The organism is Micromonospora sp. NPDC050695, from assembly GCF_040654415.1.
GTDB lineage: Bacteria > Actinomycetota > Actinomycetes > Mycobacteriales > Micromonosporaceae > Micromonospora.
Genome location: NZ_JBFAHZ010000002.1, coordinates 35,194 through 148,656 on the forward strand (window position 1 = coordinate 35,194; position 113,463 = coordinate 148,656).

Annotated in this window: 102 protein-coding genes and 4 pseudogenes (1 of these 106 only partly in view); 45 read left to right on the forward strand and 61 right to left on the reverse strand. The window is 72.9% G+C overall.

Annotation, left to right across the window (positions count from 1 at the left end):
- Positions 1-148 precede the first annotated feature (148 nt).
- Positions 149-1,816, reverse strand: a complete 1,668-nt coding sequence (locus AB0H52_RS01760; protein WP_225854698.1) for an FAD-dependent oxidoreductase — start codon at positions 1,814-1,816, stop codon at positions 149-151.
- A 142-nt stretch (positions 1,817-1,958) separates the two neighbouring features.
- Here AB0H52_RS01760 and AB0H52_RS01765 point away from each other — a divergent pair, with 142 nt between their 5' ends.
- The 7 genes from AB0H52_RS01765 (at position 1,959) to AB0H52_RS01795 (ending at position 8,456) form a co-directional block, all read left to right on the forward strand.
- A complete protein-coding gene (locus AB0H52_RS01765; RefSeq protein WP_151491854.1) occupies positions 1,959-4,211 on the forward strand; it encodes a hypothetical protein in 2,253 nt (750 codons plus the stop codon).
- A gap of 24 nt (positions 4,212-4,235) precedes the next feature.
- Positions 4,236-4,727: an SsrA-binding protein SmpB gene (gene smpB / locus AB0H52_RS01770; RefSeq protein ID WP_145788735.1), complete on the forward strand. Its 492-nt coding sequence runs from the start codon at positions 4,236-4,238 to the stop codon at positions 4,725-4,727.
- A gap of 121 nt (positions 4,728-4,848) precedes the next feature.
- Entirely contained in the window at positions 4,849-5,241 is a 393-nt protein-coding gene (locus AB0H52_RS01775; RefSeq protein WP_151491853.1) for an SCO5389 family protein, read from the forward strand.
- Between the two features lie 125 nt (positions 5,242-5,366).
- Positions 5,367-5,792 carry a TOBE domain-containing protein gene (locus AB0H52_RS01780; RefSeq protein ID WP_151491852.1) on the forward strand — a complete coding sequence of 142 codons (426 nt, stop codon included), beginning with the start codon at positions 5,367-5,369 and terminating at the stop codon, positions 5,790-5,792.
- Entirely contained in the window at positions 5,789-6,580 is a 792-nt protein-coding gene (gene modA / locus AB0H52_RS01785; RefSeq protein ID WP_357944567.1) for a molybdate ABC transporter substrate-binding protein, read from the forward strand. The genes AB0H52_RS01780 and modA overlap by 4 nt, the downstream gene beginning before the upstream one ends.
- Positions 6,577-7,392 (forward strand): ABC transporter permease, encoded by an 816-nt coding sequence (locus AB0H52_RS01790; RefSeq protein WP_151491850.1) that lies wholly within the window; start codon positions 6,577-6,579, stop codon positions 7,390-7,392. Before modA ends, AB0H52_RS01790 begins: the two co-directional genes overlap by 4 nt.
- Positions 7,389-8,456, forward strand: coding sequence for an ABC transporter ATP-binding protein (locus tag AB0H52_RS01795; protein WP_151491849.1), 1,068 nt, complete (start codon positions 7,389-7,391; stop codon positions 8,454-8,456). The genes AB0H52_RS01790 and AB0H52_RS01795 overlap by 4 nt, the downstream gene beginning before the upstream one ends.
- A 141-nt stretch (positions 8,457-8,597) precedes the next feature.
- Here AB0H52_RS01795 and AB0H52_RS01800 read toward each other — a convergent pair whose 3' ends face one another.
- The 3 genes from AB0H52_RS01800 to AB0H52_RS01810 form a co-directional block, all read right to left on the reverse strand.
- Positions 8,598-9,011, reverse strand: a complete 414-nt coding sequence (locus AB0H52_RS01800) for a type II toxin-antitoxin system Phd/YefM family antitoxin (protein WP_151491848.1) — start codon at positions 9,009-9,011, stop codon at positions 8,598-8,600.
- Positions 9,012-9,053: 42 nt separating this feature from the next.
- Complete coding sequence (locus AB0H52_RS01805; protein WP_151491847.1) at positions 9,054-9,626, reverse strand: GNAT family protein; 573 nt, start codon at positions 9,624-9,626, stop codon at positions 9,054-9,056.
- A gap of 78 nt (positions 9,627-9,704) precedes the next feature.
- A complete protein-coding gene (locus AB0H52_RS01810) occupies positions 9,705-10,934 on the reverse strand; it encodes a hypothetical protein (RefSeq protein ID WP_225854697.1) in 1,230 nt (409 codons plus the stop codon).
- A gap of 168 nt (positions 10,935-11,102) precedes the next feature.
- Here AB0H52_RS01810 and AB0H52_RS01815 point away from each other — a divergent pair, with 168 nt between their 5' ends.
- Positions 11,103-12,662, forward strand: coding sequence for an NAD(P)/FAD-dependent oxidoreductase (locus AB0H52_RS01815; protein WP_357944572.1), 1,560 nt, complete (start codon positions 11,103-11,105; stop codon positions 12,660-12,662).
- 428 nt (positions 12,663-13,090) lie between these two features.
- Positions 13,091-13,591: a hypothetical protein gene (locus AB0H52_RS01820; protein WP_151488842.1), complete on the forward strand. Its 501-nt coding sequence runs from the start codon at positions 13,091-13,093 to the stop codon at positions 13,589-13,591.
- A 70-nt stretch (positions 13,592-13,661) separates the two neighbouring features.
- Here AB0H52_RS01820 and AB0H52_RS01825 read toward each other — a convergent pair whose 3' ends face one another.
- The gene (locus tag AB0H52_RS01825) at positions 13,662-14,162 is read right to left on the reverse strand and encodes a DUF3995 domain-containing protein (protein WP_151488841.1); all 501 of its coding nucleotides are present in this window, start codon (positions 14,160-14,162) and stop codon (positions 13,662-13,664) included.
- A 370-nt stretch (positions 14,163-14,532) separates the two neighbouring features.
- Here AB0H52_RS01825 and AB0H52_RS01830 point away from each other — a divergent pair, with 370 nt between their 5' ends.
- The 4 genes from AB0H52_RS01830 (at position 14,533) to AB0H52_RS01845 (ending at position 19,932) form a co-directional block, all read left to right on the forward strand.
- Positions 14,533-17,997: a ThuA domain-containing protein gene (locus tag AB0H52_RS01830; RefSeq protein WP_357944576.1), complete on the forward strand. Its 3,465-nt coding sequence runs from the start codon at positions 14,533-14,535 to the stop codon at positions 17,995-17,997.
- A gap of 167 nt (positions 17,998-18,164) precedes the next feature.
- Entirely contained in the window at positions 18,165-18,509 is a 345-nt protein-coding gene (locus AB0H52_RS01835) for a cupin domain-containing protein (RefSeq protein ID WP_357944579.1), read from the forward strand.
- A 125-nt stretch (positions 18,510-18,634) separates the two neighbouring features.
- The gene (gene coaD, locus AB0H52_RS01840; RefSeq protein ID WP_357944582.1) at positions 18,635-19,039 is read left to right on the forward strand and encodes a pantetheine-phosphate adenylyltransferase; all 405 of its coding nucleotides are present in this window, start codon (positions 18,635-18,637) and stop codon (positions 19,037-19,039) included.
- 125 nt (positions 19,040-19,164) lie between these two features.
- Positions 19,165-19,932, forward strand: a complete 768-nt coding sequence (locus tag AB0H52_RS01845; RefSeq protein WP_357944586.1) for a hypothetical protein — start codon at positions 19,165-19,167, stop codon at positions 19,930-19,932.
- Positions 19,933-19,989: 57 nt separating this feature from the next.
- On the opposite strand, the gene AB0H52_RS01850 is transcribed toward AB0H52_RS01845, so the two are convergent.
- From AB0H52_RS01850 to AB0H52_RS01860, 3 genes are all read right to left on the reverse strand, one after another.
- Positions 19,990-22,992, reverse strand: coding sequence for a S8 family serine peptidase (locus tag AB0H52_RS01850; protein WP_357944589.1), 3,003 nt, complete (start codon positions 22,990-22,992; stop codon positions 19,990-19,992).
- Positions 22,993-23,210: 218 nt separating this feature from the next.
- Entirely contained in the window at positions 23,211-24,407 is a 1,197-nt protein-coding gene (locus AB0H52_RS01855) for an amidohydrolase family protein (RefSeq protein ID WP_357944592.1), read from the reverse strand.
- A gap of 329 nt (positions 24,408-24,736) precedes the next feature.
- Complete coding sequence (locus tag AB0H52_RS01860; protein WP_151488837.1) at positions 24,737-24,958, reverse strand: hypothetical protein; 222 nt, start codon at positions 24,956-24,958, stop codon at positions 24,737-24,739.
- Positions 24,959-25,049: 91 nt separating this feature from the next.
- Here AB0H52_RS01860 and AB0H52_RS01865 point away from each other — a divergent pair, with 91 nt between their 5' ends.
- Both AB0H52_RS01865 and AB0H52_RS01870 read left to right on the forward strand, forming a co-directional pair.
- Entirely contained in the window at positions 25,050-25,931 is an 882-nt protein-coding gene (locus AB0H52_RS01865; RefSeq protein WP_151488848.1) for a GntR family transcriptional regulator, read from the forward strand.
- Complete coding sequence (locus AB0H52_RS01870) at positions 25,928-26,647, forward strand: protein phosphatase 2C domain-containing protein (RefSeq protein ID WP_151488836.1); 720 nt, start codon at positions 25,928-25,930, stop codon at positions 26,645-26,647. Before AB0H52_RS01865 ends, AB0H52_RS01870 begins: the two co-directional genes overlap by 4 nt.
- A 20-nt stretch (positions 26,648-26,667) precedes the next feature.
- Here the strand turns inward: AB0H52_RS01870 and AB0H52_RS01875 are convergent, their stop codons facing one another.
- The 9 genes from AB0H52_RS01875 to AB0H52_RS01915 form a co-directional block, all read right to left on the reverse strand.
- On the reverse strand, positions 26,668-27,876 hold the full coding sequence (locus AB0H52_RS01875; RefSeq protein ID WP_357944597.1) for a hypothetical protein: 1,209 nt from the start codon (positions 27,874-27,876) through the stop codon (positions 26,668-26,670).
- Entirely contained in the window at positions 27,869-28,717 is an 849-nt protein-coding gene (locus tag AB0H52_RS01880; protein ID WP_357944600.1) for a sugar phosphate isomerase/epimerase, read from the reverse strand. The genes AB0H52_RS01875 and AB0H52_RS01880 overlap by 8 nt, the downstream gene beginning before the upstream one ends.
- Positions 28,714-29,868, reverse strand: a complete 1,155-nt coding sequence (locus tag AB0H52_RS01885) for a dihydrodipicolinate synthase family protein (protein ID WP_357944602.1) — start codon at positions 29,866-29,868, stop codon at positions 28,714-28,716. The genes AB0H52_RS01880 and AB0H52_RS01885 overlap by 4 nt, the downstream gene beginning before the upstream one ends.
- Entirely contained in the window at positions 29,865-31,016 is a 1,152-nt protein-coding gene (locus AB0H52_RS01890) for a Gfo/Idh/MocA family oxidoreductase (protein ID WP_357944605.1), read from the reverse strand. Before AB0H52_RS01890 ends, AB0H52_RS01885 begins: the two co-directional genes overlap by 4 nt.
- 39 nt (positions 31,017-31,055) lie before the next feature.
- Positions 31,056-31,850, reverse strand: coding sequence for an ABC transporter ATP-binding protein (locus tag AB0H52_RS01895; protein WP_151488832.1), 795 nt, complete (start codon positions 31,848-31,850; stop codon positions 31,056-31,058).
- A gap of 4 nt (positions 31,851-31,854) precedes the next feature.
- Positions 31,855-32,859 carry an ABC transporter substrate-binding protein gene (locus AB0H52_RS01900; protein WP_151488831.1) on the reverse strand — a complete coding sequence of 335 codons (1,005 nt, stop codon included), beginning with the start codon at positions 32,857-32,859 and terminating at the stop codon, positions 31,855-31,857.
- 23 nt (positions 32,860-32,882) lie between these two features.
- Positions 32,883-33,857: an ABC transporter permease gene (locus tag AB0H52_RS01905; protein WP_225854207.1), complete on the reverse strand. Its 975-nt coding sequence runs from the start codon at positions 33,855-33,857 to the stop codon at positions 32,883-32,885.
- 140 nt (positions 33,858-33,997) lie between these two features.
- Positions 33,998-34,714, reverse strand: a complete 717-nt coding sequence (locus AB0H52_RS01910; RefSeq protein WP_357944610.1) for a cupin — start codon at positions 34,712-34,714, stop codon at positions 33,998-34,000.
- Positions 34,707-35,051: a cupin domain-containing protein gene (locus AB0H52_RS01915; RefSeq protein WP_151488829.1), complete on the reverse strand. Its 345-nt coding sequence runs from the start codon at positions 35,049-35,051 to the stop codon at positions 34,707-34,709. The genes AB0H52_RS01910 and AB0H52_RS01915 overlap by 8 nt, the downstream gene beginning before the upstream one ends.
- 92 nt (positions 35,052-35,143) lie before the next feature.
- On the opposite strand from AB0H52_RS01915, the gene AB0H52_RS01920 reads away from it, so the two are divergent.
- A complete protein-coding gene (locus tag AB0H52_RS01920; protein WP_357944613.1) occupies positions 35,144-36,208 on the forward strand; it encodes a LacI family DNA-binding transcriptional regulator in 1,065 nt (354 codons plus the stop codon).
- Positions 36,205-37,224 carry a phosphotransferase gene (locus AB0H52_RS01925; protein WP_151488827.1) on the forward strand — a complete coding sequence of 340 codons (1,020 nt, stop codon included), beginning with the start codon at positions 36,205-36,207 and terminating at the stop codon, positions 37,222-37,224. The genes AB0H52_RS01920 and AB0H52_RS01925 overlap by 4 nt, the downstream gene beginning before the upstream one ends.
- Positions 37,225-37,275: 51 nt before the next feature.
- On the opposite strand, the gene AB0H52_RS01930 is transcribed toward AB0H52_RS01925, so the two are convergent.
- Entirely contained in the window at positions 37,276-37,938 is a 663-nt protein-coding gene (locus tag AB0H52_RS01930) for a fasciclin domain-containing protein (RefSeq protein WP_357944616.1), read from the reverse strand.
- Positions 37,939-38,070: 132 nt separating this feature from the next.
- Here AB0H52_RS01930 and AB0H52_RS01935 point away from each other — a divergent pair, with 132 nt between their 5' ends.
- A complete protein-coding gene (locus tag AB0H52_RS01935) occupies positions 38,071-38,556 on the forward strand; it encodes a GNAT family N-acetyltransferase (RefSeq protein WP_151488825.1) in 486 nt (161 codons plus the stop codon).
- Between the two features lie 113 nt (positions 38,557-38,669).
- On the opposite strand, the gene AB0H52_RS01940 is transcribed toward AB0H52_RS01935, so the two are convergent.
- Both AB0H52_RS01940 and AB0H52_RS01945 read right to left on the reverse strand, forming a co-directional pair.
- The gene (locus tag AB0H52_RS01940; RefSeq protein WP_151488824.1) at positions 38,670-39,965 is read right to left on the reverse strand and encodes an MFS transporter; all 1,296 of its coding nucleotides are present in this window, start codon (positions 39,963-39,965) and stop codon (positions 38,670-38,672) included.
- An 88-nt stretch (positions 39,966-40,053) separates the two neighbouring features.
- On the reverse strand, positions 40,054-40,614 hold the full coding sequence (locus AB0H52_RS01945; protein ID WP_151488823.1) for an NAD(P)H-dependent oxidoreductase: 561 nt from the start codon (positions 40,612-40,614) through the stop codon (positions 40,054-40,056).
- Positions 40,615-40,751: 137 nt separating this feature from the next.
- On the opposite strand from AB0H52_RS01945, the gene AB0H52_RS01950 reads away from it, so the two are divergent.
- Positions 40,752-41,216 (forward strand): MarR family transcriptional regulator, encoded by a 465-nt coding sequence (locus AB0H52_RS01950; protein WP_151488822.1) that lies wholly within the window; start codon positions 40,752-40,754, stop codon positions 41,214-41,216.
- Between the two features lie 16 nt (positions 41,217-41,232).
- Here the strand turns inward: AB0H52_RS01950 and AB0H52_RS01955 are convergent, their stop codons facing one another.
- The 7 genes from AB0H52_RS01955 to AB0H52_RS01985 form a co-directional block, all read right to left on the reverse strand.
- Complete coding sequence (locus tag AB0H52_RS01955) at positions 41,233-43,566, reverse strand: beta-L-arabinofuranosidase domain-containing protein (protein ID WP_151488821.1); 2,334 nt, start codon at positions 43,564-43,566, stop codon at positions 41,233-41,235.
- Between the two features lie 232 nt (positions 43,567-43,798).
- Positions 43,799-45,646: an IucA/IucC family siderophore biosynthesis protein gene (locus AB0H52_RS01960; protein ID WP_357944622.1), complete on the reverse strand. Its 1,848-nt coding sequence runs from the start codon at positions 45,644-45,646 to the stop codon at positions 43,799-43,801.
- Positions 45,643-46,236, reverse strand: coding sequence for a GNAT family N-acetyltransferase (locus AB0H52_RS01965; protein WP_357944624.1), 594 nt, complete (start codon positions 46,234-46,236; stop codon positions 45,643-45,645). The genes AB0H52_RS01960 and AB0H52_RS01965 overlap by 4 nt, the downstream gene beginning before the upstream one ends.
- Positions 46,233-47,510: a SidA/IucD/PvdA family monooxygenase gene (locus AB0H52_RS01970; RefSeq protein WP_151488845.1), complete on the reverse strand. Its 1,278-nt coding sequence runs from the start codon at positions 47,508-47,510 to the stop codon at positions 46,233-46,235. The genes AB0H52_RS01965 and AB0H52_RS01970 overlap by 4 nt, the downstream gene beginning before the upstream one ends.
- 35 nt (positions 47,511-47,545) lie before the next feature.
- Positions 47,546-49,090, reverse strand: a complete 1,545-nt coding sequence (locus AB0H52_RS01975; RefSeq protein WP_151488844.1) for an aspartate aminotransferase family protein — start codon at positions 49,088-49,090, stop codon at positions 47,546-47,548.
- A 101-nt stretch (positions 49,091-49,191) separates the two neighbouring features.
- Positions 49,192-50,049: a siderophore-interacting protein gene (locus AB0H52_RS01980; RefSeq protein WP_151488818.1), complete on the reverse strand. Its 858-nt coding sequence runs from the start codon at positions 50,047-50,049 to the stop codon at positions 49,192-49,194.
- Positions 50,050-50,053: 4 nt separating this feature from the next.
- On the reverse strand, positions 50,054-51,085 hold the full coding sequence (locus AB0H52_RS01985; protein WP_151488817.1) for an ABC transporter substrate-binding protein: 1,032 nt from the start codon (positions 51,083-51,085) through the stop codon (positions 50,054-50,056).
- Positions 51,086-51,243: 158 nt separating this feature from the next.
- Here AB0H52_RS01985 and AB0H52_RS01990 point away from each other — a divergent pair, with 158 nt between their 5' ends.
- From AB0H52_RS01990 to AB0H52_RS02010, 5 genes are read left to right on the forward strand one after another with little or no spacing between them, the layout of a single operon-like run.
- The gene (locus AB0H52_RS01990) at positions 51,244-52,266 is read left to right on the forward strand and encodes an iron chelate uptake ABC transporter family permease subunit (RefSeq protein ID WP_225854206.1); all 1,023 of its coding nucleotides are present in this window, start codon (positions 51,244-51,246) and stop codon (positions 52,264-52,266) included.
- On the forward strand, positions 52,263-53,291 hold the full coding sequence (locus tag AB0H52_RS01995) for an iron chelate uptake ABC transporter family permease subunit (RefSeq protein WP_357944626.1): 1,029 nt from the start codon (positions 52,263-52,265) through the stop codon (positions 53,289-53,291). The genes AB0H52_RS01990 and AB0H52_RS01995 overlap by 4 nt, the downstream gene beginning before the upstream one ends.
- Before the next feature lie 29 nt (positions 53,292-53,320).
- On the forward strand, positions 53,321-54,133 hold the full coding sequence (locus AB0H52_RS02000) for an ABC transporter ATP-binding protein (RefSeq protein ID WP_151488815.1): 813 nt from the start codon (positions 53,321-53,323) through the stop codon (positions 54,131-54,133).
- Positions 54,130-56,184: a penicillin acylase family protein gene (locus tag AB0H52_RS02005; RefSeq protein WP_151488814.1), complete on the forward strand. Its 2,055-nt coding sequence runs from the start codon at positions 54,130-54,132 to the stop codon at positions 56,182-56,184. The genes AB0H52_RS02000 and AB0H52_RS02005 overlap by 4 nt, the downstream gene beginning before the upstream one ends.
- Positions 56,174-56,731, forward strand: a complete 558-nt coding sequence (locus AB0H52_RS02010) for a GNAT family N-acetyltransferase (protein WP_151488813.1) — start codon at positions 56,174-56,176, stop codon at positions 56,729-56,731. The genes AB0H52_RS02005 and AB0H52_RS02010 overlap by 11 nt, the downstream gene beginning before the upstream one ends.
- An 87-nt stretch (positions 56,732-56,818) precedes the next feature.
- Here the strand turns inward: AB0H52_RS02010 and AB0H52_RS02015 are convergent, their stop codons facing one another.
- From AB0H52_RS02015 to AB0H52_RS02035, 5 genes are all read right to left on the reverse strand, one after another.
- The gene (locus AB0H52_RS02015) at positions 56,819-60,532 is read right to left on the reverse strand and encodes a S8 family serine peptidase (protein WP_357944627.1); all 3,714 of its coding nucleotides are present in this window, start codon (positions 60,530-60,532) and stop codon (positions 56,819-56,821) included.
- A 304-nt stretch (positions 60,533-60,836) separates the two neighbouring features.
- Positions 60,837-61,445 carry a bifunctional 4-hydroxy-2-oxoglutarate aldolase/2-dehydro-3-deoxy-phosphogluconate aldolase gene (locus AB0H52_RS02020; protein WP_151493330.1) on the reverse strand — a complete coding sequence of 203 codons (609 nt, stop codon included), beginning with the start codon at positions 61,443-61,445 and terminating at the stop codon, positions 60,837-60,839.
- Complete coding sequence (locus tag AB0H52_RS02025) at positions 61,442-62,185, reverse strand: IclR family transcriptional regulator (RefSeq protein WP_357944629.1); 744 nt, start codon at positions 62,183-62,185, stop codon at positions 61,442-61,444. The genes AB0H52_RS02020 and AB0H52_RS02025 overlap by 4 nt, the downstream gene beginning before the upstream one ends.
- 3 nt (positions 62,186-62,188) lie before the next feature.
- A complete protein-coding gene (locus AB0H52_RS02030; protein WP_357944631.1) occupies positions 62,189-63,214 on the reverse strand; it encodes a sugar kinase in 1,026 nt (341 codons plus the stop codon).
- Between the two features lie 100 nt (positions 63,215-63,314).
- Positions 63,315-64,166, reverse strand: a complete 852-nt coding sequence (locus tag AB0H52_RS02035) for a S1 family peptidase (protein WP_357944634.1) — start codon at positions 64,164-64,166, stop codon at positions 63,315-63,317.
- Positions 64,167-64,332: 166 nt separating this feature from the next.
- On the opposite strand from AB0H52_RS02035, the gene AB0H52_RS02040 reads away from it, so the two are divergent.
- A complete protein-coding gene (locus AB0H52_RS02040) occupies positions 64,333-64,722 on the forward strand; it encodes a low temperature requirement protein A (protein ID WP_192580285.1) in 390 nt (129 codons plus the stop codon).
- 9 nt (positions 64,723-64,731) lie between these two features.
- On the opposite strand, the gene AB0H52_RS02045 is transcribed toward AB0H52_RS02040, so the two are convergent.
- Positions 64,732-65,304 carry a nucleosidase gene (locus tag AB0H52_RS02045; RefSeq protein WP_192580286.1) on the reverse strand — a complete coding sequence of 191 codons (573 nt, stop codon included), beginning with the start codon at positions 65,302-65,304 and terminating at the stop codon, positions 64,732-64,734.
- Between the two features lie 151 nt (positions 65,305-65,455).
- On the opposite strand from AB0H52_RS02045, the gene AB0H52_RS02050 reads away from it, so the two are divergent.
- Entirely contained in the window at positions 65,456-65,887 is a 432-nt protein-coding gene (locus AB0H52_RS02050; RefSeq protein WP_225854537.1) for a Rieske (2Fe-2S) protein, read from the forward strand.
- Positions 65,888-65,991: 104 nt separating this feature from the next.
- On the opposite strand, the gene AB0H52_RS02055 is transcribed toward AB0H52_RS02050, so the two are convergent.
- A complete protein-coding gene (locus AB0H52_RS02055; protein ID WP_151490264.1) occupies positions 65,992-66,453 on the reverse strand; it encodes a GNAT family N-acetyltransferase in 462 nt (153 codons plus the stop codon).
- A 162-nt stretch (positions 66,454-66,615) separates the two neighbouring features.
- On the opposite strand from AB0H52_RS02055, the gene AB0H52_RS02060 reads away from it, so the two are divergent.
- Both AB0H52_RS02060 and AB0H52_RS02065 read left to right on the forward strand, forming a co-directional pair.
- Entirely contained in the window at positions 66,616-67,308 is a 693-nt protein-coding gene (locus tag AB0H52_RS02060; protein ID WP_151490265.1) for a response regulator transcription factor, read from the forward strand.
- Positions 67,301-68,314 carry a HAMP domain-containing sensor histidine kinase gene (locus AB0H52_RS02065; RefSeq protein WP_357944640.1) on the forward strand — a complete coding sequence of 338 codons (1,014 nt, stop codon included), beginning with the start codon at positions 67,301-67,303 and terminating at the stop codon, positions 68,312-68,314. Before AB0H52_RS02060 ends, AB0H52_RS02065 begins: the two co-directional genes overlap by 8 nt.
- An 11-nt stretch (positions 68,315-68,325) precedes the next feature.
- Here AB0H52_RS02065 and AB0H52_RS02070 read toward each other — a convergent pair whose 3' ends face one another.
- The 3 genes from AB0H52_RS02070 to AB0H52_RS02080 all read right to left on the reverse strand — a co-directional run bounded on the left by AB0H52_RS02070 (position 68,326) and on the right by AB0H52_RS02080 (position 70,375).
- The gene (locus AB0H52_RS02070; protein ID WP_225854539.1) at positions 68,326-68,946 is read right to left on the reverse strand and encodes a class I SAM-dependent methyltransferase; all 621 of its coding nucleotides are present in this window, start codon (positions 68,944-68,946) and stop codon (positions 68,326-68,328) included.
- Positions 68,947-69,023: 77 nt separating this feature from the next.
- Positions 69,024-69,704, reverse strand: a complete 681-nt coding sequence (locus AB0H52_RS02075; protein WP_151490267.1) for a TIGR04282 family arsenosugar biosynthesis glycosyltransferase — start codon at positions 69,702-69,704, stop codon at positions 69,024-69,026.
- Positions 69,701-70,375 carry a glycosyltransferase family 2 protein gene (locus AB0H52_RS02080; protein ID WP_357944644.1) on the reverse strand — a complete coding sequence of 225 codons (675 nt, stop codon included), beginning with the start codon at positions 70,373-70,375 and terminating at the stop codon, positions 69,701-69,703. The genes AB0H52_RS02075 and AB0H52_RS02080 overlap by 4 nt, the downstream gene beginning before the upstream one ends.
- A gap of 145 nt (positions 70,376-70,520) precedes the next feature.
- On the opposite strand from AB0H52_RS02080, the gene AB0H52_RS02085 reads away from it, so the two are divergent.
- Complete coding sequence (locus AB0H52_RS02085) at positions 70,521-71,915, forward strand: hypothetical protein (RefSeq protein WP_357944647.1); 1,395 nt, start codon at positions 70,521-70,523, stop codon at positions 71,913-71,915.
- 301 nt (positions 71,916-72,216) lie between these two features.
- Here the strand turns inward: AB0H52_RS02085 and AB0H52_RS02090 are convergent, their stop codons facing one another.
- Positions 72,217-73,281, reverse strand: coding sequence for an NAD-dependent epimerase/dehydratase family protein (locus AB0H52_RS02090; RefSeq protein WP_278122377.1), 1,065 nt, complete (start codon positions 73,279-73,281; stop codon positions 72,217-72,219).
- Between the two features lie 198 nt (positions 73,282-73,479).
- Here AB0H52_RS02090 and AB0H52_RS02095 point away from each other — a divergent pair.
- Both AB0H52_RS02095 and AB0H52_RS02100 read left to right on the forward strand, forming a co-directional pair.
- Positions 73,480-74,718: pseudogene (locus AB0H52_RS02095) on the forward strand (molybdopterin-dependent oxidoreductase); the annotation flags it as partial.
- A complete protein-coding gene (locus AB0H52_RS02100) occupies positions 74,711-75,181 on the forward strand; it encodes a hypothetical protein (protein WP_151490272.1) in 471 nt (156 codons plus the stop codon). The pseudogene AB0H52_RS02095 and the gene AB0H52_RS02100, both read left to right, overlap by 8 nt.
- Here AB0H52_RS02100 and AB0H52_RS02105 read toward each other — a convergent pair.
- From AB0H52_RS02105 to AB0H52_RS02135, 7 genes are all read right to left on the reverse strand, one after another.
- On the reverse strand, positions 75,148-75,849 hold the full coding sequence (locus AB0H52_RS02105; protein ID WP_151490273.1) for a dihydrofolate reductase family protein: 702 nt from the start codon (positions 75,847-75,849) through the stop codon (positions 75,148-75,150). The two genes, AB0H52_RS02100 and AB0H52_RS02105, sit on opposite strands and share 34 nt — an antisense overlap.
- Complete coding sequence (ribA, locus tag AB0H52_RS02110; protein ID WP_151490274.1) at positions 75,846-76,529, reverse strand: GTP cyclohydrolase II; 684 nt, start codon at positions 76,527-76,529, stop codon at positions 75,846-75,848. The genes AB0H52_RS02105 and ribA overlap by 4 nt, the downstream gene beginning before the upstream one ends.
- A 58-nt stretch (positions 76,530-76,587) precedes the next feature.
- Positions 76,588-77,520, reverse strand: coding sequence for a lysylphosphatidylglycerol synthase transmembrane domain-containing protein (locus AB0H52_RS02115; RefSeq protein WP_151490275.1), 933 nt, complete (start codon positions 77,518-77,520; stop codon positions 76,588-76,590).
- A 65-nt stretch (positions 77,521-77,585) separates the two neighbouring features.
- Positions 77,586-78,404 (reverse strand): class I SAM-dependent methyltransferase, encoded by an 819-nt coding sequence (locus tag AB0H52_RS02120; protein ID WP_151490276.1) that lies wholly within the window; start codon positions 78,402-78,404, stop codon positions 77,586-77,588.
- Positions 78,401-79,480, reverse strand: a complete 1,080-nt coding sequence (locus AB0H52_RS02125; protein ID WP_225854540.1) for a glycosyltransferase family 4 protein — start codon at positions 79,478-79,480, stop codon at positions 78,401-78,403. The genes AB0H52_RS02120 and AB0H52_RS02125 overlap by 4 nt, the downstream gene beginning before the upstream one ends.
- Complete coding sequence (locus tag AB0H52_RS02130; protein ID WP_151490277.1) at positions 79,480-79,878, reverse strand: 6-carboxytetrahydropterin synthase; 399 nt, start codon at positions 79,876-79,878, stop codon at positions 79,480-79,482. The genes AB0H52_RS02125 and AB0H52_RS02130 overlap by 1 nt, the downstream gene beginning before the upstream one ends.
- A 2-nt stretch (positions 79,879-79,880) precedes the next feature.
- The gene (locus AB0H52_RS02135) at positions 79,881-80,864 is read right to left on the reverse strand and encodes a zinc-binding alcohol dehydrogenase (RefSeq protein WP_151490278.1); all 984 of its coding nucleotides are present in this window, start codon (positions 80,862-80,864) and stop codon (positions 79,881-79,883) included.
- A 93-nt stretch (positions 80,865-80,957) separates the two neighbouring features.
- Between AB0H52_RS02135 and AB0H52_RS02140 the strand changes: the two are divergent.
- The 4 genes and pseudogenes from AB0H52_RS02140 to AB0H52_RS02155 form a co-directional block, all read left to right on the forward strand.
- Positions 80,958-81,647, forward strand: a pseudogene (locus AB0H52_RS02140) (CDP-alcohol phosphatidyltransferase family protein); the annotation flags it as partial.
- Positions 81,648-81,979: 332 nt separating this feature from the next.
- Positions 81,980-83,581, forward strand: a pseudogene (locus AB0H52_RS02145) (sulfatase-like hydrolase/transferase); the annotation flags it as partial.
- A gap of 94 nt (positions 83,582-83,675) precedes the next feature.
- A pseudogene (locus AB0H52_RS02150) lies at positions 83,676-84,770 on the forward strand (choice-of-anchor A family protein); the annotation flags it as partial.
- 93 nt (positions 84,771-84,863) lie between these two features.
- Positions 84,864-88,520 (forward strand): hypothetical protein, encoded by a 3,657-nt coding sequence (locus AB0H52_RS02155; protein WP_357944821.1) that lies wholly within the window; start codon positions 84,864-84,866, stop codon positions 88,518-88,520.
- Positions 88,521-88,640: 120 nt separating this feature from the next.
- On the opposite strand, the gene AB0H52_RS02160 is transcribed toward AB0H52_RS02155, so the two are convergent.
- Both AB0H52_RS02160 and AB0H52_RS02165 read right to left on the reverse strand, forming a co-directional pair.
- The gene (locus tag AB0H52_RS02160; protein WP_151490282.1) at positions 88,641-89,204 is read right to left on the reverse strand and encodes a hypothetical protein; all 564 of its coding nucleotides are present in this window, start codon (positions 89,202-89,204) and stop codon (positions 88,641-88,643) included.
- A 5-nt stretch (positions 89,205-89,209) separates the two neighbouring features.
- The gene (locus tag AB0H52_RS02165) at positions 89,210-89,821 is read right to left on the reverse strand and encodes an XRE family transcriptional regulator (protein ID WP_151490283.1); all 612 of its coding nucleotides are present in this window, start codon (positions 89,819-89,821) and stop codon (positions 89,210-89,212) included.
- A 74-nt stretch (positions 89,822-89,895) separates the two neighbouring features.
- Between AB0H52_RS02165 and AB0H52_RS02170 the strand changes: the two genes are divergently transcribed.
- The 3 genes from AB0H52_RS02170 (at position 89,896) to AB0H52_RS02180 (ending at position 95,132) form a co-directional block, all read left to right on the forward strand.
- The gene (locus AB0H52_RS02170; protein WP_151490284.1) at positions 89,896-91,470 is read left to right on the forward strand and encodes a bifunctional NAD(P)/FAD-dependent oxidoreductase/class I SAM-dependent methyltransferase; all 1,575 of its coding nucleotides are present in this window, start codon (positions 89,896-89,898) and stop codon (positions 91,468-91,470) included.
- 209 nt (positions 91,471-91,679) lie between these two features.
- Positions 91,680-93,488: a hypothetical protein gene (locus AB0H52_RS02175; RefSeq protein WP_357944657.1), complete on the forward strand. Its 1,809-nt coding sequence runs from the start codon at positions 91,680-91,682 to the stop codon at positions 93,486-93,488.
- Between the two features lie 249 nt (positions 93,489-93,737).
- The gene (locus tag AB0H52_RS02180; protein ID WP_151491945.1) at positions 93,738-95,132 is read left to right on the forward strand and encodes an FAD-dependent oxidoreductase; all 1,395 of its coding nucleotides are present in this window, start codon (positions 93,738-93,740) and stop codon (positions 95,130-95,132) included.
- Positions 95,133-95,144: 12 nt separating this feature from the next.
- On the opposite strand, the gene AB0H52_RS02185 is transcribed toward AB0H52_RS02180, so the two are convergent.
- The 3 genes from AB0H52_RS02185 to AB0H52_RS02195 are packed head-to-tail and all read right to left on the reverse strand — an operon-like array spanning position 95,145 to position 97,766.
- Positions 95,145-95,912, reverse strand: coding sequence for a nucleotidyltransferase domain-containing protein (locus AB0H52_RS02185; RefSeq protein ID WP_151491946.1), 768 nt, complete (start codon positions 95,910-95,912; stop codon positions 95,145-95,147).
- 43 nt (positions 95,913-95,955) lie between these two features.
- Positions 95,956-97,293, reverse strand: a complete 1,338-nt coding sequence (locus tag AB0H52_RS02190) for a hypothetical protein (protein ID WP_357944660.1) — start codon at positions 97,291-97,293, stop codon at positions 95,956-95,958.
- Between the two features lie 5 nt (positions 97,294-97,298).
- Positions 97,299-97,766 (reverse strand): hypothetical protein, encoded by a 468-nt coding sequence (locus AB0H52_RS02195; RefSeq protein WP_151491948.1) that lies wholly within the window; start codon positions 97,764-97,766, stop codon positions 97,299-97,301.
- Between the two features lie 110 nt (positions 97,767-97,876).
- Between AB0H52_RS02195 and AB0H52_RS02200 the strand changes: the two genes are divergently transcribed.
- Positions 97,877-98,701 carry a copper resistance protein CopC gene (locus tag AB0H52_RS02200; protein WP_357944664.1) on the forward strand — a complete coding sequence of 275 codons (825 nt, stop codon included), beginning with the start codon at positions 97,877-97,879 and terminating at the stop codon, positions 98,699-98,701.
- A 50-nt stretch (positions 98,702-98,751) separates the two neighbouring features.
- On the opposite strand, the gene AB0H52_RS02205 is transcribed toward AB0H52_RS02200, so the two are convergent.
- Positions 98,752-99,138, reverse strand: coding sequence for a DUF2267 domain-containing protein (locus AB0H52_RS02205; RefSeq protein WP_151491950.1), 387 nt, complete (start codon positions 99,136-99,138; stop codon positions 98,752-98,754).
- Between the two features lie 165 nt (positions 99,139-99,303).
- On the opposite strand from AB0H52_RS02205, the gene AB0H52_RS02210 reads away from it, so the two are divergent.
- The 4 genes from AB0H52_RS02210 (at position 99,304) to AB0H52_RS02225 (ending at position 101,392) form a co-directional block, all read left to right on the forward strand.
- Positions 99,304-99,636 (forward strand): nuclear transport factor 2 family protein, encoded by a 333-nt coding sequence (locus AB0H52_RS02210; protein WP_151491951.1) that lies wholly within the window; start codon positions 99,304-99,306, stop codon positions 99,634-99,636.
- 34 nt (positions 99,637-99,670) lie between these two features.
- A complete protein-coding gene (locus tag AB0H52_RS02215) occupies positions 99,671-100,507 on the forward strand; it encodes an oxidoreductase (RefSeq protein ID WP_151491952.1) in 837 nt (278 codons plus the stop codon).
- A gap of 133 nt (positions 100,508-100,640) precedes the next feature.
- Positions 100,641-100,973, forward strand: coding sequence for an STAS domain-containing protein (locus AB0H52_RS02220; protein ID WP_151491953.1), 333 nt, complete (start codon positions 100,641-100,643; stop codon positions 100,971-100,973).
- On the forward strand, positions 100,973-101,392 hold the full coding sequence (locus AB0H52_RS02225; protein WP_151491954.1) for an ATP-binding protein: 420 nt from the start codon (positions 100,973-100,975) through the stop codon (positions 101,390-101,392). Before AB0H52_RS02220 ends, AB0H52_RS02225 begins: the two co-directional genes overlap by 1 nt.
- 16 nt (positions 101,393-101,408) lie before the next feature.
- Here the strand turns inward: AB0H52_RS02225 and AB0H52_RS02230 are convergent, their stop codons facing one another.
- A complete protein-coding gene (locus AB0H52_RS02230; RefSeq protein ID WP_151491955.1) occupies positions 101,409-102,941 on the reverse strand; it encodes a PP2C family protein-serine/threonine phosphatase in 1,533 nt (510 codons plus the stop codon).
- A gap of 162 nt (positions 102,942-103,103) precedes the next feature.
- Here AB0H52_RS02230 and AB0H52_RS02235 point away from each other — a divergent pair, with 162 nt between their 5' ends.
- Positions 103,104-103,481, forward strand: coding sequence for a nuclear transport factor 2 family protein (locus AB0H52_RS02235; protein ID WP_151491956.1), 378 nt, complete (start codon positions 103,104-103,106; stop codon positions 103,479-103,481).
- A 15-nt stretch (positions 103,482-103,496) separates the two neighbouring features.
- On the opposite strand, the gene AB0H52_RS02240 is transcribed toward AB0H52_RS02235, so the two are convergent.
- From AB0H52_RS02240 to AB0H52_RS02255, 4 genes are all read right to left on the reverse strand, one after another.
- Entirely contained in the window at positions 103,497-104,024 is a 528-nt protein-coding gene (locus AB0H52_RS02240) for an SUKH-4 family immunity protein (protein ID WP_151491957.1), read from the reverse strand.
- 40 nt (positions 104,025-104,064) lie between these two features.
- On the reverse strand, positions 104,065-104,547 hold the full coding sequence (locus tag AB0H52_RS02245; protein ID WP_151491958.1) for a molybdenum cofactor biosysynthesis protein: 483 nt from the start codon (positions 104,545-104,547) through the stop codon (positions 104,065-104,067).
- A gap of 113 nt (positions 104,548-104,660) precedes the next feature.
- Positions 104,661-106,763, reverse strand: a complete 2,103-nt coding sequence (locus tag AB0H52_RS02250) for a PQQ-dependent sugar dehydrogenase (RefSeq protein WP_151491959.1) — start codon at positions 106,761-106,763, stop codon at positions 104,661-104,663.
- Between the two features lie 37 nt (positions 106,764-106,800).
- On the reverse strand, positions 106,801-107,757 hold the full coding sequence (locus tag AB0H52_RS02255) for a LamG-like jellyroll fold domain-containing protein (protein ID WP_192580419.1): 957 nt from the start codon (positions 107,755-107,757) through the stop codon (positions 106,801-106,803).
- A 78-nt stretch (positions 107,758-107,835) separates the two neighbouring features.
- Here AB0H52_RS02255 and AB0H52_RS02260 point away from each other — a divergent pair, with 78 nt between their 5' ends.
- A complete protein-coding gene (locus AB0H52_RS02260) occupies positions 107,836-108,924 on the forward strand; it encodes a LacI family DNA-binding transcriptional regulator (RefSeq protein WP_357944673.1) in 1,089 nt (362 codons plus the stop codon).
- A 17-nt stretch (positions 108,925-108,941) separates the two neighbouring features.
- On the opposite strand, the gene urtE is transcribed toward AB0H52_RS02260, so the two are convergent.
- The 5 genes from urtE to urtA form a co-directional block, all read right to left on the reverse strand.
- The gene (urtE, locus tag AB0H52_RS02265) at positions 108,942-109,634 is read right to left on the reverse strand and encodes an urea ABC transporter ATP-binding subunit UrtE (RefSeq protein ID WP_151491331.1); all 693 of its coding nucleotides are present in this window, start codon (positions 109,632-109,634) and stop codon (positions 108,942-108,944) included.
- Positions 109,634-110,410, reverse strand: a complete 777-nt coding sequence (gene urtD / locus AB0H52_RS02270; RefSeq protein ID WP_151491335.1) for an urea ABC transporter ATP-binding protein UrtD — start codon at positions 110,408-110,410, stop codon at positions 109,634-109,636. The genes urtE and urtD overlap by 1 nt, the downstream gene beginning before the upstream one ends.
- Entirely contained in the window at positions 110,407-111,594 is a 1,188-nt protein-coding gene (urtC, locus tag AB0H52_RS02275) for an urea ABC transporter permease subunit UrtC (protein ID WP_151491339.1), read from the reverse strand. The genes urtD and urtC overlap by 4 nt, the downstream gene beginning before the upstream one ends.
- Positions 111,591-112,478, reverse strand: a complete 888-nt coding sequence (urtB, locus tag AB0H52_RS02280) for an urea ABC transporter permease subunit UrtB (RefSeq protein WP_151491349.1) — start codon at positions 112,476-112,478, stop codon at positions 111,591-111,593. Before urtB ends, urtC begins: the two co-directional genes overlap by 4 nt.
- 75 nt (positions 112,479-112,553) lie before the next feature.
- Positions 112,554-113,463, reverse strand: partial view of an urea ABC transporter substrate-binding protein gene (gene urtA / locus AB0H52_RS02285; protein ID WP_357944679.1) — the 3' portion only. 335 nt of this gene lie beyond the right edge of the window; only the last 910 of its 1,245 coding nucleotides appear in the window; its start codon lies beyond the right edge, outside the window; it ends in the stop codon at positions 112,554-112,556.

Here is a 113,463-nt window from a genome sequence, read left to right on the forward strand (position 1 = left end):
GGGCTCGCAAACCCGGCTCACTCCTCGCGCTCACTGGATCTCCTCCGATCGCGACTGCGGGGCTCGCAAACCCGGCTCACTCCTCGCGCTCACTGGATCTCCTCCGATCGCGACTGCGGGGCTCGCAAACCCGGCTCACTCCTCGCGCTCACTGGGCCTCCAGATAACGGTGCACGAGCGACACGGCCATCGCGCCCTCGCCGACGGCCGAGGCGACCCGCTTGACGGACTCGGCCCGCACGTCCCCGGCGGCGAACACCCCCGGCACGCTGGTCTCCAGGTGGTACGGGTCGCGCGACAGCGACCAGCCGGCCGGTCGTCGCCCGCCGGCCAGCAGGTCCGGGCCGGTGACGATGAAGCCGCGCCCGTCGCGGACCAGCACACCGTCGAGCCAGTCGGTGCGGGGCTCCGCGCCGATGAAGATGAACAGCCAGGAGGTGTCCACCGTGCGGCCCTGCCCGGTACGGGTGTCGCAGAGGGAGAGGCATTGCAGGTGCCCGTCCCCCGACCCGCCGACCACCGCCGTGTGCGGATGCACGGTGATCCGGTCGATCCGTTCCAGCTGGTCGATCAGGTAGCGCGACATCGAGGAGGTCAGGTCCGCGCCCCGGATCAGCAGGTGCACCCGCGTCGCGTACCGGGAGAAGTGCACGGCGGCCTGGCCGGCCGAGTTGGCCCCACCGACGATGTAGACGTCCTGGTCGACGCAGCTCGGCGCCTCCGTGGCGGCCGCGCCGTAGAAGACGCCCCGGCCGGTGAAGTCGGCCAGCCCGGGTGCGTCGAGCACCCGGTACGAGACGCCGGTGGCCAGCACCACGGTGTGCGCGGCGATCTCGGTCCCGTCGCCGAAGCGCAGCAGCCGGGCGCCACCGGCCTCGCTCAGGCCGACCACCTCCCGGGCGCTGAGCAGCTCGGCACCGAACTTCACCGCCTGCCGCCGGGCCCGGTCGGTCAACTGCGCGCCGGAGACACCGTCGGGGAAACCCAGGTAGTTCTCGATCCGGCTGCTCTGCCCCGCCTGCCCGCCGGTCGCCCGCCGCTCGACGAGCACCGTGCGCAGCCCCTCCGACGCGCCGTACACCGCCGAGCCCAGGCCGGCCGGGCCGCCACCGATCACCACCAGGTCGTAGAAGTCCGACGCCGGCACCACCGTCAACCCGGCCAGGGCCGCCAGCTCGGCCTCGCTGGGGGCGACCAGCGCCTTGCCCTCGGTCGTCACCACCAACGGCACGTCCGCCTCGGTGGCGCCGGCGGCGTCGAGCAGCCGGGCGCCCTCGGGATCGTCGGACAGCAGCCACCGGTACGGCACCAGGTTGCGGGCCAGGAAGTCGCGGACCTTGAACGACGGCGCGGACCACCGGTGCCCGACGACCCGGATCTCGGCGCTCGCCGCGGTCGGGGTCGCCGCCCACGCCTCCAGCAGCCCGTCCACCACCGGGTAGAGCTTCTCCTCCGGCGGGTGCCAGGGCTTGAGCAGGTAGTGGTCCAGGTCGACCACGTTGATCGCCTCGATCGCGGCGTCGGTGTCCGCGTACGCGGTGAGCAGCACCCGGCGCGCGGCCGGGAAGATGTCCATCGCGGCCTCCAGGAACTCGACGCCGGTCATCTCGGGCATCCGGTGGTCGGCCAGCAGCAGCGCCACCTGCTCGCCGCGCAGCTTCACCTCCCGCAGCGCCTCCAGCGCCTCCGGCCCGGAGGTGGCACGTAGCACCCGGTAGCGGTCGCCGTAGCGGCGCCGAACGTCCCGGGCCACCGCCCGGGACACCACGGGGTCGTCGTCGACGCTCAGGATCACCGGGTTTGCCATGGCGCCCATGAAACCACCTGACGAGCGTCGACCGCACCATCGCGTGGTGGGCGACGCACGATTGACCGGCGCCATCCCGGGTAAGCCACCGCGCCGCGCGGGCGGTCGTGCGACCGACCCGCCCGGCTGCCGCATACATCTCGGGGGGCCCATGGCGGACGCGTCGCCGACCGGACCGACGACGTCGGGCGGGATCGTTGAGCTGCGGGTGCACGGCGTCTCCGGGGCCGGGGCGGACCAGGTGTTGAACCGGTCGAACGTGCACCAGGTGGCCGGCGACCGCAGCGGCGGGTTCTACCGGCCGCGTCCGGGCTACCCGGACTCGACCGGGACGGACGGGGTGACGCTGGAGGCGTACCGCTGGGGCGACCTGCCGTCCGGCACGGCCGTGCGGACGCTGTCGCTGGTGTTCCTGCTGCCGTTCATGCTCTGCAACGTGGCGCTCTGGATGCGCCCGGCGAACCTCGGCGCGAAGCCCTTCATCACCGCGCTGTGCCGGGTGCTCGCGCTCACCCTCACCATGCTCTACGTGCTCTCCATCGTCGGGGTGGCGCTGGATCTGATCGCCTGGAGGTGCATGGGCAACCCGACCTGCCTGGCCGAGCGGAGCTGGCTGTCCTGGCTCGGCGGGCGTCCGGTCGGGCTGCGCCTGGGTGTGCTGGCGTTGCTGCCGGCGGCCGCCATCGGGTTCCTGTGGTGGCTGGGTGGCCGGCCCGGTCACTCGTTCGACGCGTTCCACACCGGATCGCCGCAGGCCGAGTCCGTGCACAGCTTGAGCGGGGTCGGCCAGTGGGACGGCGCTCCGCTGGTCGGCCGTCTGCGGTCGGTGCACGTGGCGGCCGCGTTCGCCACGCTGGACGGCAGCCTGCTGGCCGCCCGGGTCAGTGCGAGCACGTCGTGGGTGATGGTGGTGCTGCTGGCGGCCTGCGGGGCGGTGCTGCTCGCCTGCCTGGTCCTGTTGACCCTGGTGCAGATCATCAACCGTCCCGGTCCGGTGCCCTGGGTGGACGGGGTCACCCGAGGGTTGCGCACGATCACCGTCGGCCTGACGATCCTGGTGGTCGTGTACACGGTCATCAGCCCGACGCCGTGGCCGCGCAGCGGCGCGCTGCCCGCCTACGGTGCGACCATCGCCTGGCTGTTCGTCAGCCAGACCGTGCTCGTGGGCCTCCTCGGCGTGGTGGTGATCCGGGTGCGCAGGGGCGGCCGGCAAGGCGGCCCCCGTCCGAGGCGGCTGCGCGCGCTGGGAGCGCCGGTCTTCGTCACGATCGCCGCCGGGCTCGCGGTCGCCTTCTCCGCCGAGTTGGTCTACCGGATGGCGGACGTGTTGGACCGCCACGGGGTGCCCTCCGAGCGGCTGGGATACGCGCCGCCCCTGGCGTACAAGTGGGCGATCTTCGGCTTCTTCCTGGCGGTGGTGACCGCGCTGCTGGTCGGCGGCGTGGTCACGGTGGTGACCCACCGCAGTCGGTGGCGGGCCGCGCGGGCGATCGTCGCCGCCGACTTCCCGCACGCCCCGCCGGAAGCGGCGGACCGGCTGCGCCGGGTCGAGCAGGCGGTGGCCCGGGCGCGGTTCACCGAACGGTTGGAGCCGCTCACCGTCGTCTACGCCGGGCTGGCCGCGTTCGGGCTGGCGACCAGCCTGCTCGGCCTGCTGCAGCTTTATCCGGGTGACGTGCTCCAGGAGTACGTCGGTGTGCCCGTGAACGCGGTCAACTTCTTCCTCGGCATGGGCAGTTACACGATCGCCCTGCTCGTGCTCGGGCTGGTGATCGGTGGCATCTTCGCGTACCGGACGGCCGGATTCCGCCGGTACGTGGGCGTGCTGTGGGATCTGGGCACCTTCTGGCCTCGGGCCGCGCATCCCTTTGCGCCGCCCTGCTACGCGGAGCGGGCGGTGCCGGAGCTGGCCAAGCGGATCTCCTACCTGGTGGAGCAGGGTCAGCAGGTGCTGCTGACCGGGCACAGTCACGGTTCGGTGCTGCTCGCCGCGACGGTGCTGCAACTGCCGCCCCGGATCACCGACCGGGTCGCCCTGCTGACCTACGGCTCGCCACTGTGCCGGCTGTACTCGCGACTGTTCCCCGGGTACGCCGATGACGCGGCACTGCGGGAGGTCGGTGAGCGGGTGGGTTGGCGGTGGATCAACCTGTGGCGGGACACCGACCCGATCGGCGGCTGGATCTTCGCCGGGCACCGGCCCGGGGACACCGAGACGCTGACCGGGCCGGCCGCGACGGTCGACCGCCGGTTGACCGATCCGGAGGACGTGGTGGCGCCGCCCAGCGACAGCGTGCCACCACCGATCCTCGGGCACTGGCCGTGCGAGTCGCAGGAGGCGTTCGCCCTGGCCGTGCGGGACCTGATGGCACGGCTGCGCGCCGACCGCCCGGCGACCGGCTGAGGCCCGGCCGGATATCGTCGCCGGGTGAGCCCGTCGAAGCAGCCCGAACGTCGGTTGATCGCCTCGAACAAGAAGGCCCGGCACGAGTACACGGTGCTGCGCACCTACGAGGCGGGCATCGTCCTGGTCGGCACCGAGGTGAAGTCGCTACGCGAGGGGCGGGCCTCGTTGGTGGACGCGTTCGCGCACGAGCGCGACGGCGAGATCGTGCTGTACGGCCTGCACATCGCCGAGTACGCCTACGGCACGTGGACCAACCACGCACCCCGGCGCAACCGCAAGCTGCTGCTGCACCGCGCGGAGATCGACCGGATCCTGGACAAGGTCCGCGAGGGCGGGGTGACCCTGGTCCCGCTGTCGATGTACTTCGAGAACGGCTTCGCCAAGGTCGAGCTGGCCCTGGCGAAGGGAAAGCGCTCCTACGACAAGCGGCAGACGCTGGCCGAGCGGGACGCCAACCGGGAGATCGCCCGCGAGTTGGGCCGGCACCTCAAGGGTCACCCTCGCCGGCCCTGAGCTGCGCTCGTTCGCGCGGCACGCCGCGACATCGTTGACGTCACCCGTTCGGCATGGTGTGCTCACTCCGACGCCGTTAATGGAAACGGTAATCGTTAGCTGGAAGCGGAGGAGAAGAACCATGTCACTCACCGTCCCGCCCGCCCTGCTCGACGCCGCCGAACGCGGCCCCGTCGACGACGAGGCGTTCATCGCCTGCGTCCGCGACTCCCTGCCGTACGCCTGGACCACCGTCAGCCGGGTGGTGGCCGACCTGGAGGCCGGCGACGCCGACCTGGCCGACAACGTCGTCCCGCCACCCACCGACGCCGACCGGGGCCAACTGCTGCGGGCGCTGGCCAGCGACGCCATCCGGGCCGGCCTGGAACGGCACTTCGGCGTACGCCTGGCCTTCCAGAACTGCCACCGCGTCGCCGCGTTCCGCCCGTCGGCGGTCGACGGGGAGCGCTACCGCAACTTCGTGTCGACCCGGGGTCAACTGCTCAACCAGTCCCCCGAGCTGCGCAACTGCTGAACCGGGTCGCGGCGGGGCGGGCCCACCCCGCCGCACTCATCTGCAAACCCAAAAGCCCATTCGAGTACGCAGAAGCGGCCGGAACGGTGCTTTAACGCTCGCACCTGCGGCGCTAAGGTGAGCCGGTGACGACCTTTCGGATCGGCGCGGCGGCCGAGGTGCTCGGCGTCAGCGCCGACACGATCCGCCGCTGGGTGGACACCGGGCGGCTGCCCGCCGGGCGCGACGAGCACGACCACCGGATCATCGACGGCGTCGATCTGGCCGGCTTCGCCCGCGCCCAGGCCGCCGACCCGGACGCCGGCACCGGGTTCTCCTCCGCGCGCAACCGGCTGCGCGGCATCGTCGTCGACGTCCGCAAGGACACGGTGATGGCCCAGGTCGACATCCAGGCCGGCCCGTTCCGGGTCGTGTCGCTGCTGAGCCGGGAGGCCGTCGACGACCTCGACCTGCGGGTCGGTTCGGTGGCCGTCGCGGTGATCAAGTCGACCACGGTGGTGGTGGAGCGGGCCGCATCCGCCGCCCCGACCCGGACCGGCGCCGACCGATGAGCGGGCGGGGCAGGCGTACGACCCTGGCCGCCGTGGCGGCGTTCGCGGCGCTGGCGACGGCCGGCTGCGGCGGCGACCCGCCGTCCGGGGGCGCCGACGCCGACGGCCGGGTCACCGGCGCCGTGACGGTGTTCGCCGCCGCCTCGCTGACCGAATCGTTCACCCGCATCGGGAAGGACTTCGAGGCCGCTCACCCGGGCACCACGGTCACCCTCAACCTCGCCGGCAGCTCCGCCCTGGCCAACCAGATCAACCAGGGCGCGCCGGCGGACGTCTTCGCCTCGGCCGCGCCGAAGAACATGGCCACGGTGACCGAGGCCGGCAACGCCGACGGCACGCCGAGCGTCTTCGCCCGCAACCAACTGGTGATCGCGGTGCCGCACGGCAACCCGAAGGGCGTGACCGCGCTGGCCGACCTGACCCGCCCGGGGGTGAAGGTGGCCCTCTGCGCCGACCAGGTGCCCTGCGGAGCGGCGGCCCGGACGGCCCTGGACGCGGCCGGCGTCGCGCTGACGCCGGTGACCCTGGAGCAGGACGTCAAGGGCGCACTGGCCAAGGTGCGCCTCGGCGAGGTCGACGCGGCCCTGGTGTACCGCACGGACGCGCGGGCGGCCAGCGCCGACGTGACCGGCGTCGAGTTCGGCGAGTCCGCGCGGGCGGTCAACGACTACCCGATCGTCGCGCTGCGGGACGCGCCGAACCCCGCCGGCGCGCGGGCCTTCGTGGCGTACGTCCGCTCCGCGCCGGCGCAGGCGGTCCTCGCCGACGCCGGGTTCCAGGCGCCGTGAGTCGTACCCTCGACACCGCCGCACCCCGGCGGCGCGGACGGGTGCCGGCGGCGCTGCTGATCCCGGCCGGGCTGGGGCTGCTCTTCCTCGTCCTGCCGCTGGCCGGGCTGGTGCTCCGGGCGCCCTGGACGACGCTGCCGCAGAGGCTCACCGAGCCCGGAGCACTGACCGCGCTGCGGCTCTCGGTGCAGACGGCGACGCTGGCCACCGTGTTCTGCCTGCTGCTCGGGGTGCCGCTGGCCTGGTTGCTGGCCCGGGTCGAGTTTCCCGGCCGGCGGTTGGTCCGCGCACTGGTCACCGTGCCGCTGGTGCTGCCTCCGGTGGTCGGTGGCGTGGCGCTGCTGCTGGTCTTCGGCCGGCGGGGGCTGTTCGGCGGTTGGCTGGACGCCACGTTCGGCGTCACCCTGCCGTTCACCACCGCCGGCGTGGTGCTGGCCGAGTCGTTCGTCGCCATGCCGTTCCTGGTCATCGCCGTGGAGGGCGCGCTGCGCGCCGCCGACCACCGGTACGAGGAGGCCGCCGCCACGCTGGGCGCCGGCCGCTGGACCACGTTCACCCACGTCACGCTGCCCCTGGTGGCGCCGGGACTGGCCGCCGGGGCGGTGCTCTGCTGGGCGCGGGCCTTGGGTGAGTTCGGTGCCACCATCACCTTCGCCGGCAACTATCCCGGCCGTACGCAGACCATGCCGCTGGCCGTGTACCTGGCATTGGAGACCGACCTGGAGTCCGCGATCGTGCTCAGCCTGGTGCTGCTCGTCGTCTCGGTGGGCATCCTGGTCGCCCTGCGGGACCGCTGGATGACCAACGCATGAGCACCGCGCTGCTCGACGCCCGGATCGTCGTCGACCGGGGCGCCTTCCGGCTCGACGTGCCGCTGCGGGTCGCCCCCGGCGAGGTGGTGGCGCTGCTCGGGCCGAACGGCGCCGGCAAGACCACCGCGTTGCGCGCGCTGGCCGGGCTGCATCCCCTCACGGCCGGGCACGTCACGCTCCACGGTACCGACCTGGACCGGCCGGCGGAGGGCCGCTGGGTGCCCACCGAACGTCGCCCGATCGGCGTGGTCTTCCAGGACTACCTGCTCTTTCCGCACCTGAGCGCCCTGGACAACGTGGCCTTCGGGCCGCGCCGGCACGGCGTCGACCGGCAGGTGGCACGGGCCACGGCCCGGGACTGGCTGGATCGGGTGGGGCTGGCCGGGCACGCGCAGCGCCGACCCCGGCAGTTGTCCGGCGGGCAGGCGCAGCGGGTGGCGCTGGCCCGCGCACTGGCCGTCGCGCCGGCGCTGCTGTTGCTGGACGAACCGCTCGCCGCGCTGGACGCCCGCACCCGGCTGGACACCCGCGCGGAGCTGCACCGGCATCTGTCCGCGCATCCGGGGGCGACCGTGCTGGTCACCCACGACCCCCTGGACGCGCTGGCGCTGGCCGACCGGCTGGTCATCGTCGAGGGTGGGCGGGTGGTGCAGGAAGGCGACGGGCCGAGTGTCACCGCCCGCCCCCGCACCGACTACGTGGCCCGGCTGGTCGGGTTGAACCTCTACCGGGGCCGAGCCGACGGGTACGGGGTACGCGTCGCGCCGGATCTGACGCTCACCGTCGCCGACCGGCTGGACGGCGAGGCGTTCGTGGCGTTCCGCCCGGCGGCGGTGGCCCTGCATCCGGCCCGACCGGAGGGCAGCCCGCGCAACAGTTGGGCGGGAACCGTCGCCGGTGTCCAGCGCCACGGCGACAACGTGCGGGTGCAGTTGGACGGGCCGATCGGGGTGGCCGCGGACGTCACGCCGGCCGCGGCGGCCCAGCTGCGGCTCATCCCCGGTCAGCGGGTCTGGGTGGCGGTCAAGGCGGCCGAGACGCACGCCTACCCGGCCACGACCTGACGCCCCGCCACACGCTCGCCGCGAAGCCCGCGAAGCCCGCGAAGGCGCGAAGCCCGCGAGTCCACGAGGCCCGCTAGAGCCCGAGCCGCGAGGGCCCGCCCGAGCGCAGCCGGCCCCGGCGGGCAGCGGGGCGGCGGGCGGTCAGCCGGCGAGCAGGTCCGCGTGTGCGGCGCGCAGCCGGGCCAGCCCCGGGTCGCTGCCCGGGACGACTCGGCGGTCCAGCTCGGCCCACGCCTCGGCCAGCGCCGCGCGGACCGCGCCCAGCTCGGCGGCATGGCGCTGGCTGCTGCGCCGGTGCTGCTCGTCGAGGCGGCGGGCCCAGCCGGCGGTGACCGCGGCGAGCCGATCAGCGTCGGCGCGGGCCTGTGCGCCGCTGCGGGCGGCCGCGGCGGGGACGATCGCGGCGACCGGACGGGGATCGCCGTCGCGGGTGACGACGGTGACCGCGTCGGTCAACTCGGCCAGCGCGACGAGTTGGCTGAACCGGGTGCGCGCCTCGCGCAGCGGCACGGAACGCGGCGGGTCGGCGTGCGGGGTGAGCGCGGGGACGGCCATGGATGCATGGTGCCGCTCGGGTACGACAGAAATCCGCCGTCGTCAGTGGACGGTCGGCGCCGGGGCGGAAGGCGGGGCCAGCCACTCGTCGGCCAGCACCGACCAGACCTCGAGGTCGATGCGCCCGTCCGGGCTCGGGTAGAGCTGGCGCAGCGTGCCGTCGAGGCGCAGGCCGAGCCGGCCGGCGAGGGCCCTGCTGCGGGCGTTGCGGGCGTTGGTGCGCCACTCCACGCGGTGGATGCCGCGTTCGCGCACGGCCCAGTCGACGATCGTGCGGACCGCCGGCGCGACAATGCCTCTGCCCTGCGCCGCCGGCTCCACCCAGCAGCCGACCTCGCAGACGCCCAGCGCGACGTCGAACGACACGAGCATGACGCCGCCGACCAGCGTGCCCCGCCACCACAGCCCCCAGATGCCGCCGGCGTCGTCGGCCCAGCGGTCCGCGTACCGCTGCAACACCGCGCGGGCCGAGGGCAGGTCGGTGGCGACGAACGAGGGCGACACCCAGGGCCGGATGTGCTCGCGGGCCCGGTCGAGGTGGGCGAGGAACTCCTCGGCCCGCCACGGCTCCAGCGGGCGCAGCTCGACGTCCTCGGTCAGCGGCAGGGCGAACACCGGGCCTCCACGAAGGTGCGCGTGCGTCAACGGCTGACAGGCTCGCACAGGCCGGCCGGCCACGCCCCGGCGACCCCATCAGATGATCATGTGGGTCCAGTAGCTGAGCCAGAGCACGAACAGCGCGCCCTGCACCACGGCCAACGCCGCGGTCAGCCACACGTCGACGCTGGCGCGGCGGGCCCAGCGGGCCAGCACCAGAGCCACCGGAAAGGCGGCCAGCAGGTACCGCAGCAGGCTCTTGTAGACCGCCGGGCCCATCGACAGCGGCACCAGCACCATGAGGACGCCGTAGACCAGGTACGGCAGCTCCCGGCGGCGAAACCCGGCGAGTAGCACACCCAGCACGGCCACGGCGAACCACACCCGCGCGGCGTCGCGCGGCTCCCCGGTCAGGCCGCCCAGCAGCACCGGCACCGGGTTCTGCAGCTCGATCCCCCACCCGGTCCGCTGGGCCTGCTGGTAGGCGAACCAGTCCCCGCCCCGCCAGCGGCAGAACGCCATGAAGGTGAACCATCCGGCGGGCAGCAGCAGCAACGGCCAGCCGGTCCGCAGGTACCCGAGCAGCGCGCGCGGGCCGAGCCGCCAGTCGTGCTGGCGGAGCAGCACCAGCGCCAGGGGCAGTGCGACGAGCAGGCCGACGGACCGGCTCATCGCGAGGAAGTAGCCGAGCACGCCGACCAGCAGCCACTGCCGTCGTTCGGCGTGGTAGAACGCCGCGAGCGCGAGGCAGACGAAGAGCGACTCGGTCAGCGCGGCCTGGAACAGGAACGCGGTCGGCAGCAGCACCAGGTACCGGGTGAACCGGCGGGCCGCGTCCGCGTCGCCGAGCAGCAGCCCGGCCAGCCGGTAGCCGTAGGCGAGGGCCAGCAGGAACGCGACGTTGCTGATCAGCAGCAGGGCCAGGGCGTTGTCGCCGCCGAGCAGCGCGCCGACCGGCCGGGCCAGGAACGGATACAGCAGCGGGAAGCCGAAGTCTCCCCACGGCCGCCCGGTCAGGGGCAGCTCGCTCAGCCGCAGGTAGAGCAGCGCGTCCCAGGCGAACCAGAAGGAGATCCACCGGTGCCCGGACACGTCCCGTTGCTGCGCCCACATCACCGCCTCGTCGGGCGGTGGGGCGCCGGGAACGCCGTCCCAGGCGTGCAGTACCAGCAACCCGACCAGGGTGAGCAGCACCTTCGCGCCGACGAACAGGCCGATCACGTACGGCCAGGGTGCCGGCACCCGCCGGGCTAGCCGGGTGCCGGCGAGGCCCGCACCGGTCAGCCGGGTGGCCAGCGCCGCCGCGCCGCTCCGCCACCCGTGCATCCGCCCCGCTCCCCCGGCCCACCCGCCGCGCGGGGGTGTCGCCCTTCTGGTTGTACGCCGCCGCACGCCCCGCCGGAGCGGAAATCACCACGACCGGGAGGTGACATTCCGGGCACAACGGGTACGCGGCGCGCCTCAACCATCGCGGTGACCAGGGAGTACGGCGGCATGAGCGAGCAGCACGGCACGGTAGTCATCGGCGCGGGCCCGGCAGGGCTCACGGCCGCGTACGAGCTGCTCCGGCACGGCCGGCCGGTCCGGGTCTTCGAGGCCGACGAGGTGGTCGGCGGGATCAGCCGGACCGTCGAGCGCGACGGTTGGCGTTTCGACATCGGCGGGCACCGGTTCTTCACGAAGGTGCCCCGGGTCGAGGCGTTCTGGCACGAGATCCTGCCGGACGAGGACTTCCTGACCCGGCCCCGGATGAGCCGGATCTTCTACCGGGGCGCACTGTTCAACTACCCGCTCAGCGCGGTGAACGCGCTGCGCAACCTCGGGCTGCCGGAGGCGGCCCGGTGCCTGGGCTCGTACGCGCGGGCCCGCCTGCGCCCGCCACGGGACCAGTCGCACTTCGAGGGCTGGGTGTCGGCCCGGTTCGGGTGGCGGCTGTACTCGATCTTCTTCAAGACGTACACCGAGAAGGTCTGGGGGATGCCGGCGGACCGGTTGCAGGCCGACTGGGCCGCGCAGCGGATCAAGAACCTGTCGCTGGCCACGGCGATCCGCAACGCGCTGCTGCCCGGCCGCCGCCGCACGGACGTGACCAGCCTGATCGAGCAGTTCCAGTACCCGAAGTTCGGGCCGGGGATGATGTGGGAGCGCTGCGCCGAGCAGGTCCGCAAGCGTGGCGGGCAGCTGTCCACCGGCACCTGGGTGACCACCGTGCACCGCGACCCGAAGCGGCGGCGGGCGATCAGCGTGACGGTCGACGGTGCGGGCGGCCAGCGCACCGAAGCGGCCGACGACGTGATCTCGTCCATGCCGATCTCGGAGCTGGTGACCGCGCTGCGCCCGCCGGCACCGCCGCAGGTGCTGGCCTGCGCCGTCGATCTGCGCTACCGCGACTTCCTGACGGTCGCGCTGGTGGTGCCGGCGGAGTTCTCGTTCCCGGACAACTGGATCTACGTGCACGACCCGGGGGTGCGGGTGGGCCGGATCCAGAACTTCGGCTCCTGGTCGCCGTACCTCGTCAAGGACGGCCGCACCTGCCTCGGCCTGGAGTACTTCGTGTTCGAGGACGACGAGATGTGGCGTACCCCGGATGCCGACCTCGTGGCGCTGGCCACCGCGGAGCTGGAGCGGTTGGGGTTGGTCCGGCCCGGCGTGGTGGAGGCCGGCTACGTCGTGCGCATGCCGAAGGCCTACCCGGTGTACGACGAGCGCTACCAGCACAATGTGGACGTCATCCGGGCCTGGCTGGCCGAGGCGGTGCCGAACGTGCACCCGGTGGGGCGCAACGGCATGCACCGCTACAACAACCACGACCACTCGATGCTGACCGCGATGCTCACCGTGGAGAACATCGCCACCGGCAGCGCGCACGACGTCTGGTCGGTCAACGTGGAGCAGGACTACCACGAGCAGTCGTCCGGCGGTGACGACCGGCGGGGCACCGGGCGCGACGCGCCGGTGCTGCCCAGCCGGATCATCACCGCCCCGATCACCGCGCCCGAGGGCGCCCACGCGGCCGGCGACGGAGACCGGTCGGCGCAGGTGCCGCTGGCCTGACGGAAGCGGGCGGTACGCTCGCGTACCCTCTCTCGCTCATCCTGCGCCGGACGAACCCGCACCCCGGCCTGCGGGCGGTCATCGACCACGTCGCGAGCCTGGCGCCGCTCCCCGCCGACACCTGGCGCCCGTCCTGGGCGAATGTCAGGCCATCCTCGACGCCGCCGACCGACCTCGCCCACCGAACCGGTGTCCCGTCGCCAGGTGCGGGGCGGCCCGTTTTCCCGTACGCGAGGTAGCGCCTTCCCCCTCGGAGGGGATCGATCTTCCGTCCGCATGGCTGACCGTGGAGGTATCGCAGAGCCGCGGGATCGCGGCCGGATCGGGAGGAAGAACATGCGCAGAACAATCGGATGGGGAATCGTCGCGATGGCCGTCATCGCGGGGCGGCGGCACCGGCGGCCGCCGCGGACCGCAGCCCGGCACGGGTGACCGGCTCCGCGGAGTTCGTCCTACCGTACGGGCAGGACGACGACGTGCGGTCGTTCGCCTTCGACGCCCGGTCGGTGCCGTACAGCCGCCCGATTCCGCTGCCCGGCGGGGAGCAGGGTTCGCCGGCGGATGCCACCGGTACGGTGCGGGTCTCGCACCGGCTGGCCGCCGAGGGCATCACCGTACGGTTCGAGGCGGCCGTCGACTGCATGATCACCAGCCCTGGTCATGCGACCCTGACCGCGATCGTCACCCGCGCGGACGAGCAGGCCCGCGACTTCCTCGGCAAGCGTGTCGGTTTCAGCGTGCAGGACGGCGGTCGCCATCGCGACCGGGTCGGTTTCACCTGGTCGGCCAGCGCCGACCAGAACGAGGCGGGCCAGTGGGGTCCGTCCCGAATCGGCACCTGCCTGGCACCGGCCGCGTTCGCCACGGTCACGCACGGGGATTACCGGGTGCGGCACGCCGAGCTGACGGCGCCGCCGGCCGGCAGCTGACCTCGACGACGGGGTAAACCGGGCCACGGCGGGGCGAGGGGATCGCCCCGCCGTGGCGTACCGGAATCGGTCACTCGGACCGGTCCGACGGTCCGTCGCGCCGGCTCTTCGACGAGCGGCGGGTGTGGGAGACGGTTGCCGCGACCAGCAGCACCGCCCCCAGGAAGAAGTAGGTGTTGATGCCGATGCCGGCCCAGAACTCACCCGTGGAGATGTCCTGGGCACCGACGAAGCCGCCACGACGGTTACCCGTCACCATCAGCACGTTCTCGACCATCCCGGGAACGCCTCGCAGGACGAGCAGGATGCTCCCGAACCACAGTGGGATCAGGATCAACCAGCGGGGCAGCTGTCGAGCCCACGGACGGACCGTGGCTGCGACGACGGCCGCGCCGACCGTCGACATCACGATGAGCACGACGTTGAAGATGAGGTAGGCCCTCCTGCCCCACGGGCCGTCACCGGTCGGATCGTCACCGGCGACGAGCACGAGGACCACATGCGAGGCGGTGAAGAGGATCAGCCATGCCAGGGCGCCGTACGCCCAGCGAGGACTTCGGGAGACGGGCATACCAGCAGCCTCGTGAGGCCGGCATGGCGACGCCTCCCGCCCAGGGTGGAGTCGACTCCCGCCCGAGGGGGAGGCCCCCGCGTCGCGCCGCTGGGACCTCTTCGGGTGCACCACGGTGGTGTCGATCGGTTCGGCGTTTCGGGCCCCGTACGCCTCCGAAGCCGATGGTGTCGTCACGTGACCTCCCCAGGTCGACCGCCATCGATGGTAGGCGACGATCGTCGACGCGGTGGCCCCGCGCCAGCCAGCCGCCGTCCCGCCAGGAAAACGCTTACCCACGCCTATTGACGGTCGTCACTGGCCGTCAGTACCGTGATGCGGCAGCGAGAAAGCGCTTTCCGACCCTTACCGTCCGACAGGGAGCGCCCCCATGCCCCGATTCCTGCGCGCGATCTGCCTCGCCCTGCTCACCATCGCCACCGTGGTGAGCACCACCACCGCCCTGCCCGCCGAGGCCGCCCCCCGCTTCCGGGTGCTGGTCTTCTCCAAGATCACCAACTTCTACCACGACTCGATCCCGGCCGGCGTCGCCGCGATCCAGCAGCTCGGCGCCACTCACAACTTCGAGGTGGTCGCCACCACCGACGCGGGCGCGTTCACCGACGCCAACCTCGCCACCTTCGACGCCCTGGTGTTCAACAACACCAACTCCACACCCGCCTCGGGCGACCTGCTCAACGCCAGCCAGCGGGCGGCGTTGCAGACGTTCATCCGCAACGGCGGCGGCTGGGCCGGCCTGCACGCCGCCTCGGCCAGCGAACGCGACTGGCCGTGGTACGAGGGCCTGGTCGGCACCATCTTCGACTACCACCCCGACTTCTCCGCCACCGGCGGCACGTTTCCCGGCCGGGTGAAGGTGCTCGACCGGGCGCACCCGTCGACGCGCAACCTGCCGGAGCTCTGGGAGCAGAGCGAGGAGTGGTACAACTGGCGGACCAACCCGACCGGCAACGTGCACACCCTCGCGCAGATCAAGGTGCGCGACGGGATCAACGGCCTGGACGAGGGCGTCGACCACGCGTACTCCTGGTGTCAGCGCTACGACGGCGGCCGGTCCTGGTTCACCGCCGGCGGGCACGCCAGCTCCCAGTTCAGCACGCCGACCTTCCTGGAGCACCTGCGCTACGGCATCGAGTGGGCCGCCGGCGCGGTCGCCGGCGACTGCTCGGCCACCGAGACCGGCACCTTCGAGCGGGTGGGGCTGGTCACCGAGAACCTGGCCGACCCGTTCGAACTGGCCGTCGCCCCGGACCGCAAGGTCTACTACATCCAGCGCACCGGCGCGTTGAAGGTGGTCAACTCCGACACCCTCCAGGTCACCACGCTGCTCGACTTCGCGTACACCTCGGCGATGACCGACCAGTCCGACGGGCTGCTCGGGATGACCCTGGACCGCAACTTCGCCAGCAACGGCTGGGTCTATCTGCTCTGGTCGGACAAGACCCTCAAACAGCTCAACCTGTCCCGGTTCACGGTGGCGAACAACAGCGTCGCGCTCTCCTCGGAGAAGCGGCTGCTGACCGTACCCACGTTCCGCGGTGAGGGCCGGGCCAACTCGCACATGGGTGGCTCGCTGGCGATGGACGCGGCCGGCCGCCTGTACGCGGCGATCGGCGACAACACCGACCCGTTCGCGTCCAGCGGCTACACCCCGATCGACGAACGCTCGGGCCGCGCCGCGTGGGACGCCCAGGGCACCGCCGGCAACACCAACGACCTGCGCGGCAAGATCCTGCGGATCACCCCACAGGCCGACGGTACGTACACCGTGCCGAGCGGCAACCTGTTCCCGGCCGGCACCGCGAAGACCCGGCCGGAAATCTACGCGATGGGCATGCGCAACCCGTTCCGGATCACCATCGAGCCGCAGACCAACGCGGTGCTGGTGGGTGACTACGGCCCGGACGCCCGGGCCGCCGACCCCAACCGTGGTCCGGAGGGGACGGTCGAGTTCAACCGGATCACCACGGCCGGCAACTACGGCTGGCCGTACTGCGTGGGCAACAACATCGCGTTCAACGACTACAACTACGCCACCAGCACCTCCGGGGCAAAGTTCACCTGCTCCGCACCGGTCAACAACTCCCCCAACAACACCGGCCTGACCACCCTGCCGGCGGCACGGTCGGCTCTGGTCTGGTACGCGTACTCCGCCTCCAGCCAGTTCCCCGAGGTGGGCACCGGCGGTGGCGGGCCGATGAGTGGTCCGGTCTACGACTACGACCCGACCAACACCCGCACCACGAAGTTCCCCGAGTACTTCGAGGGCAAGTGGATCACCTACGAGTTCACCCGCAGGTGGTTCAAGACGCTCTCGATCCACAAGACGGCGCAGACCTTCACCAACGCGCGCTTCGGCCCCACCGCCGTGGGTGACCTCCAGTCGATAAACGGGATCTTCGACAACATGAGCTGGATCCAGCCCTTCGAGGCGGAGTTCGGCCCGGACGGGTCGCTCTACGTCATCGACTTCGGCGAGGGCACCGGCAGCGGGCGGGGCGGCAGCAACGCCGGCGCCGGCATCTACCGGATCGACTACGTGGCCAACGGCCGACCGCCGACCGCGAAGATCGCCGCCACCCCCGACAGCGGGCGCGCGCCGCTCACGGTCACCTTCTCCTCGGCCGGCACGGCGGCCGGTGACGGCACGGCGCTCAGCTACGCCTGGGACTTCACCAACGACGGCACCACCGACTCGACCGCGGCGAACCCCACCTACACCTACTCGTCGGCCGGGAAGCACACCGCCCGGCTGACCGTCCGCAACAGCGGTAACGGGTTGACCGCCAGCGCGGTCACCGACGTGGTCGTCGGCAACACCCGACCGACGGTGACCATCACCGTGCCCGACGGCGGGTTCTTCGACTTCGGCGACAAGATCCCGTACACGGTGACGGTGACCGACCCGGAGGACGCCACCATCGACTGCGCCAAGGTGACCGTCCAGACGCAACTCGGCCACGACTCGCACGCCCACCCGTTGGACGTCTACACCGGCTGCTCGGGGTTGCTCGCCACCGAGGCCGACGCGGGTGACGGGCACGGCCCCGGGCAGAACCTCTACACCGTCGTCACCGCCCAGTACACCGACGGCGGCGCGGCCGGCGGCGTACCGGCGTTGACCGGCTCGACCCGGGCCCAGCTGCAGCCCAAGAGCAAGGAGGCCGAGCACTTCAGCGCCCAGTCCGGCCTCACCGTGAACGACCGGGCCACCGCCCGCGCCGGCAAGCGGCTGGGCGACGTCGACCACAACGACTGGGCGGCGTACGGGCCGGTGGACCTGCGCAACATCGGTTCGGTGACGCTCGGTGTGACCAACGGTGGCCTCGGCGGCACCATCGAACTGCGGACCGGCTCACCCACCGGCACCCTGATCGGCACGGCCAGCATCGGCTCGACCGGCGGGTGGGACAACCTGGTCTCCCCCACCGTCACCCTGACCAACAAGCCCACCGGCACCACCACCCTGTACGCGAGGTTCGTCAACACCGCCCAGGTCGGCGGCACCCCGGACCTACTCTCGCTGGACTGGCTGCGCTTCAACGGCGCCGGCGTCAAACAGGAGCCCGGTGGGACGCTCGCCATCGCGGCCAGTCCGGGCAGCGGCGCCGCACCGCTGACCACCACGCTGACCGCCACCGCCACGGCGCCGTCCGGGCAGAGCATCACCGACTACGCGTGGGACTTCGGCGACAACAGCGCCATCACGCACGGTGCGACACTGCGCTCGACGAGCCACAGCTACCCGCGCAAGGGGACCTACACCGCCCGGGTGACGACCACCTACACCAGCGGGGAGACCCGCTCGCTCAACCTGACCGTCACGGTGACCTGACCGCGGATCGGTGGCGGGTGGGTCAACCCCGCCCGCCACCGCCGTGGCGAGCAGCGTGACGGCCCACTCCCCGGGCAGCCAGGTCCGGCGGCAACCCAGAGGACGTCGTAGGCCAACCCGGTCCGAAGACTGTTCGCCTGACGCCGTTGCGGTACTACGCTTCCGACATGCTGATCATCGAAGGCGCGGGCCGGTGGACCGCACCCGCCGGGGCAGCCAACGACTGGGTCGAACACCTGAGGGTGCCGGACCTGTCGGTGGGAACGTACTGCGTCCCGGCGGGCGGTCGCGACGATCAGAGCCCGCACACCGAGGATGAGATCTACGTGGTCACCGCGGGGCGGGCCCGGATCGTGACCCCGGACGGTGCGGCCGAGGTGGGCCCGGGTTCGGTGATCTTCGTACCGGCGGGTGAGGAGCACCGGTTCGTCGATGTGACCGAGGACCTGGCGCTGCTGGTGGTGTTCGGCCCGGCGTACGGCTCGCGCGCTCCGGGCCGGCAGGCCGGGTAGGGCGGCCGATACCGCCAGTCCGGGGGTATCGCAGCACCGGATCGGCAGTGCCGGCAGAGGGATCTTCGTGTCGGCGAGATTCACCTGAGCGAAGGGCAGACGTCGTGACAGCCGAACGCGTACGAGTGCGAGCCGTCTACCCCGGCAGCTTCGATCCCTTCACCGCGGGGCACGTGAACGTGGTGAGCCGAGCACGCGACCTCTTCGACGAAGTGGTCCTGCTCGTCGCGGTCAACAGCAGCAAGCACCCGGGTACCAGCGAAGAGGAACGAGCGGCCGCTGTTCGGGCGCTGTTGCCAACCGAGTGGACCTCCGTCACCGTTGCCGCCTGGAACGGGTTGACCTCCACCTACTGCCGTCGCCATGACATCGGAGTGATTGTCCGCGGCGTACGGAACACCACCGACCTTTGGTACGAGAACCAGCTCGCCGCGATGAACCAGTCGCTGGGTGTCCCCACGGTGTTCCTACCCGCGCAGCCCGAACTGGCCGCGGTGTCGTCGACCGCGGTGCGCACGCTGTCCACGTGACGTGATCCGGCGAGTGTGCGCCGTGTCATCGTCGCCAGCCCGGCTGCTCGTGCCGGCCTGGTCGGTGCTGGTCGTTTCCGTCGACTCTTCGCAGGGCAAGGCTGAGGGAGAGACGAGGGGGAAACATGAGCCGATACGCACCGCCACCGACCAACCGAGCGTCGCGGGCATTCGCGCTGATCCTGTCGCTGCTGGGCACCGTCGCGTTGAGCACCGCCTGCACGGAGGGTGGGGACGGGACCGATGCGGTGTCCCCGACCGCGTCGCCGACGACCGCGACGACCACGCCGAGTCAGGTCGACCTGCCGTCCGCGAGCGCCAGCGCCCCCACGACCATCCCGACGTCCGCCTTCGTCGAACTACCGGCCGAGTTGCGCAAGTCGCCCCGCCGGACGACGCCCGTCGCCGAGGCTCTGCCGACGCTGTGCGGCAACGAGTTCGGCACCGGTGGTCGACAGGTCACCGCGAGCGCGGCGATGACCGTCACCTACAAGAAGCCCGGTGAGCCCGACAGCAACGTGCCGCAGGGCCTGATCCATCAGACGATCTTCACCTTCGACGGCGATGGCGCCGTGGACTACCTGCGACGCCTCCGCGCTGCGGTGCAGGCGTGCCCCTCGTACGACCAGGGCGGCAACCCGGTCACGGTCGGGAGCCGGGCGTTGCCCGGTGTCGGGGACGAAGCCCTGCTGGTGTCCCTCACGTGGGCGCAGACGAACCTGAACGGCGAGCGTACCGGCGGGGACGCGTCCAGCCAGATCGCCGTGGCGCGTGTCGACGGGGCGGTGACCGTGCTCAACGACCAGGGGTGGGAGGGCGCCAGCGGCAACGCCGAGATCCTGGACCGGACCGTACGCGACGGCGTGCGGACCATCGACGCCTGGCAGCGCTGAGACGGCGGCGGAGCGGGGGGCGGTGCCCGTCGGCACCACCCCCCGGTCCGGTACGGGTTACTGCCAGGAACTCTGTTGGGTGTAGACGAGGTTGCCGGGGATGACCGTGCCGTTGGTGCGGTACTCGGTGTAGCCCCAGAAGTCGCCCTCGGCCAGCGGCTTGTTCGGCTTCAGCGTGAAGTTGAAACCCTGACCACGCTCAGCCGTGGACGGCAGCGTCAGCGTGGCACCCGCATACGTGGCGTTACGGCCGATGATGGCGTGCTTCAGTTCGAAGTCGACGACCGGGCCGCCGGGCACCTGCGCGAACACGTAGGCCGTGTAACGCCCCGGCTCGGGCAGGAACTTGTACGCCTGCTCCGCGCTGGTCCAGTACCTGTCACTGCTGTAGATCAGGGTGTCGCCCTTGTACAGGTACAGGTCGAGGTTCGTGTTCGGGTCCTCGGTGTTGGCCTCGACGACGATGCCGGCGGTGTTCGCCGGCACGGTGAAGTCGACCTTCTTCACCCCGGACGCCTTCGGGTCGAACACGCCGCCGTAGACGCCGGCCGGCATCGAGTACGACGTGCGCCGCATCGGCGTGTAACCGGTGCTGCGACCGGCGAGTGGCCCGGTGAAGCCCGGCTGGACGTAGCCGAACGCGCCGTTGGCCATCCGGCCGAACTCCTCGCCGTCGTCCCCGTACGGCCGGGCGGTGATCCCCCACGGACGGGCGGCGACCGGGATCCGGGCGCTGTGGGCCTTGCCGCGCCAGGTGATCGATCCGGTCACGTACCGGTCCCAGGGGGCGCTGCCCCGGCTCACCGTGATGGTCACCGTCGCGGACGCGCCCGGCGCCAGCGTCACCGACGCCGGCGTGACGGTGACCCTCATGCCCTTCAGGCCGGACACCGACGACCGGTAGGTCTCCCGCGCCTTGCCCACGTTGGTCAGGGTGCGGGTGAGGGTCACCGGGCGGGTGCCGTCGTACTCGCGCAGCGAGATGGCCGGCAGGTTGAGTTCCTTGCCGTCGGGCTGGGCCGTCTCGCTGAAGGCGACCAGTTCCGCCGCGGTCGGCTCGATGACCAGTCCCGGGTCGCTGGCACCGGCCAGGTTGATGAAGCCGCTGCCCTGGTCCAGGGGGTTGGTGGTGCCGACGGTGTCGGTGGCGGTGGTCCGCAGCGCCGAGGCGACCCGGCCCGGCGACCAGTCCGGATGCGTGGCACGTAGGACCGCTGCCGCGCCGGCCACGTACGGCGACGCCATCGAGGTGCCCGAGTACGCGTCGTACTGCCGCCCGAAGTTGCCCGCCGGTGAGACCGCGGCGAGGATGTCCGATCCCGGGGCGACCAGGTCGGGCTTGAAGACGCCGTAGGTCACCTTGTCCGGGCCGGTGGAGGAGAAGTCGGCGACACTGGGTACGCCCGGGACGCTGGAGCCGTCACCGCCGGCCCGCACGGACACCGTCGCGTCGGTGGGGTGGCGTATCAGGTAGTTGAACACCGTGCCGGCCTGCTTCTCGGTCGGCAGGTACACCACCGGGAAGTTGTAGATGGAGTTGACCCGGTAGTTGCCGACCGGGTCGAACAGCACCATCGCCGCCCCGCCCTTGGCCTTGACCTCGGCGGCGGAGCCGAACGTGTCGTTCAGCGCGCAGGCGACCACCTTGCCCTTGATCTTGGCAGCGTCGAGGCTGCCCGGCTCGCAGTACACCGCGCCCAGGTCCGGCGAGCCGGCCTGGTCGCCGAAGACCAACGGCCGCGAGCCGCCACCGGGCAACGCGTCCAGCGAGCCGCCGACCAGCTTCGTGCCGTCACCCAGCTTGAGCGTCGCCTCGTCGAGGTTGGTCACCGCCGCGCCGACCGTGGTCACCCAGGGTGCCGCGTTGCTGATGGCCCCGCTCACGATGCCGGTGTTTCCCGCCGACGCCGCCACGAACACCCCGGACAGGGTGGCGTTGAGGAAGGCCATGCCGATCGGGGTGTTGGCCTCCCAGTCGCCGAGCTGCGAGCCGATCGAGAAGTTCAGGACCTGCACGCCGTCGGCGACGGCCGCGTCGATGCCGGCGATGATGTCGGCGTCGTAGCCCACGCCACCCCAGAGCACCTTGTAGACGGCGATCTGGGCGTCCGGCGCCACTCCGGAGATCGGGTCGAAGCGCCGACCGTCGATCGTGACGTCCGAGACCGGCAGACCGGCCGCCGTGGACGCGGTGTGCGTGCCGTGCCCGGCCGCGTCGCGGGGGGACAGGAACTCGCCCTCGGGCACCGAGCCACCGCCGGCGAGCCACGTGTCGGCGAAGTACCGGGCGCCGACGATCTTGCCGTTGCAGTGCTCGGCCACGAAGGCCACCCCGGTCTGGCAGGTGCCGTGCCAGTTGGCGGGAGCCGGCATCTTCTTGGCGAACGACGCGCTCTCCGGCCAGATGCCGGTGTCCAGGACGCCGATCACCATGCCCGCACCGGTGGCGGGACCTGGCGTGACCGGCTTGGGGGTGTGGCCCGCCGCCGACGGGTCAGGCCCGGCCGCGGTGGCGGGGGCCGACGTGGCGGGGGCCGACGTGGTCGCGAGGGCCGAAGTCGAGCGGGTGCCGAGCGCCTGCGCCGCGGTCACGGCACGGACCCGCTTGTCCGCCCGCAACGCGGTCGCCTGCTGGGCGGTCAGCGTCGCCGAGAACCCGTTGAAGGCGGCGGTGTAGGCCGCCGTGACGTGGACGCCGACCGCCGTGGCGACGGCGGTCCGCTGCGCGTCGAGGTGGCGGCGGTACGCCTGCGACGGCGCCGACGTCACGTCCAGCCGGGTGCCGGGCGCCGGACGGGTCCGCGTCAGCCCCGAGGTCCCGCCGACGTACGTGGTCAGGGGGTCCTCGGCCAGTTCGACGATGTACACGCCGGATCCGGTCGCGTCCACAGCGGACTTCGGGCTGTCCGCGTGGTCGCTGTCGGGGCGCCGATCGGCCCCGTCGGTCAGGGTGACCTTCCGGTCGGACCCGGCGGAGAAGTAGCCCGGGCCGCTGGTGCCGGGCCGTTCACCGGGGGCCGCCGAGGCCGGTCCCGCGACACCGGTTGTGCCGGTGATCATGGCGACGACCAGCGTCGGTAGCGCTAGTCTTCGCAGCCTGTTGCCGCTCGTGCGTGTAGCCACGAGTCTCCTCTCGATCGCCCCTTGTGGAGCTGTCCGCATCGATCGCGATCCGCGAATGGGAGCGCTCCCCCACCTAAGCTGTCGACGGTTAATCGAGGATTTGCACGGTGTTACGGATCACTGGTCCGTATAAGATCACGATCGATCAGTCGCGGCTAGATCATGTTTTCCGGCACCGCCCCGGCGCGGTACACGGCGAGCGGTCGGCGCAACACCGTCACGTCGCGCGTCGGGTCGCCGTCCACGACCAGCAGGTCGGCGTCGAAACCGGCGCGGACGCGGCCCTTGCGCCGCCCCAGGCCACACACCTCGGCAGCGACCGAGGTCGCCGCGGCGAGGGCCGCGGTCGCGGGGATGCCACTCGCGACGTACTCGACGAGCGTCTCCGGCAGGATCCCGTGCGGCTTCGCGGGGCCGAGGCCCGCGTCCGAACCGGCCACCAGGCGGACCCCGGCCCGGTGCAGGGTGGCGGCGGCGGCGCGCAGCGCGGCCTCGCTGAGCCCGGCCCGCGCGGCCATCTCCACCACCTCCGGCGGCGTGATCACGGCGGGATCGGTGCCGAGCGTGGCACAGACCGCCACCCCGGACGTGGCCAGGCGAGCCGCGAGTTCGCCGGGGACCTGGGCGCCGGACGCGGTCACACACGTGCAGTGCTCGATGCCGTCGACGCCGACGCGCAGCGCCTGCTCGACGGCGCTCAGCGCGTGCGCGTGCGCGGTCACCGGCAGGCCGAGATCGTGCGCCTGGGTCAGCGCGGCGGTCAGTTCCTGGTCGGTGAACTGCGGCCGGGTGGTGTCGGTGCCGGGGGTGAACACTCCGCCGCTGGCCATGACCTTGACCACGTCGGCGCCGGCCGCCGCCTGCCGACGCACGGTCTCGCGGATCCCGTCGACGCCGCTCGCCTCGCCCCCCATCCACCAGCAGTGCCCGCCGACACTGGTGATCGGCGCACCCGACGCGACCACCGTGGGCAGGTCGTCGCGCACCTCCCGGTCCCGCCACCGGAGCACGGCACCGTGGCGGTCACCCAGGTCCCGGACGGTCGTGACACCGGCCGCCAGGTGCGCGCGCAGGGACGCCTCGACGACCGCGTCGAGGTCCGTCTCGGGACGTTCGGCGAGCCGGCCGAGGGCGTCCGGCCCGGCATCGGCGCACAGGTGCACATGCGCGTCGATCAAGCCAGGCAGCAGGGTGCCGTCCGGATGCTCACGCACCGGCCAGCCCTCCGGCACCTCGATCCACCCTCGCCGCACGTCGGTGATGCGACCGCCGTCCAGCAGGAGCAGCACCCCACCGCCCACCAGCCGCTCGCCGTCGAACATCCGGGCCGCCCGGACAGCATGCTTCGTCATCGGTGCTCCCCCGTCGGGCTAAACAGTTACCACCGGCTCTGCACTGACGGCACCCCGCGAACACGGGGCCCTGGTCAGCGTGAAGTACGACGCCGAAGCCACCAGCAGCCCGACGCCCCACTGCGACGAGAGCGAACCTGCTCACCGGTTCGACTCCTGTGTGCACGGCCGGCGTCCAACTCGGACCGGCCGAGGTAGGGGTCATGGCTTCGTCCTCATGAAACCCACCATCCGCGCCGTCGAACCCTGTCACCTCCCCTCAGGAAGCGAGCCCTGTCCCTCAACAGAGGGAGCGGGCCACCCGGGCACGCCGACGTGCGGCGTTGGCACTAGATGTCCTGCCTGACCTTCGCGACGTCCAGCCCCAGCAAGGGGCCGAAGAACCTGGTGAATTCCTCCAAGGAGCCCGATTGGAAGATCTCCCTCGCACCATCGAGGATGGCCACTGCTCCGGACGGCAGGTCGAAGAGGTAGCCAACAGCCTCCTCGTCTCTGATGAGAACGAAGACCTGCGGCACCTGCGCCACGACAACCTCCGGAATCTCGGGCATCGGCGACTCACTCAACGGCCGCAACTCCTCTGGTTCTCCACGAGGGGCAGCACCTACCCCGTCAAGCCCGAGATTGTCCTGGGACAATTGCATGACGATAGTGTGGGGACAATCTGACCGAAGGTCAAGGATTATCCTGGGACAATCGAGGGGTGTTGACGTGGTGGTGCACTCGCGTTACTTGGGCATCGCGTCCAAGATCCGAGAACGGATCGAAGCCGGGGAGTGGGCGCCGGGCGCGCGGCTTCCGACCCTCAACGACCTCGCCGCCGAGTACGACGCCAACCGCGACACCATCGGTCGGGCCATCGCCCTTCTTGAGACAGAGGGCTACGTGTGGGCCGTCCAAGGCCGGGGCATCGCCGTTCGGTACGGCACTATGCGTCCCCGTCGACCACGCGGTGACCTGGTCAAACGCAACGAGCAAGCAACCGGCTACTCGTTCCCCTCGGCCAGCAGCCAGGAGGTGTGGGTTCGCCACGGCGAGGCCGTCAGCGCACCGGCCCGCCTGGACGATCCCCGCGTCGCCAAGCTTCTCGGCGTGGACCCTGGCACCGAGGTGCTTCGCCGGTTCCGGGTCACCGGGCCCGCGTCCGAAGCCCCGTTCCAGATCAACGTCTCGTGGATTCACCCGCGTGTCGCCGACATCGCTGCCGAGTTGGACGCGGAACCCGCTGCGGGCGAGTGGTTGCATCGCATTGAGAACGCCGGCCACTGGCCCATCAGTTGGATGGAGATTCATCGCGCCCGAATGCCCAACAAGGACGAGGCCACGCTCCTGGAGATCCCCACCAACCTGCCCGTGCTGGAGATCGTGCGGGTCGGGACCTCGGGGGCCGACAACAAGCCGGTCGAGGTGACCGAGTACGTCGTGGCGAGCGATCGGGTCGAGACGGTCCACGTCCTGCACCGTGCCGACAACGCCCAGCAGCCGTGGTCTGACGCCGGATCGAGAGGTGACTCACTGCCGTGACGGTCATCGTCGAAGCCGCCAGCCGGACACACCAGGGCCTCGTCCGTAGACGAAACGAGGACTCCCACAGCCAAGGGCAGTGGCTCTTTGTTGTCGCGGACGGTCTCGGCGGCCACGTCGCCGGTGACATCGCCAGCAGCACGGTGACAACGGCCTTGGCGGCGTATGACCGTCCGGTGCCGGCGAAGGATCTTGCCAACTTCTTGGGGCAGGCGATCTACGAGGCGAGCGAAGCGTTACGCCGGAAGGTCCGCGCGGACCCGGAGCTGGCTGGGATGGGGACCACGTTGGTCGCTCTGCTGTGCTCCGGCAGCGAGGCGGTCGTGGCGAACGTCGGGGACTCCCGCGCCTACCTGATCCGGCGCCACGGCTCCCGCGACAGTGCGATGCTCCAGATCAGCGAGGATCACACCTACCAACATCTCGTCGCCAACGCAGACAAGGTGCCGAATCTGGGCGAGAAGCTGGCCCGCTTTCTCGATGGCCGAAACGACGGCCGATCGCCCGACCTGACACCTCTCCACCTCCAACCCGGCGACCGAATCCTGTTGTGCTCTGACGGTCTGAGTTCGTACGTACCAGGCGAACAGATACGAGCTGCGCTCGACTCCGACGGTAGTCCAGGGGATATCGCCGACCAGCTCGTGACCTTGGCGGTCAACCAGGGCGGGCACGACAACATCACCGTCATTGTCATTGACGTGGCCCAGCGCTAAGGCTCCGCCGCACGCCAGCATCAGCGCTGGTGTCGGCGCCAGCCTGCGGTGAGCAGCCCGGCGAGGGCCAGGCCGAGCAGCGGCGCGAGACCCACCCCGGCGAGGGTGCAGGCGACCGCGAGCAACGCCGGCGGCACCCAACACCAGGCGGGCACGCTGCGCGGGGCGCGGCCGCGCCGCCGGGCCGCGGCCTCGGTCGCCATCGGCACGACCAGCACCGGCAGCGCGGCGGCCAGCAGGGTCAGCCAGGGCAGCACCAGCCGGTCGAAGCGCGCCACCGTCAGCAGTCCCCCGAGCACCGCGACGGCCAGCATCGCGGTGCGGGCCGGCACCCGCGGCGCCAGGCCACGGATCGCCAGTGCCCCGGAGTACGTCGTGGTCAGCGCTGCCGCGAAGACCGCCACCGCGACGAACAGATTGGCGTACGCGGCCAGCCCCGACCCGGCGGCGAGGAGCGCGACCACGTCCGCCGAGCCGGTCCGCAGCCACAGACCGGCGCCGGCGAGCACCCCGAGCAGCGCCGGCCCGATCAGCAGCCCCACGCACCAGGCCAGGTCCCTCCCGCGGGCCAGACCGACGCTGAAGTCCGGTGCCCGCAACGCGAACACCGCGACGTAGCCGATCAGCGCGGCGGCGTCGGCGAGCCCACCGGCGGCGAGGCGGACCGGCGCGCCGGGCGGCGGCAGCACGGTCAGGCACCATCCGACCAGGACCACCGCGCTGAGGGTGGTGAGCACCGCGATCCGGTTGCCGAGCCGGGCGGGCGCCCAGGAGACGGCGAGGACCGCCACCTCCAGCAGCGCCGGCCCGACCCAGCCCGGCAGGTGCGTCAACGCGGCCAGTGACGCGCCGCCGAGCCCGACGTTGAAGCCGTTCCAGCCGACCATCGACACGGCCAGCACCGCCGCCAGCAGCAGGCGGGAGACCCGCCCCAGGTACGCGGGCAGCACCGCGGTCAGGGTGCCGCCGTCACCGAGCGGCCGGCGCAGGCCGATCCGGCCCTGCCCCCACAGCAGCGCCACCATCAGCGCCCCGCCGACCAGCAGCCCGGCCACCGGCACCGCGCCGCCGTGCCGGTCGGCCATCGCCGCGCCGAGCACCAGGGTGGCCGGCGCGGTGCCGATGCCCAGCCAGGCGCCGACCGCCGCCGGCCACCGCCGCCCCCGGCCCTCCTCGACGGGCCCGGCGGACGCCGGAGCGACGCCGGCCGCTGGACCGGGATCAGACAACGTGGCGCAGGTAGCCGGCTATCGCCGCGTCCAGCACCTCCGCGCCGGGACGCGCCCACACCTGCGCGGAGAAGACCTCCACCTCGATCGGGCCGACGTAGCCGGCGGCGTCCACCGCCTCGCGCAGCCGGCGCAGCTCGATGCACCCGTCGCCGGGCAGCGCCCGGCCGAGCAAGACCCCCTCGGGCAGCGGGGTCACCCAGTCGCAGACCTGGAACGCGGCGATCCGCGTGCCGGCCCGCTCGATCTGCGCGTACACCGTGTCGTCCCACCAGATGTGGTACGCGTCCACGACCACACCCACCACCGTCGGGTCGAACCGTTCGGCGATGTCCAACGCCTGCCCGAGGGTGGCGATCACGCAGCGGTCGGCGGCGAACATCGGGTGCAGCGGCTCGATGGCCAGCCGTACGCCGGCTGCCGCCGCGTGCGGGGCCAGCTCGCCGATCGCGTCGGCGACCCGGCGGCGGGCGCCGTCGATGTCCCGGCGGCCCGCCGCCAGCCCACCGGAGACCAGCACCAGTTCGGGGGCGCCCAGCGTGGCCGCCTCCTCGATGGCGCGCAGATTCTCCGCCAGCCAGTCGTCGGCGGAGAAGAACCCGCCCCGGCACAACGAGGTGACGGTGAGCCCGGCATCGCGGACCAGCTTCGCCGAGCGGGCCAGCCCGTACTCCGCGACCGGTTCCCGCCACAGGCCGATGCCCGGCACGCCGGCGGCCACACAACCGGCCACCACGTCGGGCAGCGGCCAGCGCCGGGCGGTGGCCTGGTTGAACGAGAAGCGCCGCAGCGCGTCGCCGCTGCCACCCGACGGTGCCGCACCCGCGAACTCGACGGTCACTGCGCCACCCCCGCCACCGTGAACAGCGCTCGGGCGCGGGCGGCGGCCAGGTCCGCGTCGGGCAACAGGCCGGCCGCGTCGGCCAGGGTGAGCAGGGTGGCCAGGTGTGCGGGAGAACGCCCGGACTGCGCGCCACCGACCATCGTGAAATGGTCCTGGTGCCCGGCCAGCCAGGCCAGGAACACGATCCCGGTCTTGTAGTGCCAGGTCGGCGCCGCGAACAGGTGCCGGGCCAGCGGCACGGTCGGCGCGAAGACCTCGTCGTACGTCGAGACGTCCCCCCGGTCCAGGGCGGCCAGCGCGGCGGCGGCGGCCGGCGCGATGGCCGCGAACACCCCGAGCAGCGCGTCGGAATGGCCCGCCTCGTCGCCCCGGATCAGCTCCGGGTAGTGGAAGTCGTCACCGGTGTAGAGACGCACCCCGGCCGGTAGCCGGCGGCGCAACGCGACCTCCCGGCCGGCGTCGAGCAGTGACACCTTGATGCCGTCCACCCTGGACTGGTGGGCCTTGATCAGCTCGACGACCGTGTCGGCGGCCAGGTCCAGGTCGACCGCACCCCAGTAGCCGGTCAGCGCCGGGTCGAACATCGGACCCAGCCAGTGCAGCACCACCGGCTCGTCGGCGGCGCTCAGCAGCTCGTCGTACACCCGCAGGTAGTCCTCCGGGCCGCGGGCGGCGGCGGCCAGGTGCCGGCTGCACATCAGCACCGGCCGGGCGCCGGCCGCGTGGACGTCGTCGAGCTGCTCGCGGTACGCGGCGGTGACCGACGACAGGGTGGCCGGACCGGCCGGCAGCTGGTCGGTGCCGACACCGGCGACGATGCGTCCACCCACGGCGCGGGCCTCGGCCGCGCTGCGCCGGATCAGCTCCCGGGCCGCCGGATAGTCCAACCCCATCCCCCGCTGGGCGGTGTCCATCGCCTCGGCCACCCCCAGCCCGTACGACCACAGGTGCCGCCGGAAGGCGAGCGTGGTGTCCCAGTCCACGGCCGCCGGAGCACCCGGGGTGTTCTCCGCGCCCGGGTCGGCGACCACGTGCGCGGCGGCGTACGCGATGCGGCTGGTCGCGGGCGCCGACGGGCGGGCGAACCCGGTCCCCCCGGCCAGCCGGTGGCGCCGCCCGCCCGGCAGCACGACCTCGGCGGCGCTCACGAGTGCAACTCCGGCACCTCGACGCGGACGCCCTCGCGGGCCGCGCGCAATCCCAGTTCGGCGAGCTGCACGCCGCGCGCGCCGGCCAGGAAGTCCCACCGGAAGGGCTCGCCGGCTACGACGTGCCGCAGGAACGCCTCCCACTGCACCTTGAAGCCGTTGTCGAACTCCTCGTTGTCGGGCACCTCGGCCCACTGGGCGCGGAAGTCCTCGGTGACCGGCAGGTCCGGATTCCACACCGGCTTCGGGGTGACCGCCCGGTGCTGCACCCGGCAGTTGCGCAGGCCGGCGACCGCGCTGCCCTCGGTGCCGTCGACCTGGAACTCCACCAGCTCATCGCGGTACACCCGCACGGCCCAGGACGAGTTGATCTGCGCGATCACCCCGCCGTCGAGTTCGAAGGTGGCGTACGCGGCGTCGTCGGCGGTGGCCGCGTACGGGCCGCCGGCCTCGTCGACCCGCTCGGGCACGTGGGTGGCGATCACGCAGGAGACGGCGTTCACCCGGCCGAACAGCTCCTCCAGCACGTAGTGCCAGTGCGGGAACATGTCCACCACGATGCCGCCGCCGTCCTCGGCCCGGTAGTTCCACGACGGACGCTGCGCCGGCTGCCAGTCGCCCTCGAAGACCCAGTAGCCGAACTCACCACGCACCGAGAGGATCCGGCCGAAGAAACCCCCGTCGACGAGACGCTTGAGCTTGCGCAGCCCCGGCAGGAACAGCTTGTCCTGTACGACGCCGGTGCGGACGCCCGCCGCGTCGGCGGCCCGGGCCAGGTCGAGCGCCGCGGCCGTGTCCTCGGCGAGGGGCTTCTCCGTGTAGATGTGCTTGCCGGCCTCGATGGCCTGCCGGATGGCCTTCTCCCGTTGCTGGGTGACCTGGGCGTCGAAGTAGACCTCGACGTCGTCCCGGGCCAGCGCCGAGGTCAGGTCGGTGGTCCAGTCGGTCAGGCCGTGCCGCTCGGCGAGCTCACGGAGCTTGGTCTCGTTACGCCCGACCAGGACCGGTTCCGGCCAGATGGTCGTGCCGTCGGCCAGCGTCACGCCGCCGGCCTCGCGGATGGCCAGCAGCGAGCGGACGAGGTGCTGCCGGTAGCCCATCCTTCCGGTCACGCCGTTGACGATGATGCCGATCGACCTGCGGGTCATGGTGTTCCTTCCGTCGTGCTGGTCGTGCCGATCCGCGTCTCAGTGGTTGGCGGCCGCGCTGCCGAGCAACCCGCGCAGGTCGGTGGCGAGCCGGTCGAAGCGGGGATCCGACATCACCTGCGCGTAGTCGCGGTGCGTCGGCAGCTCGACCGTGAAGGTGCGGATGATCCGGCCGGGCCGGGCGCTCATCACCACGACCCGGGTGCCGAGGAAGACCGCCTCGGCGATGGAGTGGGTGACCAGCACCACGGTGGTGCCGGTCTCCCGCCAGATCCGGTGCAGCTCGGCGTTCATCTGCTCCCGGGTGAGGGCGTCCAGGGCGCCGAACGGCTCGTCCATGAGCAGCACCGGCGGGGCGTGCAGCAGCGCGCGGCAGAGTGCCACCCGCTGCTGCATGCCACCGGACAGCTCGTGCGGCAGTGCCTTCTCGAAACCGGTCAGGCCGGTCATCTCGATCAGCTCGTCCGCCCGACGGGCCGCCTGCGCCCGGTCCATGCCGCGCATCTCGGCCTGGAGCAGGATGTTGGCCCGCGCGCCGCGCCACTCCAGCAGCGCGGCCTTCTGGAAGACGAAGCCGATCTGCTTCTGCGGGCCGCGAACCGGGCGTTCCAGCAGCGACACCTCTCCGCTGGTCGGCTGGACCAACCCGGCGACGATCTTCAGCAGGGTCGACTTGCCACAGCCGGACGGGCCGACGATCGTCACGAACTCGCCGGGCTGGATGTCCAGCGACACGTCGTCGAGTGCGGTGGTCTGCGACCGGCGGGAGCTGAACCGGACGGTCACGCCGGACATCCCAATGGCGGTGCCGGCGCGGGCCGGCGCTGCGGTCACCGGGTCACCCCTGCGCCGCGTACGAGGAGTCCCAGTACGCGTTGGGCGCGCCCGCATCCTTCAGCTCGGCGTAGCGCGACATCAGGTCGATGGTCTCGGTCCACTGGGCCTCGGTGTTCACCCCGGGCGGGCCTTCGGCGCCGAGCAGCGGCAGGTTGAGGGTGAGCTGCTTGGTGAGCACCTCGGGGGCGGGCTCGTTCTCGGCCAGCTCGACCATCGCGCTCACCGCGCCGGCCGGGTCGCGTGCGGCGTCGGCCCAGGACTTCTGGGTGGCCCGGACGAACTTGCGGGCCAGCTCCGGGTCCTTCTGCAGGGTCTGCGTGTTGGCGATCAGACCGGTGCCGAGCAGGTTCATCCCGTAGTCGGCGAAGAGCAGCACGTCGACCTTCTTGCCGGTCTTGCTCTCGATCGTCGGCGCCTGGTCGTGGAAGAAGCCCATGATGGCGTCGACCTTGCCCTCGGCCAGCGCGGCGATCTTGCCGGCCGCGTCCACGTTGACGACCTTGACGTCGTCCTTCTTCAGGCCGTTCTTCTCCAGCCACGCCGGGAACGTCGCGTAGAGGGCGTCACCGGGGGTGCCCCCCACGGTCTTGCCCTTGAGGTCGGCCGGGGTCTTGATGTTCTTCTCGGTGAAGAACTCCACCGAGGACGGACCCTTCTCCAGGTACGCGCCGAGGCTGCGCACCGGCATGCCACTGGCCACCGACTTGAGCAGCACCGGGCTGTCCGCCCAGCCGAAGTCGGTCTGCTTCTGGGCGACCTGCTTGACCGTGTTGCCCGAGCCGTTGCCCGGCAGGATCTTCAGGTCGATGCCCTCGGCGGAGTAGTAGCCCTTCTGCAGGCCGTAGTAGAAGGGCGCGTGCTCGCCGTACGGCACCCAGTTGAGGGTGAGGGTGACCTGCTTGCTGCCGTCGGCGTTGGTGTCGCCGCCGGAGTCGTCCCCACCGCAGCCGGTGGCGGCGACGAGCAGGGCGGCGGTGACCAGGATGGTGGTGGCGGTGCGTTTCATCGGTGCCTCCGTGATGGGGTCGGTCAGGAGGTGGTGAGGGACACGCCGGCACGGCGGCTGGCGTGCCACGGGATGAGCAGTGCCTCGGCGATCTCGACGAGGACGAACAGGACGATGCCGATGGCGGACATCAGAATCAGGTCGGCGAACAGCAGTGGGGCGTCGAGGTTGCCGTTGGCCAGCAGCAGGACGTAGCCGAGCCCTTCGCTGGCGCCGACGAACTCACCGACCACGGCGCCGACCACGGCGAGGGTGACGGCCACCTTCAGGCCGGCCATCAGGTGCGGCAACGCGTTCGGGAAGCGGATCTTGCGGAACGTACGCCAGGGTCCGGCGCCCATCGTGGCGGCGAGGTCGAGCAGCTCCGGGTCGGTGGAGCGCAACCCGGCCACGCCGGAGATGACCACCGGGAAGAACGCGATGAGCACCGCGAGGATGACCTTCGGGGTGAGGCCGAGGCCGAACCAGACCACCAGCAGCGGGGCGATGGCGATCTTCGGGATGACCTGTGCGAACAGGACGATCGGGTAGAGCGCCTTGTCCAGGGTGCGCGAGTAGGCGATGGCGACCGCGGCGGCCAGCCCCAGCGCGGCGGCCAGCACGAAGCCGAGCACCGTCTCGTAGAGGGTGACCACGGTGTGCCGGGCCAGTTCGGACGACTGCCCGGTCATGGTGGTCCAGACCTGGCCGGGCGTGGGCACCAGGTAGTTCGGCACGTACTCCTGGGCGGCGACGAACCACCACGCGGCGAACAGCGCGGCCAGCACCAGCGCCGGGCGCCAGAGCGAGTCGGCGAGCGCCACCGCGCGGCGGCCGAGCGTCGGTCGTGGTGGTCGACCGTCGGTGCCGGGCGGAGGACCGGCCACCGTGGACGGCGCCGGGGCGTCGACGGTGTCCGACGAAGCGGTGGCCCCGGACGCGGACACGGCTGCCCGCCCGCCTTCGGTCATGTCGACGGCGGCCTGCCGGCCCGCCGTGTCCAAAGAGTTCTCGGTCACGCGGAACCTCCTCGGGGCCCGGCTCAGCACCCGCGGAGGGGGCCGGTCGACGGATCAGGCAAACGCTTTCCTGGAGCGTAGGCGGCACCTTCGCACCGGGCAAGGCCTTTCCTCGATCTATTCGGGCCGTGCCCGCGCCGTCAGCTCGCCGCCGGGTAGGTGTCCAGCAGGCCGCACATGCCCAGCCGGCCCCGCTCGACCGGTTCGTCCACCGCGTACACCCGGGCGTCCCCCAGGTGGCCGGGATCGCCCCTCTCCAGGGCGTCGAGCTGTTCGCCGGTGCCGGCGGCGGCGCGGCCGGCACCGGCCGACCACCGCTGCCGCCAGCGGGTCAGCATCGGGCGGCGCAGCGCCACCGCCGCGTCGTGGAACGCGGCCAGCGCCGCCGGACCGCCGGCCCGCAGCGCCTGGAAGCCGATCACGGCCAGATCCCGTCGACGGTACGCGGCACACACGTCCGTGCCCGGCGCTCCCCCGTTCGGCAGCGCCGCCGCCGCGAGGTACGCGTCGGGGTCCGCCAACACGTCGGGCGGGAAGGTCAGCACCGCGTCCCCGGCCTCGGGCAGCCCGCTGTTCTGCATGAGCACCACAATGGTCAGTTCACCGCCGTTGACCAGACGGTGCACGGTGCCCGGCTCGAACCAGACCACCGCACCCGGCCGCAACGGGGTCTCCCGGTAGCCGGCCGCGGTGAGGGTTTGCACCGCGCCCTCGCCGCCGGTCACCACGTACCCCTCCGTACAGCACAGGTGCACGTGCGGGGTGCCGCCGACCACGCCGTCCGGCGCCGCCGTGTCGTAGACCCGCAGCCGGGACAACCCGATGCCGCCGGGCAGCACGGCCGACCGGTCAGGCATCGAAGTACTCGTCGGTGTCGTCCGCCGCCGGCAGCGACACCAGCAGCACGGTGAGGTCACCGATGGCCCGGTGCCGGCAACCCGGCTTGATGAGGAACGCGGACATCGGCCGGGCGGGATGGCGCACCCCGTCCAGCTCGATCTCACCCTCCCCCGCGAGCACGATGTAGTACTCGGTGGCGATGCGGTGATGGTGGGTGACCGCGTCCTGCACCTCGAGCAGGTGCACGCTGGCCTGGCCGTCGCTCTCGGCGATGAAGCCCCTGCGGGTGGTCCCACACGAGCAGCGCCTGGTGGGAAGGTCGTCGAGTTGGAGCACCGCGAAGCGATCGGACATGACCGGGCCTCCCTGCGGGAAAGGGCTTTCACTGCGGTACCGTGACGCTAGCCGGCACGGCGAAACGCCGTCAACAGATCGAGGGGGCGGCCATGGCGACCCTGTCCGACGTGGCGCGACGCGCGGGCGTCTCGCCCGCCACCGCCTCCCGCGTGATCAACGGCAGCAGCAAGCCGGTCACCGACGAGCTGCGCGAGCGGGTGCTCGCCGCCGTCGCCGAGTTGCAGTACGTGCCGAACGCCCACGCCCAGCTGCTGGCCCGCTCACACCGCAGCGCGGTCGGCGTGATCGTGCACGACGTCTCCGACCCGTACTTCGCCGAGATCACCCGTGGGCTGCAACGCGTCGCCACCGACCAGGGCCGGCTGCTGATGATCTGCAACAGCTACCGCGACCCGGACCGCGAGCTGGAGTACGTGGAGCTGCTGCGCGGCCACCAGGTGGCGGCGCTCATCCTCGCCGGCTCCGGCTATCACGACGAGGCGTTCACCCGGCAGCTCAACGAGAAGCTCGCCGCGTACGGGGCCACCGGCGGACGGGTCGCGGTGATCGGCCGGCACGAGCACTCCGGCGACGCGGTGATGCCGGACAACCGGACCGGCGGGTACCTCGCCGGCCGGGAGCTGTGCGAGCTGGGACACGGGGCGATCGGCGTGGTCGCCGGCCCGCGCATCCTCACCACCACCACCGATCGGTTGGCCGGGCTCCGGCAGGCGCTCGCCGAGCAGGGCCGTGACCTGCCCGAGCGGCGGATCCGCTACGCCGAGTTCGACCGCGACGGCGGCGCCGAGGCCACCGCCCGTCTCCTCGACGCGGATCCGGAGCTGACCGCGATCGTGGCGCTCAACGACTCGATGGCCATCGGCGCGCTCGCCACCCTGCGGGCCCGTTCGCTGGCCGTACCGCGGCGGGTCTCCGTGATCGGCTTCGACGACATGCCGATCGCCCGGGACGTCACGCCGGCGCTGACCACCGTGCGGCTGCCGCTGGTCGACATGGGAGTGCGCGCGATGTCGCTGGTGCTAGGCGCGGAGGCGCTGTCACCCCGGGTCGAGGTGCTCCCCGCAGAGCTGATCCGGCGGGACACCACCGGCCCCGCCGCCCGGGCCACCACCGGGTCCGCGCCCCGGGCCCGTCGGGCTGACACCGCGTCGTGACCGTGGTCAGCCCGACGCAGCGTCCCCTCACGACGGACGACGTGTCGTACCTGGTCCGCGCGTCGTTCGGCCCGCGGGACCGGGTCCGGGACGCGGGTCCGTTGACCGGCGGCGGGTACGCGACGGTGTGGTGGGCGTTGCTCGACGACGGCCGTCGGGTGGTGCTGAAGGTGGCTCCGCCGGCCGGCACCCGACTGCTGCGCTACGAGCGGGGGCTCTGCGCGGCCGAGGCACGCTACTTCCGGCTGGTCGCCGAGCGGGCGCCGCAGGTGCCCGTACCCCCGGTGCTGCACCACGGCACCGACCCGGCGTACGGCGAATGGCTCGTCACCGCGATGCTGCCCGGCCGGTCGCTGTCCGACCTGGCCGGCGCGGGCGTCGCGGTCGACGACGGCCCGGCGCGGTACGACCTCGGGGTGGCGCTCGCCGCGCTGCACCGGGTCACCGGCGACCGGTTCGGCTACGACGGCGACCGGGCCGACGGATCGACCTGGCGGGCGGCGTTCTCCGCGATGCTCGACGCGCTGCTCGCCGACGCGGCCGATTGGGACGTGCGGCTGCCGATCACCGAGGCCGGTCTGCGCGCGTTGGTGCGGCGGCACGCCGACGTGCTGGACGAGGTCCGCCGCCCGGCGCTGCTGCACTTCGACTGCTGGGACGGCAACGTGCTAACCGCGCCCGACGCCGACGGACGGCTACGGCTGCGCGGTCTGGTCGACGGCGAGCGGTTCCTGTACGGCGACCCGCTGCTCGACCTGGTCTCGCCCCGGCTGTTCCGGCGCGTCGAGGACGAGCCGGAGCACCCCCTGCTGCGCGGTTACCGGGACGCCGCCGCCGAGCCGCTGGTCCTGGACGCCTCGGCGCGTCGGCGGCTCGCGCTGTACCGGCTGCACCTGTACCTGCTGATGACCGTGGAGATGCCCAGCCGTGGCATGACCCCGGGCAGCCACCCGGGGCGGCACGAGCGGCTGGCGGCCCTGCTCGACGCGGAGATCACGGCGCTCAGCCCGGTCTGACGATCCGTGCGGGTGGCGTGCGACGCCTGGTCGCACGCCACCCGACCTCGATCAGGGCAGGTCGATCGGGCGCAGCACCCGGTCCACGGTGTGCGCGATCTGCCGGTTGCCATTGTTGACGTCGAAGGCGACCACCCGTGGGTCGCGATCGTTGGTGTCGGCGTCGACCAGGCGTACCTGACGGAAGTAGTGCCAGTAGGTGCGCAGGTCGACCTCGACGGTCGGGCCGAGCGCGGTGGTCAGCTCGGCGCCGTCTGCCGTGACGGCCGTCTTGCGGTCGATGGTCGCGCCCGGCACCACGTGGTAGAGCAGCACCGTCTCCACGGTGTCAATGCCCAGCCCGGCGACGGCCGAGAACGCCGCACTCTCGCCGGGCAGCTTCTGGGCGTGGGTGATCTCCCGGACCAACTGCTGGAACGCCGCGTCGTTGGGCAGGAACGCGGTCAACGCGACCGTGCCGTCGGTGAGCACCTTGACCGGTGAGTTCGGCTTGGCCTCCAGCACGGCCAGCACGGCTGCGGTCAGCACGTCGAAGTCTCGTGCGTTGCGATCGAATCCGGACCGGTCCTTGGTGAGCACCTGGGCGAGCGACGCCGTGCCCAACGGCTTTTTCTTGCCGGTGGCCTGTGCGGCCGGCACGGCGACGGCGGTGGTGGCGAGCGCGGTGGCCAGGGTGCCCACCGCCACCCGGGCGGCGAGTCGTGCGATCTTCATCAGCGGGCCTTTCGTCGAGGCGACAGATCCGTGACGTCTCGTCACGACCCATGCTTCGCATCGTCAACGCCCCTCGGATGCACCTGCGGATAACGGATTGTCCGGAACCTGTCCGGGGCTTAGCCTCGCCCGGTGCTGATTCGGGAGTTCGTCGACCAGGACTGGTCGCAGGTCTGGCCGATCGTCGAGGAGGTGATCCGGGCCCGGGAGACCTTCGTCTACGACCCGGCGATGACCTCCGACGCGGCGTACGGCATGTGGGCCGAGGCCCCGCCGGGACGGACCGTCGTCGCCGTCGACGGGGAGCGGGTCCTCGGCACCGCGAAGATGGGCGCCAACCGGCCGGGGCCGGGCGCGCACGTGTCCACCGCGAGTTTCATGGTCGCCGCTGGCGCGCGAGGGCGGGGCGTGGGCACCGCGCTGTGCCGCGACGCCCTCACCTGGGCGCGCCAGCAGGGGTACGCGGGCATGCAGTTCAACGCCGTGGTGGAGAGCAACCGGTCGGCGGTCGAGCTGTACCGGCGGGAGGGTTTCACGGTGGTCGGCACGGTGCCGGGCGCGTTCCGCCACCCCACCCTCGGCCGGGTCGGCCTGCACGTCATGTACCAGGAGTTCTGAGCCCGGCGCTCGGGGGGCCATGGTGGTGGTGGGCTCCGCTGCCGCGCACCGCGCACCGACCTCCGCGCCGCCGTCAGGGCGTGATTCGCTGACGACATCAACTCCGAAGCGTCTCAACCACTGAGGTTGCCCCCGGCCGGGGCGGCGCGAAGTCCGGACCGCGAGGCGGCCAGCTCCGCGCCGGCGCGGCGGATCGGGGTGAACAGTCCCCCGATCGCGACCAGCAGGCACCCCGCTCCCGCCACGAGCGTGACGGCCTGGACGCCGTACCGGCCGGCGGACCAGGTCAGCACCGCCGCACCGGCCGGCCCGAGGGAGTAGTGGATGCTCCAGAACGCCGAGGTGACCCGGCCGAGCAGATGGTCGGGGGTGATCTCCTGGCGCAGCGACATCGAGCAGATGCCGCCGATGCTGAGGCAGCACAGGTACACGGCGGTCAGCGCGGTGACCGCCGGCACGCTGGTGGCGGCACCCACTCCCACCACCGCGCAGCCACAGACCGTGTGGGCGCTGATCCAGGTGACGCCGAAGCCGCGCCGACGGCGCAGCGGCGCGACCAGCAGCGCGCCGGCGACCGTGCCCAACGCCGCCACACCGAGCACCGTGCCGACGGTGCCCTCGGAGCCGCCCAGGTCGTGCGTGACGTGGTAGATCAGCACGTCGGTGAAGCCGTAGGTCAGGAAGATGAAGACCGACAGCAGCACGGTCAGCGCGCGGAGCACGGGCTGCCGCCACAAAAACCGCGCCCCCGCCAGGAACTCGGCCAGCGGGCGCTGCCGGAGGGCCGTGGCGTCCGCGGCGTCGTCGACCTCGACCGGCCGCAGTCGGATCAGCCACAGACCGGCCGCGGAGAGCGCGAAGCTGCCCGCGTTGACGGCGATGGCGACCGCCGGCCCGAAGCGGGCCGACACGACACCGGCGAGCAGCGGCCCGAGGACGGCCGTCGCCGCGAACGTCGCCTGCAACCGGCCGTTGGCCTCGGTGATCCGGTCCCGGTCGACGAGGTTGCGAACCGCGGTCACCGCGGCGACCTGGAACACCATGCCGGCCGCCTCGCAGATCGGCAGCACGACGAAGAGCAGCCAGACCTGCGGGCCGGCGAGCCAGGCCAGGGGCACCAGGCCGTACAGCACCAGCCGGGTCAGGTCCGCCGCGATCATCAGGGTGCGGCGGTCGTACCGGTCGACGAGCACCCCGCCGAAGACGCCGGCCACGACGGACGCGGCACCCGCGACGGCGGTGAGCAGGCCCATCTGCGCCACCGACCCGGTGGCCTGGAGCACCAGCAGCGGTACCGCCAGGTAGGCGAACGAGTCACCGGCCGCGGAGAGCGACTGCGCGATCCAGTACGTGCCGAAGGTGCGGTCCCGCCACAGCGGCGCATGGCGCGCGTTGGCAACTCGACTCACCGGATCGAGAGTAGTACGCACCAGAGGGGCGTCAACCACGAGCCGGCCGCGGGAGGACATCCCGCGGCCGGCTCCGGGTCAGCAAGGGTCAGCTCTGGCGCAGCGGGGCGAGCGCGCCGCTCCAGGCGACCACCTGGTCGAGGGTGGTGGTCAGCGCGTCCTCGTGGAACTGGTTGGGCTTGAAGACGCTGAAGTTCTCGAAGTCGGTGAAGAGCGACAGCGCCACCTGGGAACGCACGTCGGCCATCTGCAGCTCGCCGGCGATCAGACGCAGGTGCTCGACGGCCCGGGCGCCGCCGAGCGAGCCGTAGCTGACGAAGCCGACGGCCTTGTTGTTCCACTCGGCGTACAGGTAGTCGATGGCGTTCTTGAGGGCGCCCGACGTGGAGTGGTTGTACTCGGGGGTCACGATGATGAACCCGTCGTACGAGGCGATCGTCTCGGCCCACCGCAGCGTGTGCGGCTTGGTGTACTGACCCATCGCCGGCGGGTACGCCTCGTCGAGGTGCGGCAGCTCGTAGTCCAGCAGGTCGATCAGCTCGTACTCCGCGTCGGAGCGCTGCTTGGCGACCTCGAGGACCCAGCGGGCGACCGCTTCCCCGTTCCGCCCGGGGCGGGTGCTGCCGAGGATGATCCCGATCCTGGTCATGGTGGCGCCTTTCAGAAGTGGGTTGGGCTGACGCGCCGACGCTAGCCGGTTGTTGCTTGGTCAAGCAAATGGGCCTGGTGTGGCTGTCCCCACACGCACGGTGGGCAATTGATCGGTCAAGCAACTAGGATGTCGGGATGGCCGGCCCACCCGCAGAGCGTCCGCTTCCCCTCAATCCGGACGAAGAGGCCCTGGTTCGCGCCCTGGGCCAGGTGATGCATGTGCTGCCCCGCACCATCGACGGCGACATGATCGCTGATCGTCAACTGCCGCTGACCGAGTACACCGCCCTGATGAACCTCTCCGAGGCACCGGACCGGCGGATGCGCATGCACGAACTCGCTTCGCTCTGCCACCTCTCGCTCAGCGGCATGACCCGCACGATCATCCGACTGGAGACGCAGGGCCTGGTGAAGCGGGAACGGTGCGAGGAGGACGCCCGTGGCTGGAACGCCGTCCTCACCGACGCGGGCTTCGCCCGCCTGGAAGAGTCGTGGCCCAGCCACCTGGCCGCCGTACGCCGACGGTTCCTCCAGCACTTCGACGGCTTCGACCTGGCTCAGCTGGCCCGCGCGTTCCGCAGCGCGGGGACGACCGACTGAGCCAGGCCGCGCCGTCCTAGGCGTTCGCCACGAGCCGCCAGCGGTTGTCCGCGCTGCCGTTGTCCGAATCCTGCACGGCCTGGGCACCCCACGCGGTGGACCCGTTCAGGATGCCGAGCAGCTTGCCGCTGTTGACGTTGCGGATCCGGTAGGTGCCGTCACCGTTGTCCACCAGGGTCCACCGGTGGTCGGCGGTGCCGTTGTCGGACCACTGCAGGACGCGGGCGTTGTCGGCGGTGGACATGTTCTCCACCCCGAGGACCTTCCCGCTGTTGACATTGCGGAACCTGACCGCTGAGCCGTCGGTCACCACCACCCAGTTGTGGTCGGCGGTGCCGCTGTCACCCCACTGCACGGCGAGCCCACCGTCGGCGGTGGACATGTTCTGGATGCCGAGCACCAGGCCGGTGCCCACGTTGACCAGCCGGTGGCTGCCACCGCCGCTGCTGCCACTGGCGTTCCAGTAGACGGTGTAGTTGTAACCGTGGGCGTCCTGGAACGGCGCGAGTGTGACGGTGGAGCCGTTCGCGGTCGCGGTGAACGCCAGGGAGCTGGTGCTGGTCCGGGCGATCGACGCGACGGTGAGTGACGGCAGCGCGGTGAGCGCGGTATTGCCGTAGTTGCCGCAGAGCACGCTCGGGCCGTAGGTGACGGCGGCGACGCCGGGGTTGTCGTTGGCGGCCCGCATGACGACCCGCATCGGCAGGCGTACGACGATGGTGTCCCCGTCGGCCCAGGTGCGGGTGACCGTGGCATAGCTGCCCGGCGTGGTGGCGACGTTCTGCGCCACACCGTTGACGCTGACCGTCGCGCCGCTCGTCCACGCGGGGATGCGCACCCGGACGCTCCACGACCCGCTCATCGTGCCGGACAGGGTGAGGGTGGTGGTGTCGCTGACCGGGTAGCTGGTGCTCTGCGTGACCGTGATGCCGCGCTGCGACCAGGTCAGCGTCGACGGCGTGAACAGGTTCACGGTCAGCGTCGTGCCGTTGTAGAAGTAGATGGAGTCCATCAACTTCGTGTTGATCTCCAGGCCGGTGCCCTGGCAGCACCAGAACGAGTTGTAGTCGGTGCTCCAGGTGCCGCCGCCCCACGCCGGGCCCACGCCCCGACGGCCACCCGGGCGCAGCGGGGTGAAGTACGTGATGTGGCCGTGGCTGTCGGCCGGGTTCTGTCCGCCGATCAGGTGGTTGATCAGCGCGCGCTCGTAGAAGTCGAAGTAGTCCGTCCGGTTCGGGTCGAGCAGCCACAGCTCCCGGGTCAGTTTGAGCATGTTGTAGGTGTTGCACTGCTCGCACGTGTCGTTGCTGAGGTAACCGGCGATCGCGTTGGGCGCCCGGAAGTGCTCCGCCTGGCTGTTGCCGCCGATGACGTAGGTGTGCGCGCCGACGGTGATGTTCCACGCGTTGCTCGCGATGTCCCGATACCGGGTGGTCCCGGTGGCCTTGAACTCGCGGGCGGCGCCGATCCACTTGGGCACCTGCGTGTTGGCGTGCAGACCGTTGAGCTGGTCGGAGTTGGCGGCCAGGGGGTTGAAGACGGCCGCGTGGTCGAACCGCTGGGCGGTGGCGAGCCACCGGGCGTCGCCGGTCTGCTGGTAGATGTCGGTCAACACGTCGTTCATGCCACCGAACTCGGTGCCCAGCATGGACTGCATCTGGCTGGAGCTCAGCCGGGCCGTCCGGGTGTCGACCCAGCCGGCCAGGGCCAGCAGCACCGAGCGGGCCTGGGTGTTGCCGGTGTAACGCCAGACGTCGAGCAGCCCGGCGAGGGTCTTGTGGATGCAGTAGTAGGGCACGTTGCCGTTGGACAACGTGCGTGCCTCGAGCGCGGTGAAGTCGGACTCCGGGAACCCGGATAGGTAGCCCGAGCCGAACCCGGCAGCGCCGTTGTTCGCTTGGCACTTGGCCATCTCGGCCACCATGTAGTTCGCCTTGTCCCGGCAGGTGGTGTCGCCCAGCACCGCGTACCCGTACGCCCAGGCGGTCAGGAAGTGGCCCTGCATGTGGGTCCGGAAGGGGAAGTTCGGCGCGTCCCAGCCTCCGTTGGTGGCGGCCCCGTTGGTGGACAGCCGGTGGTTGGCGCGGAAGTTGTAGAGCAGGCGGTCGACGTCGACGAAGCGCAGGTAGGTGAGGGTGCGGGTCTGGTTGTCCAGCCAGCGACCGGCGGTCAGTCGCACCTGACCCGGGTCGAAGGGGTACGCCGACACCCCGATGTCCGGCCGGGCGGGCGGGACCACGGCTGCCGCGGCGGGGCCCGCGGTGAGGACCGTCGTACCGGTCGCGGACATGACTGCGGTGGCACCGGCGGCTTGCAGCACGCGGCGCCGGCTGATGGGCAGGGGGGACATGGAACCTCCACGGAGAGCGCAACAGGCGACGGAGCACAGCCGGGCGGGGACGGGCTCGACAGGGCGGTCAGACACGAGCGTTAGCGCTCACATCCGTGTCCGGCATGTTACGGCGGAGGGGCGGTCTCATTCAAGATGGTGACTGGCTCGTCCCCGACGATCAGGGCCGTGACGGCTCAGTGGACGGCACGCCTCCTGGTGTTATCGATAACACCAGGAGGCGTGGACAGAGTCACCGACGCGGGGCGTGGGCGGCCAGCGGATTGGTCAGGGTGCCGACGAACTGGAGAGCGGCCGACGGGTCGGCCAGGTCGACCATCTGCTGGTTGTCGCGCAACTGGAGCCGGTTGAGGCAGGACAGCGTGAACTCCGGTGCGAACAGGTCGTAGTGGCGAACCCGCTCGGCCAGGTGCGGCACCCGGTCGAAGTAGTCGACCGCGCAGGCCGCGACCGCGCCCCAGAAGGCGTCCTCGGTGAGCACCCCGGCCTCGACCAGCACCGCGTTGAGGTGGCGCAGGAAGCAGTCCACCACGTCGGTGAAGATGCTCAGCAGCTTGGTGTCGTCGGGCACGTCGACGCGGATCCGCTCCACCTCCGCCGGCAGCTCGCGGTCGGCGCTCATCACCGCGATCTCCTCCGCGATGTCCTTGAAGATCACCCGCTCGACGGTGTCCCGCTCGTCGAGGACCAGGATGACGTTCTCGCCGTGCGGCATGAAGGCCAGGTCGTGGGCGTAGAAGCTGTGCAGCAGCGGGGTCAGGTACGCGTCCAGGTAGCGGCGCAGCCACACCTCGGCGGGCAACCCGGACCGCTCGATCAGGGCCGCCGCCAGCGAACCACCGGCGCTGTCCACGTGCAGCAGCGCGGCCATGGTGGACAGCCGCTGCCCCGGCGCCAGGTCGGGCACCGGGCTCTCCCGCCACAGCGCGGCCAGCATCTTGCGGTACGGGGAGGTGCGCTCGGTGGCCGCCTCGTACTGCCGGTGCCGGTAACCGACCGCGGCCCGCTCCCGGATGACGGTCAGGCCCGTGCCGGTCAGCACCTCGTCGCCGGCGATCAGGTCGGCCAACCAGTCGTTGATCGCCGGGGTGGCCGCCATGTACGCGGCCGACAACCCCCGCATGAAGCCCATGTTCAGCACCGACAGCGCGGTCTTGACGTAGTGCCGACCCTGCTCGCTGACGTTGAAGAAGGTGCGGATGGACTGCTGGGCGAGGTACACGTCCGGCCCCGGGCCGAGGTGCACCAGCCGGCGCTCGGCCAACTCCCCGGCGAAGGTCACCGCCAGCTTGTTCCACCACTGCCACGGGTGCGCCGGGATCAGGTGGTAGTCGGCGAGGTCCAGCCCGAGATCGGCCATCGTGGCCGCGAACCGGGCCCGGGTCTCGACGTCCAGTTCGCTCTCGATGAGCGTGTCGTAGTCGAGGTCGGCGGCGCTGCTGAACGTCGAGTGGTCCCGGTGCGCGGCCAGCCACTCCAGCCGTACCGGCGCGGCGACCTCCGGGGCGTACCGGTGGTACTCGTCGACGCCGAAGCCGAGCCGGCCGTTGTTGGCGACGAAGCAGGGGTGGCCCTCGGTCATCGACGTCTCGATGGTCTGGAAGTCCGCCTCGGCCAGCTCGGCGGCGCTCGGCGCGGCCTGGGCCAGCTTGTACGCGGTGCCGGCGAGGGTGGAGGTGATCTCCTCCAGGTAGACGGGGAGCACCCGCGCGGAGAGTCCGAGGGTGTGGCGCAACTCGACGATCAGGTCCACCGCGTCCGGCGGCAGCGAGGCGCCGTCGCGGTGTCGGGTGATGCTGTCCGCGTCGATCTGCCAGTGCGCCAGGGTCAGCACCCGGGCCGCGAACCGGTAGGTGACCGTGCCGTCGTCGCTGCGGACCTCGTACCACTGCCGGTCGTCGGGGCCGGACACGGCTTCGGGGCTGAGCAGCCGCTCGTGGGTGAACTCGGCGAGCGCCTTACGCACCAGCAGCCGGTTGGCCCGCGCCCAGCGCTGCGGGGTGAGGTGCCCGACCGGGTCGCCGGAGGCGCTGTGCGCGGTGGCGACGGGCGGGTGGGTGGGGACGGCGGTGGTGGTCACGCCGGGGCTCCTTCGGTTCGGATGGCGGCAACGCGGTCGGCGGCGGCCTGAAACTGGGCTCGGGTGCAGACGCTGAGCAGCGCGTCCTTCTCGGGCTTGACGATCGGGCCGACGACCTCGAAGCCGACGGCCGCGTTCAGCGCGTGCACGGCGGTGTTGCGCACGTCCGGCTCGACCACCACCCGCGCGGTGGCGGGGTCGTCGAACAGCCACGCCACGACGGTGCCGATCACCGCCCGGGTGAAGCCGTGCACCGGCGCGTCGACCGGCGCGCTGAGGAAGTGCATGCCCACGTCACCGGGCTGGTGGTCGTAGAGGCCGACCAGCTCGACGTGGGCCGGGTCGTAGCGCTCGGCGAGGAAGGCGGGACTCCCCCGCCACAGGCCGAGGTACGCGTCGTGGTGCGGGTGCTCGGCGATCCGCCGGTACTCCTCGGTGACCTGGGCCTCGTCGGCGTCCTGCATCATCCAGAACGACGCCTTCGGATGGGTCACCCAGGTGTGCAGCAGCGCCGCGTCGGCGTCCGGGTCGAGCGGACGCAGCGCAAACTCGCCGAGCCGTTCGTCGAGGCGGGTGAAGACGCCTGTCACGACGACACTCCGAACTCCTGGAAGGTGATGCTCTTCTCGATCGGGTAGTGCTCCCGGCCGAGCAGTTCCCGGATGATCCACGAGTTGCGGTAGGCGCCCATGCCGAGATCCGGTGAGGTGATGCTGTGCGTGTGGGTGCCGGCGTTCTGTAGGAAGATGCCCCGCCCGGTGTGGTCGATGCTGTAGTTGCGGGCCACGTCGAAGCGACCGTGGGAGTCCCAGCGGATCCGGTCGGACACCGGGGTGAGGAACTCCGGCACCTGGTAGCGGTAGCCGGTGGCCAGGACGAGGCCCTCGGTCCGCAGCGCGAAGTCGCGCTCCTGCTCCACCTGACGCAACCTCAGCGTGTACGCCCCGTCCCGGTGCTCGGCGCCGACCAACTCGGTGTTGGTGAGCAGCCGCGTGTTCACCGGCCCGTCGACGCTGTGCGCGTAGAGCAGGTCGAAGATGTCGTTGATCAGGTCGGCGTTGATCCCCTTGAACAGGCCCTTCTGTTCCGATTCCAGCCGGTAGCGGGTCGCCTCGGGCAGCGCGTGGAAGTAGTCCACGTAGTCCGGCGAGGTCATCTCCAGCGTCAGCTTGGTGTATTCGAGGGGGAAGAACCGGGGCGAGCGGGTCACCCAGTTCAGCTGGTAGCCGTACCGGTCGATGTCGCCGAGCAGGTCGTGGTAGATCTCGGCGGCGCTCTGCCCGCTGCCCACCACGGTGATGCTGCGCCTGGTCCGCAACGTCGACCGGTTCTCCAGGTACCGCGAGTTGTGCACGACGTCACCGGGCAGCCCCTCGACCGCCTCCGGCAGGTGTGGCGGGGTGCCGGTGCCGAGCACCAGGTGCCGGGCGCGGTATTCCACGGTCTCCCCGGTGCCCGCGCTGGCCCGCACCACGTACCGCTCGTCGGTGTCGTCGTATTCCACGCTGGTCACGGTCTGACCGAAACGCAGGTTCGGCAGCTTCGCCGCCGCCCACCGGCAGTACGCGTCGTACTCGCTGCGCAGCGGGTAGAAGCTCTCCCGGATGTAGAACGGGTAGAGCCGGCCGATCTCCTTGAGGTAGTTGAGGAAGGAGTACGGCGAGGTCGGGTCGGCGAGACTGACCAGGTCGGCGATGAACGGGGTCTGCAACCGGGCCGACTCCAGCAGCATGCCGGGGTGCCAGGCGAGGCTCGGGCGGGCCTCCAGGAACACGCCGTCCAGCTCGTCGATCGGCGCGGTGAGGCAGGCCAGGCCCAGGTTGTACGGGCCGAGCCCGATGGCGATGAAGTCGTGGGTGGACATCGGGGTCTCCAGGCGCGGGTTCGTGGTCACCGGCGTCAGCCGACGGGGCAGGTCAGTTCGGCGGCGGTGTGGTCGTGCACGTACCGGCCGGCGTGGGTGGCGATCAGGTCCAGCACGTAACCGACGTCCTCGACGGTCGTGGCGGGGTTGAGCAGGGTGAACTTGAGGAAGTGCTGGCCGTCGACCCGGGTACCGGCGACCACGGCGAGGCCGGTGGCCGCGAGGGCCTCGCGGGCGTACAGGTTGGCGGTGTCGGCCAGCTCGCGGCCCGGGCCGGTGGGCAGGTAGCGGAAGACCACCGTGCTCAGCTGCGAGCGGGTCACCACCTCGAAGCGCGGGTCCTCGCTGACCAGCCGCCAGGCGTCGGCGGCCCGGTCGACCACCTCGTCGAAGAGCGCACCGAGCGCGTCCGGCCCCATCACGCGCAGGGTCAGCCAGAGCTTCAACGCGTCGAAACGGCGGGTGGTTTGCAGACTCTTGTCGACCTGGTTGGGGATGCGCTGTTCGACCATCCGCGCCGGGTTGAGGTAGTCGGCGTGGTAGGTGACGTGCCGCAGCACCCGCCGGTCGCGGACCAGCAGCGCGCTGGAGCTGACCGGCTGGAAGAACGACTTGTGGTAGTCGACGGTCACCGAGTCGGCCAGTTCGATGCCGTCGAGCAGGTGCCGGCGCGTCGGCGAGACGAGCAACCCGCAGCCGTACGCGGCGTCCACGTGCAGCCAGACGCCGGCGCTCGCACAGATCCCGGCCAGCTCCGCGAGCGGGTCGATGGAGCCGAAGTCGGTGGTGCCGGCGGTCCCGACGACGGCCATCACCACCAGTCCGGCCCGCCGGCACCGGGCGATCTCGTCCCGCACGGCGGAGGGCCGGATGCGCCGCCGGGCGTCGGTCGGCACCGCGATCACCGCGTCCGGGGCGAGGCCGAGCAGCTTGGCGGACTTCTGCACGCTGAAGTGACCGGCCGCCGAGGTGAGCACCCGCAGCCGGGGCAGCAGCTCCGCGCGGGCCGCCGGGCCGAGCGCGTCGGCGCACGCCTCCTCCCGGGCCAGCAGCAGCGCCTGAAGGTTGGACTGGCTGCCCCCGCTGGTGAACACGCCGTCCGCGTCCGGGCCGAGGCCGATCCGCTGAGCGGTCCACTCGATCAGGCGACGCTCGATGAGGGTGGCCCCGGCGCTCTGGTCCCAGGTGTCCAACGAGGAGTTCACGGCCGTGAGCACGGCCTCGCCGAGCAGCGCCGGAATGACCACCGGGCAGTTGAGGTGGGCGAGGTAGCGGGGATGGTGGAACCAGACGGCGTCGCGCAGGTAGACGTCCTCCAGCTCGTCCAGGGCGGCCCCGGCGTCACCCAGCGGCCGGTCCAGGTCCACGCGGTCGACCAGGGGCGCCAACTCGGCCGGTGTGATGCCGGTGCCGGGCCGGTCCACGCCGGCCACCCGCCGGGCGACCCGGTCGACGCCGTCGGCGATGGCCTGCCGGTACTGCTCCACGGAGCCCTGGTGCAGCAGCTGTGCCCGCGCGGCGGCCGGTGCGGTCGCCGGCGCCGGTGGCGGCGCGGTGGTTTCGACGGGGTACGTCGGCACGGTCACGGATGTCCTCCACGTTCTCGACGATGGGCAGCCGCGACCGGCCCCGGCGCGCCGTCGCGCCACGGGGTCGTGCTGCCTTCGATGGGGGTCGCTACTCAGGCGGTGACGCCGGCCAGCGCCTCGGCACGCAGGTCCTCTTCGGACAGTCCGCGTCGCCAGTAGCCGGCGAAGGTCACCCGTCGACGGTCGAAGCCCCGCTCGCCGACCAGGTGCCGGCGCAGCGCCCGCACCACGCCGGACTCGCCGGCGATCCAGGCGTACGGGGTGCCGGCGGGCAGCCGGGCCGCGCGCACCGAGCCGACCAGCAGGTCACTGCCGGGCGGGGTGCTGCCGCGCACGATCCAGCGGATCTCGGCGTCGGCGGCGCTGGGCAGCTCGGTGATGTCGGCGGCGTCCGGCACCTCGATCCAGGCGCGTACCCGGGTGCCGGCGGGCAGCCAGCCGAGGATCCCGGCGGCGGCGGGCAGCGCGGTCTCGTCGGCGGCCAGCACGACGAGGTCGGTGCCGTCCGGGGGGCGGAAGCAGACGCTGCGGTTGTCGTGCACCGCGGGGCCGAGCAGCAGCACCCGGTCGCCCGGCCCGGCGAGGGCGGCCCAGCGCGAGGCGGGGCCGCCGTCGCCGTGGCTGACGAAGTCGATGTCCACCTCGCCGGCGGCCGGGCGCTGCTCCCGGATGGTGTACGAGCGCATCACGGCGCGGACGTCGGGCGGGAGTGCCCGCCAGGCGCCGAACCAGTCGTCGCCGTGCTCGACCGGGACCACCGGGGCGTGCTGCCCGGGGTGCGGCAGGAACAGCGAGACGCTCTGGTCCCGGCCACCGCCGGCGACGTCGACCAGCTCCGGACCGCCGAGGGTGACCCGGATCAGCGAGGCGCCGATCCGGCGTGACCGCACGACGTGCGCGGCGAAGAAGCGGAACTGCGGGGCGACGGGCGCGACGGTGCTCGTACTCATGGCGTCAGCTGACCTTCTTCGCGTTCCGGATGGCGGTGGCGAGGTTCTCCAGCAGCGGGGCGGCGCCGGCGTACGAGAAGCGGGGCACCGCGTCCCACGGGGTCACCTGGTTGGCCTTGACCGCCGGCAGCTGCTGCCAGGTGGGCTTGGCGGCGAGGTCCTTGGGCTGCAACGCGGTGCTGCGGTTGTCCAGCAGGATCAGGTCGGCCGGGAACTTGCCGGTGTTCTCCCAGCTCAGCGCCTCGAAGTAGTCGCCGGCCTCGAGCTTGGTGGGGACGACGATGTTGACGCCCAGCTCGGCGAAGTACATGAGGTCGGTGCTGACCTTCGGGTTCGAGACGTAGAACAGGTCGGGGCTGCCGGAGCAGGCCATCACCGTGATGCCGGGGTTGGCCTTGACCGCCTGACGGACCGCCTCGGCGGCGGCGTCGAAGCGGGTCTTCGCGTCGGTGACCTTCTTCGCGGACAGGTCCGCGCCGAGCGACTCGGCCAGGGCGGCGTACCGCTCGATCGGCTTGGTCATCGGCACCCGGGCGGTGGTGACGGCCACGCTCGGCGCGAGCGGGAGGATCTTGTCCTTGCTCTCGTCCGGCACGTACCAGAGCGCGTCCGGGTCGTACATGTGGGTGACCAGCAGCTCGGGACGCAGGGCGGCGTACTTCTCGAGGCTGAACTCGCCCCACACGTTGCCGATGACCTCCACGGCCTCGACGTTGAGGTCGCCGGCCTGCGGGTCGATCGTGCCGTCGGCGCGCTTGGTCTCGCCGAACACTCCGACGAGCTGCTTGTCGAGACCGAAATCGACCAGCGCTGCCGCCACTCCGGTGAACGCCACCACCCGGGCCGGACGGGCCGCCGCCTCGATCTTCTTGCCGCGGTCGTCGGTGAACGACCAGGGCCCGTTTCCGTTATTGGGAGCGGGTTTGGCGGCATCGTCCTTGCCGCAGCCGGCGAGCAGGGCAGCCAGCGTGGCGGCGCCACCGGCGGCCAGCAGGCCACGACGAGAGAGGCGACGGGAGGACAGTGCATCGGGCATGGTGTCGTCTTTCGATCAAGGGAGGGTCGGTGTCGACCGGGACAGCGGGGTTAGGTTAGCCTAACCTCGGTCGTTGTCAACAGCGGTACCGACGTGTCGCCACGAAACCGGAGCCCACACTGGACGCCTCACCCACCGTCACCAGACCAGCACCACACGTGCCGGCGCGGTCCACGGCCCCGCCCCCGGTGCGACACCAGGCGGCCCGTGCCGCCGGCCTGCTCGGCGCCGTCGCACTGCTCGGCGTGCTCCTGCTGCTCAGCATCGCGGTGGGCGCGAAGTCGCTGCCCCTCGCCGACGTCTGGTCCGGGTTGCTGCACCGCGACGCCACCGAGTACGCCGTGGTGCACCGGATGCGCCTGCCGCGCACCCTGCTCGGGCTGCTCGCCGGCACCGCGCTCGGCGTGGCCGGCGCGGTCATGCAGGCCCTCACCCGCAACCCCCTCGCCGACCCCGGGCTGCTCGGCATCAACGCCGGCGCGTCCGCCGCCGTCGCCACCGCCGCCAGCTTCCTGGGCGTCACCGCCATCGGCGGGTACGTCTGGTTCGCGCTGTTCGGCGCGGCGGTGGTCACCGCGCTCGTCTACGCCGTGGGCGGCGGACGCGGCGCCACCCCGGCCCGCCTGGCACTGGCCGGCGCCGCGCTGAACGCCACGCTCTACTCGTACGTGAGCGCGGTCATGCTGCTGGACACCGCGTCGCTGGACCGGCTGCGGTTCTGGACGGTCGGCTCGCTGGCCAGCGCGGACTCCGCGACCGTGACCCGGGTCGCACCGTTCATCCTGGTCGGTCTGCTGGTCGCGCTCGGCGCCGCCCGTCCGCTGAACGCCCTGGCGCTCGGCGACGACACGGCGCGGGCCCTGGGCGCCCGGCCGGCGCTCATCCGCGCCGCCGTGATCGTCGCGGTCACCCTGCTCTGCGGCGCGGCGACGGCCGCCTGCGGCCCGATCGTGTTCGTCGGGTTGCTGGTGCCGCACCTCGTCCGCGCCCTGACCGGCCCCGACCTGCGCTGGCTGCTGCCGTACTGCGCGGTGCTCGCGCCGGTGCTGCTGCTCGGCGCCGACGTGCTCGGCCGGGTGCTGGGCCGACCGGGCGAGCTTCAGGTCGGCATGGTGACCGCCGTGCTGGGCGGCCCGCTCTTCCTCTGGCTGGTCAGCCGGCGACCGGTGGCCCAACCATGACCGTCCTGCGTACCCCCGGCGGGTTGTCGGTGCGGTTCCGCCCGCGCGCGCTGGCCGTCGGTGCCGGCGCGGCCCTGCTCGCGGCCGGGCTCGGCCTGGTCGCCGTGGGCAGCGGCGACTACCCGATGGGCCCGGCCGACGTGCTGCGCACCCTGACCGGTGGTGGCACCCCGGCGGAGCAGTTCATCGTGACCGAGCTGCGCCTGCCCCGGCTGGTCACCGCCCTGCTGGTCGGCGCGGCGCTGGCGCTGGCCGGTACGGTCTTCCAGTCGCTGGTCCGCAACCCACTGGGCAGCCCGGACATCCTCGGTTTCACCCAGGGCGCGTCGACCGGCGCGCTGGTGGTGGTCGTCCTCGGCGGCAGCAGCCTGGCCCTCGCGGGCGCCGCGGTCGTCGGAGGACTCGCCACCGGCCTGCTGATCTACGCGCTCGCCTGGCGGCGCGGCGTGCACGGCTACCGGCTCATCCTGGTCGGCATCGGCGTCGCCGCGATCCTCACCGGCGTCAACGGCTACCTGCTCACCCGGGCGCCGCTGATGGACGCCGCCCGCGCGGTGCTCTGGCTCACCGGCAGCCTGGACGGGCGCGGCTGGGCGAACGCCGGGCCGCTGCTCGCCGTCCTGGCCGTGCTGGCGCCCCTGGTGCTCGTCGGCTGCGCCCCGGCGCTGCGGATGATGGAACTGGGCGACGACACGGCCAGCGCCCTCGGCGTGCCGGTCCGCCGCCTGCGCCTGGTGCTGCTCGCCGCGGCGGTGCTGCTGGTGTCGTTCGCGGCGGCCGCCGCCGGTCCGGTGTCGTTCGTGGCGCTCGTCGCGCCGCACGTCGCGAAACGACTGACCCGGGCGCCCGGCCCCAACCTGCTGCCGTCGATGGCGGTCGGCGCGGCGCTGCTGGTCGGCGCCGACCTGCTGGCCCAGCGCGCGTTCACCGGGCACCAACTTCCGGTCGGCGCGGTGACCGGAGTGATCGGCGGTGGCTATCTGGTCTGGCTGCTCGCCGTCGAACGCCGGGCGGGTCGGCTGTGACCATCCGCGACCCCTTCGAAGGAGCACCCATGCACCCCGGCAGCACCCGGCTCGGTGGCACCGCGCTGACCCTCGCCTACGACCGGCGCACCATCGCCGAGGATCTGACCGTGGCCGTTCCGGATCAGTCGTTCACGGTGATCATCGGCCCGAACGCGTGCGGCAAGTCGACCCTGCTGCGCGCGCTGTCGCGGATGCTGCGCCCGAGCGTCGGCACGGTGCTGCTGGACGGGCGGGACATCCACGACCGGCCCGCCCGCGCGGTGGCCCGCACCCTCGGCCTGCTGCCGCAGTCGTCGATCGCGCCGGACGGCATCAGCGTCGCCGAACTGGTCGCGCGAGGCCGCTACCCCCACCAGGGGCTGCTGCGGCAGTGGTCGCGCGAGGATGAGCGGGTGGTCGAGGAGTCGATGGCCGCCACCGGGGTCGACGACCTCGCCGACCGGCTGGTGGACGAGCTGTCCGGCGGGCAACGGCAGCGGGTGTGGCTGGCCATGGCGCTGGCCCAGCAGACCCCGCTGCTGCTGCTCGACGAGCCGACCACCTTCCTGGACATCGCCCACCAGATCGAGATCCTGGATCTCTGCGCCCGGCTGCACGAGGAGCAGGGCCGCACCCTCGTCGCGGTGCTGCACGACCTCAACCACGCGGCCCGCTACGCCACCCACCTCATCGCCATGCGCGACGGTCGGGTGGTGGCCGCCGGCGACCCGGCGACGGTGGTCACCGCCGACCTGGTCGCCGAGGTGTTCGGGCTGCCCTGCCGGGTGATCGACGACCCGGAGACCGGCACCCCGCTGGTCGTTCCCGCCGCCCGCCGACGCGCGGCCGAGCCGGCATGAGCACCCGACGCTTCCGCGATCCGTGGGGCGTGCCGCACCTGCGGGCCGACGACCCCCTCGCCCTGGCGGCCGAGCAGGGTCGGGTGACCGCGTACGACCGGGCGTGGCAGATCGAGGTGGAACGGCACCGGTCGGCGGGCACCAGCGCGGCCTTCCTCGGCGCCGACGCGCTCGCCTGGGACCGGTTCGCCCGGCAGGTCCGCCTCGACGACACCGCCCGCCGCTGCCACGCCGCCCTCGACGAGGCGACCGCCGCGTGGGTGGGCGCGTACGTGGCCGGGGTCAACGCCGGCCTCGCCGTCGGGGCGGCGCGCGCACCGGAGTTCGCCGCCACCGGGCTGACCCCCGGCCGGTGGGAGCCGTGGACACCCCTCTCCGTCTGGCTGGGCCAGCACATCCTGTTCGCCGGGTTCCCCGGCAAGCTCTGGCGCGAGCACGTGGCGGAGCACCTCGGCGCGGACGCGGTCGAGGCGTTCGCCACCGACGGGCCGGCCGTCGCCGGCAGCAACGGGTGGCTGCTCGCCGCCGAGCGCACCGGCACCGGTGCCGCGCTGCTCGCCGGCGACCCGCACCGGTTCATCGAGGATCCGGGCGTCTACCAGCAGATCCGGCTGGCCTGCCCGGAGTACGACGTGGTCGGGTTGGCGATGCCGGGCGTACCGGGCATCGCCCACTTCGGACACACCGGTGCGGTGGCCTGGGCGATCACCAACGCGATGGCCGACTACCAGGACGTGTACGCCGAGCGGCTGCGCCGCGACGGCTCCGACGTGCGGGCGCTCGGCCCGGACGGCTGGGAGCCGGTGCACCGCCACGTCGAGACGATCGAGGTGGCCGGGGCGGCCCCGGTCGAGGTCGAGGTGCTGGAGACCGAGCGGGGTCCGGTGATCGTGGGCGGACCCGACGAACCGGCCGCGATCAGCCTGCGCTACCCGCCGCGGGTCCGGGCCGAGCTGGGGTTCGCCGCGCTGCCGGAGCTGCTGCGCGCCCGTACCGTGGCCGACGTGGACCGGGCGCTGCGGCACTGGATGGAGCCGGTCAACGTGGTGCAGGCGGCGGACACCGCGGGCGGGCTGCTGCACCGGGTCGCCGGGGCGGTGCCGGTACGGCATCCGGACAACGGCCGGCGGGTGGTTCCCGCCTGGGAGGCCCGGCACGCCTGGCGGGGCTGGTACGCGCCGATGCCCCGCGCCGAGGTGACCGGCCGGGCGGTGATGGCCAACGAACGCGGGCTGGCGGCGCCCCTCGGCGTCGAGTTCGCACCGCCGCACCGCGCGCGCCGGATCGCCGAGCTGCTCGACGCCGGTCGGGACTGGACGGCCGGGGAGATGGCCGCCGTGCACACCGACACCCACCTGGGCTCGGCCGGGCCACTGCTGGTGGTGCTGGCCGGGTTGACCGGGCTCAGCCCGGACGCCGCCGCGCTGCGGGACCGGCTGCTGCGCTGGGACCGCCGGATGGCCGCCGACAGCACCGACGCCGCCGACTTCGCCCTCCTGCGGGCGGCCGTCGTACGCCGGATCGCCGCCCATCCGTCGCTGGCCGCGCTGGCCGCGCCGCCCGCGTACCCCGAGGTGTTCACGCCCTGGCTGGCGCTGACGCCGCGGGTCGGCTACGCGCTGGAGCACCTGCTCGGCGCCGGGCGGCTGCCCGGCGTCGACGTGCCCGCGCTGGTCGGCGCGGCGGCCGAGGAGGTCGCCGGCGCGGCGGACGGGCCGGCGCTCTGGGGTGACCTGCACCGGCTGGCGCCGTGGCGGGCGCTGCCCGACCCGGACGGCGGGCCGGGCCCCCGCCTCGACGGTGACCACGACTGCGTGCTGGCCACGTCGAGCGTGCCCGGCGTCACCCACCGGTGCTTCCGGGGTCCGGCCGCCCGTTTCGTCTGGGACCTGGCCCGTCGCGACGACAGCCGCTGGGTGGTCCCGCTGGGCGCGTGCGGGGTGCCCGACGACCGCCACCACGACGACCAGAGCCCGGCGTGGCTGTCCGGCGAGCTGCTCCGGGTGGTCACGGACTGGGACCAGCTCACCGAGGAGACCGATGCGCACTGAACAGCACACCTACCGCAGCGAGGTCAGCGGCTTCGGGGTGGTCACCATCCGCCCGGTCCGGCCCGACCAGGACGTCGACCTGCTGCACGGCTGGGTCACCCAGGACCGGGCCCGATTCTGGGGCATGCGGGAGGCGAGCCGCGAACGCGTGCACGAGATCTACGCGTACCTGGACTCGCTGGCCACCCACCACGCGTACCTGGTGCACCGCGACGGGGTGCCGGCGGCGCTGGCGCAGACCTACCAGCCCGAGGCCGACCCGGTCGGCGAGTGCTACGACGTACGCCCCGGCGACGTCGGCGTCCACCTGCTCATCGGGCCGCCGGTGGCCGTCGAGCGGGGTTTCACCGGCGCGCTGTTCGGCGCGATCCTCGACTTCGTCCTCGCCGACCCGAGCCGGCTGCGGGTCGTGCTGGAGCCCGACGCCCGCAACGACCGCGCGATCAACCGCTTTCTGCGTACCGGGTTCCGGCCCGGACCGTTGATCGACCTGCCGGACAAGCGCGCCCGGCTGCTCTTCCTCGACCGACCGGCGGTGCCCCGCTGACGCGACCGTCCGTCGGCTGACGCCGGCGACAGCGGACGGCCGCCGGCCCGGGTGCGCGAGGCACCCCGACCGGCGGCCGCCACGGCGTCAGCGCAGGCCGAACGCCCGGGTGATGCTCTGGCTCACCGTGTTGCCGGCGGCGTCCCGCGCGGTGGTGCGCAGGCTCACGAAGCCGGCCTTCGCCGGTGCGGCCAGCGAGGTCCGCCAGCCGTCGCCGTGCCGGATCAGCCGCTGCTCCTGCCAGGTCCTGCCGTCGTCGTAGGACACCTCGACGGTGACCGCGCCGATCGTGCCCTGCACGCCCGGCAGGTGCGAGGCCACCACGGTGAGCGGTGCCCGCCGCGACGCCGTGCCGTCGGCGTCGATGTCCACCTGATAGTCCAGCTGGATCATCGGCAGCGCCTCCGCCGACTCCTCCCCGGTGGCCGCCGAGCGGAAGCCCCACTCGGTGCGGGTCTGCCGGGAGTACGGGTTGGTCCACGCCGCCCGGTCGTTCTCCACCACCAGCCGGTACGGCAGCCCCTGCTCCGCGAGGCCGGAGACCTGGAGGTACTCGGCGTTACCCCAGTTCAGCTCCTTGTCCCCCTGGTAGAGGGTGGTCCGGTTGACCATGTCGAAGTTGGCGTACGCCTCCCCGATGTGCCCGCCACCGTCACCCCAGCCGGGTGCCGGAAGGTACAGGGTGTCCAGGTACCGGATCGGCACGTAGTTCCCACCCATCCGGGGGCGCTGGATCGGCCCGAACCAGGTGACGGTGCTCGGCTTGCCGGCCGCATACGTCGTCACCTCCGGCACGTGCTGTCCGGTCTCACCGGGGATGTACGCGTCGTCGACCCACCGCTGGTCGGTGCTCACCCAGTCGGTGCGTCGGCCCCGCGCCGCGGTGGCCTCCTGGTTGCTCGACCCCAGGCCCTTCCAGATGTCGGTGCGGAACTCCAGCGCCCTGCCCTGCCGGTAGTTGCGGAACTCCACGTCGACCCGGGCCAGCTGCCGCTTCGTCGGCCGGTAGGTGGGATCGGCCGGCACCGTGCCGGTCCAGTGGTGCACCACGTCGTACAGGTAGGTGGTCTCCGGGTGCGACTCGACCGACAGCCGCACCGGGCCGCGCGCCAACGCGGCGATGAGCTGCGCGCCCTCGTCGGCGGTGAGGGTCGCGACGGTCACCGGGGCCGGGTTCTCCGGACCCCACAGGGATTCGTCCCACGGCTGGAGCCGCCCGACGCGGTCGTTGACCACGAGCAGCAGCGTGGCCCCGGCCGCCGCGGCGGCCTGCGCCTGGGTGGCGATGTCCACGCCGTCACTGCGCCGCACCACCACGGCCCGGTCCCGGACCGGCCGCTTCGCCAGCCCGGCCGCCGACGCGTCGGCGACGTAGACCGCGTCCAGCTGGCGACGACCCGCCGGCAGCGCCGGGGTCGCCCGCTTCACCAGCAGATCGGCGTACGACCGGCCGCCCGCCGCGACGGTCAGCGCCGGCTGCTCCAGGCGCCACCGGGCACCGAACTCGAACTCGCCGTCGGTGACCGCACGGCTCGTCGGCAACGCCCACATGCTGTCGTACGAGTCGTCGGGTAGCACCTGGCTCTCGGTGAGGCTGGCCCCGAAGGACCGGTGGATGTCCATCCGCAGCGACGTGGCGGTGGCCTCCTGCGGCACCTCGGCCCGTACCTGCCGGGCGGCCCGCGCGTCCAGGGTGACCGTCCGGTCCCGGTCCAGGATGACGTCGGTGAAGCTCAGCATCACCATGCCCTTGGAGTGCGGCCCGTTCAGGCCCCGCACGTCCGCGGAGATCCAGCCGTTCCAGTTCGCCACCGGCAGCCGCAGCGTGGCGGTGCCGCTCTCGGGCAGATCCACGGCGGTGAACAGACCATCGGCGGTGAGAATGACCTTGCCGGCGAGCGGCCTGCCGTCCCGGTCCTTCGCGACCAGCGTCAGGTTCTGCCGCTGGCCCTCCCTGCTCGCCCCGATCAGGGTGCGACCACGGACCGTAGCGGCGTCGTCGGTGGCGATGATCGCGCCGCTGACCTGCTTCTCGACCGGCAGCTTGTCGTACGCCGCGCGCAGCGTCACCGTCGCGGTGCCGCCGGCCGGCACGGTGACCGTGTCGGCGGACAGGGCGAACAGGCCGGCCGGCGCGGTCGGCGCGTCGAGAGCCAGCCGCAGGGCGACCGGTGCGCCGCCGACGTTGGTGTAGGTGACCGTCCGGTCGACCGTCGTCCCCGGCTGCTGCGGCCAGGCCTGGAAGCCGGAGTAGGCGCTCGGGGTGGCGAAGACGGTGGCGTGTACGGCGGCGACCGCGTCCAGCCGGCCGGCACCAGCCTGGTACGGGGTGTACGCCGGGGTGGCCTTGACCGTGCTGACCAGCGCCTCCTTGATGCGCTGGCCGGTCCAGTCGGGGTGCGCGGCGGCCACCAGCGCGGCCGTACCGACGACGTGCGGGGTGGCCATCGACGTGCCGCTCATCAGCGTGTAGTCCCCGGAACCACCACGTACGAGGTGGGAGCGGGCGGCCAGGATGTCCACACCGGGCGCGGTGATCTCCGGCTTCAGCCCGCCGTCACCGGCGCGGGGGCCCTGGCTGGAGAAGTCCGCGAGGTGGTCGGTGGCGTCGACGGCGCCCACGGTGAGCGCCGAGTTGGCGGCACCCGGGCTGCCGATGGTCGCCGGGCCGCTGTTGCCGGCGGCGATCACGAACAGGGCGTCGGTCTCGGCGCTGAGCCGGTCGACCGCCTGGCTCATCGGGTCGCTGCCGTCGGTGGATTCGCCGCCCAGGCTCATGCTGACGATCCGGGCCTTCTGCTCGCGGGCCGCCCACTCCATGCCGGCGATGATCCACGAGTCCTGCCCGCTGCCCTCACTGTTGAGGACCTTGCCGATGTGCAGCCGGGCGCCGGGGGCGACACCCCGCTCGGTGCCGCCGGAGGCCGCACCGGTGCCGGCGATCGTCGAGGCGACGTGCGTGCCGTGCCCCTTGTAGTCGAGGATGTCAGGCTCGTCCGGCACGAAGCTGCTCGACGCGGTGACCTGGCCGGCGAGGTCCGGGTGCTCGGTGTCCGCACCGGAGTCGAGCACCGCGACGTCGACACCGGCGGCGGTGTTGCCCTCGGCCCAGACGGCCGGGGCACCGATCTGGGCGGTGGACTCGGCCAGGTCGGCGTGCACCCGTCCGTCCAACCAGACCTTCGCGATTCCGCCCGCGAGCGTCGGCGCGTCGCCCGTACGGCGGGCCGTGCCGGCGGTGAGGGCGGTCCAGAACGTGCCGGCGGTGGCCCGCTGACGGGTCAGCGCCGCGCCCTGCACGCTGTCGAGCGGGCGGACCAGCTCGGCACCGTCCACCGAGGGACGGGTGCGGTTGCGGACCGCCGCGTCGGTCAGGGTGACGATCAGCGGCAGCTTGTCCGAGTGCGCGTCGTCGTAACCGTCGGCGATCAGCTCGGTGACGTTGAACAACTGCCGGTCCAGCACGCCGCTGGTGACGTACGGCAGCGCGGCGTCCGGGTACACGTAGGTGTCGCCGTCGAGCACGGTGCGGTGGAAGGTCGGCGTGCTGCCGTCCGGCCGGCGGACCGTCGAGATGGTGCTGCCGTCGGCCGCGGTGGTGACGTTGACCGTGTCACCGGTGATCAGGGTGACGGTGGACGAGTGTCCGGGGGCGGCCGGCGGCTGACCGGTGGGCTGGCCCGGGTTGTTCGGCGGGGCGGCGGACGCCCCTGTGCCGGGTGGGGTGAACCCGGCCGCCAGGGTGAGGGCGGCGCCGAGGGCGATCAGCCCGGAGCGGCAACGCCTGGAAGACAGAGCCAAGATGACCTCTTTGTGTCGAGGAGTGGTACGCAGCACAGCATCGACGCAAAGCTCACCCCCCATCCCCGTCGATCCCCGACGCATCAATGCCATGTCACAGACCGGCCACCCCCACCCCGCACCCCACCCCGCCCCCGCCCCGCACCGCCCCCGTCCCGCACCGCCCCCGTCCCACCCCCGCGCCGATCTTGCACTTTCGGTTGTTGACGGATCCCGATTCGCGACTTTCGTCGGGACAGAAGGTGCAAGATCGGCGCGGGAGAGGGGGCGCGGGGTGAGGGGTGAGGGGCGGGGCGTGACGGGGTCAGCGTGGGTTTGTGGCTAGCTTGGCCAGATTGTCCAGCTGGTGGGGGTCCGACAGGGCTGAGCCCACTGCCGCTACCCGTACGCCCGCGTCCAGGAACGCGGCGGCGTTGGCCGCGTCCAGGCCGCCGGTGGCGACGAAGCGCAACTGTGGCAGCGGGCCCGCCATGGCCGTGAACCACGCCGGCCCGAGGGAGATCGCGGGGAACGCCTTGAGCCAGGTGAGGCCGTGCCGCAGCGCCTGCTGCGCCTCGGTCGGGGTGGCCACGCCGGGCAGGTGCGGCAGACCGCGCGCGGCGGCGGCGTCGGCGATGGCGAGGTCGAGGCCGGGCGCGACGGTGAACGCGGCACCGGCGTCGGCCGCCGCCGCGACCTGACCCTCGTCGAGCACGGTGCCGGCACCCACGATTCGACCACGTTCGACGCCCGCCTGGACTGCGGCCCGCAGCGCCGGCACCGCCTCGGGGGTGGCGACCGGGACCTCCACCACGTCGATGCCGAGATCCCAGGCGCGCTCGGCGAGCCGGACGGTCTCGGCGACCGGCAGGCCGCGCAGGATGGCCATCACCCGGGCGCCGCCGAAGATGTGGTCGAAGTCCGCTGTGGTCATGGTGCACTCCATCCGAGGTCGTGGGAGATCTGCCGGGTGGTGGCCCGCAGTCGGGGTAGCAGGCGGCGCAGGTCGGCGAGGGTGGCGACCACGGTCGGCGCGGTCACCGACACGGCGGCGGTGACCGACCCGTCGGCCTGCCGCACCGGCGCCGCCACGCAGGTGATCAGCGGCTCGAACTCGCCGTCGTCGGCGGCCCAGCCCTGCTCGGCGACGGTCGCCAGCTCCGCGCGCAGGGCGGCCGGGTCGCAGATGGTCCCCGGGGTGTACGCCCGCAGCTCGCCGCCGTCGACCAGCCGGGTCAGCCGGGGCTCCGGGCTGTACGCGAGCACCACCTTGCCCACCCCGCTGGCGTGCAGCGGCGCGGTGCGGCCGATCCGTGAGTACATCCGCACCTGGCCACGCGCCTCGATCTTGTCCACGTAGACGAGGTCGTCGTCGACGAGCTGGGCCAGGTGGATGGTGTGCCCGCAGTCGCGGCCGAGCGCCGCCAGGTGCGGACGGGCCACCGTGCGGACGTCCAGCGAGTCCAGTGCCTGCTGGGCGAGACCGATCAGCCGCAGGCCCACGGTCCAGCCGCCGTCGCGGCGACGCGCGAACCCACCCGCCTCGAGGGTCTGCAACAGGCGCAGCGCGGTGGACTTGTGCACGCCCAGGTCGGCGGCCACCTCGCCGAGTTGGGCCGGCTCCCGTGCCAGCAGTTCGAGCACGCGCATCGCCCGGTCGACGCCCTGTGACACGCCTCAGCCCTCCGCCGGCGCGCCGGCCAGGTCCAGTGGGGACCAGGTGTCGTCGGGGGCGTCGAGCAGCCGTTCGAACCACGACCACGCCGGCAGTGGGGCGTTGTCGCCGATGCTGCCCAGCACCTGCGCGGCGACGAGGTGACCGAGGCGCAGCCGCCGCGTCGGGTCGAGGCCGCGCAGCAGCCCGGCCAGGTAGCCGCCGGCGAACGCGTCCCCCGCGCCGACGGGCTCCACCACCGCCACCCGGGGCGCCGGCACGAACACCGGCCCGGCGTCGCGGCGCAGGGCGGTCGCACCCAGCGCGCCGTCCTTGACCACCACCGTCTCGGGGCCGGGCAGCAGTCGGCGTACGGCCGCCGGATCGGTGGTGCCCCACAGGGCGTACGCCTCGTCCTGACCGACGAAGACGAGGTCGCTGCGGTCGGCGAGGTCACGTAGCACCGGCGCGGCCTGCTCGGCGGGCCAGAGCCGGGCACGGTGGTTGACGTCGAAGCTGACCAGCGCGCCCGGCAGCGGCCGGTCGGTCACCGCGTGCTCGGCGAGCGCCCGGCAGGACGGGGAGAGTGCCGGAGTGATCCCGGACAGGTGCAGCACCCGGGCGCCGGCGAGCCGGGGGTCGGCCAGTGTCCCGGTGTCCATCCGGGAGGCCGCCGAGCCGGCCCGGTAGTAGTGCACGGCCGTTCCGGCCGGACCGGGGTCCTTGACATACAGCCCGGTGGGGGCGGCCGGGTCGACGGTGACGTGGTCCACGCGTACCCCGGTGGCGGCGACGTGCCGCACGACGGCCCGACCGAACGGGTCGTCACCGACCCGGCTCACCCACGCCGCGCGGTGCCCGAGACGGGCCAGGTAACCGGCCACGTTGGACTCCGCGCCACCGACCGACACGGCGACCCGCTCGGCGTCCTCCAGCGGCTCACCGGGTGCGGGGCAGAGCACCACCATGGTCTCCCCCACCGTCGCCACCTCGACCGGGGGTGAGCCGCCCGGGGCGGGCGGACGGTCGGGCCGGGGGTCGGATGGCATGGGGGCGCACGTCCTCACGGGCTCGGGGCCGGGGTGCCACCGAGCCTAGGCGTGGTTGCGCGTGGTGGGCAACCCGTTGCGCTCTCCGCAACGGGGTCAGTCAGGGCAGTGTCAGCCCGTACGCGGCCAGCACCTCCGCGATCGGCTGGTAGTAGGTGGTGCCGCCGGCCGTGCAGTTGCCGGTACCGCCGGAGAGGATGCCGAGGATGGTGCCGGTGGAGGCCACGTACAGCGGTCCGCCGCTGTCCCCCGGCTCGGCGCAGATGTTGGTGCGGATCAGCCCGTAGATCACGCCGGTGGAGTAGTTGACGGTCTGGTTGAGGCCGGTGACGGTGCCGCAGCGCACGCCCGTGGTGCCGCCGCTGCGACACACCGCCTGACCGATGTACGCGGTGCCCGTGCCGTAGACGGTGAGCAGGCCGGGGTACGTGTAGATGGCGCTCGGATGGGCGATCCGGCCGGTGTAGCGGATCAGCCCGTAGTCGTTGCCGGGATAGCTGGTGGCGGTGCGGGTGCCGAGCACGGTGGTCTGGGCGCTGTCGGCGTACCAGGTGCTGGCGGTGGTCGTGCAGTGCCCAGCGGTGATGACGTAGTAGGTGCTGCCGCTGCGCACGTTCGCGCCGAGCGAGCAGCGGCCGCCACCGCCGTAGACGGCCTGGCCGGCGGCGATCAGGGGCCGCAGGGTCCCCGGCTCCCGGCGCAGCTGCGCGCCGGCCCGCTCGGCCACCGCCCGTAGCGCCGTCAGCTCGGCGGGCGCCACGGTGTCGTCGACGGTGAGGGTCATCCGGCCGGTGGCCGGGTCGAGGCCCCAGGCGGTACCCGCGGTGCGTACCCCGGCCAGCACGGCGGCCGGATCGGCGGTGGCCCGGTCGGGCACGGCGGCCTGCGCGGCGCCGGGCGCGACGAGCAGGAGGACGGTCAGGACGAGGGCGACGAGCGGGGAGCGGCGCATCCGAACCTCCGCAGAGATCGAGATTGATGGATGCGACAAGCATCGCCCGACGGCCGATGCCATGGCAACCTCGCGCCGACGTCACACCCGTGGGATTCGCCGATCCTCGGACGGGTGCCGCCAGATCTACGTCTTTCGGGCCGGCGAGTTGCTCGAGACCTCGGCCGTGTCCGTGCCCGGCCGGTCCACCCGGATCGCGCCGTACACCCACCTGGTGCTGCTGGTCGGCGTGGCCGTCACGGCGACCTCCTTCGATCTGGTCGTCGACCGTCCGACGGGACCGACACCGGCGCGGTGGCTGATGCTGATCATCGGCGGGCCGCTGGTGTTCGTGCTCGGCCGGGCACTGTTCACCTATCTGCTGTCCGCCCGCCTGCCGTACCAGCGAATTGCGTGGCAACTGCTGCCCCTGCTGATGCTGCCCTGGGCCGGCGGCTGGCCACCGGTGCTGGTCACCGCGATCATGGTCCTCGCGCTGGCCGGGCACGTCCTGGTCCCCGTGGCCGACGGCCGGGAAACCACGCGAGGGCTCGGACCGCGACGACCCGCCGGATGACCTCCACGGTCAGGCGAGGTGCCGACCGGCCCAGTCGGCGAGGTCCCGGGCGCAGGCGTCCACCGAATCCCGCCACGTCCGGGCCGCGCCGTCGCCCGCCTCGTCGCTGACCTGCTTGACCAGCCGGCACGGCACGCCGGCCTGCGCGGCGGCCCACGCCACCGCGTACCCCTCCATGTCGACCAGGTCGGCGCGCTGCGCCAACCGGTCCCGCGCGTCGTCGTCGGCCACGAACGTGTCGCCGGTGGCCAGCACCGCGCCCTCGGCGGCCAACGCCAGGGGTGCGCCGTAGGTCTCGCCGGTGAGCGTGCGCAGCAGGGCCGTGTCCAGGTCGTGCTGGAGCACGGTGGCGACCTCGTGGATGCCCGCCCACCCGGGGCGCAGCGCACCGGCCGTACCCAGGTTCAGCAGCAGGCTGGGACGCGGCCCGGCGGCCAGCACCGCCGACACCGCGCTGGCGGCGTTCACCTTGCCCATGCCGGTGAGCAGCACCGGCAGGTCCGGCGGCAGGTAGCGGGCCTCCTCCCCGACGGCGAGCACCACCAACGGACGATCGGCGCGGATCGTACCCCGAAGAATCACCGGAGCATCGTACGGGCCCAGCGCTCGCCCACCGCCCGCACCCAGCCACCGTTCAGCGCGGTCGCATCGCGCGTCCAGCAACGTGCGGCAGGCTGGTCCCGCGAGCCACCGGACCCCGGCGGTCCGGGCCGCGACGAAAGAGGTGACGAGGGTGTACGACGGGCAGGAGTTCCTCCGCGACAACCGCTGGTGCCTGAGCCGGCGCGCCCTGCTGACCGGGGCCGGTGCGGTCGGCGCCGCCGGCCTGCTGAGCGCCTGCGGCACCGGCGACAGCCCGGCCGGTCAGGCCACCGCCACGGCCGGCGCCGTGCTGGCCCAGACCGCCGACGTACCGGTGGGCGGCGGCACGGTGACCAGCGGCGTGCTGGTCGTCCAACCGGAGGCGGGCACGTTCCGGGCGTACGACGCGACCTGCCCGCACCAGGGCGTACGGGTCGGCGCTCCCCGCGACGGGGTGATCACCTGCCCCGCGCACAAGTCCACCTTCGCGGTCGCCGACGGCGCCCGCCTCGACGGTCCCGCCCCGAAGGGCCTGACCGAAATCCCGATCACGGTCGACGGTACGACGATCACCCGCGCCTGACCCCGCCCGGTCAGTCGTCGGCGAAGCGGTACAGGACGAAGTCCTTCTCCGCGCCGCAGGGGAACTCGACCCCGCATCGTACGCAGAGCGCGCCGCCCCGCTGATCACTCGGTCAGGTGGCACACTCCGACGACCTGGCCACCGCTGATCTCCCCGGTCGGGTCGAACCCGAGCTTCAGGTAGAATGCCTCCGGACCGTCCCGTCCCGGTTCCCACGTCGTGTACACGCGGTCGCGCCCACGTGCGCGAGCCTCGTCGCGGACGGCCCGCACCGCGAAGCGCCCGTACCCCCGCCCCTGGTGTTCGGCGGCGATGTTCAGCCGCCACAGACCCGATCGCAGGTCGTCGGGCTGGTCCGGGTGCCACCCGATGTCGAAGAAGCCCATCAGGAAGCCGACGATCTCGTCGCCCTCGACGATCAGGCGTGGCCAGGCGATCTCGGGCTGCGCGTACGCCTCGGCGAGGGACCAGGCGACCGGGGACACGAACTTCTCCTGCTCCGGTCGGACGGTCAGCCGGCACGCGGCCTCGACGTTGTCCTGAGTGATCCTCACCAGTCGCGGCACGCCAGCCACCCTACCGAGCGACCACGGGTCCACCTACCCCGCGACTGCGGCACATCAAGGTGGCGACCTTCCGGGCGGTGACGGCAGGACGTAAGAAGACCGCAAGATCTGCGGAATCGCCGGCCGTACCGGTGCTGGCTACGCTGGTCGGGGAGGTGACCGGTGACCCAGCGGGTGCTCGTGGTCGACGACGACCGGACCGTCAGCGACGTGGTCTGCCGCTACCTGGAGCACGCCGGGTACGACGTCAGCCACGCCGGGGACGGCCTGGCCGCCCTGGAGGCCGTCCGGGACCGGGCGCCGCACCTGGTGGTGCTGGATCTGATGCTGCCCGGGCTGGACGGGTTGCAGGTGTGCCGGCGGCTGCGGGAGCGGCCGGACGGCGTACCCATCATCATGTTGACCGCGCGTGGCGACGAGGCGGACCGGGTGCTCGGCCTGCAACTGGGCGCCGACGACTACCTGAGTAAGCCGTTCTCCCCGCGTGAGCTGGTGCTGCGTGTCGGATCGGTGCTGCGCCGGGCCGGCGAGCCGGCCGGGCCGCCGGCCGAGATGCTGGCCGACGCGGGCCTGCAGGTCGCGACCGGGCCGCGGATCGCGCGGTTGGACGGCCGCGAGCTGGCCCTGACGGTGCGGGAGTTCGACCTGTTGGCGCACCTGATGCGGCACCCGCGGCGGGCGTTTCGTCGCACCGAGCTGCTGGAGCGGGTGTGGGGGTGGAACTTCGGCGACCAGTCCACGGTGACGGTCCACGTGCGGCGGCTCCGGGAGAAGATCGAGGACGACCCGGCCGAGCCGCGCCGGATCGTCACGGTCTGGGGCGTCGGCTACCGGTACGAGCCGGCCGATGCGTGACCTGGCGCTGATCTTCGCGGCGGCCCTCGCGGCGGCCCTCGGTGTGGGTGTGCTCGGCGCGCTGATCCTGCGGCTGCTGCGCGACCGGTCGATCACCGTACACGTGTGCGTCCTGCTCACGATCACGGTCGCCGCCGTGGTGGCCGGGGTCGTCGTGGTCGCGCAGGCGATGTTCCTGTCCCCGCACGATCTCCAGGTCGTGCTGCTCACCGTCGCCGCGGCGGCGGCCGTGAGTCTCGCCGTCGGCTGGTATTTCGGGCGGCGGCTGGCGGCGGCCGCGGTCTGGGCGGACCAGGCCCGGGAACGCGAACGACGGGTCGAGAAGGGCCGCCGGGACCTGGTGGCCTGGGTGTCGCACGACCTGCGGACTCCGCTGGCCGGTCTGCGGGCGATGGCCGAGGCGCTGGAGGACGGGGTGGTCGACGACCCGGCGACGGTCGCCGGGTACCACCGCCGTATCCGGACGCAGACCGACCGGATGACGCGCCTCGTCGACGACCTGTTCGAGCTGTCCCGGATCAACGCGGGCGCGCTGCGGCTGACGATGTCGGCGGTGCCGCTGGGCGAGGTGGTCTCCGACGCGCTGTCCGGCACCGCACCGCTGGCCGAGGCCCGACGCATCCGCCTGGTCGCCGCCGAGTCGGGGTGGCCCACCGTGCTGGCCAGCGAGCCCGAGCTGGCCCGGGTGGTGGGCAATCTGCTGCTCAACGCGGTGCGCTACACACCGAGCGACGGCACCGTCCGGGTGGACGCGGGGTGTGAACGCGACGCGGCCTGGCTGGCGGTCGCGGACACCTGCGGTGGCATTCCGGAGGGCGACCTGCCCCGACTGTTCGATGTGGCGTTCCGGGGCGAGCCGGCCCGGACGCCCGACTCGGGTGGGGACGGCTCCGGCGGGCTGGGGTTGGCGATCGTGCGGGGGCTGGTCGAGGCGCACGGTGGCCGGGTGGACGTGCAGAACGTGGTCGGTGGCTGTCGCTTCGTGGTCCGCCTCCCGGCGGCGTGACGTTGCCGGCGTCAGCGGCTCGGCCCCAGCTCACCGAACCAGCGCCGGCCCCGACGGAACAGCTGCCGCACGCCGAGCCCCGCCGCGCCGGCGACCGGGTGCACGGCGTGCACGTCGAGGCGGGCCCAGCGGAACGCGGGCCCGAGCAGTAACCGGCCGGCCCGGTGCGCGGCGGCCACCCGGGCCTGGCCCTGCCACAGCCCGGCGCCGGCCGGCTCCAGCTCGACCAGCACCGTGCCGCCGGGTACCAGCAGTTCCCGGCACCGGCGCAGCAACGCGACCGGGTCGCCGCCGATGCCGATGTTGCCGTCGATCAGCACGGCGTGCGCCCAGCGGCCCTCGCCGGGCAGCGGGTCGAACAGGTCGCGGCGCAGGGCCACCGCACCGCGGGCGCGGGTCAGTCGTACGGCCGCCGCCGACACGTCCACACCCACCGCCGTGAGCCCCGCGCGGGTCAACGCCACGGTGAGCCGGCCCGGCCCGCAGCCGAGGTCGAGCGTCGGCCCGGCACAGCGGGTGACCAGCCCCGCGACCGCCGGCTCGGCGTCGCCGTGCCAGCGGTCCACTGGCAGTGACCTGCGGACGCCGTCACCGTCCACCAGCCACCGCCCGGCGGACGCGGGGTCGGCCAGGACGGCGGCGAACCCGTCCGCGCCGATGCTGCCGGCGGGTCCCGCGACGGCGACCCGCGGGGCCGTGTCGACCGGGTTCACCGCCGGCTCCCCGGCACCAGGGTGAGGCGGACCGCCGCGACCTGCCGGGCGAACCGACCGTCGGGCACCTCCACCGCGACGGCCAGGGCGTCCGGCCACTCGTCGACGTCGCGCAGCACCGGCAGCGGCGCGGTGCGCAGCTCCCGCCCGCTCAATGCCGCCCACGTGTCGCGGCCGGTGTGCGGCGTCGACATCGGCACCTCGCGCAGCACCCCCGCGTGTCGGGGATCGCGCAGCCCGAGCGACCACCAGCCGCCGTCGGCCGCGCGGCCGAGGACCGCGTCGGCGGCGCGCAGCCGGCGGATCGCGGCGGCCAGCCGGGCCGGGGTCAGCTGCGGGGTGTCCATCCCGATCTGCAGCACCGGCCGCCCCGGGTACGCCTCGGCCACCTCGGCGTACGCGTTGGCGAGCCGGTCGCCGAGCCCGCCGCCCCGCTGCTCCAGCACCTCCCATCCGGTCAGCGCGGTGGTCAACGCGGCGGCGTCCTCGGCCTCGGCCAGCCGGCCGGTGAACGCCAGCACCGGGGTCACGCCCGGGGTGGCGCGGACGGCGTCGAGGGTGTCGCGCAACGCGGCGGCGGCGATCCGGGCCGCCTGCGCGGCGGTGGCCGGCGGACAGAGTCGGGTCTTCACCGCACCGGGTACGGGCGCCTTGGCGACCACCAGCAGGACCGTCACCGGGAGCCGTCCACGGTCCGCAGCACACCGGCGAAGTCGCGGGTGGCGCGCAGGGTGCCCCGGACCGAGCCGGACACCTTGGAGCGGGTGCCGGCGGCCCGAGGCGCGTACGTGACGTCCAGTTCGTGGATCCGCCAGCCGGCGGCGGCGGCCCGGATCAGCAGTTCGAGGGGGTAGCCGAAGGCCCGGTCGGTGACCCCGAGGGAGAGCAGCGCGTCGCGGCGGGCCACCCGGATCGGGCTGAGATCCCGCAGCGGTACGCCCCGGCGGCGCAGCAGCGCGGCGACCAGCGCGGTGCCGACACGGGCGTGCCAGGGCCACACGCCGGTGCCGACGGGTCGCCGCCGGCCCACACTGAGATCCGCGATGCCGGCGGCCACCGGTGCCACCAGCGCGGGCAGCTCTGCTGGGTCGAACGAGCCGTCGGCGTCGAGGACGCACACGAGGTCACCGTCGGCGGCCTCCAGTCCGGCGTGCACCGCCGCGCCGTACCCACGGCGGGGCTCGTGGACGACCCGGGCACCGTGCCGGGCCGCGACCTCGGGTGAACCGTCGCGGGAACCGTTGTCCACCACGATGGCCCGGTAGCCGGCCGGCAGTGCGGTGAGCACGCCGGGCAGGGCGGCCGCCTCGTCCAGGCAGGGCAGCACCACGTCGATCTGAGTCGCCATACCGCCGACGCTAGGGCGGTACCCGGCGGGCGGAGGCCGAAATGTGCTTACCGAACCCTTACCACCTGGGCATTTCTTACCGTCCGGTGACGGCCCGGCGGTTCCACGGCGCGGAGGCCGGCAGTCGCCGTACCGTCCGGTGGTCATGACCTCGACCACCGCTCCCCCGACCGCCTCCGGGCGGACGCCGACCCGCCGCCGTCCCGGTGACCTGCTGGTGCTGGGCGTGGAGGCGACGCTGCTCGCCGCGGCCGTGCTGGTGGGCGCGGTGCTGAACGCGCGGGACGCCGGCCTGCACGCCGACGCCGCCCCGCTGTACGCGACGTGGGGCCCTCACGTCGGCTGGGGCAGCCCCGCCGCGGTGCTGGTCGCGGTCGCGGTGGTGGCCTGGGGCGCGCGCTGGGCGCGTACCGCCCGCTGGGGCCTCCTGCTGGTCGCCGCGTGGCTGACGGCGGTGGCGTGGACGCTGTCGCTGGCCCTGGTGGACGGCTGGTCGGCGGGTCTGGCGGAGCGACTGACGCCGCAGGCCGAGTACCTGCACGAGGTTCCCCGGATCACCGACATCCCGGCGATGCTGGCCGGCTTCACCGACCGGATCGCGGACTTCCAGCCGGACTCCTGGTCCACCCACACCGCCGGTCACCCGCCGGGCGCGCTGCTGATCTTCGTCTGGCTGGACCGGATCGGCCTCGGCGGAGGTGCCGCCGCCGCGCTGGCGTGCGTGCTGGTCGGGGCCACCGTCGCGGTGTCGGTGCCGGTCACGCTGCGGGCCCTCGGCGCGGCCGACGCCGCCCGCGCGGTCATCCCCTTCCTGGTGCTGCTGCCGGGTGCGGTCTGGGTGGGCGCCTCCGCCGACGGGATCTTCGCCGCCGTGGTGGCCGCCGGGCTGGCCTTGCTGGCGGTCCGTGGCCGGGCCACCGCCGCGGCCGGTGGCGCGCTGCTCGGCTTCGCATTGCACCTCTCGTACGGGTTCCTGCTGGTCGGCGTGCTGGCGCTGGCCGTGCTGGCGCTGCGCCGTACCCATCGGTGGGGTGCCCTGCTCACCGCCGGCGCCGGAGTGGCCGCCGTGACGGCGGCCTTCGTCGCGGCTGGTTTCCCCTGGTGGGTCGGCTACCAACTGGTCGTCGAGCGGTACTACCAGGGCTGGGCGGCCGACCGCCCGTACGGCTACTGGGTGTGGGCCAACCTGGCCGCGCTGCTGCTCAGCGCCGGTCCGGTGCTCGGGCCGGCGCTGCGCCGGGTGCTGTCGACCGCCCGGTCCCGGTGGCCGGCGCCGCAGGGCTCGCTGCCGTCCCGCGTGGACGCGGCGGTACGCGCGGCCGGCCCCACCGTGCTGCTGCCGCTCGCGGCCCTGGTCGCGGTGCTCGGGGCGGACCTGTCCGGGCTGAGCAAGGCCGAGGTGGAGCGGATCTGGCTGCCGTTCATCGTGTGGCTGCTGGTGGCCGCCGCCCACCTGCCGGCGGGGTCGCGGCGCTGGTGGCTGGCCGCGCAGGCGGCCACCGCGCTGGCCGTCAACCACCTGGTCTGGACGGTGTCCTAGCGATGTCCTAGCGATGTCCTAGCCGCAGCCCGCTGCCCGCTCCCCGCTCCCCGCAGCCCGCAGCCCGCAGCCCGCACCCGACCCGGTCGTCATCCTCGGCCACCTCCACCGGTCGGGGTGCTCCGGGGCGCGACCACTCGGTTGAGCGTGATGCCTGTGAGTCATCTTGATGACTCACAGGCATCACGCTCATTCAGATATGCCTCGCCCGGGCGGCGCCGTCCAGGGGCGAGGGGGCGAGGGCCGAGGGCGGCGAGGGACGAGGTCGCGGAGACCGACGGTCGCGGAGACCGACGGTGGTTCAGCCAGCGACGGCGGCCGGTTCGCGCAACGGGTCGGTGGCGAAGCCGGCCACCCCGTCGGCGAAGCTGACCCGGGCGGTGTAGTCGAGCAGTTCGGCGGCACGGCGGGGGTCGGCCACCACATGCCGGACGTCGGCCGCCCGCGCTCCGCCGACCACCCGCGGGGCCGGGCCGCCCATCGCCGCGGCGAGGGTGACCGCCAACTCGCCGACGGTGTGCGGCTCACCGGAGCAGACGTTCACCGGTGTGAGCGTGGCCGGCGGCGCGGTGCTGGCCAGGGCGAGCAGGTTGGCCCGTGCCACGTCGGTGACGTGCACGAAATCGCGGCGCTGCCGGCCGTCCTCCAGCACGCGGGGCGCCTCACCGGCGGCCAGCGCCGATCGGAAGATCGACGCCACCCCGGCGTACGGGGTGTCGCGGGGCATCCGGGGGCCGTAGACGTTGTGGTAGCGCAACGCCCAGACCGCGCCGCCGGTCTGCCGCGCCCACGCCGCCGCCAGGTGTTCCTGGGCGAGCTTGCTCGCGGCGTACGTGCTGCGCGGCTCCAGTGGAGCGTCCTCGGGCACCAGCGCCGGGTCGAGGCCGAGGTCGCAGCGCGGGCAGGTCGGGTCGTACCGGCCGGCGGCCACGTCCTCGGGCCGTCGGGGCGCGGGACGCACCGCCCCGTGGGCGGGGCAGGTGTAGCGCCCCTCGCCGTAGACCACCATCGAGCTGGCCAGCACCAGCCGGCCGATCCCGGCGCGGTGCAGCGCCGCCAGCAGCACCGCCGTGCCGTAGTCGTTGTGCGCGACGTAGTCGGGGCCGTCCGACGGGTCCAGACCGTGCCCGACCATCGCCGCCTGGTGGCAGACCGCGTCCACGCCGACCAGCAGCCGGTCCAACAGGGGGCCGTCGCGGACGTCGCCGCGGACCACGTCGTGCCGGCGCGACCAGGCGGGCAACTCCCCGCCGTGCGCCTGGGGCAGCAGCGCGTCCAGCGCCACCACGTCGTGCCCCTGATCGAGGAGCAGGTCGACGACCTGCGACCCGATGAAACCGGCCGCGCCGGTGACCAGTACCCGCATTCCCGTCACGGTAGGGCGGGACGGGTGCCCGGTGGGCCGGTTCGCGTGACCCGTAAGGAGTTCACAACAGATTCCGGTCGGTAAGCGTTCGGTAATGCGGCAAACCCGGAACCGCGCCACCGATGCGGTCTAACCTGCCGGCAGTACGAGGAGGGAGCTGCGGTGTCTCCGAAACCACCCGGGGTGGACACGGTCGAGCGAAGCTGGCGCAGTCCGCTGCGCGGCCCCTGGCTCACCGCGATCTACGGGACGGCGCTGCTGGTCGCGCTGCCCCTGGTGATCATCACTGGGCTGCTCGACTACGCCGCCTACGGTCCTCGGTTCGACCAGGCGTTCCCGACGAACGTGGGCTGGCTGCGGCTGCCCGCCTTCGACTGGCCGACCAGGCCGTCCTGGCTGTTCCGGGTCACCCAGGGGCTGCACGTGACGCTCGGGATCGTGCTCATCCCGGTGGTGCTGGGCAAGCTGTGGTCGGTGCTGCCGAAGCTGTTCGACTGGCCGCCGGCCCGCTCGCTGGCCCAGGCGCTGGAACGACTCACCCTGCTGTTGCTGGTCGGCGGGATCCTGTTCCAGATCGCCACCGGCCTGCTCAACATCCAGTACTCGTACGTGTTCGGGTTCGACTTCTACACCGCCCACTACTTCGGCGCCTGGATCTTCACCGGGGCGTTCGTGGCGCACGTGGTCATCAAGTTTCCCCGGCTGGTGACCGCGCTGCGGTCCCGACCGCTGGGCGCGGAGGCACGGACGTCGCGCGCCGCGACCCGGCCCGAGCCGCCCGACCCGGACGGCCTGGTCGCCGCCGTACCCGGCCCGGCCACCGTCAGCCGGCGCGGCGCGGTCGGCCTGGTCGGAGGCGGGGCGCTGCTGCTCGCCGTCCTCACCATCGGGCAGAGCCTCGACGGTCCGCTGCGCCGCACCGCGCTGCTGCTGCCCCGGGGACGACAGCCCGGCCCCGGGCCGAACGGCTTCCCGGTCAACCGCACCGTCGCCGCCGCCGGCGTACGCCCCGAGCAGACCGGCCCCGGCTGGCGGCTGGCCCTGCGCGGCAACGGCCGGACGGTGACCCTGGACCGGCCCGCGCTGCTGGCCATGGCGCAGCACACCGCCGCCCTGCCGATCTCCTGCGTGGAGGGCTGGTCGACCCGGCAGACGTGGACCGGCGTACGGCTGCGTGACCTGGCCGCCCTGGCCGGTGTCGCCGAGCCGGCCAGCGCGCGGGTGTCGTCGCTGGAGCAGGCCGGGCTGTTCCGCACGGCGATCCTCGCGTCCAATCAGGTCCTCGATCCGGACTCGCTGCTCGCCCTGCGGGTCAACGGTGTCGACCTCTCCCCCGACCACGGCTACCCGGCGCGGGTCATCGTGCCGGCCCTGCCCGGGGTGCACTGCACGAAATGGGTCGCCGAGATCGACTTCCGGGGCCGGGCCGATGGCTGAGCGGGCCGCCCGGCTGCGCGCCCGCTACGGCGCCGGGCCTTGGCACCTGGTCCTGGTGACGGCCGCCATCGTGCTCGCCGGCTGGGTGGCGTTGCGGGTGGCCGACGAGGCGACGGCCGGGCGGATGCTGCTGTGGTTCCTCGGCGCCGTCATTGCCCACGACCTGGTGCTGTTCCCGGTGTACGCGGCCGTCGACCGCGTCCTGCGTACGCTGGTTCGCGGCCGTGTCACGCTGCTCAACCACCTGCGGGTGCCGGCGCTCGGCAGCGCGCTGCTGTTCCTGGTCTACTCCCCCGGAATCCTCCGCCTCGGCGAGACCACCCACCTCGCGGCGACCGGCCAGGACCAGCGTCCGTACCTGGTGCGCTGGCTCCTGCTCAGCGCGGCGCTGTTCCTGATCAGTGCGCTCGGCTGGCTCCTGCGGCGTCGTCAGGCGTCATCGAAGCGGTCGGAGAGCGCGTAGCGGAGCAGGACCACGTCGCCGATCTGCCGGGCCTCGGCCAGCCGGGCGCGGTGGCCCGGGTGCCAGGGGAAACGTCCCTCGCCGACGAACCGGGGCGCCCGGCCGTCACCGACGAAGAACGGTGCCACCACGAGGTGCAGCTCGTCGGCGAGGCCGGCGGTGAGGAACTGGGCGTGCACCGTCCCGCCGCCCTCCACCATGAGCCGCCGTACGCCCCGTGCGGCCAGGTCGGCCAGCAGCCAGGCGGGGTCGATCGGCTCGCCCGCGTCGACGATGGTGGCCGCCCGACCGCACCGTTCCCGGGTCTTGTCCAGCGCGCCGGTGGCGCAGTAGACGAGGCGGGTGGCATCACCGACGGTGAAGAACCGGGCGGTCGGATCGAGGTCACCCCGGGCGGTCAACGTGACCTTGCAGGGCGAGGCCGATCGGCCGGACGCCACCCGCTCGGCCCGGCGTGCCGCGCTGCGCACCAGCAGCCGGGGGTCGTCGCGGCGGACGGTGCCGGCGCCGACGAGGATCGCGTCGCAGCTGGCCCGGACGGCGTCGACGCGGTCCAGGTCGTCCTCGTTGGACAGCAGGAGCCGCTGCTCGGTGGCGTCGTCGATGTACCCGTCGATCGAGGTGGCGCAGCTCAACAGCACGTACGGCCGCGCCGGCCGGCAGCTCACCGGGCGTCGGGCCGGTCGGGGGTCAGGCCCGCCAGCGCCTCGGCCGCCTCGGTCTCCGCCGCCTTGGCCGCCTTCGCCGCCAGGTAGTGGGCGTTGGCCGGGGAGAGGAAGACGCTCGTGGGGATCCGTTCGGCGACGTCCACGCCGAGGCGGGTCAGCTGCTCGGCCTTGTCCGGGTTGCTGCTGAGCAGACGGACCCGTGGCACACCCAGGGTGGCGAGCATCTGCGCGGCGGCGGTGTAGTCCCGCTCGTCCTCGCCCCGGCCGAGCGCGACGTTGGCCTGGTAGGTGTCCAGCCCCGCGTCCTGCAACGCGTACGCGTCGAGCTTGGCGTACAGGCCGATGCCCCGGCCCTCCTGGCGCAGGTAGAGCAGGAAACCACCGGTCTCGGTGATCCGCTGCACCGCCTCACGCAGCTGCGGACCGCAGTCGCAGCGTTGGCTGCCGAACACGTCCCCGGTCAGGCATTCGCTGTGCGGCCGGACCAGCGGGGCTTCGCCACCGGCGGCGAGCCGGTCCAGCGCGCCCGCCCAGTCGCCGAGACCGAGGGCGAGGTGCTCCCGACCGTCCACCAGCCCCTTGAACGAGAACACCCGGACGGTCGTGGTGTAGCCGTCCGGAAACGCCAGCGGCACCGTGACCTGCGTACGGATCGTGGCGACCGGCAATGCTTCGGGCATGGGACACCTTTGTCCGGCGCCACCGTCAGTCGGCGGCGCGTACCGTCTCACAACCGGCTCAACAGTCGACGCCGGGAGTGGCTTCCCGGGTGACCGGAATCCTCCGCCGGGCCAGCAGCACGGCGGCGCCGGGCAGGCTGGCGACCAGCACCAGCGCACCGTAGACGGTGCCGGTGGCGACGCCCTGGGCCGCGCTGAGTCCCGCCGCGCCGAACGCCCACGCGGCGACGCCCTCGCGCGGTCCGAAGCCGGCGATGTTCAGCGGCAACCCCATGGCGAGCAGGGCGAGCAGCGTCAACGGCAGCAGCCGGGACAGCGGGGCGTCCGCGCCGGCGGTGCGTGCCGCCACCAGGAAGGTGGCCAGGTGGCCGGCGACCATCACGGCGGAGGCGACCACCACACCGAACCAGGTGCGGCGCGCCAGCAACCCGGCGCGCACGTCGGCCACGGCGGTCCGCAGTGCCCGCACCCAGCGCGACCCACCGCCACCGGGCAGGGCCCGCGCCGCCAGCACGGTGACCAGACCGCCCCCGACCAGCAGCGCGGCGGCGACCGGCAGGTACGACCGCACCGGTGACGGGAACACGGCGAGCACCACCAGCGCGACACCCACGAGGACGACCTGGCCGGCGGTCCGTTCCCAGATCACCGCGCGGATGCCCCGGCTGACGTCACCGGCGTCACGGCCGTGGCGTACCGCCCGGTGCACGTCGCCGAGCACCCCGCCGGGCAGCGTGGCGTTGAGGAACACGGCCCGGTAGCAGTGCGCCACCGCGGTCGCCAGTGGCAGCCGCACACCCAGGCCACCGGCGACGAGGCTCCACCGCCAGGCCGCGCAGACCGTGGTGAGCACACCGATGACCAGCGCCGCGGCCAACGCCGGCGCGTCGATGAGCCGTACCCCGGCGAGGAACGGGCCGCTGCCCACCTGCCACAGCAGGACGGCGAGCAGACCCACCCCGCCGACCACTCGTGCCCAGGCCCAGACCATCGGCGCCGGCCTCCCCTTGAAGATCGTCCAGTTGCCCTAGTGCACGTACCCGGGGCACGAACAGTTCATCCGCCGGCGAGAAGGTCGCTGTGCTCCACCAGCACGGTGAGCCGGCCGGCAGCCGCGTCGGCCAGCCGGCGGTGGGCGTACGACCGGGTCGGGTCGAGCAGGTCCGGGCGCTGTTCGCACGCCGCGCCCAGCCAGCCCCGGAACCATTCGGCGGCCAGGTCGGCGTGCTGCGGTCCGAGCCGCCACGGGCTGGGCCGTTCCCGCACGTCGACGCCCCGGCGCGCGAACGCGGCGGCGGTGGCCGCGACGGCGTCCGGGCCGAGCAGCCGCCGGCCGTCGACGGTACGACGCTGATGGTCGTTGAACGCGGCCTGCACCGCCGTGTCCAGCGGGTCGGCCGGGGTGAGCCGGACCCGCCCGGTCACCGAGAGGGCGAACAGGGTGGGTCGGCCGGCGCAGGCGGCCACCACCCGGTCGATCTCCTCGGCGGTGAGCATGTCCAGCAGCGCGGACGCGGTGACCAGGGCGGCGTCGGCCAGGTCGGTGGACGTCAGCCGGGTGAGGTCGCCGCAGCGGGTGCTGACGGTGACCGGGGCGCCGTCGGCGGCGGTCAGGCCGGTCATGTCGTCGGCGGCGCGGGCCAGCAGGTCGGCGTCCCGGTCGTGCAGGATCCAGTGCTGCTGGCCGGGCAGCCGGGCGGCCAGCCACCGACCCATCGAACCGGTGCCGCTGCCCAGGTCGTGGATCACCGTCGGGCGCCCGCCGGTCAGCCGGGGTCGCACGGCGTCCACCAGATCCTCGGCGCGGGCCGCCGCGTCGGCGGGCTCGCGCAGCCGCAGCCAGTCGGCGAACGGCAGGGTCTCCTCGACGGTCATGCCGCCACCTCCTCCAGGACGGCGGCCAGCGACGCGGTCGTCACCGGCCAGTCGGTCAGGGTGTCGCGTCGGGCGAGGGCGGCGCGTCGCAGCCGGGCGCGCAGCGCGTCGTCGCCCAGCCAGCGGGCCAACGAGCCGGCCAGCGCGGCCGGGTCGCCCGGGGCGACCAGCAGCCCCGGCAGGTCACCGTCGGGGGCGTGACCGAGCGCCTCCGGCAGGCCCCCGACGTCGGTGCCCAACACCGGCAGGCCACGGGCCAGCGCCTCGGTGACGACCATCCCGTACGTCTCCCCGCGCGACGGCAGCACCAGCAGGTCGGCGCCGGCGTACGCGGCGTCCAGCGCCGCACCGGTCAGCGGTCCGGCCAGCCGGATCCGCTCGACGAGGCCCGCACCGGCCATCCGCGCGCGCAACCGGTGTACGAGGTCCGGCTCCCGGTCCAGCGTCCCCGCGCAGACCAGCGTCCAGCTCAGCCCGGCGAGCGTACACAGGGCGTCGACCAGCACGTCGTGGCCCTTGTGCCGGGCGACCGCCGCGACGCAGAGCAGCCGGTCACCGGCCGCGGAGCCGGGTGCGGGCGGCGCCGGCGTCACCCCCGGGGGCGCGGCCCTGATCCGGTCGGCGAGCAGCGGATGGCGGGCCACCAGCGCGCGGCGGGTCCACTCGCTGGTGGCGACGACGGCCCGCGCGGTGGCCAGCGCGCGGGCCTCGGCCTCGTCGTCGAACGGCAGGTGCACGAGGACGACCAGACGCAGCCGCCGGGCGTGCGGGGCGAGCAGATCCGGCACGGTCGAGGCGATCAGGCCGTCGAGCAGCACCACGGCGTCGTCCGGCAGGCCGGCGAGCAGCCGGGCCAGCTCCGCCCGGTCGGCCGGGGCGGGCCGCGGCCACGCGCCGGGCACCGGATGCTCCCGTACCGGCCAGCCCTGCTCGCCGAGCCCCGCGCAGATCCGCCGGTCGTAAAAGTTGCCGCCGCTGGGCGTCGCCGGGTCGTCGATGTCACCGGGCAGGACGACGTGCACCGTACGACCGGTCGTGACCGGCCCGCCGGCGGGCGCCGCGCGGCCCGCGGCGATCACAGCGACCGCCCGTAGCTGGCCCACGCGACGTGTGACTCGTGCAGGGTGACCGTGATGCCGGCCAGCTCCCGCGCTCCCGCGCCCAGCTCGCCGGCGTGCACCCGGTCAGCCAGCCGGTCGGCGACCGTACGGGCCAGCACCTCGGTGGTGGTGTTCACCCCGGTGAACGCCGCCTCGTCGTCGAGGTTGCGGTACGTCAGCTCGCCGAGCACCGCGCGCAACTGCTCGGTGGCCAGGCCGATGTCGACGACGATCCCGTCGGCGTCCAGGTCGGGTCGCCGGAACGTCGCGTCCACCACGAACGTCGCGCCGTGCAGGCGCTGGGCCGGGCCGAACACCTCGCCCCGGAAACTGTGGGCGATCATCATGTGATCCCGAACGGTCACGCTGAACACGGTCACTCCCCGTCGTCGTAGGTGATGAGGTGGCAGAGCGCGGGCAGGTTACCCGTGCTCAGGTTGGCGAGGACGTCGGGCAGGTCCGCGAACCTCGACGCGCCGGTGATCAGCGCGTCGAAGGCCGGGTCGTCGAGCAAATCCAGGGCGAGCGCCAGCCGGTCGGTGTAGCTGCGCCGTCCCCGTCGGGCGGGCGCCACCATGCCGACCTGGCTGCTGCGGACGGTCAGCCGTCCGGAGTGGAACGCCCCACCCAGGGACACCTGCACCTGGCGGTCGCCGTACCAGCTCAGCTCGATCACGGTGCCCTCGGGCCCGAGCAGGTCCAGGGAGCGTTGCAGACCGGCGGCGGTGGCACTGGCGTGCACCACCAGATCCCGGTCGCCGGTCGCGTCGTCCGGCTGGGCGAACCCGACGCCGAGCGCGCCGGCCACCCCGGCCCGGCGGGGGTCGGTGTCGACCAGTTCGACCTGTACGCCTGGGAACCGGGCGAGCAGCGCCGCGACGCAGCAGCCGACCATCCCGGCACCGACGACACTGACCCGGTCGCCGACCAGCGGCGCGGCGTCCCACAGGGCGTTGACGGCGGTCTCCACCGTGCCGGCGAGGACCGCGCGGGCGGGCGGCACGTCATCCGGCACCGGCACCACGGCGTCGACCGGCACGACGTACGCGCTCTGGTGCGGGTGCAGGCAGAACACCGTGCGTCCGAGCAGGTGCGCCGGACCCTGCTCGACCACGCCCACACTCAGGTAGCCGTACTTCACCGGGCCGGGGAAGTCACCCTCCTGGAACGGCGCGCGCATCGCGGCGTACTGGTCGGCGGGCACCCGACCGGCGAAGACCAGCGTCTCGGTGCCCCGGCTGACCCCGGAGTAGCGCGCCCGGACCAGCACCTCGTCGGGGCCCGGGGTGGGCAGCGACACCGGCCGGATCTCGGCCGTGCCGGGCTCGCGCACCCAGCAGGCGTACGCCTCGCGGATCACCGTCGCGCACCTCACCTTTGCTCCCGGCCGAACCGAACGGCCACTTTTTCCGTGTTCCCTGTCGGGGTCGTCGATCATAAACACGGAGGTACGGTGCCCACGGTTCGAGGTGGTCCGGCGATCGGGCTGAGCGCGCAACTGGCCGTGCTGGCGGCGCTGGCCGCCACCGTGGGGCTGGGCGGTGCGGGCTGGCTGGTCGGGACCGGCTACGCGGTGGTCACCTGCCTCGCGTTGAGTCGGGGTCTGCGCCGGGCCGGCGCGTCCCGCCTCGGCCCGGCCGACCGGGTGACGTTGACCCGGGCCGTCCTGGTCGGCGCGGTCACCGCGCTGGTGGTCGACTCGTTCGTCCGGCCCGCGCCGGTGGCCCTGCTGGTGGCGGTGAGCGCGGTGGCGTTGCTGCTGGACGCGGTGGACGGCCAGGTGGCGAGGCGCACCGGCACGGTGAGCGCGCTCGGCGCCCGCTTCGACATGGAGGTCGACGCGTTCCTCATCCTGGTGCTCAGCGTGTACGTGGCACCGTCGACCGGCGCGTGGGTGCTGGCGATCGGCGCGATGCGGTACGCGTTCGTCGCGGCCATGGCGGTGCTGCCGTGGCTGAACGGATCGCTGCCGCCGCGCTTCTGGCGCAAGGTGGTGGCCGCCGCGCAGGGCGTCCTGCTGGCCGTGGCCGCGGCCCGGGTGCTGCCGCAGCCGTGGACCACGCTGGTGCTGGTGGCGGCGTTGGCGCTGCTGGTGGAGTCGTTCGGCCGGGACGTGGCGTGGCTGTGGCGCCACCGCCCGGCGCACCAGCGGCCCCGGCCGGCGTCGGTCCCCGTCACGGTGGCGCCGGCGAGGGTCACCGCGCCGCGCGTGCCCGCGCCGGTGGCACTGCCGCTGCTGCCGTCGGGCGGGCACACGCCGGTCGTCGTGCCGCCGCTGGTGCCGGTGCGCGCGATGGCGGCCCGCTCGGGCGCTACGGTCCACTCCGACTGGAGGCTGTGATGACCCTTCCCGACCGGTTACGCCGGCTGGCCGGCCGGCTGCGCCCCCGCTCCGCCGTGGCCGGCGACGCGCCTGGGCGTACCCCCGGGGTCTCGCCCGCGCGGCGCGGCCGTGCGCGGCGGGCGCTGGCGCCGGTGGGCGCGGTGCTGGCGGTGGTGCTGGTGTACGCCGTCCTGGTCGGCCCGGACCGGCTCGGCGAGTTGACGCCCGGCGCGTTCCTGCGCATCCCGCTGGAGGGGCTGCTCGTCGCCGCGCTGCTGCTGGCGCTGCCGGCGCGACCCCGGCGGGTGGTGGTGGCCGTGGGCGGGCCGCTGCTCGGCCTGCTGGCCATCGTCAAGCTCGCCGACCTGGGTTTCCGCACGGCCCTCGACCGGCCCTTCGACCTGGTGCTGGACTGGTTGCTGCTGGACGACGCGTTCGGTTTCGTCCGGGACTCGGCCGGTCGGGCCGGTGCGGTCGGCGCGGCTGTCGGCGCGGTGCTGCTGATCGGCGTGCTGTTGCTGACGGTGACGGTGGCGCTGCGGCGGTTCGGTGCGCTGCTGGTCGGCCACGAGCGGGTGGCGACCCGGGTGGTGGCCGCGCTGACCGTCGCGTGGGTGGTCTGCGCCGTCGTGGGGGTGCGGATCGTTCCGGGCGTGCCGGTGGCCGACGCCGGCGTCACGACGCTCATCGGCGCGCACGCCGACCAGGTCGACGCGCGACTGCGCGACCGTGGACGGTTCACCGCCCAGATCGCCGCCGACCCGTTCCAGGACGTGCCCGGTGACCAGCTGCTCACCGGGTTGCGCGGCAAGGACGTCGTCCTCGCGTTCGTGGAGAGCTACGGACGCGACGCCGTGCAGGATCCGGAGCTGGCGCCGCAGGTAAACGCGGTACTCGACGGCGGCACCGAGCGGCTGCGCGCGGCCGGGTACGACTCCCGCAGCGGCTTTCTCACCTCCCCCACCTTCGGCGGCGGCAGTTGGCTGGCGCACGACACGCTGCTGTCCGGGTTGTGGACGGACAACGAGCAGCGGCACCGCAGTCTGCTGGCCAGTGACCGGCTCACCCTCAACGGCGCGTTCCGGCGGGCCGGCTGGCAGACCGTCGGGGTGCTGCCGGCGGCCACCCAGCCCTGGCCGGAGCGGGGTTTCTTCTCCTACGACCGCTACTACGACGCCGAGGCGCTCGGCTACCGGGGGCCGAAGTTCAGCTACGCCCCGATGCCCGACCAGTACACCTTGTCGTTCTTCCAGCGGCAGGTCCGCGCCGACGCGGACCGCCCGATCATGGCGGAGATCCCCCTGATCTCCAGCCACTCCCCGTGGACGGCGGTGCCCCGGATGATCGGCTGGGACCAGGTCGGGGACGGCTCGGTCTACCACGGCCAGGCGACGGACGACGGCGGCGATGCCGATGACACCGGCCGGGCCCGGGCCGGATACCGGCAGGCCATCGCGTACTCCCTGGAGGCGTTGGTCTCCTACGTGCAGACGTACGGGGATGACGACCTGGTGCTGGTCTTCGTCGGCGACCACCAGCCGGCACCGGTGGTCACCGGCGAGGGGGCCAGCCGGGACGTGCCGATCACCATCGTCGCGCGGGACCGGGCGGTGCTGGACCAGGTCGCGGGCTGGGGCTGGCAGCCGGGGCTGCGGCCGGGGCCGGCCGCTCCGGTGTGGCCGATGGACACCTTCCGGGACCGGTTTCTGACCGCCTTCGGGCCGTCGACGCAGCCGCTGGCCGCGCCACGCTGATCATGGGCGGCCGATCGAATCGGACAAAACCCCCATAACTAGATAATTACCTCGCTACGCTCCCCTGGCACATCGGACACACAACGGGGGCGTGATGAGGGTTTCGTCGTGGGGTAGCCGCAGGTCGCGGGCGGCGGCGCTGGTCGCCGTCGGTGGCGTGCTGGCAGTCAACGGTCTACTGGTACCGGTGCCGGCCGCGTCCCCTCCCAACCCGGTACTGGTGGCGGTCGACGCCATCGGGCCGGTCGACCCGGTCGCCGAGGCGCTGAGCTTCGGGGTGATGACCGAGGGCAACGCGAACCTGGTCGAGAACGAGAACGAGGGCACCGCCGCCATCGGCGGTGATCTCACCTTCGGCAACTACCAGCTGGCCAACGCCACGGCCGGCTCATTCGTCGTACCCGGCGACGCCAACCCGAGCGCCCTGGTCGTGGGCGGCCGGGTGAACTTCGCCGGCAGCGTCGGCGGCACCCGCCTCCAGGTGCTCTCCAACGGGTACGCCAAGGTCGGCAACCTCACCGGCACGTTCGTCCGCGACACCGACAACAACGGCGCCCAGGTCAACACCCGGATCCTGCCGTCGGACAACTACGACGCGTCACCCCGGGTCGAACTGGTCACCCGGCAGCCGGTCCCCAGCGTCGGACCCACCTCGCCGATCAACTTCGCCAGCGCCTTCGCCGCCTTCCGGGACACCACCGCCGGTCTGGCCACCTGCGACAACACCGTCGTGCTGCGGACGCCCAACGGCGACGTGCTGCCCCGGCCGATCCCGCCAGGCAGCAACGCCGTGGTCACCCTCACGCCGGGCGTGACCAACGTGCTGAACCTGACCGCCGCCGACCTGGCCAACATCCAGATCCTGACCTTCGCCAACCAGCCGACCGCCGACACCCCACTGCTGGTCAACGTGGACACCAGCGCCGTCGGCAACACCTTCGCCTGGACCGCCCCGAACTTCGCCGGGATCGGCGGGCCGCAGGCGCGCTACGTCCTGTTCAACTTCCCGACCGCCACCGCGCTCACCCTCACCCAGCAGGCGGCCACGATCGAGGGCACCATCTACGCCCCCAACGCCAGCCTCACCGACCTGTCGGCCAGCAACACCGAGGGCAGCGTCATCACCCGTACGCTGGACCACCGCGGCGGCGAGATCCACTACTTCCCGTTCAGCACCACGCTGTCCTGCCAGGGCGCCACGCCTGCCGACATCGACCTGATCAAGTCGTCGACCACCGCGGTGATCACCAGTGTCGGCCAGCAGGTGCCGTACTCGTTCCACGTGGTCAACACCGGCGGCGTTCCGCTCACCAACATCTCGGTCACCGACGTGCAGACCCCGCCGTCGTCGAACGCCAACCTGGGGCCGATCACCTGCGCGACCACCACCCTCGCCCCCGGCGCGCAGACCGAGTGCACCGCCACCTACACCGTCACCCAGGCCGACCTGGACAACGACGGGGTGACCAACACGGCCACCGTCCAGGGCACCCCGCCCGACGGTCCCCCGGTCGTCTCCGATCCGGAGACACTGACCATCCCGGCGGAGGGTCTGACCGCCGCCCTCACGGTGGTGAAGTCGTCCACCACCGCGTCGATCGGCTCGGTCGGCCAGCAGGTGCCCTACCGGTACCTGGTCGCCAACACCGGCGGCGTGACCCTGACCAACGTCGCCATCACCGACGTGCAGACGCCACCATCGTCGAACGCGAACCTCGGCCCGATCACCTGCCCGGTCACGACCCTCCCGCCCGGACAGACCACCACCTGCACCGCGACCTACACCGTCACCCAGGCCGACCTCGACAACAACGGCGTCACCGACGTCGCCACCGCGCGCGGCACCCCGCCCAGTGGCACCCCGGTCACCTCGCCACCGTCGACACTGACCATCCCCGAGGCCGGACTGACCCCGTCGATCGCGGTGACGAAGACCTCCACCGCCGCGTCGATCACCACCGTCGGGCAGCAGGTGCCCTACTCGTTCCACGTGGTCAACACCGGTGGGCTCACCCTGACCAACGTCACCGTCACCGACGAGCAGGCGCCACCCTCGTCGAACGCGAACCTCGGGCCGATCACCTGCGCCGCGACCACCCTCGCGCCCGGTGCGCGGACCGCGTGCACCGCCACCTACACGGTCACCCAGGCCGACCTCGACAACGACGGGGTCACCAACACCGCCATCGCACACGGCACCCCGCCCGGCGGCGGCGCCCCGGTGAACTCGCCGCCCTCCACGCTGACCCTGCCGGAGACCGGTCTGGTCCCCTCGATCGGCATGCTGAAGACCTCCACCACCACCGAGATCACCACCGTCGGGCAGCAGGTGCCGTACTCGTTCCACGTGGTCAACACCGGCGGGTTCACCCTGACCAACGTCGGCGTCACCGACGTGCAGACCCCGCCGTCGTCCAACGCCAACCTCGGGCCGATCACCTGCGCCGCGACCACCCTCGCCCCCGGCGCGCAGACCGAGTGCACCGCCACCTACACGGTCACCCAGGCCGACCTGGACTTCGGGTCGGTCACCGACACCGCGACCGCGCAGGGCACCCCTCCCGGCGGTAGGCCGCCCGTGCAGTCCCCACCGTCGACGTTGATCATCCGCACCGGCGCCGTCTTCCCGGCCATCGCGCTGGTGAAGTCGTCCACCACCGCGGCCATCAGCTCGGTCGGCCAACAGGTGCCCTACCGGTTCCTGGTCGCCAACACCGGCGGCGTCACCCTGAACAACGTCACCGTCATCGACGTGCAGTCCCCGCCGTCGTCGAACGCCAACCTCGGCCCGATCACCTGCGCCGCCACCACCCTCGCCCCCGGTGAGACCACCGTCTGCACCGCCACGTACACGGTGACGCAGGCCGACCTCGACAACGACGAGGTCACCGACGTCGCCACCGCGCGCGCCGTTCCGGCGGGTACGGAGGAGCCGGTCGAGTCCGACCAGGTCGTGCTGACCATCCCGGCGGCCGACGTCACGCCGTCGATCTCGGTGGTGAAGTCGTCCACCACCACGTCGATCACCACGGTCGGACAGCAGGTGCCCTACCAGTTCCTCGCGATCAACACCGGGGGCGTCACGTTGACCAACGTGAACGTCACCGACGTACAGACCCCACCCTCGTCGAACGCGAACCTCGGGCCGATCACCTGCCCGCAGACCACACTCGCGCCCGGCGAGGCGACGGCCTGCACCGCCACCTACACCGTCACCCAGGCCGACCTCGACAACAACGCGGTCGTCGACGTCGCCACCGCGCACGGCACACCTCCGAACAGTGAGACGCCCGTCGACTCGCCGCCGTCCACGCTGACGATCCCGGAGTCCGGGCTGGTCCCCGCGATCTCGGTGGTCAAGGTCTCCGACGTCACCACGATCAGCACCGTCGGGCAGCAGGTGCCGTACCGGTTCCACGTGGTCAACACCGGCGGGCTCACCCTGACCGCCGTCAACGTCACCGACGTCCAGGCGCCGCCCTCGTCCAACGCCAACCTCGGCCCGATCACCTGCGCAACCACCACCCTCGCGCCGGGTGAGTCCACGGCGTGCACCGCCACCTACACGGTCACCCAGGCCGACCTCGACAACGACGGGGTCACCGACACCGCCACCGCGCACGGCACCCCGCCGGGCAGCGAGACACCGGTGAACTCGTCGCCCTCGACGCTGACCATCCCGCAGGCGGGGGTCGTCGCCGACATCGAGGTGATCAAGTCGTCGACCACGGTGGCGATCACCGCGCCGGGTCAGCAGGTGCCGTACACCTTCCTGGTGGTCAACACCGGCGGCTTCACGCTCACCGAGGTGACCGTCAACGACACCGTGCTGCCGCCGTCCCCGCGCGGCGAGTTGAGCCCGATCACGTGCGGCCCGCAGGACACCCCGAACGGCGAGGTGACCCTCGCGCCGGGCGCGTCCATCCAGTGCCGGGCGACCTACACGGTGACCGCGGAGGACTTCACCGGCTCGTCGCTGCGCAACGTCGCCACCGCCACCGGTACGCCGCCGGTCGGGCCGCCGCCGGTCTCGCCGCCGTCGCCGCTGGACATCCCGATCCCGCACCCGGCGATCGCCATCACCAAGTCGGTCACACCGACCGTGGTGTCCGCCGCCGGTGACGTGATCACGTACCAGTTCGTGGTGAGCAACACCGGCACGACCCCGCTCAGTGCCGTGACCGTCGACGAGACCGAGTTCTCCGGCACCGGGACGCCCGGGGCGATCACCTGCGGCACCCCGCCCGTCGCCAACGGCAGTGTCTCCCTGCCGGCCGGGGCGAGCACCACCTGCACGTCGACGTACACGGTCACCGCCGCGGACGTCGAGGCCGGCCGGATCACCAACACGGCCGTCGCCGCCGGCACGCCACCGACCATCCCCGGGCAGGACCCACCCGCACCGGTACGCTCCGGCCCGGCCACCGCCGAGGTCACGGCCACCCGGGGTGCGGCGATCACGGTGGTGAAGTCCAGCAGCACCGACAAGATCACCCGGCCGGGCCAGCAGGTGCCGTTCCAGTTCGTGGTCACCAACACCGGGCAGGTGACGCTGACCGACGTGACGGTCACCGACACCCCCACCGCGCCGGCCTCGCCGGCCAACCTCGGCCCGATCACCTGCGGTCCGGACCGGACGCCCAACGGGTCCGTCACCCTGGCGGCGGGCGCGACCGTGACCTGCGCGGCGACGTACACGGTCAGCAAGGCCGACTACCACCACGGTTCGCTGCGCAACAACGCGACCGCGACCGGCACCCCGCCGGACGGCCCGGCGCCGGTGGCACCGGAATCGACAATCACCATCCCGGTGAAGGGCAAGCTCCCGATCACCGGTGAGTCGTTCCCGATCGGAGGCTGGATGGCAGCCGGTGTGCTGGCCGTGCTCCTCGGTGCCACGTTGCTGCTGATCGTCCGGCAGCGCAGGCTCCGCGCCTAGCGCGGACCGTTCGTGAGGGTCGGACCGGAGGGGAACCGGTCCGGCCCTCGCACGGACGCGGTGACCATCCAGGAGCCGTCGGTCTCGCGAACGGTGAAGGTCAACGGAAACGGCGCACCGTCACCAGTGGCTCACGACGATGCCGGTACGCCCTCCAAGAAGTCCGCGGATATCGGTAATCAGCGCGGGTGAGCAGGGCGGCCAGTTGAGGAACGTCACGGCGGGGGCGCCGATGAGTACGCCGAACTGGCCGCTCCAGTCGCCCACCGGCCCGCTCCAACCGCACTGGTCGCACGTGAACCCCGGCTCGTGACCAGCGGTCATCCACGCCTCCAGCCAATCGGCGGAGTCGGTGTACGACGCTGGTGCCGCGGCCGCGCACTTCGCGCATCGCGGCGCCTCGTCGTTCTCCACCGGGTGGTAGACGTCACGCTCGCCCCGGATGTCGACCCCGTTGTTCGCCGTGTCGAGGAAGCTGTCAAACCAGTCGACCGGCTCAACGACCGCCGTACGCGCGGCTGGACCTGGTTTCCATTCGCTCGGCTGCCAGAGCGCGTCACGACAGTCGTTGGGGACGATCACTCCACGGGCCAGCAGCAGGCCCTGTACGCCGAGGACGATCTCCTCGCGCGCGGCGGACGAGGTGTCGTCCAGCCGGACCACGGTCACGCTGTGCTCACTCACGTGGATCACCCCGCGTCCGCTGGTGCGTCCCTGCCGGGCGTGGCGGGGCGGGCGCGGACGTGCAGCCGTTCCCCCTGCGGGCCGTAGAGGCTCAGAGCCTCGGCCGTGCCGGGGCCGGGGTTGAGGATGAGGTGCGGGACGCGGGTGTCGAATTCGGCCACCTCGCCCGGCGTCAGGATCAGGTCGCGGTCACCGAGCACCAGGCGCAGCCGACCGGAGAGCACGTAGAGCCACTCGTACCCCTCATGGGTCTGTGGGGTTCGGCCCCCGGCGGACGGGTCCGGCGGGAAGATCTGCTTGAACGCCTGCAGGCCGCCCGGTCGGCGGGTCAGCGGCAGGTACGTGACGCCGTGGATGACGATCGGTTTGGGGCGTATCCGGGGGTCGCCGGTGGCCGGAGCGTCCACCAGCTCGTCCAGCGCCACCTGGTACGCCCGGGCCAGCGGGAGCAGCAGTTCCAGGGTGGGCCGGCGGGTGCCGGACTCCAGCCGGGAGAGGGTGCTCACCGAGATGCCGGTCAGGTCGGCGAGCTGGGTCAGCGTGGTCCCCCGCTGGTGGCGCAGGGCGCGCAGCCGGGGGCCGACGGCCGCCAGCGCGGCGGAGTCCTCGTTTGCCATAACGGCAAGGATACTTGCCACCTGGCCGGCGTCGACGGATGGTGGGTTGAGCCAACAGACCAAGGGAGCGACCGGTGGACGAGACATACGACGTGGTGGTGGTGGGCGGCGGCGCCGCGGGGCTCAGTGCAGCCCTGGCGCTCAGCCGGGCCCGGCGGTCGGTGCTGGTCATCGACTCGGGTGAGCCGCGCAACGCGCCGGCCGGCCACGTGCACAACTACCTGGGACGGGAGGGCACGCCGCCGGGCGAGCTGCTCGCGATCGGGCGGGCCGAGGTGGCCGGGTACGGCGGGCAGTTCCGCACCGGACGGGTGGAGGCCGCGAGCCGCGACGACGACGGCTTCCGGCTCACGCTCGACGACGGGAGCGCGGTGCGGGCCCGCCGGCTGCTGGTGGCCACCGGGCTGACCGACGAGCTGCCCGACGTTCCCGGGCTGGCGCAGCGGTGGGGCCGCGACGTGCTGCACTGCCCGTACTGTCACGGCTGGGAGGTCCGGGACCGGCGCGTCGGCGTGCTGGCGACCGGCCCGATGGCCGCGCACCAGGCCGAGATGTGGCGACAGTGGAGTTCCGACGTGCTGCTCCTGCTGCACGACGCCCCCGCACCGGACGAGGAGACGGCCGAACGCCTGGCCGCGCGGGGCGTCGCGGTGGTGCCCGGACCGGTCGCCGCGCTGGAGGTGACCGGGGACGCGCTCACCGGCGTACGCCTCGCCGACGGTCGGGTCGTGGCATTGGACGCGGTCGTCGTCGGGACCCGGACGACCCCGCGCGCCGACCTGCTGGTCGGGCTGGGCCTCGCCCCGGAGGAGGTGACGATGGGCGAGCACGTCATCGGCGCCCAGATCCCGGCCGACCCCACCGGCGCGACGACCGTCGCGGGCGTCTGGGTGGCGGGCAACGTCGCCGACATCCGGGGACAGGTCATCACGTCCGCCGCGGCCGGGCTCACCGCCGGAGCGGCGATCAACGCCGACCTGATCGCCGAGGACACCCGCGCGGCGGTGACCGCCTACCGGCAGATGGTGGCCACGACGTTCGAGCAACCGGCGTGGGAGGAGCGGTACCGGTCCAAGCCGGCGGTGTGGAGCGGTCGGCCGAACCCGCAGCTGGTCGCCGAGGTCGCCGACCTGCCCCCGGGACGGGCGATGGACGTGGGCAGCGGCGAGGGCGCCGACGCGGTGTGGCTGGCCGAGCGGGGCTGGCGGGTGACCGCGGTGGACATCTCGACCACGGCGCTGGCGCGCGCCGCCGAGTACGCCGACACCGCCGGCGTCGGTGACCGCATCGAGTTCACGCACGCCGACCTGCGCGAGAAGCCGCCGGCCGAGGAGGCGTACGACCTGGTGTCCGCACAATTCATGCACCTGCCCCCGGTGCAGCGCCGGGAGCTGTTCGCCCGGCTGGCCGCCGCGGTCGCTCCGGGCGGGGTCCTGCTGATCGTCGGGCACCATCCGTCGGACCTGTGGGCGTCGGCGCACCGACTGCACATGCCGGACATGATGTACACGGCCGAGGACGTGGCCGCCGACCTGGACCCGTCCCGCTGGGAGATCCTGGCCGCCGAGGCCCGCCCCCGCGAGATCACCAACCCCGAAGGCACCACCACAACCCACCACGACGCCGTTCTGCTAGCCCGCCGCCGCTAGCCCCACCCCACCCCCGCCTGCGTCGATCATGGAGTTGTGCTGGGTGACAAAGCCGGCGGATGACGATCTTCCGGGCACCACAAGTCCACGATCGACGCAGGCGGGGGTTGGCGGGGGCGGGGGCTTCGCACGAGGGTGGGCTCGGCGGTAGCGTTGCGCCACACTCACGGACCGCCGGCCCTGGCGCCCGATCGTACGGAGGATGGTGCATGTCCATCGGCGCTGAGCCGCTCGCGGTACGCGACGACGCGGCCTCGCGGCCGAGCTTCGAGCTCGCCCTGCGCGGCTACGACAAACGCCAGGTCGACCGGCACCTGGAGCAGCTCGACGGTCAGCTCACCATGCTCAGCAAGGAGCACGGTCAATCGGCCGTCCGGGTCCGTGAACTGACCGCCGAGGTGCAGCGCCTTCGGGCCGAGCTGGCCGGTCTGCAGGAACAACCGGTGCAGGTGGACCGGGCCTCGTTCCAGGATCTGGGACCCATGGTCGGCGAGATCATGGCTCTCGCCGAGAAGCAGGCCGCGATGATCACCGAGTCGGCCACCGACCGGGCCAACGAGCTGCGTACCGAGGCGGAGCGCATCCTCCACGACACCCGTGAACGGGCCGCCCAGGCACGCCAGGACCTCGCCGAGGAGCTGGCGACCCGGCGCACCGAGCAGGAGCAGGCCCACGAGGAGCGGCGCAACCTGGCCGAGGCCGAACTGACCGCGATCCGCGAACACGCGGAGCAGCTGCGCGCCGACGGTGAGGCGGCACACGAGCGCGCCCAGCACGAGGCGAAGCGGATCACCGAGCAGAGCGCGCAGCAGCTCAACCAGACCAGGGTGGCCGCCGACGCGTTGATGAAGTCGGCCCGTACCCAGATCCAGCAGGAGTTGCAGGCGGCCCGCGCCAAGAACCAGCAGGAGATGGCGCAGTGGCAGGCCGGCGTGGAGCGGGAGGTCAACGAACGGCGGGCCGCCGTCGAGCAGGAGATCGCCGAGCAGCAGGCCGCCGCCGAGCAGGAGTTGGCCGAGCAGCGCAGCGGCACCGAGCAGCAGATCGCCGCGCTGCTGGCGGAGGCGCAGCAGCACGTGACCGAGCTGCGCAACCGGGCCGACGAGCAGGCCGCCAGCCACCAGGAGCAGCTCACCGCGTTGCAGCAGGAGATCGCGGAGCGCCGGCAGGAGGCCGCGCAGCTCAACGCCGAGGTGGACACCGCCGGCCAGCAGCTCGCCGAGATCCGTGCGGAGGGCGAGGCGCTGGAGAACGAGCTGTCCCGGATGCAGCAGCGGCTCAGCGAGGTCCGCCGGGACCTCACCGCCGAGAGCGCCCGGCTGGACGAGGCCCGGCGCGCCGGGGACTCCGCCGAGCGGCACGCCAAGGAGGTACGTGCCCGGGTGCAGCGGGAGGCCAAGCGGGTCGCCGACCTCGCCGCCGCCGCGGTCATGGCCGCGGCAGCCGGCGGTACGGAGACCGCGGAGTACCCGATGGTGGGTACCCGCTCCGACCGACCCACACTGGACCGCCTGGACCGGCCCACCCTGGACCGGCCCGCCCTCGACCGGATCGCCATCGACCGGCCCGCCCTCGACCGGCCCACTCTCGACCGGCCCGCCCTCGACCGGATCGCCATCGACCGCCCCGCCGTTGACCAGCCCGCGCAGGACCAGGCTCGTGTCGACCAGCCGGCCGACGACCACCCGCATGCCGAACAGCCGGCCGACGACCACGCTCGCGCCGACCGGCCGGTGGTCGACCACGCACACGTGGACGACGCACACGTCGACCGCGCACAGGTCGACGACGCACAGGTCGACGACGCACCCGGCGAGCACGCACCCGGCGAGCCCGTACACGTCGAGCAGCCGGTCGACGACCGGGCCGACACCGAGCGGCCCGGCGGGTCGGGCGGGCCGGCGGCCGACGACGTCCGGCCGACCTACCCACGGCGCATCGGCACCGACACGCCCACGCCGGTGCCGTTCCTGGCCTTCGGGCAGCCGGTGAGCGAGAACGGCACGGCCCGACACTGACCTCGGCCGGCGAACGCCGGCGGGCACGGCCCGCAGCCATGCTCGGTGATCTGGTGCGGAAAAGGAGGTCAGGAACGGGCCTGGGACCTCCTTCTCCGCACCTGGTCACGCTCAGGAGCCGCAGCGGGAACGCGGGCGGATTCTGCCCGGAACCGGGGCGACGGTCTCCTCGGAGCTGACAGGCTGGGCGGGTCGTCGCGCACCGGCGGCGACCCGCCGGTCTGATTCGGCGACCGAGAGGAGCGCCCGGTGACCGACCGACCGGAGGACTTCGACCTGCTCGTGGTGGGCGGCGGCAAGGCCGGCAAGACGCTGAGCATGGACGTCGCCCGGTCCGGCGCACGGGTGGCGATGGTCGAACGGGCCATGATCGGCGGTAGCTGCATCAACGTCGCGTGCATCCCGACCAAGGCGCTGGTCACCAGCGCTCGCGCTGCCCGGCACCTGCGCCACGCGGCAGCGCTCGGCCTGGTGGTCGAGGGCGGGCGGGTCGATGTGGACCTGCTGCGCGCGCACAAGCAGGACGTGGTCGAGGGCATGGTCGCGGCCAACCGGCAGCAGTTCCTCGACTCCGGTCTGCACCTGGTGCTCGGTCAGGCCCGGTTCGTCGGCCCCCGGACGGTACGCGTGACGCTGGCCGACGGTGGCGAGCGGCTGCTGCGCGGCGCCGACGTGGTGATCAACACGGGTACGCGTCCGCATCTGCCGTCGGTGCCCGGGTTGGCCGACGCCGGGGTGCTGACCAGCGACAGCCTGCTGCGCCTGGACCGGTTGCCGGCCCGGCTGGTGGTGCTCGGCGGCGGGACCGTCGGGGTGGAGTTCGCGCAGATGTTCGCGTCGTTCGGCAGCACGGTGACGGTGATCGAGGGCGCCCCTCAGCTGCTCTCCCGCGAGGACCCCGACGTGAGCGACGCCGTGCTGCGGGTCTTCCTCGACGACGGCATCGACGTACGGGTCGCCATGACGGTCGCCCGGGTGGATCGTGACGCCGACGGCACCGCCCGGGTGACCCTGGACGACGGCAGCGTGGTGACCGGGGACGACGTGCTGGTGGCGGCCGGTCGGGCACCGGTCACCGACGGGCTCGGCCTGGAGACCGCTGGCGTCCAGCTCAGCGAGCGGGGCTTCGTGGTGGTCGACGAGCACCTGCGGACCACCGCCGAGCGGACCTGGGCGGCCGGGGACGTCGCGGGCAGCCCGCAGTTCACGCACGCCTCGCTGGACGACTACCGGATCATCCGGGCGAACCTCGCGGGCGAGCGTCGCAGCACCGCCGGCCGGCTGATTCCGTACACCGTCTTCACCACCCCGGAGCTGGCGCGGGTCGGGCTCAGCGAGACCGAGGCGCGCCGCGCCGGGTATGACGTCCAGGTGGCGCGTCTGCCCGTCGCCGCGATCCCGCGGGCGCGCACCCTGCGCCAGACCGAGGGCATGTGGAAGGCGGTGATCGACGCCGGCACCGACCGGATCCTCGGCGTGGCGCTGCTCGGCGCCGAGGCCGGGGAGGTGGTCACCTCGGTGCAGGTGGCCATGCTCGCCGGGATGCCGTGGACCGCCCTGCGGGACGCCGTCATCACCCATCCGACCATGGCCGAGGGCCTCAATCTCCTCTTTGCCTCGCTCCAGGCCCGCCCGGTGCGCTGACGCCGGCCGGCCTCAACCGGCGATCTCGTCGCGTACCCGCTGCTGGAAGGCGCGGGCCTGGCCGCCGGTCGGCGGCGGACCGCCGTGCCGCGCGGCGACCGCCCGGCGGATCACCCCGGGCGCGACGCCTGCGTCGAGCAACCGCTGCCCGGCCGCCACCTTCGCCAACCAGACGCCGTCGCGGTGGCGCACCAGCGAGCGGCAGGCGCCGAGGACGGCGTCCTCCGCACCGGGAGCGGGCCGGTCGTCGGGCGGGGTCGGTAGCGCCAGCCACCAGGACAGCGCCTCGATCAGCAGGCGACGCAGGTCGGCCGGGGCCAGGTCGGCGAAGACCTCCCCCGCCGGTGGCCCGAGCAGCGGCAGACCGCTCTGGTGCAGGATGCTGCGGTCCAGCCCGTACCAGAATCGGCCGTCGGCGGCCGGCCGCTCGGCCGGGTCGAGGGTGCACCGGAACGGCATCGTGGCACCCGTGTTCAGCTCGACCTCGAAGCCGGGCTCCGGGGTGCCGGAGGCGGCCACCGCGCGTCGGTAGGCGACCAGCTCCAGCCCACGCGCCGGGCAGGGCAACGCCTCGTGCCGAAGCCGCGCCACCAGCTCCCGCCTGGCCACCCCGGTCAACGGCCCGGCGCAGACCAACGCCACGTCCACGTCGCTGCGGCCGGGCTGGTACGCGCCGAGCCCCACCGAGCCGGCCGCGTACGCGCCGACCAGGTCGTCGCCGAGCACGTCCCGGGCGGCGGCGACCAGGTCGGCGAGGTAGCGCTGAAGATCCGAGTCCACGCCCTCATCGTGGCGTGCGGACGGCGGCGGCCCGCAGCCGGGTCTATCCCGCGTACAGCAGCAGCAGGCCGGCGACGGTGTACGCGACCATCAGCGCCAGCAGGGGCAGCTGGCCGGCGACCGCCCGGGCCCGGGGGAACAGGTACAGGGCGCGGTCGTGGGCGAGCAGGGTGCCGATCAGGTGCCCGAGGATGATGACGGTGATCTGGAGGGTGGCCACCCCGGAGGGTGTGACCAGGCCGGTGTGCGGCTGCCAGCCGGCGGTGCCGAGCCAGTTGGCACCGGTGCCGAACGGGTCGGACAGCAGCGCGACGGTGCGCTGGCCCTCCAGGATCAGCAACGAGTAGTAGTGCGCCACCACGTACCCCACGGCGATCGGCACGATGGAGTGGGCGATCTCGCCCGGCACGTCACGGGCCTGAACCGGTCCGGCGCCGCCGATACGGGCCGCGGCGCCGGTGGCGGCGAGGTACGCGATGGCGACGGCGGCGACGACCAGCGTCAGCCCGGCGCTGCCGGTGACCGCCGGGGGCAGGCCGTTCTCCTGGGTGAAGCGCAGCCAGCCGGGCGCGTTGGAAAGGCTGTCGTACATGGTGGAGCCCAGCAGCACGACCACCACGGCGACCAGCCCGGGGCGCGGTCGCAGGCCGGCCATGCCGTCGAGGGGGTTGCGCCACACCAGCACACCGTCGGCGGCCCGGCCGATCGGGGCGACCTGACCGATCAGCGTGCTGTACGCCTCGAACGGGTCGGCCCGGTCGAACCAGCCGGAACCGAACAGCGCGGCCCCGACCAACAGGACCACGGCGTACCCGGCGAGCCAGGCGGTGATCACCGGCAGGGTGGCCCGGTCGGGTGCGACCAGTTCCAGCCAGACGAAGCCGAACAGGGTGCCGGCGGCCGGCCAGATCCCGACGCCGACCGGCAGGTCGCGGACGCCGCGCTCCGGGTCGCGCCGTGCCGCGAGTGCGGCCAGCAGGTGCAGGGTTCGCAGCGGGTTGACGGCCCGCCAGACCGGGCCGAGCAGCAGCGACGCGGGCACCAGCCCGACCCAGAGCAGCACGTAGAGAGCGCCCGCCGTCGGGTTGTCGGCGGTGTCCGGGCCGGCCAGGCCCAGGCCGAACCAGGCGGCGGCGAGCAGGCCGAGTCCGCGCAGCGCCCACCGGACGGCGGGCGCGTCGACGAGGCCGGCCAGCCAGCGCGGCACCGGACGGCCGCCGGTCGCGTCCCGGTCGAGTCGCGGCTCTCGCCAGAGCAGACCCAGCGCGAGGAACGTGACGACGAGGGTCAACGCGGCGGCGACGACGAGCTGCGGCAGGGTGATCGGCAGGTCCTGCCGCCCGCCGACGCCGTGCGCCAGCAGCGTGGGAGTGGCGGTCATTCCGCTCAGCGGACGACGAGCTGGAACAGCACCAGCTCGGTCTCGTGGGTCTCCACCTCGAACAGCCCGGTCTTGTCGGCGCGGAACTCCACCGAGCCGGGTGCGCCGGCCGGCAGCCGGGCGCCCAGGTCGTACCCGTGCACGTGCAGCTCGTCGGAGACGTCCGACGTGACCGTGATCCGGACCAGCTCGCCCTTACCGACGGTGACCCGCCCGGTCGGCGGGTCGATCCGCCGCTTCGCGATCTTCACGGTGATCTCCCGGTCCACGGCCGGGGTGCTGGTGGTGGCGGCCGGCGTCGGGCTCACCGCCGCGGTGGTGGCGGCGCTCGGCGGGGCCGCGGACGTCGGTGCCGCCGAGGGGGTGGCCACGGACGGGTCGTCGTCCTGCCCGCACCCGGTGGCGAGCACGGCGGTGAGCAGGGCAGCGGTGAGGACGGCGGACGTGCGGGCGGCGGGGGTACGGACGAGCACGGGCGGACTCCGAACGACGCGAGGGGGACGGGGGTCGGGGGTCGGACAGATCGTCGGGGATGCGAACTCTACGTCTTGTTCGCCGGCGGGGAAATGACCATGATGAACGAATGCGATCGAGGCTGGTCACTGTCCGTAACGTCCTGACCCGAGCCGCGGTGGCGGTGGCCGCGACGGCGGTGGCGTCGCTGCTGCTGCCCGCGGCCCCGGCGTTCGCACACGGCCAGTTGGCGACCTCCACCCCGCTGACCGGCACCGTGGTGCGCGAGCCGCTGGCACAGGTCGCGTTGTACTTCACCGAGAAGCCGGCCGCCAACGCCCACTTCACCATCACCGGGCCGAACGGGTCGCGGGTGGACAATGGCTGGTCGTTCGGTGAGCCGAAGCGCCTGGACAAGGCCATCACGGAGTACTTCATGGTCAACGGGGTGTTCGAGCCCCGGCTGTACCACACCGGCTTCCCGGCCGTGGTGACCGTGGCGCACTGGCCGGCGAAGGGCAAGTACACCGCGACCTACCTCTCCGTCGCCTCCGACGGTGAGGAGGTGCGGGGTGCCGTCACGTTCGACTACCAGGGCCCGGGCACGGCGGCGCCGGCCGGTTGGACGGCACCCACGAACGGCCCGGAGCCGGCGCTGCTCGCGCTGGCCGAGGGCGAGCACTCGGCGTCCGCCGCGCCGGCCACGACCGGTGCGCCGGTGGCGGAGCCGACCGCGCCGTCGCCGTCCGAGGGTGGGCTGCCGCCGTGGCTGCTACCCGCCGGCCTGGTGGTGGTCGTGGGCGCGATCATCGTGGTGGCGGCCCGGCGCAGGCCCGCCCCGGGTCGGCCGACCGGCGCCGCGCGTCGACCCCGGGGCGCCACCCGCCAGTCCGGCGGCACCTCCCGCCAACGTGGCGGCTCGAGCCGCAAGCCGGCACGCCGTGGCCGACGCTAGCACCGATGGCGGGGTCTGACCGGCAGACGGTCAGGCCCCGCCCCGGACGGTCAGGGACCGTGCGGCAGCGGCTGCGCCAACGCCCGCAGGTCCGCCGGGAGTTGGGACAGCGCGTCCTCGAACTCCCGGTGCCCGACCACCCGGTGCATCGTCTGGAGGACGGCCCGGGTGCCCCGCTCGGCGGCGGGCCGGTCGACGCCGGCGCGGTCGGCCACCCTGCGCAGGAACTCGTCGAAGCCGAACGCCTCCGGCGGCTCGGCGGCCTTGACCAGCAGCGGGCTCAGCTCGTTGGCCAGGTGGGGTGCGAGCGCCGCGGCCTCCCCGCCGCTCAGTCGCTCGGTGAGGGTACGCAGGACCGCCTCGGTCAGCGGACGCGCCTGCTCCGGCGACACATTCGCCCGTGCGGCAACCTTGTCGACGAACGTCAGCTCGGCCATACCCCCGCCTCTCGGTCCGTAAGGCGCGTGGCTACCCGAGCCCGGCGGCGACAAACCCGGCACGTTCTGTTCGTTGCTCCGCGCCACCCCGACCCCGTCTCGTACGGTGGGGTGGACCGGGAAACGGCGGCTGCCCGAGGGCGGCCCGCGGCGCAGGAGGAGCAGATGGCGGTCGACCTGCCCGACGTGATCGACCGGTACTTCCGGGCCGTCGACGACGGCGACCTGGACGCCTTCGTCGCCTGCTTCGCCGACACGGCGAGTGTGGCCGACGAGGACCGGCTCTACGACGGGCGGGCGTCGATCCGTGCCTGGCGGCAGAAGACGATGGACAGCTACTCGTACACGGCCGAACCGCTGCGGGTCACGCCGCAGGCGGGCGACTCGTATCAGGTGCTCGCCCGGGTGAGCGGCACTTTTCCCGGCAGTCCGGTCGAGCTGCGGTACCGGTTCACTGTGCGCGACGGCCTGATCGGCGCCCTGGACATCCGCCCGTAGCACGCGGCGGGTCCGCCCGACAGGAGGAGCCGGCGTGTCGCGAGTCTGGCTCATCACCGGTTGTTCCACCGGCCTCGGTCGGGCGCTCGCCGAGGCCGTGCTGGCCGACGGCGACCGGCTCGTCGCCACCGCCCGCAACCCGACGCAGCTCGCCGACCTCGCCGACCGGTACGGCGACCAGGTCCGGACGGTGTCTCTCGACGTCACCGACCCCGCCGCGGCCCGGACCGTGGTCAGCGACGCGGTGGACGCCTTCGGCAGACTGGACATCCTGGTGAACAACGCCGGGTACGCCGACGTCGCCGCGATCGAGGACATCTCGGAGGACGCGTTCCGGGCGCAGATCGAGGCCAACTTCTTCGGGGTGGTCAACCTGTCCCGGGCCGCCCTGCCGCCGATGCGCGAGCAGCGGCGTGGGCACATCGTCCAGGTCTCCAGTGTCGGCAGCCGGGTGGCGAGCATCGGGTTGGGCGCGTACCAGGCCGCCAAGTGGGCGGTGAGCGGCTTCTCCGGCGTGCTCGCCAGGGAGGTCGGGTCGTTCGGGATCCGGGTCACCGCGGTCGAGCCGGGTGCCCTGCGGACCGAGTGGGCCGGATCGTCGATGAGCGCGTTGCCGATCAGCGAGCCGTACCGGCCGGTCATCGAGCCGGCCGTCGAGCGCCTGCGTCAGGCCAACGGCACCCAGCCGGGCGATCCCGCCCGCGCCGCTCAGGCGATCATCCAGATCACCCGGGTCGACGACCCGCCGGCGCGGCTGCTGCTCGGCGCCGACGCCGTGGCGGGCGCGACCGCGGCGGCCGACGCCCTCGCCGCCTCCGACGCGCGGTGGCGCGAGCTGAGCGAGTCCATCGTCTTCGACGCCAGGTCCTGACCGGGAGCGCGCGCCGAGCGGATCGGACGGGTCGCTGTTGATCACCGCCGAACGGACGACACGGTCCACCCGGCGGCGGGTGACATGATGTGCCGACAACAGCCGACTCGACGAGGAAGGGTGCTGCTGCCCGATGCCCCACTTCGAGGCCCGGACGTCCACGGCACCCGGGCGGATCGTGGTCACCCTGATCGGCGAGTGTGACCTGGCCGCCCGGGACGAGCTGACCACGGTACTGGCCTCGGCGGTACGCGGCGCACCGGTCGTGGTGGTCGACGTGGGCGGGTTACGGTTCCTCGACTCCACCGGCCTGCACACCCTGGTGACGGCCCATCGGGCGGCGCGCGCGGACGGCCGGCGGCTCTACGCGGTCAACGCCGCCGGGGCGGTCGCCACCCTGCTGGACATCACCGGCGTGGGCGACCTGCTGAGCCCACCCGCCGACGATTCGCGGCTGGCGGGCTGATGGCGGCCGACCGACGGGAGACCGTGACCGAGCAGCCCACGTCCACCCCGGTGACGGACACCATGGCGTACCGGGTGGCGACCGACCTGCGTGCGTTGCGCGCGTTCGTCTGCGCCGGTGCCCTGGCCCGGGGCCTGCCGCCCGAGCGAGTCGACCTGCTGGCGCTTGCCGTGAGTGAGCTGGCCACGAACACGTTGCAGCACACCACCGGCGGCGGCCAGGTCCGGCTGTGGGCCGAGGCGGGTCACCTGTTCTGCGACATCGTCGACCAGGGGCCGACGCGGTCGTTCGGTCGGGCCATGCCGGCCGCCGAGGCGGTACGGGGTCGGGGGCTCGCCATCGTCGAGCAGGTCTGCGACGAGGTCGCGGTGTTCGGCACGCCGGAGGGGACCGTCGTGCGGATCCGGCTGGGTCTGTGACCCGCCCGGGGGCGGCTCAGGGCAGCACACGCACGGCCAGGGTGCAGGTGTCGTCGTCCGGGTTGGGGTGGTGCAGCAGCTCACGCAGCCGATCGAGGGTCTGCTCCCCCGGCGCGGCGGTGAACGCGGACAACGTCGCGGCCACCCGGTCCAGCAGCGCCTCGGTGGGCACCCGGCGTTCCACCAGCCCGTCGGTGTAGAACAGCACCAGGTCGTCGGGGCGCAGGCGTGGCGTACGCACCGGGTACGCCGAGTCGGTGCCGGCACCCAGCAGCAGACCGGGCGGAAGGTCGAGCGGGCCGGTCTCGCCGGCCCGCGACAGCAGCGGCGCCAGGTGCCCGGCGCGCGCCCAGCAGAGCACCCGGGTCGTCGGATCGTAGACGGCGACCACGGCGGTCGCGGTGATCGCGAGCTGGACGCAGAGTCGGTTGAGGTGGCCGAGCAGCACCGACGGGTCCCGGATGTCGATCGCCAGCCAGGCCACCAGCGCGAACCGCAGGTGCGCCATCCCGCTGGCGGCGTCCAGCCCGTGACCGGCGACGTCGCCGACGGCGAGCACGACCGTGCCGTCCGGCAGGGTCTGGGCGTGGTACCAGTCCCCGCCCACCTGGGCGGCGCTCTCCGCCGGCAGGTAGGTGACCATCGCCTCCAGGCCGGCGAGGCGCAACGGGTCGCGGGGCACCGGCTGGATCAGGTTCTGCAGCTGCCCGGCCAGCCGATGCTCGGCCAGCGCCGTGATCTCCCGCGTCCGGAGCTGGTCGCTGAGTTGTTCGATGGCGGTCCGCGAATCTACCCGGGCCGTCACGTCCTGCACCACGGCGTGGATCTTCAGGGGTGCGCCGGCCGCGTCCCGGGAGGCACCGGAGAGGATCCGCAGATACTTCACCGATCCCGCCGCCTGGAACCGGACCGTGACGTCCGAGGACCCCCCGCTGTCCATCGTCTGCCAGGCCGCCTCGCCCAGCATCTGGTCGTCGGGGAGCATGGCGGCCGACTGCTCGGCCCGGGACAGCGGACCGAGCGCCGGATCCCGTTCGAAGATCCGGTACATCCCGGGCGACCACTCGCTGACCCCGCTGGCCAGGTCGTACTCGGCCCAGCCCAGGCTGCCCAGCAGCTCGGTGCGCTCCAACCGACGCCGGTCCTCGTCGAGCCGTCGCCAGGAGACGAGCAGGCCACCGAGCACCCGGTCGACGTACACGTCGAACTGCGAGTCGGCCACGACTCCCGCGCGCTTCTCCGCGTACCGGAAGTCGGCCAGCCGGCCGGGCGACCCGGTGGCGAGCACCTCGTGGTACAGCTGCCAGAGGGGGCCGTCGACCATGCTCGGGTACAGGTCGCTGAGCAACCCGCCTACCCGGTCGACTCCGCGGCCGTAGATGTCGTTGCCCTGTCCGCTGGTGGCCGCGACCCGGAAGTCGGCGACCACCCCGTCGTGGTGCACCGGGAGCAGCCAGGTGCAGCCGGCCGGTACGACCGCGAGGATCTCCCGGACGACGGCCTCGACGGGGCGGGCCGCGTCGGCGTCCCGCGCGAGTCGGTCTGTCACGACAGCAGCCTAGTCACCGGCCGGGCGCCCGCCCACGCCCCGACGCGTCGACCCGAGCCGCCCGGAGGCCGATCCGCCCCCGTCCGGGCCACGCCGGCTGCCACAATGCGGACAGCCGGTCGGATGGTGGCGCCGGCTGGACCCGACCGGGAGGACGGCACCATGCCGGACAGCGCACGCGAGGCCGAACTGCTCGATGCCGAGCGGACCCTGCAGGCCGCCCAGCGGGCCGGCGACGTCGACGCCCTCGACCAGTTGCTTGTCGACCAGTTGCTCGCCATCGGCCCGGACGGTCGCGCGTACCGCAAGGAGGACGACCTCGCCGCATACCGGGACCGCAGCTCGGTGATCGAGGAGCTGGTCGAGGAGGAGCTGGACCTGCTCGTCGTCGGCTCGACCGGGGTGACGTTCTTCCTGGGCCGGGTGGCCGGTGTGTTCGAGGGGGCAGCGTTCGCGGCGCGCCTGCGCTACACCCGGACCTGGGTCCACGACGACCCGCACGGCTGGCGGGTCCTCGCCGCGCACATCAGCCCGGTCTGACCGGCCCGACTCCGGTCACGGCCCGCCGTCGTCCTCGTCGAGCAGGCCCTGCTCGTCGAGGAAGGCGAACCACCGGTCGGCGGCCGGGGTCAGCTCGGCGTAGCCCGGGCCGAGGACGTAGTAGTCGACGAAGGAGCCCAGGTCGGGGGCCAGTTCCTCGAACGCGTCGGACATGAACCACTCGGTGCCGGTCGGCGGGAAGAACCAGACCGCGCCGGTGCCGCGGTCCATGAAGATCGGCTCGTCGCTGTGGGTGCCGATCACGAGCCAGCCCGCCCGGTCCTCGGGGATGGACGAGAAGTCCGGCGCGTGGTCGAGGTGATGCTGGAGACCGGCAAGGGTCGACGTGGACGCCAGCTCGACCCGGCCGGCGCGCAGCCCGTCGGCCACCAGCAGCAGATCCCGCAGGTCGGCGGGGAGGCCCGCCGGCACGACGTCGATGCCGGCACCCTCGCCGATGTCGGCGTACTCCAGGCTCGCCGGCTCGTCCGCGACCAGGTCGGCCCGCAGCTCGCCGATGAGCTGACGCAGATCGGGAGTCATCCACCACCTCCGGATGGTCCTGGCCCGCCCGGTGCGGGCCTCACGCGGGCACCCGCTCGACGGTGATGTCGACCGGGCCGACGCGCAGCGTGCCGTCGTTGAGGGGTGTGCAGCGGATGCCACCCGTGGTGCGCAGAGCCTTCCATGCCCCCGGCCCGACCGTGACGTCCATCCAGGCGCACGGTCGCGCCGCGCGGTTGACCCGCAGGCTGACCGGACCGTCTCCGGAGTCGAGGACGAGCACCCTGCCGATCAGCTCGTCCACCGCGATCCCGTTGGTGAGGATGTTGCGGCGGACCTCCGCCAGCCCGATGCCGGGCGGCAGGGACTCCTGGGCGATGACCGTCACGCTGGCGTCGCGGTGCGCCTGCTGGCCGAAGTACCGGTCGCCGACGACGCCGAGGCCGGCCCGGATCTGGACCCTGTCGACCAGCTCACCGGGCGGGGCCTGGGCCGGACCGTCCGCGGGCCGGCCCAGGAAGCGGTGCACGGGCGAGGCCAGCAACTCGACGATCTCCGGCATGGCAGGGATTCTACGAACCGGACGGCCCCGCGCGGGCCGAGTCGGCGCAGCGCGCTGAGGGCGCACGACGGTGCGACGGCGACGCGGGGGCCGCCGTCGCACCGTCACGGCGCTCAGGCCGGGGTGCCGGTGACGGTCAGGTGCCGCAGTCGACCCACGTTGTCGAACGAGCCGAAGCCCACCCGCCCGGAGCCGAAGGTGGTGTCCTTCGCCGTCATCAGCGGGTCGCGGTGCCCGTCGACGTAGACCGCGATCTCCCCGGTGGCCGGCAGGTGCACCACCCGGACTCGGTGCCAGTCGGCATCGGTGATCGCCGGGTTGGCGCCACGGGACCGGCCGTTCCACTGGTGGTCGATGCGTTCCCGGTCGGCGTTGTTGACCTTGAAGATGCCGTTGTGCGGGTAGATCGTGTTGTCGGTGGAGAGGTGGGCGTAGTAGAACTCGGTGTCCGAGCGCCACCCGAAGACGATGATCACGTCCCGGTTGGTCACCTCCACCGGAGTGTCGAGGCGTACCCGGGCGTCGACCCGCACCGACGACCAGGCCGGGCCGGCGGTCAGCACCGCGTACTCGAATGGCCGGCGCGGACCCGGCCGGCTCTCCCCGGCCTCCGCGAGGATGACCTCGTCGCGGGTGAACTGCCACTTGGCCGGCGTGACCGGCGCCCAGTTCGAGGCCCCGGCGGTACGGCGCAGAGTGGTGTTCCCGACGTCGCCGTCGGCGACCACCCGCGTGCCGGTGACCTTCCAGATCTTCCCGTTGGCCTTGGCGACAAGGTACAGCTCGCCGGCGGCGTCGGTGCCGAAGCGCAGGTCGACCCGGTTGGGATCGCCCGGAGCGCCAGGGCCGGAGAGGTCGCGCATCCGCACCGGGCCACCCGCCGCGCCGAACAGCGCGAGCTGGTGGATCGGGGCCAGACCCCGGCCGCGGCGCATCTCGTTCGCCTCGGTGTAGAGCACCCGGCCGTCGACCAGGTCACCGAAGACGTACTTGCCGCGCAGCGCGGGCAGCGCGCGTCCCCGGTAGACGAACCCGCCGGCCACCGCGACGCCGACGTCCGCGGTGCAGTTCCAGTCCGCGGCGGGGTCGTGGTCGTACGCGGCGACGGGGTACGTGTAGCCGTACCGCTCGTCGTCGGCGGGCAGCGGGAACAGCCGGTCGCACGGGTTGGTGGCCGCCCTGTCGAACACGAAGGACCCCTCGCGCTCGCTCCAGCCGAAGTTGTCGCCGGCACGGACCTCGTAGATCGCCTCGACGGCGTGTTCACCGATGTGCCCGAGGTACATCCGGCCGGTCGCCCGGTCCCAGCTGAACCGGTGCGGGTCGCGGAAGCCCACGGCGTAGATCTCGCCGAGTGCCCCGGTCCGGCCGACGAACGGGTTGGTGGCCGGGATGCCGTACCGGCCGTTGGTGGAGTTGCTGCCCCGCGGGTCGATCCGCAGCAGCTTGCCGTGCGGCAGGCCGAGGTTCTGCGGGTCGGTGTTGCGCGCGCCCAGGCCACCGTCGCCGACGGCGAGGTAGAGCAGGCCGTAGTCGCGGTCGTGGCGCTTCGCCGTCGGGTTGAAGTTGATCTCCTGGATGCCGTGCACCTGGCCGCCGAAGCCGATGCGCAGCACCTCCCGGCGGGTGCCGGCGAAGGTGGCGGCGCCCGGGTCGGTGGCCGTCCACTCGGTGATGACGCCGTGGTAGACGGTGCCGGGCTGGGCGTAGTCCGGCACGGTGGTCGTCGCCGACGCCAACTCGGTGTGGATGGTGTAGAACCGGCCGTTGACGCCGAACTCCGGATGGAACGCGACGTACCCGAAGCCCTGGCCGAGACCACGGCCGGAGAAGAACCGCGGCGCGAACGTCGCCGCCACGTCCAGGTAGACGTGCGGCACGCCGTTCTCGACCAGGTACAGGTTGCCGTTCAGGTCGGGCACCGCCCGCCGGCCGGAGCCGTCGGGCAGCTCCATGACCGTGTTGATCCGGGCGGTACGCATGAGCCGCTGATCGGTCGGCGCCGGAGTGGGGTACGACTGCGGGAAGCTGGCGTACTCACTGAGGACCAGCCCGAGGCGGGACTGGACCGGCATCTCGGGGATCGGGTCGTAGACCGCGTCGGCGGCCCGGGCGGGTGTGGCGACCAGGGTGGACAGGACCAGCACGAGGGCGGTGAGGCCGGCCCTCAGGGCGGGCCGGCGGATTCTGCCGGCGCGGCGGTGCAGGGTGCGCACGCGTGTCTCCTTCTCGGTGGGACGGTGCCGAGGGTGGTCAGCGGGCCAGGTGGCGGTACTGCCTCCGCACGTCGTTCGCGGAGACCACGCTGTCGAGGAACATCAGGCCGTCCATGCGGCAGTCGCACGGGTTGCGCTCCAGCGTGTCCTGCGGAAAGCTCCCGCCGATCTTGATGCCCCGGGGGTCGGAGGCGGTGGTCACGTGCGGGCCGGGCCCCGACACGAGCCAGGGGTCGTCGGTGCGGGTGTAGAAGCCGTCCACCGGTTCGCCGTCGCGGTAGAGGGCGAGCGCGCCGGTGCCGAAGTCGAAGGTGGCGGCGAGGTGCACCCACTCCCCCGCCGGCAGCAGCTCCCGCCAGTCCCGGCTCGCGGCGAAGGTCTGCGAGTTGCCGCCGTCGAGGCGTCGGCCGAGCGCGACGAGGCGCAGGTCCCCGTCGACGTCGATCAGCTCCAGCAGGGCGCGGACGCCGTGACCGTCCGAGTCGCCGGTCAGCACCCCGGCCAGGCCGATCGCGTTGTACCGGTCGTCCGGGTCGGCGGTGGTGGAGTTGGGCAGCGGGCTGTCCATGTTCAGCTTGAACCAGCCCATCACGGTGGTGCCGCCGGTGGCGCTGAACGCGCGCAGCGTGCGTACTCCGCTGGCCGACCAGGTGCCGGCCTTCCAGTCGTCGTTGCCGGCGACCGCCGGGTCGACCTGCCGGGTCTGCACCGCGTTGCGGCTGCCCCGGTAGGCGCGGTCCGGCACCCGCATGGCGGCGCCACCGTTGATCAGTTCGATCTCGGTGCCGGAGCGGCCCTGGTCGCGCTCCAGCGCGGGGTCGCCGGGCACCGGGTGGTCGAAGTCGTACGCGGCCACCAGGTGCGCTCGCAGGGCCGGGTGGACGTCGTGCGAGATGCTCCGATCCGCCTGCGCCGGCGGCGCGCCGGCGCCGGTCAGCGCGCCGGTCGCCAGCAGGGAGACGGTGGCGACGGCGGCTCGTCTGGCCCTGGACATCGCGTTCACCTCGTTTCGTGGCACGGCGGTGCCGGCTACGTAACCGCTTACGTAAGCGCTTACGTACCCTAGGCTTCGATGAACGTCACTGGCAATAGATCAGGTGACATGGATGTTTCCGGGGAGTTGCGGATGCCGAGGGCCAGCCAACGGCCGCGCCTCGTGGACGTGGCCGAACACGCCGCCGTCTCGTTGGCGACCGCCTCCCGTGCCCTCGCCGGCCGCGACGGGGTCAGCGCCGAGGTGGCCGACCGGATCCGGCGGATCGCCCGCGAGCTGGGCTACGTCGCCAACCCGTACGCCCGCACCCTGGCCGGGGGCGCCAGCTCCACGGTCGGACTGATCGTCCACCAGGTCGACGACCCCTACTTCTCCGAGATCGCCGCCGGCGTCATCCACCTCGCCGCCGAACAGGGACTGCTCGTGCAGATCTGCCAGTCCGGCCGCGACCCCGGCTACGAGCTGCAACAGCTTCGTCACCTCATCGCCCAGCGGGTCGGCATCATCCTGATCGGCGGCTCGGGGTACGACGACCCGCGGGTGGAGGCCGAGGCCCGCGCCGAGCTGGCGGCGTTCCAGGAGCACGGCGGCCGGGTCGCCGCCATCGGACGGCACGCGCTCGGCGTCGACGCCGTCCTGCCGGACAACGAGGCCGGCGGTTTCGCGCTCGCCCAGCACCTGATGGATCTCGGGCACCGACGGATCGCGGTCGCCGCGGGCAGCGCCGGTCTCACCACCGTCGCCGACCGGCTCGCCGGTGTGGCGTCGGCCGTACGGCTGCGCGGGCTGCCCGCCGCCGACCTGGCCGTCGTGCACGGCGACTTCACCCGGGGAGGCGGGCGGGCGGCCACCGAGCAGATCCTCAACGAGCACCCGGAAACCACCGCGATCATCGCCCTCAACGACGCGATGGCCATGGGCGTGCTGTCGACACTGCGATCCCGCCGCGTGCCGGTGCCGACACGGATGTCGGTCGTCGGCTTCGACGACGTCTCGGTGGCCGCCGACCTCGCCCCCAGCCTCACCACCATCCGGCTGCCGATGACCGAGATGGGCCGCACCGCGCTCGCCCTGGCCCTCAAGCCCCGCTCGGCGCGCCCCCGCCGCCGCCCCACCGGGCACCTGCTGGTCGTCCGCGACTCGACCGGTCCCGCGCCGACGACCTGAGCGGCGACGGGGCGAGCTCAGACCGCCAGGGCCGCCCGGACCTCCCGTTCCGCCGTGACACCCCCGTCGCCGTGCGAGGTGACCCGGCCGGACTCCAGCACGTGGTAGCGGTCCGCCACCCGCAGCGCGAAGCCCAGGTGTTGCTCGACGAGCAGCACACCGAACCCGGTCTGCCGGGTCAGCTCGACGATGCGCTCCTGGATCTCGGCGACCACCGACGGCTGGATGCCCTCGGTCGGCTCGTCGAGCATCAGCAGCCTCGGCCGGGTGATCAGCGCGCGGGCGATGGCCAGCTGCTGGCGCTGACCGCCGGAGAGCAGCCCGGCCCGACGCCGCAGCAGCGGACGCAGCGCCGGGAACAGGTCCAGCACCTCCGCCGTGGCCACCGCCCCGTCGCGGCGGCCGTCGGCGACCAGCCGCAGGTTCTCCGCCGCGGTCAGGTGCGGGAAGCACTGCTGACCCTGCGGGACGTACGCCATCCCCCGCGCCACCCGCTCGTGCGGGCCGAGGCGGGTGACGTCCTCGCCGTCCAGCTCGACCGTGCCGGCGCTCGGACGCAGCAGGCCGGCGGCGACCCGCAGCAGGGTGCTCTTGCCGGCGCCGTTGTGCCCCAGCACGGCGGCCACCCCGTCGGGCGGGACGGCGAGGTCCACCCCGTGCAGCACCCGGGAGCGCCCGTACCCGGCGTGCACCCCGCGCAGCGTCAGCATCATGCCTCCCGGCCGGTGGGGGCCGACCCGGCGTCGACCGGGTGGCCAAGGTAGACCTCCTGCACACGCGGGTCCGCCTGGACCTGCGCCACCGTGCCCTCGCTGAGCACCCGCCCGGCGTGCAGCACCGTGACGCTGCGCGCGAACCGGCGCAGGAAGTCCATGTCGTGCTCGATCACCACGACCGTGCGGTCCCGGCTCACCGTCTCCAGCAGAGCGCCGGTGGCGTCGCGTTCCTCATGGCTCATCCCGGCGACCGGCTCGTCGAGCAGCAGCAGCCGCGCGTCCTGCACCAGCAGCATGCCGATCTCCAGCCACTGTTTCTGGCCGTGCGCGAGCGTCCCGGCGAGATGCTCGGCGCGCCCGGCCAGCCCGATGGTCTCCAACGCGGCGGCCACCTCGTCGGGGATGCCCCGACGGCGGCGGGCCAGCGTCGCCCAGCCGCGCCGGGCACCCGCCGCGATGTCGAGGTTCTGCAGCACCGACAGCTCCTCGAAGACCGACGACGTCTGGAAGGTGCGCCCGATGCCCAGCCTGCTGATCCGGTGCACCGCACGGCCGAGCAGTTCCTCGTCACCGAACCGGACCGAGCCGGTGGCCCGGACCAGGCCGGTGATCGCGTCGACCAGGGTGGTCTTGCCGGCGCCGTTCGGCCCGATCAGGAACCGGATGTCACCGGCGGGCACCTCCAGCGAGACGCCGTCGACGGCGGTGAAGCCGTCGAAGCTGACCCGTACGTCCCGGACGGACAACCCGTCCAGCCGCTCGTCGCTCATGCCGCCGGCACCTCCGTCCGCCCGGCACGTCGTCGACCCAGCACCGACCACCCGCGCGGGGCCGGTTCCGCGCCGTCGTCACGGCGGCGGGCCAACGCCCACAGCGACGCCAGGCCGCCGGGAAGGAACGCCACCACGACCACGAAGAGCAACCCCTGCAGGTACGTCCAGGTGCCGGGAAAGCGTTCGGAGAGGGCGGTACGCGCCCAGGCCACCGCCACCGCGCCGAGCACCGGGCCGAGCAGGGTCGCCCGGCCGCCCACCGCGACCCCGATGACGAACTCGATCGACGGGACGATGCCGATCAACGCGGGCGAGATGATGCCCACCGCCGGCACGAACAGCGCCCCGGCCAGCCCCGCCATGCCCGCCGCGACGACGTATGCGACGAGTTTGACCGTCGCCGGGTCGTAGCCGAGGAAGCGGACCCGTTCCTCACCGTCGCGGACCGCCACCAGCAGTTCCCCGTAGCGGCTGTGGATGAGTTGACGGGTCAGCGCGAGCAACGCCAGCAGCGTCCCGGCGATGATGAAGTACACCATCCGCTGGTTGACCGGGTCGTCCAGGTCGTACCCGAAGAAGCCCTTGATGTCGGTGAGCCCGTTGGTGCCGCCCGTGGTGCCCTGCTGCCCGATCAGCAGGATCACCATCGCGGCCGCGAGGGCCTGACTGAGGATGGCGAAGTACGCGCCCCGCACCCGGCGGCGGAACACCAGCGAGCCCAGCCCGAACGCGACCGCCATCGGCAGCAGCACCGTGGCGGGCAGCGCGAACCAGGGGCTGGCGAACGGACGCCACCACAGGGGCAGTTCGTCGAGTTGCCCGTACAGCTGCATGAAGTCGGGCATCCCACCCGGACCCGCGTCGGCGAGCTTGAGGTGCATGGCCATCGCGTAGCCGCCGAGGCCGAAGAAGACGCCCTGGCCGAGGGTGAGCATGCCGCCCCGACCCCAGGCGATCCCGATGCCGACCGCCACCATGGCGACGCAGAGGTACTTGGCGAGCAGGGCCAACCGGAAGTCCGACAGCACGAGCGGCGCCACGGCGAACAGCAGGGCCGCGCCGAACGCGAAGCCGGCCGCCGTCCGCAGCCGCGAGCGGCCCGGTGACCGGCCCGGTGGTAGGACGCCGGCGGGCGCCGGGTCGACGGCGGTGCCGGGCGGCGCGGGGGTGACGGCGGTCATGCGAGGCTCCTGGTCCGCAGCGTGAACAGGCCCTGTGGCCGCCACTGGAGGAACGCGACGATCGCCACGAACACGATCACCTTGGCGACGCTGAGGGTGGTGAGGTACTCCCCGGTGGCCTGGAGCACGCCGAGGGCGAAGGCGACGATCACACTGCCCTTGAGCTGGCCGATCCCGCCGACCACGACGACCAGGAAGGCGTCGATGATGAGGTTGGTGCCCATGGTCGGGCCGATCGGGCCGAGCAGGGTGAGCGCCACCCCGGCGAGCCCGGCCAGGCCCGAGCCGACGAAGAACGTCGTCCGGTCGACCCGGGAGGTGGCGATGCCGGACACCGCGGCGAGGTCGCGGTTCTGCACCACCGCGCGGATGCGGCGCCCGAGCGGGGTGAGCCGCAGCGCCAGGGTGAGCGCCGCGACGGCGGCCAACGCCAGGGCCAGGATGAACAAGCGGTTGTTGGCGATGGTCAGCCCGCCGGGCAGCGCCACGTTGCCGGTGAGGATCTCCGGCGCGCGGGTCTGCACGTTCGGGCTGCCGAAGATGTCCCGGGCGAGTTGTTGCAGCATCAGCGACACACCCCAGGTGACCAGCAGGGTGTCCAGCGGCCGGGCGTAGAGCCGGCGGATGAGCAGGATCTCCAGCAGCACACCCATCGCGCCGGCGACCACGAACGCCACCGGCAGCGCCACCACCAGCGACAGGCCGGCCCCGGTGATGCTCTGTTGCAGGACGTACGTAGTGTACGCGCCGGCCATGATGAACTCACCGTGCGCCATGTTGATCACGTTCATCTGGCCGAAGGTCAGCGCGAGGCCGAGCGCGATGAGCAGCAGCACCGCGCCGATGCTGATACCGGTGAAGAGTTGACCGAAGAGGACTGTCACGGTGGGTACTCCGAACTGCTGGTCGGGTGACCCGGGTGGGCCGCGCGGCGACGCGCCCCGCCCGGGCCGGCGTCGTCAGCTCAGGCCGCTCGCCCACGGATAGGTCTTGAGGTACGGGTCCGGCTCGACCGGCTTGCCGGAGTTCCACACCTCGGTGATGAGGCCGTCCGCGCCGATCTTGCCGATCCGGGCGGTCTTGGCGATGTGCTGGGTCTTGCCGTCGACGGTGACCAGGCCCTCCGGCGCGTCGAAGGTGATCCCGTCGGAGGCGGCGCGGACCTTCTCCACGTCGAAGGCGCCGGCCTTCTCGACCATCGCCTTCCACAGGTACACGCCGACGTAGGCAGCCTCCATCGGGTCGCTGGTCGGCTTGTCCGCGCCGTACTTCGCCTTGTACGCGGCCACGAACTTCGAGTTCGCCGCGCCCGGGGTGGTCTGGTAGTAGTTCCAGGCGGTCAGCTGGCCCTCCAGGTACTGGGTGCCGATGCCCTTGACCTCCTCCTCGGCGATCGACACCGACACCACCGGCATCGCGGCGGCGGTCAGCCCGGCCGACTTGTACTCCTTGAAGAAGGCCACGTTGCTGTCGCCGTTGAGCGTGTTGAACACCGCGTCGGCGCCGGACGATTTGACCTTGTTGACGATCGTGCCGAACTCGGTGGAGCCGAGCGGCGCGTAATCCTCACCCGACACGGTCATCCCGTTCGCCGCCGCATACGCCTTGATGATTTTGTTGGCGGTACGGGGAAAGACGTAGTCGCTGCCGACGAGATAGACCGATTTCACGCCCTGCGACTTGAGGTAGTCAAGCCCGGGAACGATCTGCTGGTTGGTCGTCGCTCCGGTGTAGAAGATGTAGGGCGACTGTTCCAGACCCTCGTACTGCACGGGATAGAACAGCAGCGCCTTGTTCTTCTCGAACACCGGCTTGACGGCCTTGCGACTGGCCGACGTCCAGCAGCCGAAGACGGCGGCCACCCGATCC

Excerpts from the sequence above, each read along its gene's own strand:
- AB0H52_RS01825 (WP_151488841.1), bottom strand. The coding sequence starts at position 14,162 with ATGCCCGTCTCCCGAAGTCCTCGCTGGGCGTACGGCGCCCTGGCATGG.
- AB0H52_RS01995 (WP_357944626.1), top strand. The coding sequence starts at position 52,263 with ATGACCGTCCTGCGTACCCCCGGCGGGTTGTCGGTGCGGTTCCGCCCG.
- AB0H52_RS01835 (WP_357944579.1), top strand. The coding sequence starts at position 18,165 with ATGCTGATCATCGAAGGCGCGGGCCGGTGGACCGCACCCGCCGGGGCA.
- AB0H52_RS01815 (WP_357944572.1), top strand. The coding sequence starts at position 11,103 with ATGAGCGAGCAGCACGGCACGGTAGTCATCGGCGCGGGCCCGGCAGGG.
- AB0H52_RS01810 (WP_225854697.1), bottom strand. The coding sequence starts at position 10,934 with ATGCACGGGTGGCGGAGCGGCGCGGCGGCGCTGGCCACCCGGCTGACC.
- AB0H52_RS01800 (WP_151491848.1), bottom strand. The coding sequence starts at position 9,011 with ATGGCCGTCCCCGCGCTCACCCCGCACGCCGACCCGCCGCGTTCCGTG.
- AB0H52_RS02000 (WP_151488815.1), top strand. The coding sequence starts at position 53,321 with ATGCACCCCGGCAGCACCCGGCTCGGTGGCACCGCGCTGACCCTCGCC.
- AB0H52_RS02010 (WP_151488813.1), top strand. The coding sequence starts at position 56,174 with ATGCGCACTGAACAGCACACCTACCGCAGCGAGGTCAGCGGCTTCGGG.
- AB0H52_RS02115 (WP_151490275.1), bottom strand. The coding sequence starts at position 77,520 with ATGGTCTGGGCCTGGGCACGAGTGGTCGGCGGGGTGGGTCTGCTCGCC.
- AB0H52_RS01845 (WP_357944586.1), top strand. The coding sequence starts at position 19,165 with ATGAGCCGATACGCACCGCCACCGACCAACCGAGCGTCGCGGGCATTC.
- AB0H52_RS02165 (WP_151490283.1), bottom strand. The coding sequence starts at position 89,821 with ATGGCAAACGAGGACTCCGCCGCGCTGGCGGCCGTCGGCCCCCGGCTG.
- urtC (WP_151491339.1), bottom strand. The coding sequence starts at position 111,594 with ATGACCGCCGTCACCCCCGCGCCGCCCGGCACCGCCGTCGACCCGGCG.
- AB0H52_RS02120 (WP_151490276.1), bottom strand. The coding sequence starts at position 78,404 with ATGACCGTCGAGGAGACCCTGCCGTTCGCCGACTGGCTGCGGCTGCGC.
- AB0H52_RS01915 (WP_151488829.1), bottom strand. The coding sequence starts at position 35,051 with ATGTCCGATCGCTTCGCGGTGCTCCAACTCGACGACCTTCCCACCAGG.
- AB0H52_RS01865 (WP_151488848.1), top strand. The coding sequence starts at position 25,050 with ATGACGATAGTGTGGGGACAATCTGACCGAAGGTCAAGGATTATCCTG.
- AB0H52_RS02020 (WP_151493330.1), bottom strand. The coding sequence starts at position 61,445 with ATGACCACAGCGGACTTCGACCACATCTTCGGCGGCGCCCGGGTGATG.
- AB0H52_RS01950 (WP_151488822.1), top strand. The coding sequence starts at position 40,752 with ATGGCCGGCCCACCCGCAGAGCGTCCGCTTCCCCTCAATCCGGACGAA.
- AB0H52_RS02100 (WP_151490272.1), top strand. The coding sequence starts at position 74,711 with ATGGCTGAGCGGGCCGCCCGGCTGCGCGCCCGCTACGGCGCCGGGCCT.
- AB0H52_RS01890 (WP_357944605.1), bottom strand. The coding sequence starts at position 31,016 with ATGACCCGCAGGTCGATCGGCATCATCGTCAACGGCGTGACCGGAAGG.
- AB0H52_RS02085 (WP_357944647.1), top strand. The coding sequence starts at position 70,521 with ATGACCTCGACCACCGCTCCCCCGACCGCCTCCGGGCGGACGCCGACC.
- AB0H52_RS02200 (WP_357944664.1), top strand. The coding sequence starts at position 97,877 with ATGCGATCGAGGCTGGTCACTGTCCGTAACGTCCTGACCCGAGCCGCG.
- AB0H52_RS01850 (WP_357944589.1), bottom strand. The coding sequence starts at position 22,992 with ATGATCACCGGCACAACCGGTGTCGCGGGACCGGCCTCGGCGGCCCCC.
- AB0H52_RS01855 (WP_357944592.1), bottom strand. The coding sequence starts at position 24,407 with ATGACGAAGCATGCTGTCCGGGCGGCCCGGATGTTCGACGGCGAGCGG.
- AB0H52_RS01795 (WP_151491849.1), top strand. The coding sequence starts at position 7,389 with ATGAGCACCGCGCTGCTCGACGCCCGGATCGTCGTCGACCGGGGCGCC.
- AB0H52_RS01775 (WP_151491853.1), top strand. The coding sequence starts at position 4,849 with ATGTCACTCACCGTCCCGCCCGCCCTGCTCGACGCCGCCGAACGCGGC.
- AB0H52_RS01945 (WP_151488823.1), bottom strand. The coding sequence starts at position 40,614 with ATGACCAGGATCGGGATCATCCTCGGCAGCACCCGCCCCGGGCGGAAC.
- modA (WP_357944567.1), top strand. The coding sequence starts at position 5,789 with ATGAGCGGGCGGGGCAGGCGTACGACCCTGGCCGCCGTGGCGGCGTTC.
- AB0H52_RS01830 (WP_357944576.1), top strand. The coding sequence starts at position 14,533 with ATGCCCCGATTCCTGCGCGCGATCTGCCTCGCCCTGCTCACCATCGCC.
- AB0H52_RS02255 (WP_192580419.1), bottom strand. The coding sequence starts at position 107,757 with ATGTCCAGGGCCAGACGAGCCGCCGTCGCCACCGTCTCCCTGCTGGCG.
- AB0H52_RS02235 (WP_151491956.1), top strand. The coding sequence starts at position 103,104 with ATGCCGGACAGCGCACGCGAGGCCGAACTGCTCGATGCCGAGCGGACC.
- AB0H52_RS01900 (WP_151488831.1), bottom strand. The coding sequence starts at position 32,859 with ATGAAACGCACCGCCACCACCATCCTGGTCACCGCCGCCCTGCTCGTC.
- AB0H52_RS01860 (WP_151488837.1), bottom strand. The coding sequence starts at position 24,958 with ATGCCCGAGATTCCGGAGGTTGTCGTGGCGCAGGTGCCGCAGGTCTTC.
- AB0H52_RS02005 (WP_151488814.1), top strand. The coding sequence starts at position 54,130 with ATGAGCACCCGACGCTTCCGCGATCCGTGGGGCGTGCCGCACCTGCGG.
- AB0H52_RS02245 (WP_151491958.1), bottom strand. The coding sequence starts at position 104,547 with ATGCCGGAGATCGTCGAGTTGCTGGCCTCGCCCGTGCACCGCTTCCTG.
- urtD (WP_151491335.1), bottom strand. The coding sequence starts at position 110,410 with ATGAGCGACGAGCGGCTGGACGGGTTGTCCGTCCGGGACGTACGGGTC.
- AB0H52_RS01910 (WP_357944610.1), bottom strand. The coding sequence starts at position 34,714 with ATGCCTGACCGGTCGGCCGTGCTGCCCGGCGGCATCGGGTTGTCCCGG.
- AB0H52_RS02210 (WP_151491951.1), top strand. The coding sequence starts at position 99,304 with ATGGCGGTCGACCTGCCCGACGTGATCGACCGGTACTTCCGGGCCGTC.
- AB0H52_RS02260 (WP_357944673.1), top strand. The coding sequence starts at position 107,836 with ATGAACGTCACTGGCAATAGATCAGGTGACATGGATGTTTCCGGGGAG.
- AB0H52_RS02190 (WP_357944660.1), bottom strand. The coding sequence starts at position 97,293 with ATGACCGCCACTCCCACGCTGCTGGCGCACGGCGTCGGCGGGCGGCAG.
- AB0H52_RS02035 (WP_357944634.1), bottom strand. The coding sequence starts at position 64,166 with ATGCGCCGCTCCCCGCTCGTCGCCCTCGTCCTGACCGTCCTCCTGCTC.
- ribA (WP_151490274.1), bottom strand. The coding sequence starts at position 76,529 with ATGCCCGAAGCATTGCCGGTCGCCACGATCCGTACGCAGGTCACGGTG.
- AB0H52_RS01970 (WP_151488845.1), bottom strand. The coding sequence starts at position 47,510 with ATGTCCACCCACGACTTCATCGCCATCGGGCTCGGCCCGTACAACCTG.
- AB0H52_RS02205 (WP_151491950.1), bottom strand. The coding sequence starts at position 99,138 with ATGGCCGAGCTGACGTTCGTCGACAAGGTTGCCGCACGGGCGAATGTG.
- AB0H52_RS02240 (WP_151491957.1), bottom strand. The coding sequence starts at position 104,024 with ATGACTCCCGATCTGCGTCAGCTCATCGGCGAGCTGCGGGCCGACCTG.
- AB0H52_RS02080 (WP_357944644.1), bottom strand. The coding sequence starts at position 70,375 with ATGGCGACTCAGATCGACGTGGTGCTGCCCTGCCTGGACGAGGCGGCC.
- AB0H52_RS01765 (WP_151491854.1), top strand. The coding sequence starts at position 1,959 with ATGGCGGACGCGTCGCCGACCGGACCGACGACGTCGGGCGGGATCGTT.
- AB0H52_RS02225 (WP_151491954.1), top strand. The coding sequence starts at position 100,973 with ATGGCGGCCGACCGACGGGAGACCGTGACCGAGCAGCCCACGTCCACC.
- AB0H52_RS01985 (WP_151488817.1), bottom strand. The coding sequence starts at position 51,085 with ATGCCCGATGCACTGTCCTCCCGTCGCCTCTCTCGTCGTGGCCTGCTG.
- AB0H52_RS01980 (WP_151488818.1), bottom strand. The coding sequence starts at position 50,049 with ATGAGTACGAGCACCGTCGCGCCCGTCGCCCCGCAGTTCCGCTTCTTC.
- AB0H52_RS02090 (WP_278122377.1), bottom strand. The coding sequence starts at position 73,281 with ATGCGGGTACTGGTCACCGGCGCGGCCGGTTTCATCGGGTCGCAGGTC.
- AB0H52_RS02030 (WP_357944631.1), bottom strand. The coding sequence starts at position 63,214 with ATGCCATCCGACCCCCGGCCCGACCGTCCGCCCGCCCCGGGCGGCTCA.
- AB0H52_RS02175 (WP_357944657.1), top strand. The coding sequence starts at position 91,680 with ATGTCCATCGGCGCTGAGCCGCTCGCGGTACGCGACGACGCGGCCTCG.
- AB0H52_RS02065 (WP_357944640.1), top strand. The coding sequence starts at position 67,301 with ATGCGTGACCTGGCGCTGATCTTCGCGGCGGCCCTCGCGGCGGCCCTC.
- AB0H52_RS02220 (WP_151491953.1), top strand. The coding sequence starts at position 100,641 with ATGCCCCACTTCGAGGCCCGGACGTCCACGGCACCCGGGCGGATCGTG.
- urtE (WP_151491331.1), bottom strand. The coding sequence starts at position 109,634 with ATGCTGACGCTGCGCGGGGTGCACGCCGGGTACGGGCGCTCCCGGGTG.
- AB0H52_RS01760 (WP_225854698.1), bottom strand. The coding sequence starts at position 1,816 with ATGGGCGCCATGGCAAACCCGGTGATCCTGAGCGTCGACGACGACCCC.
- AB0H52_RS01955 (WP_151488821.1), bottom strand. The coding sequence starts at position 43,566 with ATGTCCCCCCTGCCCATCAGCCGGCGCCGCGTGCTGCAAGCCGCCGGT.
- AB0H52_RS01920 (WP_357944613.1), top strand. The coding sequence starts at position 35,144 with ATGGCGACCCTGTCCGACGTGGCGCGACGCGCGGGCGTCTCGCCCGCC.
- AB0H52_RS01930 (WP_357944616.1), bottom strand. The coding sequence starts at position 37,938 with ATGAAGATCGCACGACTCGCCGCCCGGGTGGCGGTGGGCACCCTGGCC.